General features: G+C 61.3%; 64 protein-coding genes and 1 pseudogene. 48 read left to right on the plus strand and 17 right to left on the minus strand.

Annotated elements, in window-relative coordinates:
* Window positions 1–644: 644 nt before the first annotated feature.
* Window positions 645–1,367 (minus strand): AAA family ATPase, encoded by a 723-nt coding sequence (locus AC6I6H_RS12200; RefSeq protein WP_497954090.1) that lies wholly within the window; start codon window positions 1,365–1,367, stop codon window positions 645–647.
* A gap of 252 nt (window positions 1,368–1,619) precedes the next feature.
* Here AC6I6H_RS12200 and AC6I6H_RS12205 point away from each other — a divergent pair, with 252 nt between their 5' ends.
* A complete protein-coding gene (locus tag AC6I6H_RS12205; protein ID WP_497954092.1) occupies window positions 1,620–1,916 on the plus strand; it encodes a VOC family protein in 297 nt (98 codons plus the stop codon).
* 407 nt (window positions 1,917–2,323) lie between these two features.
* Window positions 2,324–4,240: a threonine--tRNA ligase gene (thrS, locus tag AC6I6H_RS12210; RefSeq protein WP_497954094.1), complete on the plus strand. Its 1,917-nt coding sequence runs from the start codon at window positions 2,324–2,326 to the stop codon at window positions 4,238–4,240.
* A 163-nt stretch (window positions 4,241–4,403) separates the two neighbouring features.
* On the opposite strand, the gene AC6I6H_RS12215 is transcribed toward thrS, so the two are convergent.
* The 4 genes from AC6I6H_RS12215 to AC6I6H_RS12230 all read right to left on the minus strand — a co-directional run bounded on the left by AC6I6H_RS12215 (window position 4,404) and on the right by AC6I6H_RS12230 (window position 9,063).
* Window positions 4,404–5,186 carry a PHP-associated domain-containing protein gene (locus AC6I6H_RS12215; protein ID WP_497954095.1) on the minus strand — a complete coding sequence of 261 codons (783 nt, stop codon included), beginning with the start codon at window positions 5,184–5,186 and terminating at the stop codon, window positions 4,404–4,406.
* 116 nt (window positions 5,187–5,302) lie between these two features.
* Window positions 5,303–6,133 (minus strand): energy-coupling factor transporter transmembrane component T family protein, encoded by an 831-nt coding sequence (locus AC6I6H_RS12220; RefSeq protein ID WP_497954097.1) that lies wholly within the window; start codon window positions 6,131–6,133, stop codon window positions 5,303–5,305.
* On the minus strand, window positions 6,105–8,183 hold the full coding sequence (locus AC6I6H_RS12225; RefSeq protein ID WP_497954098.1) for an ABC transporter ATP-binding protein: 2,079 nt from the start codon (window positions 8,181–8,183) through the stop codon (window positions 6,105–6,107). Before AC6I6H_RS12225 ends, AC6I6H_RS12220 begins: the two co-directional genes overlap by 29 nt.
* Window positions 8,176–9,063 carry a DUF8171 family membrane protein gene (locus tag AC6I6H_RS12230; RefSeq protein WP_497954099.1) on the minus strand — a complete coding sequence of 296 codons (888 nt, stop codon included), beginning with the start codon at window positions 9,061–9,063 and terminating at the stop codon, window positions 8,176–8,178. Before AC6I6H_RS12230 ends, AC6I6H_RS12225 begins: the two co-directional genes overlap by 8 nt.
* A 200-nt stretch (window positions 9,064–9,263) precedes the next feature.
* Here AC6I6H_RS12230 and AC6I6H_RS12235 point away from each other — a divergent pair, with 200 nt between their 5' ends.
* Window positions 9,264–10,106, plus strand: a complete 843-nt coding sequence (locus AC6I6H_RS12235) for a MurR/RpiR family transcriptional regulator (RefSeq protein WP_497954100.1) — start codon at window positions 9,264–9,266, stop codon at window positions 10,104–10,106.
* A 62-nt stretch (window positions 10,107–10,168) separates the two neighbouring features.
* The gene (locus AC6I6H_RS12240) at window positions 10,169–10,870 is read left to right on the plus strand and encodes a YetF domain-containing protein (protein ID WP_497954102.1); all 702 of its coding nucleotides are present in this window, start codon (window positions 10,169–10,171) and stop codon (window positions 10,868–10,870) included.
* 76 nt (window positions 10,871–10,946) lie between these two features.
* Here AC6I6H_RS12240 and AC6I6H_RS12245 read toward each other — a convergent pair whose 3' ends face one another.
* Window positions 10,947–12,506 carry a DHA2 family efflux MFS transporter permease subunit gene (locus tag AC6I6H_RS12245; protein WP_497954103.1) on the minus strand — a complete coding sequence of 520 codons (1,560 nt, stop codon included), beginning with the start codon at window positions 12,504–12,506 and terminating at the stop codon, window positions 10,947–10,949.
* Window positions 12,507–12,688: 182 nt separating this feature from the next.
* Between AC6I6H_RS12245 and AC6I6H_RS12250 the strand changes: the two genes are divergently transcribed.
* Window positions 12,689–13,369: a TetR/AcrR family transcriptional regulator gene (locus AC6I6H_RS12250; protein WP_497954104.1), complete on the plus strand. Its 681-nt coding sequence runs from the start codon at window positions 12,689–12,691 to the stop codon at window positions 13,367–13,369.
* Window positions 13,370–13,543: 174 nt separating this feature from the next.
* On the opposite strand, the gene AC6I6H_RS12255 is transcribed toward AC6I6H_RS12250, so the two are convergent.
* Genes AC6I6H_RS12255 through AC6I6H_RS12265 form a run of 3 tightly spaced genes read right to left on the minus strand, consistent with a single transcriptional unit; the run spans window position 13,544 to window position 16,130 of the window.
* The gene (locus AC6I6H_RS12255) at window positions 13,544–14,332 is read right to left on the minus strand and encodes an ABC transporter permease (RefSeq protein ID WP_497954105.1); all 789 of its coding nucleotides are present in this window, start codon (window positions 14,330–14,332) and stop codon (window positions 13,544–13,546) included.
* A gap of 8 nt (window positions 14,333–14,340) precedes the next feature.
* Window positions 14,341–15,144 carry an ABC transporter permease gene (locus tag AC6I6H_RS12260; protein WP_497954106.1) on the minus strand — a complete coding sequence of 268 codons (804 nt, stop codon included), beginning with the start codon at window positions 15,142–15,144 and terminating at the stop codon, window positions 14,341–14,343.
* Window positions 15,141–16,130 (minus strand): ABC transporter ATP-binding protein, encoded by a 990-nt coding sequence (locus AC6I6H_RS12265; RefSeq protein ID WP_497954107.1) that lies wholly within the window; start codon window positions 16,128–16,130, stop codon window positions 15,141–15,143. Before AC6I6H_RS12265 ends, AC6I6H_RS12260 begins: the two co-directional genes overlap by 4 nt.
* 1,759 nt (window positions 16,131–17,889) lie before the next feature.
* On the opposite strand from AC6I6H_RS12265, the gene AC6I6H_RS12270 reads away from it, so the two are divergent.
* The 4 genes and pseudogenes from AC6I6H_RS12270 to AC6I6H_RS12285 all read left to right on the plus strand — a co-directional run bounded on the left by AC6I6H_RS12270 (window position 17,890) and on the right by AC6I6H_RS12285 (window position 21,056).
* Entirely contained in the window at window positions 17,890–18,324 is a 435-nt protein-coding gene (locus AC6I6H_RS12270; protein WP_497954110.1) for a MarR family winged helix-turn-helix transcriptional regulator, read from the plus strand.
* A gap of 21 nt (window positions 18,325–18,345) precedes the next feature.
* Window positions 18,346–19,980, plus strand: coding sequence for a DHA2 family efflux MFS transporter permease subunit (locus tag AC6I6H_RS12275; protein ID WP_497954111.1), 1,635 nt, complete (start codon window positions 18,346–18,348; stop codon window positions 19,978–19,980).
* 239 nt (window positions 19,981–20,219) lie between these two features.
* A pseudogene (locus AC6I6H_RS12280) lies at window positions 20,220–20,477 on the plus strand (helix-turn-helix domain-containing protein); the annotation flags it as partial.
* A 45-nt stretch (window positions 20,478–20,522) separates the two neighbouring features.
* Entirely contained in the window at window positions 20,523–21,056 is a 534-nt protein-coding gene (locus AC6I6H_RS12285; protein WP_497954176.1) for a hypothetical protein, read from the plus strand.
* Window positions 21,057–21,156: 100 nt separating this feature from the next.
* Here AC6I6H_RS12285 and AC6I6H_RS12290 read toward each other — a convergent pair whose 3' ends face one another.
* Window positions 21,157–22,113: a radical SAM protein gene (locus tag AC6I6H_RS12290; protein WP_497954113.1), complete on the minus strand. Its 957-nt coding sequence runs from the start codon at window positions 22,111–22,113 to the stop codon at window positions 21,157–21,159.
* Between the two features lie 206 nt (window positions 22,114–22,319).
* Between AC6I6H_RS12290 and loaP the strand changes: the two genes are divergently transcribed.
* The 36 genes from loaP to AC6I6H_RS12470 all read left to right on the plus strand — a co-directional run bounded on the left by loaP (window position 22,320) and on the right by AC6I6H_RS12470 (window position 78,247).
* Window positions 22,320–22,811: an antiterminator LoaP gene (gene loaP, locus AC6I6H_RS12295; protein ID WP_497954114.1), complete on the plus strand. Its 492-nt coding sequence runs from the start codon at window positions 22,320–22,322 to the stop codon at window positions 22,809–22,811.
* Window positions 22,812–23,060: 249 nt separating this feature from the next.
* Window positions 23,061–23,762, plus strand: a complete 702-nt coding sequence (locus AC6I6H_RS12300) for a thioesterase II family protein (protein WP_497954115.1) — start codon at window positions 23,061–23,063, stop codon at window positions 23,760–23,762.
* Between the two features lie 71 nt (window positions 23,763–23,833).
* On the plus strand, window positions 23,834–24,613 hold the full coding sequence (locus tag AC6I6H_RS12305; protein WP_497954116.1) for a 2-oxoacid:acceptor oxidoreductase family protein: 780 nt from the start codon (window positions 23,834–23,836) through the stop codon (window positions 24,611–24,613).
* The gene (locus tag AC6I6H_RS12310) at window positions 24,591–24,863 is read left to right on the plus strand and encodes a 4Fe-4S binding protein (protein WP_497954117.1); all 273 of its coding nucleotides are present in this window, start codon (window positions 24,591–24,593) and stop codon (window positions 24,861–24,863) included. Before AC6I6H_RS12305 ends, AC6I6H_RS12310 begins: the two co-directional genes overlap by 23 nt.
* The gene (locus AC6I6H_RS12315) at window positions 24,860–26,095 is read left to right on the plus strand and encodes a phenylglyoxylate dehydrogenase (RefSeq protein WP_497954118.1); all 1,236 of its coding nucleotides are present in this window, start codon (window positions 24,860–24,862) and stop codon (window positions 26,093–26,095) included. Before AC6I6H_RS12310 ends, AC6I6H_RS12315 begins: the two co-directional genes overlap by 4 nt.
* 13 nt (window positions 26,096–26,108) lie before the next feature.
* Entirely contained in the window at window positions 26,109–27,695 is a 1,587-nt protein-coding gene (locus AC6I6H_RS12320; protein ID WP_497954120.1) for a B12-binding domain-containing radical SAM protein, read from the plus strand.
* Between the two features lie 20 nt (window positions 27,696–27,715).
* Window positions 27,716–28,495, plus strand: a complete 780-nt coding sequence (locus AC6I6H_RS12325; protein ID WP_497954121.1) for a thiamine pyrophosphate-dependent enzyme — start codon at window positions 27,716–27,718, stop codon at window positions 28,493–28,495.
* Window positions 28,496–28,517: 22 nt separating this feature from the next.
* Window positions 28,518–29,321, plus strand: coding sequence for a peptidase U32 family protein (locus tag AC6I6H_RS12330; protein ID WP_497954123.1), 804 nt, complete (start codon window positions 28,518–28,520; stop codon window positions 29,319–29,321).
* Complete coding sequence (locus tag AC6I6H_RS12335; RefSeq protein ID WP_497954124.1) at window positions 29,318–30,109, plus strand: hypothetical protein; 792 nt, start codon at window positions 29,318–29,320, stop codon at window positions 30,107–30,109. Before AC6I6H_RS12330 ends, AC6I6H_RS12335 begins: the two co-directional genes overlap by 4 nt.
* Before the next feature lie 20 nt (window positions 30,110–30,129).
* Window positions 30,130–31,476, plus strand: a complete 1,347-nt coding sequence (locus AC6I6H_RS12340; RefSeq protein WP_497954125.1) for a phenylacetate--CoA ligase family protein — start codon at window positions 30,130–30,132, stop codon at window positions 31,474–31,476.
* Window positions 31,449–31,622: a hypothetical protein gene (locus AC6I6H_RS12345; RefSeq protein WP_497954126.1), complete on the plus strand. Its 174-nt coding sequence runs from the start codon at window positions 31,449–31,451 to the stop codon at window positions 31,620–31,622. Before AC6I6H_RS12340 ends, AC6I6H_RS12345 begins: the two co-directional genes overlap by 28 nt.
* 25 nt (window positions 31,623–31,647) lie before the next feature.
* Window positions 31,648–32,895: an aminotransferase-like domain-containing protein gene (locus AC6I6H_RS12350; RefSeq protein ID WP_497954127.1), complete on the plus strand. Its 1,248-nt coding sequence runs from the start codon at window positions 31,648–31,650 to the stop codon at window positions 32,893–32,895.
* Entirely contained in the window at window positions 32,892–34,256 is a 1,365-nt protein-coding gene (locus tag AC6I6H_RS12355; protein WP_497954128.1) for a condensation domain-containing protein, read from the plus strand. Before AC6I6H_RS12350 ends, AC6I6H_RS12355 begins: the two co-directional genes overlap by 4 nt.
* Window positions 34,257–34,293: 37 nt before the next feature.
* Window positions 34,294–40,671, plus strand: a complete 6,378-nt coding sequence (locus tag AC6I6H_RS12360) for an amino acid adenylation domain-containing protein (protein WP_497954175.1) — start codon at window positions 34,294–34,296, stop codon at window positions 40,669–40,671.
* Window positions 40,672–40,713: 42 nt separating this feature from the next.
* Window positions 40,714–46,179, plus strand: coding sequence for an aminotransferase class III-fold pyridoxal phosphate-dependent enzyme (locus AC6I6H_RS12365; RefSeq protein WP_497954129.1), 5,466 nt, complete (start codon window positions 40,714–40,716; stop codon window positions 46,177–46,179).
* Complete coding sequence (locus AC6I6H_RS12370; protein WP_497954130.1) at window positions 46,148–49,159, plus strand: condensation domain-containing protein; 3,012 nt, start codon at window positions 46,148–46,150, stop codon at window positions 49,157–49,159. The genes AC6I6H_RS12365 and AC6I6H_RS12370 overlap by 32 nt, the downstream gene beginning before the upstream one ends.
* On the plus strand, window positions 49,156–49,422 hold the full coding sequence (locus tag AC6I6H_RS12375) for an acyl carrier protein (protein WP_497954131.1): 267 nt from the start codon (window positions 49,156–49,158) through the stop codon (window positions 49,420–49,422). The genes AC6I6H_RS12370 and AC6I6H_RS12375 overlap by 4 nt, the downstream gene beginning before the upstream one ends.
* Window positions 49,423–49,439: 17 nt before the next feature.
* Window positions 49,440–49,718, plus strand: a complete 279-nt coding sequence (locus AC6I6H_RS12380; protein WP_497954132.1) for a hypothetical protein — start codon at window positions 49,440–49,442, stop codon at window positions 49,716–49,718.
* Complete coding sequence (locus AC6I6H_RS12385; protein ID WP_497954133.1) at window positions 49,715–50,500, plus strand: SPASM domain-containing protein; 786 nt, start codon at window positions 49,715–49,717, stop codon at window positions 50,498–50,500. Before AC6I6H_RS12380 ends, AC6I6H_RS12385 begins: the two co-directional genes overlap by 4 nt.
* Window positions 50,501–50,524: 24 nt before the next feature.
* Window positions 50,525–52,315 carry an ABC transporter ATP-binding protein gene (locus AC6I6H_RS12390; protein ID WP_497954135.1) on the plus strand — a complete coding sequence of 597 codons (1,791 nt, stop codon included), beginning with the start codon at window positions 50,525–50,527 and terminating at the stop codon, window positions 52,313–52,315.
* Window positions 52,305–54,077 (plus strand): ABC transporter ATP-binding protein, encoded by a 1,773-nt coding sequence (locus tag AC6I6H_RS12395; protein ID WP_497954137.1) that lies wholly within the window; start codon window positions 52,305–52,307, stop codon window positions 54,075–54,077. The genes AC6I6H_RS12390 and AC6I6H_RS12395 overlap by 11 nt, the downstream gene beginning before the upstream one ends.
* Before the next feature lie 18 nt (window positions 54,078–54,095).
* Complete coding sequence (locus AC6I6H_RS12400) at window positions 54,096–55,463, plus strand: hypothetical protein (protein ID WP_497954139.1); 1,368 nt, start codon at window positions 54,096–54,098, stop codon at window positions 55,461–55,463.
* Window positions 55,464–55,497: 34 nt separating this feature from the next.
* Complete coding sequence (locus tag AC6I6H_RS12405) at window positions 55,498–56,526, plus strand: U32 family peptidase (protein ID WP_497954140.1); 1,029 nt, start codon at window positions 55,498–55,500, stop codon at window positions 56,524–56,526.
* Window positions 56,527–56,585: 59 nt separating this feature from the next.
* Window positions 56,586–58,016 carry a B12-binding domain-containing radical SAM protein gene (locus AC6I6H_RS12410; protein ID WP_497954141.1) on the plus strand — a complete coding sequence of 477 codons (1,431 nt, stop codon included), beginning with the start codon at window positions 56,586–56,588 and terminating at the stop codon, window positions 58,014–58,016.
* 30 nt (window positions 58,017–58,046) lie between these two features.
* Complete coding sequence (locus AC6I6H_RS12415) at window positions 58,047–59,105, plus strand: BtrH N-terminal domain-containing protein (RefSeq protein WP_497954143.1); 1,059 nt, start codon at window positions 58,047–58,049, stop codon at window positions 59,103–59,105.
* A complete protein-coding gene (locus AC6I6H_RS12420; RefSeq protein WP_497954144.1) occupies window positions 59,068–60,402 on the plus strand; it encodes an asparagine synthase-related protein in 1,335 nt (444 codons plus the stop codon). The genes AC6I6H_RS12415 and AC6I6H_RS12420 overlap by 38 nt, the downstream gene beginning before the upstream one ends.
* Before the next feature lie 131 nt (window positions 60,403–60,533).
* Window positions 60,534–65,180 (plus strand): amino acid adenylation domain-containing protein, encoded by a 4,647-nt coding sequence (locus tag AC6I6H_RS12425; protein WP_497954145.1) that lies wholly within the window; start codon window positions 60,534–60,536, stop codon window positions 65,178–65,180.
* A 14-nt stretch (window positions 65,181–65,194) separates the two neighbouring features.
* Window positions 65,195–68,440 (plus strand): serine hydrolase, encoded by a 3,246-nt coding sequence (locus AC6I6H_RS12430; protein WP_497954146.1) that lies wholly within the window; start codon window positions 65,195–65,197, stop codon window positions 68,438–68,440.
* Entirely contained in the window at window positions 68,421–70,172 is a 1,752-nt protein-coding gene (locus AC6I6H_RS12435) for a glycosyltransferase family 4 protein (protein ID WP_497954147.1), read from the plus strand. Before AC6I6H_RS12430 ends, AC6I6H_RS12435 begins: the two co-directional genes overlap by 20 nt.
* Complete coding sequence (fabD, locus tag AC6I6H_RS12440) at window positions 70,169–71,443, plus strand: ACP S-malonyltransferase (protein ID WP_497954149.1); 1,275 nt, start codon at window positions 70,169–70,171, stop codon at window positions 71,441–71,443. The genes AC6I6H_RS12435 and fabD overlap by 4 nt, the downstream gene beginning before the upstream one ends.
* Entirely contained in the window at window positions 71,440–72,837 is a 1,398-nt protein-coding gene (locus tag AC6I6H_RS12445) for an aminotransferase class I/II-fold pyridoxal phosphate-dependent enzyme (protein WP_497954150.1), read from the plus strand. The genes fabD and AC6I6H_RS12445 overlap by 4 nt, the downstream gene beginning before the upstream one ends.
* Window positions 72,834–73,850: a hypothetical protein gene (locus tag AC6I6H_RS12450; RefSeq protein WP_497954151.1), complete on the plus strand. Its 1,017-nt coding sequence runs from the start codon at window positions 72,834–72,836 to the stop codon at window positions 73,848–73,850. Before AC6I6H_RS12445 ends, AC6I6H_RS12450 begins: the two co-directional genes overlap by 4 nt.
* A 38-nt stretch (window positions 73,851–73,888) precedes the next feature.
* Window positions 73,889–74,650: a radical SAM protein gene (locus AC6I6H_RS12455; RefSeq protein WP_497954152.1), complete on the plus strand. Its 762-nt coding sequence runs from the start codon at window positions 73,889–73,891 to the stop codon at window positions 74,648–74,650.
* Between the two features lie 4 nt (window positions 74,651–74,654).
* Window positions 74,655–75,446 carry a PHP domain-containing protein gene (locus tag AC6I6H_RS12460; protein ID WP_497954154.1) on the plus strand — a complete coding sequence of 264 codons (792 nt, stop codon included), beginning with the start codon at window positions 74,655–74,657 and terminating at the stop codon, window positions 75,444–75,446.
* 99 nt (window positions 75,447–75,545) lie between these two features.
* Complete coding sequence (locus AC6I6H_RS12465) at window positions 75,546–76,610, plus strand: cysteine peptidase family C39 domain-containing protein (RefSeq protein ID WP_497954156.1); 1,065 nt, start codon at window positions 75,546–75,548, stop codon at window positions 76,608–76,610.
* Window positions 76,611–76,696: 86 nt separating this feature from the next.
* Entirely contained in the window at window positions 76,697–78,247 is a 1,551-nt protein-coding gene (locus AC6I6H_RS12470; protein ID WP_497954157.1) for an amino acid permease, read from the plus strand.
* 145 nt (window positions 78,248–78,392) lie between these two features.
* Here the strand turns inward: AC6I6H_RS12470 and tlp are convergent, their stop codons facing one another.
* The 3 genes from tlp to AC6I6H_RS12485 form a co-directional block, all read right to left on the minus strand.
* Window positions 78,393–78,617 (minus strand): small acid-soluble spore protein Tlp, encoded by a 225-nt coding sequence (gene tlp / locus AC6I6H_RS12475; protein ID WP_497954161.1) that lies wholly within the window; start codon window positions 78,615–78,617, stop codon window positions 78,393–78,395.
* Window positions 78,618–78,788: 171 nt separating this feature from the next.
* Window positions 78,789–79,541 (minus strand): SDR family NAD(P)-dependent oxidoreductase, encoded by a 753-nt coding sequence (locus AC6I6H_RS12480; RefSeq protein ID WP_497954162.1) that lies wholly within the window; start codon window positions 79,539–79,541, stop codon window positions 78,789–78,791.
* Window positions 79,542–79,680: 139 nt separating this feature from the next.
* Complete coding sequence (locus AC6I6H_RS12485; RefSeq protein ID WP_497954163.1) at window positions 79,681–80,481, minus strand: helix-turn-helix transcriptional regulator; 801 nt, start codon at window positions 80,479–80,481, stop codon at window positions 79,681–79,683.
* Between the two features lie 108 nt (window positions 80,482–80,589).
* Between AC6I6H_RS12485 and AC6I6H_RS12490 the strand changes: the two genes are divergently transcribed.
* Both AC6I6H_RS12490 and pgmB read left to right on the plus strand, forming a co-directional pair.
* Entirely contained in the window at window positions 80,590–82,875 is a 2,286-nt protein-coding gene (locus AC6I6H_RS12490) for a glycoside hydrolase family 65 protein (protein ID WP_497954164.1), read from the plus strand.
* Window positions 82,876–82,930: 55 nt separating this feature from the next.
* Entirely contained in the window at window positions 82,931–83,608 is a 678-nt protein-coding gene (gene pgmB / locus AC6I6H_RS12495) for a beta-phosphoglucomutase (RefSeq protein WP_497954166.1), read from the plus strand.
* Window positions 83,609–84,720: 1,112 nt separating this feature from the next.
* Here the strand turns inward: pgmB and AC6I6H_RS12500 are convergent.
* The 4 genes from AC6I6H_RS12500 to AC6I6H_RS12515 all read right to left on the minus strand — a co-directional run bounded on the left by AC6I6H_RS12500 (window position 84,721) and on the right by AC6I6H_RS12515 (window position 89,074).
* Window positions 84,721–85,557 carry a carbohydrate ABC transporter permease gene (locus AC6I6H_RS12500; protein WP_497954167.1) on the minus strand — a complete coding sequence of 279 codons (837 nt, stop codon included), beginning with the start codon at window positions 85,555–85,557 and terminating at the stop codon, window positions 84,721–84,723.
* Window positions 85,557–86,432: a carbohydrate ABC transporter permease gene (locus AC6I6H_RS12505; RefSeq protein WP_497954168.1), complete on the minus strand. Its 876-nt coding sequence runs from the start codon at window positions 86,430–86,432 to the stop codon at window positions 85,557–85,559. Before AC6I6H_RS12505 ends, AC6I6H_RS12500 begins: the two co-directional genes overlap by 1 nt.
* Before the next feature lie 163 nt (window positions 86,433–86,595).
* Window positions 86,596–87,846 (minus strand): sugar ABC transporter substrate-binding protein, encoded by a 1,251-nt coding sequence (locus tag AC6I6H_RS12510; RefSeq protein WP_497954171.1) that lies wholly within the window; start codon window positions 87,844–87,846, stop codon window positions 86,596–86,598.
* A gap of 259 nt (window positions 87,847–88,105) precedes the next feature.
* On the minus strand, window positions 88,106–89,074 hold the full coding sequence (locus AC6I6H_RS12515; protein ID WP_497954172.1) for a LacI family DNA-binding transcriptional regulator: 969 nt from the start codon (window positions 89,072–89,074) through the stop codon (window positions 88,106–88,108).
* A gap of 367 nt (window positions 89,075–89,441) precedes the next feature.
* Between AC6I6H_RS12515 and AC6I6H_RS12520 the strand changes: the two genes are divergently transcribed.
* Entirely contained in the window at window positions 89,442–90,164 is a 723-nt protein-coding gene (locus tag AC6I6H_RS12520; protein ID WP_497954173.1) for a YebC/PmpR family DNA-binding transcriptional regulator, read from the plus strand.
* Window positions 90,165–90,702: the final 538 nt, after the last annotated feature.

A 90,702-nucleotide genomic window follows, 5' to 3' on the forward strand; every position in this document is an offset into this window, starting at 1 on the left:
ATCCTCTTACAGGCACCATGTAAGTTTTTTTGCAAGTCTACTGCTTATATTTACGTTTTTATCCGGTTTTGGCCGGTTTTGGAGAAAATAAGTGCTGTTTCGCAGCTGTTAGGCAGGGAGGGAGCTAGGGGGGGAAAATAAGGCTCATTTCGCACTTATTCGTGTCATCGTTCCCATCAGGGGCCAAAAAGGCGAACCCGTGCGGGGAAATTCCCACGGAACCCGCCCGCGATCGTTTCACTGGAGGCTACGCGATCGTTTTACCGGAGGCTACGCGCTCGTTTCACTGGAGGCTACGCGCTCGTTTCACTGGAGGCTACGCGCTCGTTTCACTGGAGGCTACGCGCTCGTTTCACTGGAGGATACGTGATCGTTTCACTGGAGGGTTAATTGGCGATTCGAACCGGCTCGGTCTCTCTAAAAAAATTCAGTTGCCGGGTCAATCGGTGATTTAGAAGCAGCGCCAAAAAAGGCGTGCTTGCGTACCGCCAAAAGGGGGAACACGTTTTTCCTGCCCGACGGCAAAATGACCACGAGCAAAAGCCGCCAAGGGAGAGTCAGGCTTCCCGGCAGCTTTTTTCATGGCGGCTTGCGCCTGTTTTCGAATCCCGAAGAAAGGTCATGTTCGTACCGGGCGCATCGACTTACTCCGCCAACAGCTCCTTCAGAATCCCCGCCGGGTTCTGCAGGAATGCTTTGGTCAACTGGTAATGCTCCGTGTCCTCGTAAGGCGTCAGCCGGATTCCGTCCTCGTCCAGGACGTAAATGTCCGCGCCCGGGTAGGCGAGCAGAATCGGCGAATGGGTGGCGATGATGAACTGGGAGCGCTTTTCGACCAGCTGGTGCATTCGCGCAATCAGGGCGAGCTGGCGGGACGGCGACAGCGCGGCCTCGGGCTCGTCCAGGATGTACATGCCGTTGCCGCGGAACCGGTGCAGCAGAAGGGACATGAAGCTTTCGCCGTGCGACTGGGCGTGGAGCGATTTGCCGCCGTAGCTGCCTTCGAGGAGCAGAGCGTCGACCTCCGACGCCACGTTGTAGAAGCTTTCCGCCCGCAGAAAAAAACCGTCTCCCGGCTTGCGGACGCCTTTCCAAAGGGTAATGGCTTCGCTGAGCTCGGAATGGGAGTGGTAGGTGGAGAAGTTGAAATTTTTTGAGCCGCCTTCCGGGTTGAAGCCGTATTGAATCGCGACCGCTTCCAGGAGGGTGGATTTCCCCGTCCCGTTTTCCCCGACCAGAAACGTGACGCGGCTGCGGAAATCCAGCTTGTCCAGGTGGCGCACGACCGGCAGGCGGTAGGGATACGCCCCCGGGTCTTCGATCGTATCGCGGTTCAATACCACGCTGCGTATGAAAAGCTCGTTCATCCGGTTCTCTCCCCCGTTTCAGCTTTAGGAGGATTATACCATACCCCGCACGGCTTTCCCTTTTGTGATGCCTTTCCTTGACTGATCTTAAAAAGATTTCTATGGTAAAAGAAATCTGAAGGACCGTTTCGATCCGTTAGCGTCTCTCAGCCAAGTAGGAGGAAACCGATGAAAATCAGCCCGCAAGTCTATGTAAAGGGAAGCCTGGAAGCCGCCGACGCGTAATGCAAAGCCTTCGGCCTGGAAAAAGGGATGGAGGTAAAGCATGACACGAAAGCGGAATACATGCATTGCGAATTAATGCGGACCGGCGAATTGTTTATGGCGTTAAGCGAAGCGCCCGAGGGCTGCGAAACCGACAATAACGCGGCTTGGAAAACGATGGCCTTCAATGTCTATGGGATGGGCAGCGAAGAGGCGGTTGCTCAGGCTTATGCCGTTCTTAAAAACGGCGGAAAGGTCATTGACCCGCCGGGCCCATGCAACTGGAATCCTTATTGCTCCAATGTGATTGACAAATTCGGCGTGTTTTGGTGGCTTGCGGTATGACCAACAGTGTGGGCCGCCCCCCATTGACAATAGTCCGCAAACAGGACTATAATCCATGCCATACCTTTTGAACAGGCGATGACCAAAGACAAGATTCCCTTCACGGGCTGCCAGAGAGAGAAGTGTGTGGTGAAAGCTTCTTCAGCCGACGGATCGGAGTTACCCCTTTGCAGCCGTGACGTTGAACCCGCCCGCCAAGCGCAGCTTCGCTTGCTCCGGGGGCAGTAAGCGTCTCCGATTCATCCCCGTTACCGGATGCCGAATGAGGGTCCGACCTGTTTCGCACCGGCGCACGCCGTGGGGAAAGGCGGATCGAATGAGGGTGGAACCGCGAGCCGAACGCACTCGTCCCTTTGTGGAGAGTGCGTTTTTTGCGTTCAAAAACTCATGCTCACGGAGGGATTCTCATGATGGTTCGCATTGCGCTGCCGGATGGCAGCCGGAAGGAAATGCCGCAAGGAACGACGCTCGGGCAGCTCGCCGCCTCGATCAGCCCCAGCCTGGGCAAAAACGCCGTGGCCGGGAAGCTCGACGGACAGCTCGCCGATCTGAACCGGCCGCTGGAACGGGACGCCGAGGTTGAAATGGTGACGCTCGACTCCAAGGACGGGCTGGCCGTTTACCGGCACAGCGCCGCCCACCTGCTGGCGCAGGCGGTCAAGCGGCTGTACGGCGGCGGGGCGGTCAAGCTGGGCATCGGCCCGGTGATCGACGACGGCTTTTATTACGATATGGACTTGAACGATCCGCTGTCGGAGGGCGACCTGGCGCGGATCGAACGCGAAATGGAACGGATCGCGGCGGAAGACCTCCCGATTGTCCGCCGGGAAGTCAGCCGGGAGGAGGCTTTGCGCTTTTTCGCCGAACGGGAGGAGCCGTACAAGCAGGAGCTGATCCGCGACCTGCCGGACAATGCGGCGATTACGATCTACGAGCAGGGCGAATTCGCCGACCTGTGCAGGGGGCCGCATCTGCCTTCCACGGGGCGGATCAAAGCCTTCCGGCTGATGAGCGTGGCCGGGGCCTATTGGCGGGGCGACTCCGCAAACAAGATGCTCCAGCGGATTTACGGCACGGCCTTCCCGAAAAAAACGCAGCTTGACGAGCACCTGCGGCTCCTGGAGGAAGCGAAGAAGCGGGACCACCGCAAGCTGGGCAAGGAGCTGGAGCTCTTCATGTTCTCCGAGGAAGCGCCCGGGATGCCGTTTTACCTGCCGAAAGGAATGGCCCTCCGCAACGAGCTGGAGAGCTTCTCCCGCGACCTGCAGCGGCGGCGGGGCTACGAGGAAGTGCGCTCGCCCCTCATGATGAACAACCGCATGTGGGAGCAATCGGGCCACTGGGATCACTACAAGGACAACATGTACTTCACGAAGGTGGACGAAACGACGTTTGCCCTCAAGCCGATGAACTGCCCGGGCCACATGCTGGTGTTCAAAAACAGCCTTCGCTCCTACCGGGAGCTGCCGATCCGCCTGTTCGAATTCGGCCAGGTGCACCGCCACGAGCTTTCCGGCGCGCTGAACGGCATGATGCGGGTCCGCACGTTTTGCCAGGACGATGCCCATCTGTTTGTCCGGCCCGACCAGATTGCGGAGGAGATTGGCGGAGTCATCGACCTGATCGGGGAGATGTACCGGGTATTCGGCTTCGATTACAAAATTGAGCTGTCCACGCGTCCGGAGGATTCCATGGGATCGGCGGAGCTGTGGGAGCAGGCGGAGGGCGCGCTGAAAAGCGTGCTGGAAAGCCGGGGCATCGACTACCGGCTGAACGAGGGCGACGGGGCGTTTTACGGGCCGAAAATCGATTTCCATGTGCTCGATGCGCTCAAACGGAGCTGGCAGTGCGGCACGATCCAGCTGGATTTTCAAATGCCCGAAAAGTTCGCCCTGACGTATATCGGGGAAGACGGCGGCAAGCACCGGCCGGTGGTGATCCATCGCGCCGTGTACGGTTCGATCGACCGCTTCATCGGCATTTTGACGGAGCATTACGCCGGGGCCTTCCCGCTTTGGCTCGCGCCGGTGCAGGTCAAAGTTGTGCCGGTAACGGACGCCATGCTGGACGACGCGCTTCAGCTCAAGCGTTCCCTGGAAGCATGCGGCTTGCGGGTGGAGGTGGACGGACGGGCGGAGAAGCTCGGGTACAAAATCCGCGAAGCGGAGCTGGAAAAGGTCCCGTATGTGTTCGTGCTGGGCGAGAACGAAAGAGCCTCCGGCACGGTATCGGTCCGCAAACGGGGCGAAGGCGACCTCGGCGCGGCAAAGCCGGAGGAACTGGCGGAGCAGCTTCTGGACGAAATCCGGCGGGAGCGCGGATAACCGTTCACAAAAAAAGCCGGATGAAGTCGAAAAGGGACCGGAAACCAATCCCATAACAGCTGCTTGCCCGGTTAAAACCATCACTCCCCTTTATCGCGGCATTTTGCGGAAACCGTTCTTCTATCGGAGAAGCGGCCCCCGTGCCGGATGGAGGGGAGTGTTTTTATTGCGGCAGCCCGGCCAAATCGGCTTCCAGAGCGGCGACCCGCTTCAGCAGCTTTTTGAGCATGACGGAGGCTTTGACCTTAAGCGGCAATTGATCGGATACGTCGATGCGGAAAGCGCCCGACCGGACGGCTTCCTTCAGCTCGGCTGCGCTTTCGACGCGCCGCTCGAATACGTTGACGACGCTGCCGAATTGCAGGCATTGGTGCGTATCGCTGCCCGCCGTCATCGGCTTGCCCAGCTCCTCCGCAAAACGGGCGACCCTCGCCTGATTGGCGGTAGAGCCGTATTCGTACATGTCCTTGCCGTTCAAGTCAAACGCGTCCAGCCGGGAAAGCAGGCTGCGGTCCAGGTGGTGAAGCGGCGTCGATTCCCGGAACGGATGCGCGCCGATTTTGAGCAGGGGATAGCGTTCGGCCAGCGCCAGCAGCTCCGCAAAGGGAATGAAGGCGGGCTTGACCGTGTAAGGCTCCAGTTGGCTGCGGACCGCGAGGATGTGGGCCTTTTGCCCGATCAGCAGAATGTGGCCGGTTTCCCGGATGTCCACCTCCATGCCCGGAAAGAGCTTCAGGCCGTCCGCCTCGTAGTATTCGCCGTTGTAAGGATAGAGGCGGTCCAGCGTTTCGTAAACCTCGTGAAAGTTTCGCGTGTTAAAATGTTCGGTTAACGCGAGGGCGTCCAGGCCGTTGGCCTTTGCCTCACGGATCATTTCTTCGTAATACGCCGCCGAAAAATCGGATGCTTTGGACAGCTTGGCGTGGGTATGCAGGTCGATGCGCATGGGCGGGCACTCCTTTTTGGGATCAGCTTTGGCAACGCAAGAAGGACACCGGGGCCGGACTGGCTTGCCGGCCCGTTCGGGCCGTGCCTTGCCCCGGGTTAAAGACGGCGGAGAACTTATGCGGCGAGCGGGAAGGCATGGCCAAGCCAGAACAGAAGCCCGGTGTACGCAGCCGTGCCGGTTAAAAAGACGATGTCGCGGGCGGTGATCCGCAGATGAGCGAGCTTGAGCCTTTTGGCGGCCGGGTTTTTCATGCCGTAGGAAAAGCCGCGCGTTTCCAGCGCCTCCACGGTGGTGCGCGAGCGTTTGGCTGTCGCCAGCATCAGCGGGAAAAAGGAAAACACGAGCAGCTTCAAATAATAGGCGCCGGTCCGCCAGTACAGGAAGCCGGGCCGTTCCGGCCCGCGTCCGCGCAGCCGGTAAGAAAGCAGGACGTTGCGAAATTCCTCAAACAGCACCGGCAGGATGCGGTAACCGTACGACAAGCTGAAGGAGAAGGCGGCGGGCATGCCGAGCGCCAGCAGTCCGTCGCTGATTTTCTCCGGGTCCATGCCCGAAAACACGGTGATGCTCGCCAGCGAGACGACCGACAGCTTCAGCGTCAGCTTGAGCAGCGGCAGGGCGGAGGAGATGTCGCCTCCGAAAAAAAGCGAGATCACAAACAGCCAGCCCACCTGGCCGATCAGCCCGAGGCAGAGCACGAGAATAACGAGCGGCGTTACACGCGACAAAGCGGTGGTGACGGCCAGCAGGACGAACAGGCCGCCGAGCACAAGCAGGTTGGACAGGAACCAGGGCACGACGGCGAAAAACAGATACCAGATCAGCATGCAGCGCGGATCGAGCCGCGACAGCGAGACGTGCCCGCTGCCGTAGGCTGTATTCATCAGTTCAAGCTGGATGCGCTCCAGCGAAAATTTAGTCAGCCAGTTGCGGACAAGCTGCATCGGTCGTGTCCTCCTTTGATGGCATGCGGCGGCTCAGGCGGGCGGCAAACTGCTCCGGCGTGGCGCTTGGCGGCAAAAGGCCGAGCTTGCCGGACAGGTCCATGATTTGCGTAGGGGCGAGTCCGGCTCGGCGGATGAGGGCCGAATCGGAAAAGATGTCTTCCGGCGCGCCGTCGCCAATTACCGAACCTTCATGCAGGACGATCACCCGCGTGGCCCACTGGCTGACCAGCTGCATGTCATGCGTAGCAATAACAACGGTGCGGACATGCGCTTCCAGTTCGTTCAACGTCCCGATCAGCTCTTGCCGCGTGGCAAGGTCGAGGTTGGCGGTCGGCTCGTCGAGCAGCATGACCGCCGGGCGGATGGCGGCTCCGATCGCCAGGGAAACCCGGCGCTGCTGGCCGCCGCTCAGGAGCCGCGCGTCCCGCTCCCGCAGGTCCGCGAGCCGGAATGCGGCAAGCACGTTTTCGAGAACGGCCTCCGCATCCGGGTAGCGGCGTTTTTTCAGGCAGTACGCAATTTCCTTCTCCACCGAGTCGTCAATGAACATGTCCTCGGGGTTCTGGAACACGTAGACGACGGAGCCCGACAGCTGCTCCAGCGGCGTCTCCCGCGTATCGCGGCCGAGCACCTGAACCGTCCCGGCGGCGGGCTTGGCGATGCCGGCGGCCAGCCGGAGCAGGGACGATTTTCCGGCTCCGTTGTTGCCGACCAGCGCGATGCGTTCGCCCTCGTGCAGCGTCAGGCTGACGCCGTTCAGCACCGCGCGCTCCGTCTTGCGGATCGTGCGGTAGCGGAGCGAGGCGTCCCGCAGCTGGACGGCGGGGACGCGTTCGGCCGCCGGGACGGGCGCGGGCTCCGCTGCCGTGATCGCGGCCGCCGTCCAGGGGCTGCCGCCTGCACAGGCCTCCGCCAAGCCTCGCTCGTTCCGGCCGGCCTGGCGCAGCCGCTCGCGGAAGTACGGCACGGCCGCTTCGGCCGTCACCGGGTAGGCGCTCGCGCCGTCCGCTGCGCTGTCCAAGTCCGCCGCGTTCCCGACGGGTCCAGCCGCTTTTCCCGCCAAGCCGTCCGCATTCCCGGCCGAACGCTGCGGCGCCTCTTCCGTCAGGCGGTCGAGCAGCGCCGCCGCCTTCGTGACCTCGGGCGGCTGAATGCCCAGCCGCTCCAGATCGGCCAGCCGGTTCAGCGCCTCGGCGGCCGGGCGCTTCCAGAGTATGCGGCCTTTTTCCATCAGCACGGCGTCGGTGCAATAATCGGCGATAAATTCCGTGTGATGCTCGATCACCACGACGGTGATGCCATGGCGTTCGTTCAGCTGCTTCAGTACCTCGTAAACCTGGCGGGCATGCTGCGGATCAAGCTGCGAAACCGGCTCGTCGACGACGAGAATGGCCGGCGCCAGCGACAGTGCGCCGGCGAGGGCGAGCAAATGCTTTTGTCCTCCGCTCAGTTCCCAGATGTACCGGTCCCGGAGCGCGGTCAGGCCGCAAAGGTCGAGCGCGCGGCGCGCTTTTTCCCGGTAGTCCGCCAGCCCGTAATTTAGCGGCGCAAAGCAGGCTTCGTCCCACACCGTAGGCCGGACCAGCTGATTGTCGAAATCCTGATAGACGTACCCGACCAGCCGGGACAGCCCGGAGACGGTCCGGTCCTTGGCGGATACGCCGCAAACCGCAACCTCGCCGGTAAAGTCGCCGGAATAATAATGGGGGATCAGACCGTTTAACAGCTTGCACAAAGTTGACTTGCCGCAGCCGTTACCGCCGATGACGGCGGTAAACGTTCCCCGCTCCAGCGACAGCGTCGCGCCGTTCAAGACCGGCTGCTCCGAGCCGGGGTACGTAAAGGAGACGTTCCGGATGTCCACCGCCGGCTTTTTCGTACGGACCGCGTCCGACGCTCCGGCACCTTCGAGACTTTTCCGCGCAACTGCTTCGTCCGCGCCGCCTCCCCTGAAGCTATTGCGGCCCGCCGCAGCAACCTCTTCCGCGGCCGTAAGGGAGGCTGGATTCCCGCCTGGCCGGGTCTTCACGAAAAGGCTTTTAAGCATACGGCAGATTCTCCGCTTGATTGTCCGTTTTGCCGGCGCGATTGCGCTTGGCCCGCATGATCAGGATGACGGCGATGGCGACGGCTGCGGCGGCAGCGATGCTCAGCCAGATGGCGCCCGTACCGAAGCGGTCCGCAAAGCCCGACTCCCATTCGAAGTTCCAGTCCGTTTCGGACAGCGATTCCGCGCCGAACGCCAGAAGCGCCAGAAGAATGCCGCCGATGACCAAGCGGGGCGTGACGATGCCGGCGGATTCGTATTTGGTCGCTTTTTGCCGGGGGCGGATGCCGAGAAGCGGTTCTATTTTTCCATACAGGCGCGGAACCAGATATAATGTAGGCAGGAGGGCGAACAGGATGCCGGAGAACAGCACATCGTTCAGGAATCCCACCCCTTCCACCACGACGACGCTTTCCGCAAGACCGGGCACGGCTTCAAATTCCTCCACGCCGATCCACACCTTGCCGATATCGACGAGAGAGCTGCAAAGCTGGTGAAGGGCAACTCCGGTGAAAGCGGCGATGCCGACCTGGGTCCGGTTTTTGGGATCGCTCACCAGGCGTCCGGCCACGTACATGGCGAAGGAGAAGGTAAGGAACTTCTCAAGCTCGCCCAGCCCGCCGAACTGCCCCAGCATCAGTTCGCCGAAGATCACCTCGCCGAGCGCTGCGCCGATGGCGGCGTAAACCGGGTGAAAGAGCATGCACAGGGTCAGCGGAATAAAAGCGAAGTATTCCACGGACAGCTCGACGGGTCCGAGCTGCAACTTGGGAATGAGTTCGGTGAACATGTTGGACAGCCCGTAAAGGGACATCGACAAGACGAAGATCATCATTTTTTGCGAGGATGTCAGCGTGTAGAGCGAAGCTTTGCTTTTCATCGGCGGGAGCCTCCCCGGATTGGATTTGCTTCCAGTGTAAGGCGAAAGTATTAACGCAGGCCGAGGGTTGTGTCAACGCAGTGTAATTTTTATTACATAATCGATACATAGGAAATAAAATTTTCATATCTGTCTATCTTTTCATTTACAAGTTCCGCTGCGGTACGATTTCTTCTATAGAAAAGGAGCGCGCGCAAGGCATGACATTGTTCCCCGACAAAACGCCGTTTTCACCCGGCCAGCGCAAAATAGCGGATTTTCTGGAGCGGCGGCCCGACGAGGTGCTGCTGATGACGGATCAGGAGATTGCCGACCGCGTCGGCGTCAGCATCGCCACGGTTTCCCGGTTTTGGCGCGTGGTCGGCTACGCGAACGCCAAAGCGTTCAAGGCCAAGCTGTGGGACGCTTCCTCGGACGCCACGCCCGCCCTGAAGCTGGAAAAGACCATGTCCCGTCTTGATTCCACCAGCCTCCCCGCCCAAATGCTGGAGCAGTCGCTGCACCATCTCCGCGAAACGGCGGAGCAAACGTCCCCGGAGGAGCTGCAAAAGGCCGCCGAACGGATCGCAGGCGCCCGGCGTCTCTACATTCACGCTCCCGGTCCGGCGCTGTCCTTGGGCGAGCTGCTGTCTTACCGGCTGTCCCGCTTCGGGCTGTCGGTGCGGATTATGGCGGGGAGCGGGCACGAGCTTCTGGAATCGCTGGCCCATTTGCAAAAAGAAGACGCCGTGCTGCTGTTCAGCTTTACCCGGATGCTGCCGGAAACGGACGTGATTCTGGATTGCGTCGGCCGGACGGGCAGCGCGGCTGTCCTGGTTACGGACCGGGAAACGCTCCGCTACGGGCATCCGGTGCAGGCTTCGTTTTATGTGAGCCGGGGGGAGATGGGCGAATTCCATTCCATGGTCACGCCGCTTCTCCTGATTGAGCAGCTGATTCTGGCGGTCGGCTTGATCAACAAGGAGACCGCGCTGCGGAAGCTGGAGCATCTGAGCGAGCTGAGGGCGCGATACGCGGACAAGCTCCCACGGGGGCGGGCTTGAGAAAGTTGGCCGGATAGGAAAGGAAGAAGCGGGGCACGCTAACGGAAATCGCGGGAGGAGCTGTGGTTTCGTTGGCCTACGGGGAGCTTTTGCTGCGGACGGCAATGGCTTACGTGCTTTTGCTGCTTTTTTGCCGCCTGATCGGAAAAAAACAGGTCAGCCAGCTGACCTTTTTTAATTATGTCGGGGGAATCGCGTTCGGCTCTCTCGCCGCAGCGCTGGCTCTCGACCGGTCCCTGACGATCGGGGCCGGGGTCGCCGCTTTGGGCTTATGGGCCGCGCTGACCTTTTTGACGGGAGTGGCCACCCTTAAATCGCGCAAAGCCCGAAGGGCGTTGGAAGGACAGCCTACGATCCTGATCCGCAAGGGAGAGGTTATGGAAAAAGCCATGCAGGGCTCCCGGATAAACATGGATGACGTGTTGATGCTGTTAAGGAAGAAGAACATTTTTTCCGTGAAGGAAGTGGAATACGCCATTCTGGAGACGGACGGCCAAGTGACGGTTTTGGCCCAGACGGGCGCGCAGGCCGCAACGAAAAAGGACGTTCGGCCGGTGGCGGAGCAGCATGCAAACCTTCCGACGCAGGTCATTACGGACGGGAAGCTGATTGACGGCAATCTGAAGAAGCTTAACCTTACGCCTGCGTGGATCAGGGAAAGACTTCGGGAGCAAGGCATCGCCGACGAAAGCCGGGTGTTCTTTGCCGAAGTGGAGGCGGACGGTACGCTTCATGCGGACCGGTATCGGGATACGGTCCATTGAACCGGCAGCCGGCTCAAGACCCGAAACGCCCTTCATGCCCCGGTATTCGGGCGGCATGAAGGGCGTTTTGTTTTGTTTACGTGGGCTGCGGGCCGTTTTCCGGCGGGGAGGACGGCGCTTCTTCCGGTCCGGTTTCGGCCTTGGCGGGCGAGCGGCGAAGAAGCAGTCCCAGCGCGGCGCCGCCGATGGCGACAAACATCATGACGTGGAACGTGTCGGCAAAGCCGTTGGCGAAAGCCGTGGCCTTCAACAGCTGCACCGCGTCGGCGGTGGAGGCTCCGCCGGCCGCTGTGCCGGCCCCGTTCCCTGCACCGGCCGCTCCGCCTGCCGCCTGCTGAAGCTCCGCCGCATGCGCCGCTGTCCGCGAGGTCAGAATGGTGACCAAGGTGGATACGGCCAGCGAGCTGATTACCTGCTGCATGGAGTTGGTCAGCGAAGTGACGCGGTTGACCAGCCGCCGGGGCGCCTTGTTCAGCAGGTGCGTGTTCATCGGCATTGTCATCATGCCCATGCCCGCGCCGCACATGAGCAGCGGGAGAAGGATATCCCGGCTTTCCGTTGTCAGGTCAACCTGCGAATATTGGAAAAGCGCGCCGCCGACAAGCCCGAGTCCAGCCACGACAAGCCAGCGGACGCCGATCCGGTCAAACAAAATGCCGGCGATCGGCATGATGAAGGCCGACGCGATGGCCTGGGGCAGCATGGTAACGCCGGTGTGGAACGGCTCGAAGCCGCGCGCCTGCTGCAGAAACTGCGGCATCAGGAAGAGTGCGCCGTACAAAGCAAACTGGGCGACCCACTGCACGAGAATCCCGGCCGTGAAGTCGACGGAGCGGAAAATCCGCAACTCCAGAAGCGGCTGCTCGGCTTTCAGTTCGGCGATCACAAAGGCGATCAGCGCAAGGACTCCGACCGCGAGACCGATCACCGTCTTGTCGCTGCCCCAGCCGTCCGCGCCTTGGCTGACGCCGTACGAAAGGGCCGCGAATGCAAGCGGGCCGAGGATGATGCCCCAGCGGTCGATGCCGGGGACGCTTGTCCGGCTTGTATTGGGAAGCTTGAACGCACCGATCAGGACGCAGAGAATGCCGATGGGAATGTTCAGAAGAAAAATCCAGCGCCAGGAGTGATACTCCACCAGCCAGCCGGACACGACCGGGCCGATGGCCGGAGCGAACAGCACCGGAATGCCCATGATGCCCATGACGACGCCGACTTTGCTGGCCGGGGCCAGCCGGTATACGTACGCCATGCCGACGGGAAGCACGCAGCCGCCGCCGATGCCCTGGAGCACGCGAAAAGCAATCAGCCAGCCCGCCGAGCTGGGGGTGGCGCAAAGAATGGAACCGGCGGTAAAGACCACAATAGCGGTCAAAAAGACGCGCTGCGCCCCGAACCGGTCCGACAGCCAGCCGGTCAGCGGGATGACGGAGGCCTGTGCGAGCATGTAGCCCGTCACGGTCCACTGCAGGGTTTTCAAATCGGTTCCGAAATCAACAACCAGACGGGACAAGGCGACATTCATCGCCGTGCTGTCGAGCACCACCATAAACACGCCGGCGATAATCGCAAGCAGCGGAACGAGAATGCCGCGCAGCCGAAAGCCGGCGTCCGGCTTCAAAGCGGTTTCGTTCATGTTTCTCTCCTCCTCCCGGATGGCCGTGCAGCCGTCCGTTGACCATGCGCGCTCGTTTTCTCTATAATGGAATAGCGGACAATTGTCCGCGCAAGAGCATACTTATTCTACGGACAATTGTCCGCTCTGTCAATCGGGTGATTCGAATAAGGGAAGGGATGTTTGGAAAAAGGGGGGGCAGGATGGCCGGCAACCAAAGAAAAGGGCGGAGCGCCGAGAGCGCAGAGACGCAGCCGTCGAGGAAGGAAGCCGCCGCTAAAGGGCGCAGCGAAAAGGCGGGTTCGGAGGATGCTTACCGGGAAAAAATATTGTTCGCGGCCCGGACGCTTTTTCAGACGCATGGCGTCGATGAAGTCAGCATGTACCAGATTGCCCGGCAGGCGGGAATCGGGCAGGGCTCCCTGTATCGGCGCTACGCGAACATAGGAGAGATCTGCTCGGACCTTTTGCGCACCAACATTGAGCAGTTTCTCGAGGGCCTGGAGCGGGGGGCACGGGAAGCGGCAGCGGACACGGCGGCGGAACAGTTGAGAGCCAGTGTTGCAAAGGTTGTTGATTTTGTGGACGAGCACGCTTATCTGCTGACCCGGATCAATTCCGGATTCACCGGCAAAAGCCAGCTCACGCAGCTGGAGCATCCGTTTTACAAGCGGCTGTATGCCGTTATGACGCAGCTTCTGGTTTTGCTCCAGGAGAGGCCGGAGGAGGAAGCCGACCCGCGCTTTACCGCGAGCGCGCTAATCACCGTGCTGAGCCCGGATCTCTATTTGTATCAGCGCAAGCATCACGGGACAAGCAAAGAGCAGGTGGTCCGGCAGATCAACCGGCTGTTTTTCGGCGGTTTGCCGGAGGAGCGGAGCTGACTGCGCGGAGGGAGAGCCCGGCATGGGGGAAGGCTGCCGGGCCGCGGCGAGCCGGTCAGACCGCCCTGTGGTTATGCGACCGCGTGGAAACCGCACGGAAATGAACTCTTCTGCATGGGTGTAAAAACACCGCCGGCCGAATCGGTGTCGGCGGTGTTTTCGCATGCGGCTGGTTCAGGAGCCCGTGGACCGGTAATGCCGGACGCCAAAGCGCCAGACACGCAGGCAGGCGAGCAGAAAAAGGACGCTCGCCAAGGGCAGAAGCGCGTACAGCGGGGCGTATTCCGGATGGGGCGTGCGGTCGAGCAGATACAGGAGCGGCAGGTAGCTCACGCAGCCGAACGGAATGAGGAACGTGAACAACAGCCGGACCGGCTTGGCATAGATGGAAAGCGGGTACTGGGCCATTTCCCGCCCGCCGTCGGTGAGCAGGTTGGCCAGCTCCAGGCCCTGCACCGTCCAGAAGCAAAAGGTCGCGTTCAGCATGTAGATGCCGATGAATATCAGCACGCCGCCCGCGACCATCAAGATCAGCGTGACGATCTTGAGCGGCGTCCAGGAAACCGGCAGGTTCCACAGCGCCCAGGCGAGCACGGCCGCGCCCTGCAGCATGCGGCCGATGCGGGTGAACTCGAACTGCGAGCCGAGCACCTGGACGACGGTTCCGCGCGGCCGGACCAGCAGCCGGTCGAAGCCCCCGTTTGCCACCAGCGAGGAAAACGAGTCGAACCCGCGCGCAAAGCATTCGCTAAGCGCAAACGCCAGGTGAACGACGCCGAAGCAGAGGGCGACTTCGAAAAAGCTCCAGCCGCGCAGCTCCCCGAACCGGGAGAACAGAAAATAGAGACCGGCGAAAACAAAGAGCGGGATGAAAAACTGGCCCAGGCACAGCAGCCAGAAGGACGCCCGGTACTGCAGCTGGGAGCGGAACAGAATGGAAAGGTAGCGAAAATAGAGGCGCATGGGTGCTTTCATCCTCCTTGTACGATTACGCGCCGGAGCGCCCGGCGCATGAGCCACAAGCCGGCGCCTGCGGTCAGCGCGAGCCAGAGCAGCTGCATGCCGATGCCGGCCAGCGCTTCCTGCACCGGGATGTGGCCCGAGTAAACGCGGAACGGAAAATCCATCGTCCAGCGGAACGGCAGGAAGAACGAAAGGTTCTGCAGCCACGCGGGCATCAGCGGAACCGGCACGATCATCCCGGCGAAAAACTCGCCGGCCGTCGCAAACATGAGCGTGGAACCGACCGGCGACAGGGTCCAAAAGACGGAGACATAGATGAGCATCGACAAAGCGGCTACGACCAGAAGCCCGAACAGAAGCGCCAGCGCAAACAGCGGGAAGGCCGCACCCGGAGCTGGCAGCCCCATGCCGTAAGGCTCGGGCAGAAGGAAAGCGAACAGCAGAACAGGCAGAAACCGCAGCATGGCCCCGGAGAGCCGCGTCGCTGCGATCTTGGCGTACCAAAAGCCATAGAGGTCGCAAGGACGGCAGAGCTCGTAGGCGATGTTGCCGGTCGTGATCAGCTGGAAGATGTCCGGGTCGCGGTACCAGAGGGCGACGAGGCTGAGAAACATCTGCTGGAGCCACACGTACGTGACGATGTCCGGCAGGGAGATGGGCGCCGCCGCACCGTCCCGGCTGTAAAAGGCGATGTAGACCATCACCAGCACAAGGCCGAAAAACAGCTGGGTGGCGATGCCGGCATACGCCGCCGTGCGGTATTGCAGGCTGGTGACAAAACGCAGCTTGGCGACGGAGAGGTAAGCCTTCATACCCGGTGCTCCTTGTACAGCTGCAGGATCAGCTCGTCCACCGATTTTGCGTCCACCTGAGCGTCCAATATTTCAATGCGCTCGGAGAGGCGGGCGATAATTTGCGCCAGCCCGACCTGCTGGCTGTCGAAGCTGTAAACCGCCTGCTGCGCCGACCAGGAATGGCGGAACGCCCCGGGAATGTCGACGGGAACCGGGCAATCCCGGTAATCGACTGTCAGCGTACGCTGGCTGCCGAAGCGCTTGCGCAGTTCGGAAAGGGAGCCGTCGTAGAGCAGGGTGCCTTTGCCGATCATCAGAATGCGTTCCGCCAGCGCTTCAATGTCGCTCATGTCGTGGGTGGTTAGGATGACGGTGACGCCTTGTTCTTTGTGAATGGCTTTGATGAATTCGCGGACGGCGATTTTGCTTTCGGCATCAAGGCCTATGGTCGGCTCGTCGAGAAACAGAATGCGCGGGTCGTGCAGAAGCGAAGCGGCGATTTCGCAGCGCATCCGCTGGCCGAGGCTGAGCTGGCGGACGGGAGTATGCAGGAGGCTGCCAAGGCCGAGCCGATCGGTGAGGCGGTCCATGTTTTTGCGGTAAACGGCCGCCGGAATCCGGTAGATGTCCCGCAGCAGCTCAAAGGAATCGGCGACTGGCACATCCCACCAGAGCTGGGAGCGCTGGCCGAACACCACGCCGATGTGGCCCACATAAGCGGTCCGCTCCTTCCATGGGGTATACCCCATAATCCGGCAGGAGCCGGAGTCCGGCACCAGGATGCCGCACATGACCTTGATCGTTGTCGACTTTCCGGCGCCGTTCGGGCCGATGTACCCGGCGATTTCGCCTTCCCGGATCTCGAAGGAAATGTCCTGCAGCGCGTCCACCCGGGTGTAGGTTCGGGAAAAGAGCGCTTTGGCCGCCTGCCCGAAGCCGGCGGACCGTTCGGCCACTTGGAATGATTTGTTGATGCCTTGGAGCGAGATGACGGGTTCGCCCATTTTGGATCCCTCCTGAAACGTACAGATGATGAGCATTCAAAAATATAGCGAAAATCCCGAAAAAAGACTAGACTTATCTTTTTCTGAAGGTTATACTACTATTATCAGGAACGAGGACACGTACCTTTAGTTAAAATTTATCAAAAATAGCCAAACGACCCGTTGGGGTCGTTTTTTTATTGCCTGGCCCGTGCCACGAGCCTGATCTGCCGGTTCACAAAAAGAACGTTCCCCGGACTCCTCCCCCGCCTAAGTTCCAGGTGTTTGATTGCTTCCACCGTATGCTATAACGCGTTTGGCTCAGCATCTTCGTTTGGTTCGAGCAAACCGTTCGCCCAGTTCACATGGTTCGATTAGGTGAATCGATGTTGGTTGGTTCAACATCTTCGTTTGGTTCGAGCAAACCGTTCGCCCAGTTCACATGGTTCGATTAGGTGAATCGATGTTGGTTGGTTCAACATATTCGTTTGGTTCGAGCAGACGGTTCGCCCAGTTCACCGGGTTCGATTATTTAAATCGAAGCCGGTTAGTTCGAATATTCGTTTGGTTCGAGCACAAGGTCCGCCTAGTACACCAGGTTCGATTGTTTGAATCGAGGCTGGTTGGTTCGATATATTCGTTTGCTTGGAGCATACGGCTCGCAATGTACATCAGGTGGTCGACGTAATGGGTGGTTAACGAATCGGGAGTGCTGCTTCGGGAAAGGACGAGGAGGAACGCCTTTAAAGGAAAATGTTCCGTCTTCCCTCACTTAGCGCTTTATCCTCATAAAGAAGCGTGCCACAATGTTTCATTATCTGTGCAGCCTGGCAGGGCTTGAATGGCTAACGGTTGCCACAGAGCTTATTTGGGCCAAAACCGCCTTGAAATTTTTCTAACGGTTGCCACGGAGCTTATTTCGGCAAAAACAGACGAAAATGAGCAAAAAAACGAAAATAAGCGCTGTGGCAACCGTTAGAATTTGAAACCCCTCATTTTGGGACAAATAGCCTCTGTGGCAACCGTTAGAGCAACCGTGGGCACTTCAAGGCCGTGAGGAACTTGATCGGGCCCCATCGTTGTGCGGCGAGCCCCGCCGTGCCGCCTCGGGGCCCCATCGCCGTTCGGCGAGGCCTGCCCGCGCCGCCTCGGGCCCCATCGGCGTGCGGCGAGCCCGCCCGTGCCGCCCCGGGCCCCATCGTCGTGCGGCGAATCCCGCCCGTGCCGCCTCGGGCCCCATGGGCGTGCGGCGAGCCCGCCCGTGCCGCCTCGGGGCCCCATCGCCGTTCGGCGAGGCCTGCCCGCGCCGCCTCGGGCCCCATCGGCGTGCGGCGAGCCCGCCCGCGCTGCCTGGGGCCCCATCGTCGTGCGGCGAATCCCGCCCGTGCCGCCTCGGGCCCCATCGTCGTGCGGCGAGCCCCGCCGTGCCGCCCCGGACCCCATCGTCGTGCGGCGAGCCCCGCCCAGCCTCCTCGGGCCCCATGGGCGTGCGGCGAGCCCGCCCGTGCCGCCCGGGGCCCCATCGGCGCACACTCCCGGCTGCAGCGGGCAGAGCGGAAGCCGGCGATTAAGCCGCCCCATCGAAGAGAACATTGGCTGGTCGTCTTGCACAACCTCGGGCTGGGCGGTTATTTTTTTCGCGCATTTTTGAAAATAATTATGAAAAAATGCGGCAAACCGCTTGACGCCCAGTTGTTTTAGTTGTAAATTATTAATTGCTTTATTTTAATGCTAAAACATTAAACGTTTAAGCAAATGGATACTTTTTGGAGGTAGGGGGATGAACGAAGAAGAGGTACTGTTCGAGGTAACCTCAATGTTTCGCAGCCTGCTCAAACTAATCAATCAAGACTGGAATCAGAAAGGGTTTTGCCTAAGCCTGCCGCATTTCAAGGCACTTTTCGTGCTCGACAAATACGGCCCGCAAAACGTGTCGCAGCTCGCCCACCACCTCAGCCTGACGCCGGCCGCCATAACCGGCATGGCCGACAAGCTGTTTGCGGACGGGTATGTGACGAGGGAACGCGGCGAAAGCGACCGCCGGGTAGTCTATATCTCAATCTCCGACAAAGGGAGAGAGATGGTCGGCGAAGCCCGCGCGACCCGCGATCAGGTGATGCAAACGTATTTCAATACGCTGCCCGAGGAAGATATCCAGCACTTGCGGCGGATTTTTTCCGTCCTGTTGTCCCATAGAGAGAAAAATCCAGCATAAAAAAACGGAGAGAGGGTAACCATGGAACATTTAACATCCAAACGAAAGGTCACGATCATGATCGCCGTTATGGCGGCCATGTTCTTCGCGGCGATTAACCAGACGATTGTCAGCACCGCCATGCCGCGTATCATTTCCATTCTGGACGGGATGGACTACTACACCTGGACGATCAACATTTACCTGCTGACATCGACGATCGCTACGGTGCTTGTCGGCAAGCTGTCGGATATGTTCGGCCGCAAGCCGTTTCTCCTGATCGGGATTTTGCTGTTTATGACCGGCGCCTTCCTGACCGGCACCTCCCAGGATGTCTTTCATTTTATCGGCTACCGGGGGATTCAAGGGATCGGCGCAGGGATTATCCAATCGACCGCGTTTATGTCCGTCGGCGACTTGTTCCCGCCGCGCGAACGCGGCAAATGGATGGGCTTTATGACCGCCGTCTTCGGCTTCTCCAGCGTGCTTGGCCCGACGCTCGGCGGCTACCTCGTCGATCACATGGATTGGCACTGGCTGTTCTGGATCTTCCTGCCGCTCGGCATCGTGGCGTTCTTCATGATCTTGACGCTTTTCCCGAAGGTGGAGCGCAAGCCGAAGGAAAGCATCGACTACCTCGGCTCGCTTTTCCTGACCACCACGCTGGTTCCGCTGCTGCTGGCCTTCTCTTGGGCCGGAACGGAATACCCGTGGGGCTCCGAGCAAATCATCGGCCTTCTGATCGGAAGCGCCGTCTCCGCTCTCATCTTTATTTTGGTCGAATGGAAGGCGAAAAATCCGATTTTGCCGCTTCATCTGTTTAAGAACGGCATCGTCACCATCTCCAACCTGACCGGGTTTATCATGAACTTCGGCATGATGGGCGCGCTCATCTACCTGTCGTTCTTCGTGCAGGGCGTACTCGGGATTTCGCCGACCTACGCCGGTTACGTCACGATGCCGATGTCCATCGTCATGGTGGTCGCGAGCGCCATTACCGGCCAGCGCATGGCCAAGAAGGGCAAGTACAAACGCTACGCTCTGATCGGGATTCCGGTCATGATCGCCGGCATGGCCATCATGGTCGTGATGAACAACGTCCCGATGGCGATTCTCAGCATGATTATTTTCGGCCTTGGCCTCGGCCTCGGCATGCCGGTGTTTTCGCTCGCTTCGCAGAATGCGATGCCGCATAAAGAACTCGGCGTTGTCACCGCTTCGCTGCAGCTGTTCCGCAATCTGGGCGGCACGATCGGGATCGCCGTCATGGGGACGGTTATGTCCAATAACCTGACCAAAAACCTGGGCAAAGCCATGCAAGGTTCGGCCGCGCCGGACATGAGCGCGATGGATCCGAAGCTGGTCGAGCAAATGACGGCTTTCGCAAACCCGACGACGCTGATGAACAAGCCGCTTCTGGAGCAGACGCAGGCTTCGCTGCCCGCCGACGTTCAGCCGCTTTTCACGCAGATGATTCAAGGCATCCGCGACGCCCTCGGCGACACGCTTTCCACGGTGTTCCTGGTCGGGACGCTGGTGCTGGTGGTTGCCTTCGTGCTGGTCTTCTTCCTCAAGGAGCTGCCGCTTCGCACGTCCAACCAGACGGTGACGGTAAACGCCAAGCCGAAGCAGGGCGAAGAAGCGGCGATGGGCGGTTCGACCCCGGTCGTCAACTAAGCCGCGACGGAATAAAACAAGACGTATGCTCAAGCCGCGTCAAGCACTTATGTGAGGCAGCGGCAGATTAAGAAGCGGCGATCGCTTCCCGGTATTAAACGGGGAGCGGTCGCCGTTTTTTTGGCTGGAAAAAGGCAAGAAACGTCAAATGTTGAAGTGGAGTTTATTCTATACTCATTGCAGGAGGTGAGCTTATCGTCCACAGCAGAGAAATCCGGAAGGCATTGGATTATATAGAAATGAACCTGTGCGAGGAATTGACGCTGGATGAAATTTCGAAGGTGGCCGGGTATTCGAAATATTATTTTCATCGGACCTTTCAAAGGGAAACCGGGATTCCTTTATATGATTATATTCGCAAACGAAGACTGGCCGGCGCCGCGGCCGCACTGTTAAAAACTGAGGCTTCCATACTGGAGATCGCCGTCATGTATCTCTTCGCGACTCAGGAGTCTTTTACGCGAGCGTTCAAAGCGGTTTATCAATTGCCTCCCGGAAGATACCGGTCGGCGATGAGGGATTTGGTTGGAGGAGGAAAAACAATGGAGAAGCAAAACAAAATCAAAGACTGGATCGTCACGGGCTCCGCTCCCGAAAAATACTCGATGAGCCTGGACTCCGGTACCTGCCACACCGGCTCGAGATCGGCCACGATCCGTTCCCTCGAGGATGAGTTTTCCCAAGAGGAATTCGGGAGTATCATGCAGCAAATTAGCGCCAAACATTTCGTCGGGAAGCGGGTACGGTTCTCCGGTTTTGTAAAAACCGAAGCCGTGGAAGGCTGGTGCGGTCTATGGTTCCGAATCGATAACAACCTGGGGGATTCATTAAAGCTGGATAATATGCAAAGCAGGCCCATTACCGGAACGACGGACTGGAATCATTATTCTTGCGTGCTGGATGTCCCTGCAAACGGGGCTATTCTCAACATCGGGATCCTGCTGTGCGGGAAAGGGCAGGCATGGCTTGATAATGTCAGCCTTCAAGAAGTGGATCACAACACGCCAACAACGGATTTTTCCCCGGAGGAGGTTTTTTCCGACCGGCTCTTGAACCCCCAATTCGAAGAAGTGTGAGAGGGGGACAGCACCAAACCCGACACGCGATGAGAAATGCCGGCAGCTTATGACAAACGCCTTCGGAGGAATCCGAAGGCGTTTGCTGTTTGCGGGCGCTTTATCCTTCCGGGAAAAGCGCGTCATAAGCCGGGCAGGGCCGCTTTTCCAGATACTCCGCCAGCGCGGCGGGCCGGTTGCGGTAAATGTCCTTCAGGTCGGTGCCTTTGTATATATTTCCGATTACGACGGGACGGCACAGCTCGCAGATCAGGACATCTCCGTTTCCGTGCAGATGAAGCTGCCGGGTTCCGTCAACGCAGCGCGAGAAATAGACCCCGGGCTCGTCCCGGAAGCCCAGTTTGTCCATAAGCCGGTCCATGCAGGTGAAATAGAGCGTCGTGTCTTCTTTTTTCATGGCGATCAGCTCGCGAACCGAGCGGACGAGCTCCTCCTTGGCCGAGACCCGGTTCCAGCCTGTGTGATCCATCACAATGCTGTTTTGAATTTCGTGAATGCGCACGCCCAGATCGTAAACCATCTCACTGATCGCCCGCATGTTTTTCTGGGTTTCGGGAAAAAGCAGCGTCTCCAGCACCGTTTCCAGTCCCACCTTTGCACAGTAGCGGATGTTCGCAAGAATTTTCTCGTATACGGACGGATGGATCTTGTAATAGGCCGAAAACGTCTCGGCATCGGTGAAGTTAAAGGAAACGTGCAGATTGGACAGGCCGGCTTGCTTAAGCCTTTCGATGCGCTCTTCGTTCAGCAGGCTGGCGTTGCTGTTAAGCTGCGTGGCGATGCCCCTGGATGTGCAGTGAGCGATCACTTCCGCGCAGTCGTCGAATTTCAGCGTGACTTCCCCTCCGGATAACCGGACGCGCTTCAGGGTGGGAATATCGTCGATAATGCGGAGGATTTCGCTTGCCTGGAGCGATTGGCCGTCGTTGCGCCGGTAAGCGCAGCAGTAGTCGCATTTGAAGTTGCAGTTGGACGTGACGCCGACCTCCAGCCCCTCCAGCTCGTAATAATCCGGTTCGCTCAATTCCAGCGATTTATAGATCGGTTCCGTTCTCATAACATTGGTGTCCTCCCAGGTCATTCCGTCGGTTGCGCTTTCCATTGGTTACTTTTGCGATTATACCGAATGGCGCTTAATCGAGGTGTGATCAAAGTAACTGCCTTTCGAAGGGAACAGCCGCCGGACAAGTGATTAATATTGCAGAAGAGTCCGGAATGGTTGGTTTAAAATGGAATATAAAAGATAAATTAGGGTGGAACGCTATGAACTGGTATGTACTCTATGTGAAAACAGGCTTCGAGGATGCCGTCGAACGGTATATCCGTTACAAGTTTCAGGACGAGTATCAGATTCTGGTCCCCAAGCGCAAAGTGCCCGAGAAAACGGACGGAGAATTCCGCGCTGTCTTGAAAAAGCTGTTTCCCGGCTATGTCTTTGTCAGGGCGGCGATGGACAACGAGACGTACCAGCAAATTAACGAGACGCCCAAATTGATGAAAATCTTATGCAAAGGCCAGCAATTCATCTACGTCCGCCCGGAGGAAATGACGCTTCTGCTCAGTCTGGTCAACGAGAAGGGCGTAATCGATTATTCCCGCGTACAGATGGAAGGGGGCCAGACACGCGTTGTGGCCGGTCCGCTCCGGGGCCGCGAGCAGTACGTGTACAAAATGAATGCCCACACCCGCCGTGCGAAGGTGCGATTCGATATGTTGGGCCAAGCCCATCAGGCCGACCTGGGCATTGAATTTTGAGGAATGGAGCCTTAAGAAGAAGAGGAAAAGAATGTGGGTTTTATATAAATATTTTAAGTTTGCCTTTTCAAATAGGTGAAGCTGTCGTATCATGTAAGTATATGTTAGTAACTGGAAATAACGCAAGGCCGTTGCGAGGTTGTCGAAGCTTAGGCACTTCAACGCGAGGGACGGCTTCATAGTAAGGCTCCATGTATCCGTCATGTTACGAATGCGCATGGCGAAGCTATGCGCTGGGGAGGGTTATGGATGCAGTTGAAAATGTTTTGCGCAGCCCATGCCGGCGGAAGCGCCGCGTCTTACACCCGGTTGAGAAAAAGCCTCGACCCCCGTATCGGACTGATCGCCCTGGAACGGGCGGGCAAAGGAGCGAGGTGGCAGGAAGCCGCCGCAGCCTCACTGGGCGAGGCCGTGGAGGATTTGGCCCGGAGGATCCGCTCGGCGCTTGAGCCGGGAGACCGGTACGCGCTGTTCGGGCACAGCATGGGCAGCCTGATGATCCATGAAGCGTGCCATTTGCTTTGGCTTTCGGACGCTCCTTTGCCGGAGCGTCTTTTCTGTTCAGGGCGGCATGCGCCTCATCTTAGCAGGGGTAGTGATTCCATTCACACTTTGGACGACGCCGCTTTTGCCGCCAGACTCCGCGAAATGGGCGGAATCGAGGAGCTGACCGGTCACCCGGAGCTGCTGGCCGAGGCGCTGCCCCGTATCCGCGAAGATTTTCGGCTGGTGGAGGAATTCCGTTACGAGAGCAAGCCGCCGCTTCCCGTTCCGATTACGGTTTTCAGCGGAACGGAGGATGCATTTACGTTTGACGAGTTATACCGGTGGAGCGACCTGACATCCCGCGGATGTGAGGTTTGTTTTTTTCCGGGCGGTCATTTTTATTTGCAGCGGCAGTTCCCGGCGATCGCGGAACGGATCAATGAGCGGCTGGTCCAAACCATTTGAATGAAAAAGTGTAAACGGATACATTTGGCGAGGGCCGGTCTTTATGCGGGTTCTTTAACGAGGTGGATCTTTTGGATGCTAAACCATACCGGAGAAAGGCGGATTATTCGTACACGCTCGGGGTATTTCCCACGATTGAGCTGCTTTCGTTCCGGCCCGATCTTGTGCGGGCGGTCCTCTTCTCCAGCAAGTACCGGCCGCAGCCCGAATCTCCGGATCTCCATGCACTCTGCGCGCAGCGGAGCATCCGGACACTGGTGAACGACCGGCTGATCGAGAAGCTTAACGTGAAGGAGAGGAGGAAGTTCATGATTCAGCTTAAAATTTTGGGCGTGGGCGGGCAGGGCGTCGTTACGGCGGCGAAGCTGCTGTGCACCTTGTTGTGCGTTCACGAAGGAAAGCACGCGCGGATGTTTCCGGCCTACGGCCACGAACGGCGGGGCGCGCCGGTTTTTGCCGACGTGCTGGCCGACGACCGGCCGATTACGTTGAACGCGTTCGTGCGCCGGCCGGATCTTGTTCTGCTGCTCGACCCCGACCTGGAAGCCAAGGGAGGAGCCGTGCGGGACGGGATAAAGCCCGACACCCGGCTCGTTGTGAATGCCGCAAAACCGGACCGGTTTGCGGCCTGCGGCTTCCGGGAAATTTATCAGGCCGACGCGACCGGCCTTGCGCTTACGCTGTGCGGGAGCGACATCCCCAATCTGGCTATGCTCGGCGTGCTCGCCCGCACCGGCCTGTATTCCATCGACAGTGTTTATCCGTGCCTGGAGGAGTATTTTGCGTCCCCCCCTCAACCCGCCGTAAAGGAGCTGGTCCGGCAAGCTTATGAACAAACCGTTATTTTCTGAAACGCTGTTGGGACCCGTTGCCACCCGCTGCGAGGACTCGCCCGTCGGCACCTGGAAGCGGACAAGGCCTTTGTTCCACGCCGAGGCTTGTCTGCGCTGCGGCGAATGCGCCGCCTATTGCCCGACGGGCGTGATCGAGTTTCGCCGGGATGCCGCCCCGGCCGTCTCCTTCCGGGACGCTTGCTGCAAAGGCTGCGGCATCTGCGCCCGCATTTGCCGTTTTGGCGGAATCGGGATGGTGAACGTATGAAGGCCAACCCGCAAAAAGGACTCGTCATGCTCGACGGGAACGGGGCGGCGGCGGAAGCGGTCCGCCTGGCCCGCGTCTCCGTTGTCGCGTCCTACCCGATTACGCCCCAGAGCCCGCTTGTGGAGCGGCTGGCCCGGATGGCGGATTCCGGCGAACTGGACGGCCGCTATGTGTGCATGGAATCGGAGCATTCGGCCATGTCCTATGTGATCGGAGCTCAGCTGACGGGCATCCGCGCGGCGACGGCAACCTCTTCCGTCGGGCTCGCCCTGATGCACGAGGTGCTGGGCGTCGCCGCCGGCTGCCGGATTCCGCTGGTCATGCCGGTGGTCAACCGTTCCCTGGTTTCCCCGTGGAACCTGTGGTGCGACCACCAGGACACGATGGCCGAGCGCGACACCGGGTGGATTCAGCTGTACGCGGAGAATGCCCAAGAGGTGCTCGACCTGATGCTGATCGCTTACCGGGCGGCCGAGCATGAAGATGTGTTATTACCGGCCATGGTCTGCATGGACGGCTTTTTCGTGTCTCATTCGCTCCAGCCCGTTTCACTCCCGGAGCCGGAGCAGGCGGACGCTTTTTTACCCGCTTACCGGCCGAAAAACCTGCACCTTTCTCTGGAACGGCCCATGTTCATCAACAACCTGACGCCGAGCGAAGAGTTTATGGAAATGCGGTATCAGCAGGAGCAGGGCTTCCGGCAGGCGCTTCGGGTCCTTCCGGAAACGCAGCGGGCGTTTCGGGAACGGTTCGGACGCGATTACGGCCTGCTGGAGGCCTACCGCCTTGAGGACGCGGAGGCTGTCGTCATCAGCATGGGATCGGCCGCCGGTACCGTCAAATACGCCGTCGACCGCTTGCGGGAACGGGGCGTTCGGGCCGGTGCGGTCAAAGTGACCTGCTTTCGGCCCTTTCCGCACGAGGCGCTGCGCCGGCTGCTGGCCGGCCGGGCGCCTGCAGGCATCGCGGTGCTGGACCGAAGCGCGGGGCTGGGCGCGGAGGCAGGGCCGCTCGGCCTTGAAGTGCGGCATGCGCTTGAGCGCGAGCACCCTCGGATTGTCGGCTTTATCGCCGGCCTGGGGGGACGGGACATTCCGCCCGAAGCGGTGGAGGAGGTTGTGGCCAGTCTGCGGGAAGGCCGTTACGCGGAAGGCAAGCAATGGCTCGGTTTGCGGGAGGACGCCATGTCGCTCCGCGCGCTGAAGCAATATTCCGCCGAAGGGGCTGAGTGAGCTGAAGGTTTTGTTGGCATTCATCTACAATGATTTCATGTCCGGAACGATCGAGGAGATCGGGATTTCGCTCATTGCCTCCGTTCTGCGCCGGAACGGACACGAGGTGGAGCTTCTCATGGATCATGAGCGGGAGGTAAACCTCGGCCGGATCGAGTCGTTTCGTCCCGACATCATTGGCTTTACCGTTTACGAGGCGGCCAAGGATTCGGTTTACCGCGTCATCGAACGGGTCAAAGCCGTCCTGCCCGATGCGTCGATTTGTGTGGGCGGCATTCATCCGACCTCGCATGGGGAAACCGTTCTGCGAGAGAACGAGCACATCTCGTTCGCCATGGCCGGGGAAGGCGAAGATACCATGCTGGAGGCCGTCGGCCGGCTGTCGGCGGGCCAGACGCTGGCCGATGTAAGGGGCGTGATCTACCGGGAAGGAGGCGGGGTGGTGCGAAACGGGCCGCGGCCGCTGATTGCCGATCTGGACAGTCTGCCGTTCGCCGCCCGGGACATTCTGGTCGAAAAGCGAATGAAAATCGCGACCATCTCCGGCTCGCGCGGCTGTCTGGCCCGCTGCACCTACTGCGCAACGCATCTGTTCTGGACCAAATGGCGGGGAAGATCGGTCGGAAACGTGGCGGACGAGATCGAAATGCTGGTCCGCGATTACAACGTCCGCGCGTTCAACTTTATCGACAGCAGCTTTGAAGACCCCAATGACAATTTGCAGCGGCTGACCTCGCTTGCCCAGGAAATCGTAGACCGGCGGCTTTCCATCGCCTATTATGCGGATTTTCGGGCTGAATTCCAGCGCAAGGCGACGCCGGAGACGATGAGGCTGCTCAAGGCTTCCGGCCTTACAGGCGCCTGCATCGGAATCGAGTCGGGCAACGCCCGCGACCTGGCGTATTACAACAAAATCGCCAAGATCGAAGACAACCACGGCATCATGGAGCTTTTTCGGTCGTACGGCATTTGGATTTCCCCGGGCTTTATCAACTTTAATCCCGAAAGCACGCTGGAGGGGCTTCGGGAGAACAGCCGGTTTTTGCACCGGTACGGCTACGATTTGAAATTTATTCAGGAGCTGGCCATTTTCAAAGGAACGCCATTGTACAAGCGGATGGCGGAACGGGGCCTCCTTCTGCCGGCCGCAACGGCTTACCGGACATACCGGTATGCCGAGCCGCGGGTGGAACGGCTGAATGACTTTTTGACCGATTATCAGAAGCAGCTGGAGCAAGCGCATGACCGGCTGATCGCCCTTCTGGACTTTTACTTCGACTATTTTAATTTGACGCTCGGGTATTACGCCCGGTTGTTTGAAATCCGCCAAGACCCGAAGGCGCTCCGCTTCTTCGAAGTGCTGGTCGGTCAGTACCACGAGATCAAGGAAGCTTTTAATATGGCTTTTTTCCGGTGGATTACGACGATGATCGACCTGGCGGAGGAAGAGGCGCCGTCCGAACGAATGGAAGCCTGGACGCGGGAAGCCCTCCCGCCCGTTGCCTTTCTGAGGGCGGCCGAGCGGTTTGAGCGGCTCAAGCGAAAGCTTTACCAGTTCTTGATGCGCAGCGGCTACGACTCAAACGTGGTGATCCTGTAGATGAAAGGGAGGGACGAAGGATGCCGATGAACGGCTTGGTGGCAAATGGCGTAAGCACCTGCACGGGCTGCGGAATGGAAATCGCGCTCCGCCATGTGCTGGACGTCCTCGGCCCGGATACCTTTATTGTCATTCCGCCGGGCTGCGCGGCGCTTTTTTCCGGATACGGGGATCAGACGGCGCTGCGCATTCCCGGCTTTCAAGGGAATCTGGAGAACACCGCCGCCTACGCCGGCGGAATCCGGGCAGGGCTTGACCGCCAGGGAAAACGGGATGTGCACGTGCTGGCCTTTGCCGGAGACGGCGCCACCGTGGACATCGGCCTGCAGGCGTTGTCCGGCATGCTGGAGCGGCGGGAACGGGTCCTGTACGTCTGCTATGACAACGAAGCCTACATGAACACAGGCAAGCAGCGGAGCGGCGCCAGTCCGCAAGGGGCGTGGACCAGCACGACGCCGGGCGGCAAGGGCGAGACCAAAAAAGACATGCTGGCCATTGTGGAGGCGCACGGAATCCCTTATTTGGCGTCGGCGTCCATCGGGTATGTTCCCGATTTGAGGCGCAAGGTCTCGAAGGCGATGAAAGCGGACGGACCGAGCTACTTGCACGTCCATACGCCCTGCCCGACCGGCTGGGGGTTTGCGCCCGATCTGACGGTTGAGCTGGCGCGAAAGGCCGTTCAAACCGGACTGTGGCCGCTTTATGAAATCGACCGGGGCGCTCGTGCGGATCAGCCGGTTTCCCGGGGGGACGCGAAGCCTGAGGATTACTTTGGACCGCAGAAAAGGTTTCGAACATAACCAGACCAGTGGGGGAGATGACGTGCAGTCGATTGAAATTGTAACCTGCTTCTCCCGCCTTGAGCAGATCGGCCCGCTGCTCGACGCGGGCGCGGACGCCCTTTACTGCGGGCTTGTCCGCAGCTCCTGGCACCATACCGGCGTCGAACTGGACTGGCCGGATATCCGCGAGAGCGGGACCCGGATCCGGGAACGAGGGAAACGGCTTTACGTTGCGATAAACCGCGACTTGTCCGGTACGGAAGTCGAGTCGGTCCTGGAAGAACTCCGCAAGCTGGAAAACGGCGAGGCGGCGGGAGTGATCGCTTCGGATTGGGGGCTGATTCTGGCGCTCCGCCGGTACCTTCCCGGCCTCCCGGTTCATTTGAGCGCAAACGCGTCCTGTCTTCATGAGTGGGATTTCCGGCTGGCCCGCGAGCTCGGGGTGGCGCGGATCGTTTTTCCGCCTTCTGCGTTGTCCGCGGAAATCAGCGGCATGGTGTCCCGTTACGAGGGCTTTGAGTGGGAGGCGATTGCGTACGGCATGAAGTGCTATAACGAAGTGGGGCACTGCGCCTGCGTTTACGGCAGCGGGAAGGGCCGGGAGGCCCAGCTGTGCGGCCTCCCCTTCCGGCTGGACGGTGACGCGCGCGGCGAAGCGGCGGCTTTCCGGCCGTTTGGCAACCGGTTGTCCCGGGGCGAGGAAGCCGGGCGGCTGTATGAGCTCGGCATCCGGCACTGGAAGATCGAAGGGCGCGGCAGGGGGCTTGCCCATATGGCGCGCGGCACCCGGACGCTCCGCCGGCTGGCGGACGCTCTTTGCGGCGGAGAGGAGGCGGGGGCATGACCCGGGAAGGACCGAAAAGGGGGATTCACTTTCCGCTGCTTCCCGACCGTCCGCCGGCACCGTTCGAGCGGGCGGAAGCTTATATCCTTGGAAGCGTCCTGTGCGAGCCGGCCCGTGCGGACCGGAACGAAGAGCGGCTGGTCCGCTTTTGCGAAGCTGTCCGAAACGCGGGCGGACCGGGAAAAATTTATATTCAGCAGCCCTATTACCTGGTCGGCCAGGAACGGGCTTTTTTGGCGTTTCTCCGCCGGTTGAAACGGGACGGCTTGATTGACGGAGCACTGATTAACGGGCCGGGCTTGCCCGGCTCATGCGACGAGGAGATGGATTATGTGCTGAGCCGGTTCAGCATCCGCAAGCGCAAACGCGTCAATCCGTATTGGTTCGAGCTTTTGTCCGGCTTTCCGGTTGCGGCCGTCGAGTGCTACGCCGGGGACGGCGATTTGCTGAAGGACCTGAAGCATGCCACCGCTCTGCCGGTTTGGATTCGGGAGGGCGCGGACAAGCTGTTTTCCTTTTCCCGGACGTGCCTGGTCCGGGAGCGGCACCCGGAGCATGTGTGCGAGCCGGAGCGCTGCGCTTCAGGCGCTTATGCGCTTTCCGGCAGGGGGGACGAGCGGGGGATGAAGACGAGCGGGCATTTTCTCTACCGTCCTTCCGCCAAGCCGGGTCCGGAGTCCCCGGCCGGGCCTTCCGGCGGGCTGTCGGCCGACGCGCCGGAGGGGCCGCGCACCGAGCCGCTGCGGGGCGGGCTCGTCATCTGCAATGCGGGCGGGCTTGAGCTATGACGCGGACGGAGCGGCCATCCATGCCTTATTGGAACCCCGCCGGCGAAACCCTGGCCCGGGACGAGCTCCGTGCGCTTCAGCTCCGGCGGCTTCGGGAAGCGGTTCGGTACGCGTGGGCGCATTCGGAGGCCTATCGGCGCTTGTATGACGCGGCGGGCCTCGAACCGGACGACATCCGCGACTGGAACGACATCGGGCGGCTTCCCATTGTCGACAAAGCGTTTTTTCAGCAGGCGTCCGGCGGAAGCGTGTACGGCGCGGCGCTGGCGGTACCCGAGCGGGACGTGGCATTTTATCACCAAACGAGCGGCACCACGCATGCGCCCATGCGGCAGCCCGATACGCTCGGCGACTGGTACTGGTGGGCGGAATGCTGGGCGGCCGTTCTCTGGGCCCAAAAGGTCCGCGAGCACGACAGGGTGATGATCGCGTTCAACTACAACCTGTTCATCGGCTTTTGGGGTGCGCATTACGGCTGCGAGAAGATCGGGGCGGAGGTTGTATCCGCCGGCGGGTTGACCTCCGCGCAGAGGCTGGAAAAAATCTATGAGCTCGGGATCACGACCGTTATTACGACGCCGACATACATCTTCCGCCTGATGGAAGCCGCCCGGGAAGCGGGATTGGACCTCGCCGGGGGACCGGTGCGGCGGATCATCTGCGCCGGGGAGCCGGGGGCGCTGATCCCGGCCACCAAAAGGGCGATCGAATCGGCCTGGGGCTGCGAGGTGTACGACCATATCGGCGCAACCGAGGTCGGCGCCTGGGGCTTTGAATGCGCCTCGCGCAGCGGCGGCCTCCATGTCAACGAAAGCATGTTTTTGGTGGAGGTGCTGGACCTTGACACCCGGACGGCCATTGAGCGGCCGGGCGAGTACGGCACGCTGGTGATCACGGCGTTTCACCGGCGCGGGCAGCCCTGCATCCGCTTTAACACGCAGGACCTGGCCTGCTGGATGGAGGAGCCCTGCGGCTGCGGCCGCTCCTACCGGATGCTGAAAGGCGGGGTTACGGGGCGCGTGGACCATCTGATCAAGGTCAAAGGAACACTGGTCACGCCTGCCGTAATCGAAGACGTGGTGTCCGGCATCCCTGGACTCGGCAGCGAGTACGCGGTCGTCATCGGCCGCGACAATGAACCGCCGGAACTCGTCGCCGAGTGCGCTCCGCATGTGCGGCCGGGGGATTACGCGGCGCTGGAACGGCGGGTGCGCGAGCAGTTGAGAAGCAGGACCTGCCTGAGCTTCACGGTCACGCTGAAGCCATACGGTTCTCTGCCGAAAGGCGAGCTGAAATCCAAGCGGGTCATCGATCTTCGGACCGGCAAGGGGGGAGAAGAGTGGAGGACGAAATCCGGCAGGAGCTAGCGCTTCTCCGAAGCAAGCTGTCCGAGGCGGAAGCCTGCCTTGAAGACATTCGGCGATACGGCCGGAACATGCCCTGCGTGGGCAAAAACGCGGCGCAAATCCAGGCGCTTCTGACCCTGATCCGAATCGAATGCCTGGAAGGCTGATTTTTTCCGAGAAGGGGGAAAACGGATGAACACCCGGCTAACCGACGCCTACCTGGAGTCCATGAACCTGCTGAACGAGCTGAGCCTGACCTACCCCGACGCGGTATCCTTCGGATCGGGCCGGCCGATGGAAAGCTTTTTCGAGGTGGAACGGACGGTGATGGGCATCAAGGATTACGTGGCCGCTCACAAGCCGGCCGCGCAGAGCTACACCGACTTTTTCAACCGCCTCGGACAGTACAACCTGACAAAGGGCATCATCAATGAGCAGATCGCGAGGCTGCTCCTTCGGGACGAGGGCATCCAGGCCGAGCCGGAGCAGATTCTTCTGGTGGATGGAGCCCAAGAGGGAATGGCGATTGCCATCCATACGCTTTTTTCTTCCCCCGACGACGTGCTTCTGGTCAGCAACCTGTCTTATGTCGGCTTCGCGGGCTTTGCCAAAATCAGCGGCGTTTCCATCCATCCCGTCGGACGGGACGCCGACAGTCTTGACCTGGAGGAGCTGGAGGCGGCGCTTGTCGAGCTGACCCGGAAGGGCAAGCGGCCCCGGGCCGTTTACGAGGTGCCCGACTTTCACAATCCGACCGGGGCCTATATGCCGCTCTCCAAACGGCGCAAGCTGCTGGAGCTGGCGGAAACGTACGACTTTCACATTGTCGAGGACAACCCGTACGGCTACTACCTCTACGACGGGGAAAAGATTCCTACGCTGAAAGCCTTGGACAGGAGCGGCCGGGTCCTTTACATCGGCAGCTTTGCCAAGTCGATTTTCCCTTCGCTTCGGCTCGGTTATCTGGTTGTCGGAGGGCCTCCTGGAAGCGGCAATCGGACGGCGCTCGCCGAGGAATGCAAGAAGGTCAAAAGCTTTCTCACGGTCAACACGTCCACCCTGCTGCAGGCCATCGCCGGCGCGCTCCTGGAACGGGAGGACGGCTCGCTCCGCGCGTTTGTGCGTCCGAAGGTGGAGAACGCGCGCAGGAACCGCGATCTGCTCGCGGATGCTTTGAAGGCGCAGCTCGGGACGGAGGCGGAGGCGGTCAAGCCGCCGGGCGGTTTTTTTATGACGCTGACGACGGAGCTGGCGTGGACCGACGCGCTGCTCGAGGAATGCGCGCGCGACTACGGCGTCATTGTGTGCCCGATGCATCTGTTTCAGCTGCGCAAGGATAAAAGCTCCCGGCAGCTTCGGCTGGCGTTCAGCAATTTGACCCCGGAGGCCATCGAAACGGGCGTGTCCCGGCTTGCGGGATATCTCGGGAGCCGCCGATGAAACTGGACACGCGCGAGGTAACCGATGTATTGGCGCTCACTCCGATGCAGCAGGCCATCCTGGCCGAGCATCTGCTGCGGGGGACCGAGGATTCGTATTACGAGCAGGTGGAGCTGATCTTCGAAGGCGTTTATTCCCCGGAGGCGATGGAAAAAGCCTGGCGGCATGTGGTCCGCAGCCATGACGCGCTCCGGACCGTGTTCCGCTGGGAAGGGCTGCGCGAGCCGGTGCAGGTCATTTTGTCCGATCCGCCGCCCAAGCTGGAATGCTTTGACCTGCGGGGACTGTCCGGGGAAGAAAGCCGCTCCCGGCTGGAACAGATGAAGGAGGAAAGCCGGCGGAACGGCTTTGACCTGCGCCGGGTCCCTTTCTCGGTCCTGGCGGGCCCGACCGGGGAAGACGTCTTTCACGTCATTGTGAACCATCACCACATTCTGTACGACGGCTGGAGCAACGCGGTAATCCTTCGTTCGTTTATCCGGGCTTACGGCGAGCTGATTGGCGGCGGGAAGCTTGTCCCGGCCGCTCCGACCGGCCCGAAGCCGTGGATCCGCTGGCAGCGGCGGCAGCCGCTAAAGGAGCAGACCGCCTTCTGGGCGGAGTATCTGGCCGGCGCGGAGCCGGCTCTTGCCGGTGACCGGATGGCGCTCCCGGCGGACGCAGGGGCGGTGCGGCGCCTCAAAACCGGCTGGACGGCGGAGCGGCTCGAGCCGGTTCTGCGCTTCTGCCGGACGCTAGAAATCTCTCCGGCGCTGCTGCTTCAGACGGTATGGGGACTGGCGCTGCAAAGGGAAACGCACACGGACGACGTCCTCTTCGGGACGGCGGTTTCCGGGAGGCAGGCTCCGCTGCCGGGCATTGCGGACTGGGCGGGGCTGTTCATGAATACCGTTCCGGTCCGGGTCCGGTCGGCGCCCGGCGAGAGTCTGGCGGGCCTTCTCCGCCGGGTCCGGGAAGAGGCGCTGCGCCGCGGGCCGGCGGAAGCCTGTCCCCCGCACGTCATCCGCGCGGCCGCCGGGAACGGCAGCCACCCGCTGTACGATACGTTTTTTGTGGTTGAAAATTATCCGGCATCCCTGGAAAATGCCCTTCCCGCACACGGCCTCCGCTTGAGGGAGTTCCGCGAGTCGGCCGGCGGGAGCCGGTTTGCGCTTGCAGCGGAGGCGCGGATGCTGAACGGGTTCGAGCTGGATCTGGTCTATGATCCTTCCCGCTGCGCCCGGGAAAAAGCGGAGCGGATGGAGGCCCATTTTACCCGGATGCTGGCAGCTCTGCCGGAATACGCGGACAAGCCGGTGGAAGGGCTGCTGTATGAAAGGCCGGCGCAGGCGGAATGGCAGGCGGCGGAGTTTCAATTTTAGAGCGGTTGAATGGAAAGGAGTGAGGAGCTTGACCTGGGTGCCGGAAAAAGACGGCTTTGAAGAAGCGCAGGATTACTGGACCCGCCTGCTGCAGGAGGAAACGCCCGCGCTTGCGCTGCTTCCCGATTTTGCCCCCGGCCGGACGAAAGCGGCGGGCCGATGCTCGGCAATGCTGGCGGAAAAAGAACGCCGGGCGCTGGCGGCCCTGTGCCGCGGACAGGACACGGCCGCCTTCGTGACGATAGCCGCCGCGATCGCTGCGGCGCTTGCCCGTTCGGCGGAGCCGGGAGATGCGGTGCTCTGCATTCCTCCCCTGATAGGGCACGGCAACGGCGACGACGGCGAGCTGCCGGTGCGCTGCGCGGTAGACGGGGAGGAGACGTTTCGCACGCTGCTGCTCCGCATGAATGCGGCCGTGCAGGAGAGCTACCGCCACGGCGTCTATCCGGTTCGCAAAGCAATGAACCGGCTGAGGATGGCGGACCAGACCTGGCCGTTCCGCTACCGGGTCCGGTGGGACCGGCTGCATCCGGCGGAGGCTCCCGGCGCTGAAGGCCGCGCCGAGCCCGAGCTCAGCTTTTCGCTCCTTTCGGACAAGGACGGCGTGGAGGGTCTGGAGCTGCGCTACGACGCTTCTCTGTACCGGCCCGAATCGGCCGGGGCGTTTCTGGGCCGGGTGCTGCTTGTGCTGGAGCAGGCGCTGGAGGACCCCGCCATCGCCATTGACCGCTGCCGGGTGCTGCCCCGGGAGGAGGAAGAGCGCTTGGCGGCCGGATGGCACCGCGCGGACCGGGCCTTCCCGGAGCGCGTCAGCCTGCCGGATGTTCTCCGCCGGACGGCGGAGGCCGCACCGGATGAAACGGCCGTCGTATGCGGCGAACGCTCGTACAGCTACCGCGAGCTCGAAGCCGAGTCCGACCGGATAGCCGCACAGCTGCACGCAAGCGGCGCCGGCAAAGGGAGCCTGGTCGGTCTCCTGGCCCGGCCTTCGCTGGAGCTGATCGCCGGCATGCTGGGGATTTTGAAGGCCGGGGCCGCTTATGTGCCGCTGGACCCGAAATATCCCCGCAACCGGACGGCCTCCATGCTGGAGCGCGCGCAGGCGGCGGCTCTGCTCGTTTCCGGCTGCGAGCAAGAAAGGGAAGCGCTGGCCTTTCCGGGGCCGGTTGTGGACATGGGACGGCTTTCCGCTCCCTTGTCCGGTTCCCTGGCCGCTAAAGCCCCGGAGGGCTCGGACCTTGCTTACGTGCTGTTTACTTCGGGGACGACCGGGACGCCCAAAGGGGTGATGATCGAGCACCGCCACGTGCTCGCGCGGATGCTGTCCATGAACTTTATCGGGCTGGAGCCGGGGCGGGACCGGCTCTTGATGACGGGCTCGGCGGTGTTCGACATTACCACCTTCGAGATATGGGCTTCTCTGCTGAACAGGACGCAGCTGCATGTGATCGACGAAACGATCCTCCTTGATCCGTTCCGCCTGGGCGCTTACATCCGGGACAACGGGATTACGGTTTTGCACCTGGTGCCGGCGGTCTTCAACCGGATTGCGGCCGCCGACGAAACGGTTTTTGCCGGTCTCCGCTATTTTCTGATCGGGGGAGACACGGTGCGTCCGCACCTGCTGAACCGGATCCGGAAGCGGTATCCCGAATTGCGGATCGTTCACATGTACGGCCCGACGGAAAACACGACGTTTTCCTCCTGGATGCCGGTGGAACGGGAGTACGCGGGACGCATTCCGATCGGACGCCCTGTCACCAACGCCTCCCTTTATGTGCTTGACCGGAAAGGGAAGCTCTGCCCGGCCGGGGTGCAGGGCGAGCTGTATGTCGGCGGGGCGGGTGTCAGCCGGGGGTACCTGGGGCAGCCCGAGCTGACGGCGGAACGGTTTCTGCCGAACCCGTTTCGGCCGGGGGAACGGCTGTACCGCACCGGGGACAACGCCCGCTGGCTGCCTGACGGCACCTTGGAGTTTCTGGGGCGGAAGGACCGGCAGGTAAAAATCCGCGGCTCCCGGGTGGAAACCGGCGAGGTGGAAAGCTGCCTGGTTCGCTATCCGGGGATTGCGGAAGCGGTCGTGCTCGTGAGGGAAGCGGGCGAAGCGGAGGAAGAGCGGGAGCTTGGCCTGTGCGCTTATCTGGTGGCGGAATCTCCAGTGGACGCCGAAGCGGTCCGGACCTGGCTGGTCGGCGAGCTTCCTCCCTATATGATCCCGGCGGAAGTGGTGACCGTGCCGCAGATTCCGCTGACGCCGAACGGAAAGGTCGACGCCGCCGCTCTGGAACTCCGCCGAAAAGAAGCCGCGCGGAAAACGGCACCTTCGCAAGACGAAACGGAACGGAGGCCGGACGCCGGGCAGAGCGAAACGGAACGGGCGGTTGCCGGCATCTGGGCGCAGCTGCTTCCGGGACGCGGGGAGAATGCGGGGCCGCAAGATTCCTTTTTCGAGCTGGGCGGTCATTCCCTGAAAGCCATGTCGCTGGTGACGGCGCTTCATGAACGGTTTGGGGTCCACATTGCGTTTGCGGAGCTGTTCCGGCATCCGACGCTGCGCGGCTTGGCGGAGCTTGTGGAACGGCGCCGGGGCGAAGGGGACGCTTCTCTTCCGCAGGCGGCGCCGCAACCGGACGGCTACCCGCTGTCCCCGGCCCAAAGACGCCTCTATCTGCTGCAAATGCTGGAGCCCGAGAGCACCTTTTACCACATGGCCGGCGTTTACCGGCTGGAAGGGAGCTGGAGCCATCCGGCGCTTGAGGAAGCGTTCCGCCGGCTGGTCCGGCGGCATCCGATGCTCCGGACGGCTTTTGTCCGGCAGGCGGACGGCTCGCTTGTCCAGCGGACGGCCGAGTCGGCGGAGCTTGCCGTCACGGTCCGAGGGGGCGAAGGGAAAGACGGTGGGAATACCCCGGCGTCCGAGAGCGAACCGGGGGAGGACGCTGCTGCTGCGGACAAAGTTTGTGCCCCAAAGGAAAGGGAAGACACCGGGACCGCTCCGGTCGCGGTCTTCCCGGAAGGAGCGTTCAACCTGGAGGAGGCTCCCCTCATGCGCATCCGGCTGGCGGAAGAAGCAGGCTCGGGCCATGCCCTTTTGGGCGTGGAGATGCATCATTTGATCGCCGACGGGTTCTCCTGCCGCATTTTGATGGAGGAGCTGGCTGCGCTTTTGACCGGGCGGGAGCTGCCCCCTTTAAAAAGGACCTACGCGGATTACACCGTTTGGCAGCAGGAGCGGAGCAAGTCGGCGGAGCTAGCCGGACAGCGGGATTATTGGCTGAAGGAATTTGCCGGTCCGCTTCCCCTGCTGGAGCTTCCGGCCGATTTTCTCCGGCCGACTGTCTGGAAAAGCGAAGGGGGCTCGGTGCGGTTCGCCCTGCCCGCCAGCGCGGCGAAAGGGCTCGCCGAGGCGGCGGAAGCCCAGGGAGCAACGCTGTACACAGCGTTGTTTGCGGTATGGTTCCTGTTCCTGCACAAGCTCACGGGCCAGGAGGAGCTGATTGTCGGAACCGTATCGGCGGGCCGCAGCCATCCCGACGCGGCCCGGATTGTGGGGATGTTTGCGAATACGCTGCCGATTCGCATGACGCTTGCGCGGCAGGAGCCGTTTTCTTCCCTGCTCCGACGGGTGATGGAGAAGATCGCCGGAGCCGTCCGGCACGAGGAATATCAATTTGACGACCTGGTCGGCGAGCTGCGGATGCCGCGCCGCCCGGAGCGGCACCCGGTGTTCGATGTCATGTTTGCAATGACGACCGAGGAAGAGGCGCCGGTCGAGGCGGACGGGCTGCGGCTGCGGAAGCTGCCCTGCGAACGGACCACGGCCAAATTCGACTTGACCTTGTTCGCGGAAGAGGACGCCCGCTCCGGCGAGCTGAGGTTCGAGCTGGAATACGCCGCCGGTTTGTTCAAGCGGAGCACCGCCGAAAGGTTTGCCTCCTGCTTCCGGCATTTGGCCGCGTGCGTGGCGGCCCGTCCGGAAGAGACGCTTGCCTTCTTTCCGCTTATCGGGCGGGAGGAGACGGAGCGGCTGGCGGCCGCCTGCGCCGGCCCATCGGAGCCGCTCCAGGGAGACAGCATACCGGAGCTGTTCGACCGCTGTGCGGACCGTTACCCCGACCGGATCGCCATTTGCGACGGAGACCGGGAAATGACCTACCGCGAGCTCAAACGGCGGTCGGACAATCTGGCGGATGAGTTGATCCGGCGCGGAGTGGAGAAGGGCGCGTTTGTGGCCGTGCTGCTGCACAATTCCGAACGGCTGGTCACCGGCATTCTCGGCATTCTCAAGGCGGGAGCGGCTTATGTTCCGATTGACCCCGCCTTTCCGGAAGAACGCATCAATGAGCTGCTGGAGGATAGCGGGAGCGCGCTTTTGCTCACCGAGCGAAATCTGGCGGACCGCGCCTGGCGCGTCGCGGAGACGGCGGTTGTCGAGGAGCTGCCGCTTGACGCGGAACGGACTGCTCCGCTTGGCCGGAAGTCCGGTCCGGACGACCTGATTTATATGATTTACACCTCCGGCACAACCGGACGGCCGAAGGGCTGTCTGATCCGCCAAAAAGGCGTGGTCAACTACATCCAGTGGGCAAACAAGGCGTATTTTGACTGTCCCGGCACCGCCGTGCCTTTGTACGCGTCGCCCGCCTGCGACCTGACCGTAACTTCCTTGTTCGGGCCGCTCCTCGGAGGCCATACGCTCCTTGTCTATCCCAGAGAGCTGGACGCGCTTGCGCGTATCGTGCAGGACGGGAGAGCCACCGTAATCAAGGTGACGCCTTCCCAGCTTCGGACTTTGCTGGAGATGGAGGTGTCCATGTCGCGGCTTCATACCTTTATCGTGGGCGGAGAAGCGCTCAAGACGGAAACGGCCGCCCGGATCACGGCTCATTTTCCCGGCGGTGTGCGGATTTTCAACGAATACGGCCCGACGGAGACCGTAGTCGGCTGCATGATCCATCTCTATGACCCGGCGGCCGATACGGAGGCCGACGTGCCGATCGGGCATCCCATTCCGAATATGCAGACTTACGTGCTGGACGGAGACGGCCGCATCTGCGCTCCGGGCATTCCGGGCGAGCTTCACGTGGCCGGCATCGGCGTTTCGCCGGGCTACTGGAACCGGGAGGCGCTGTCTGCGGAGCGGTTCGTGCCCAATCCGTTTGGCCCGGGAACGGCACTTTACAAAACCGGCGACATAGCCGTTTTGCGCGAGGACGGCCGGCTGATTTACCGGGGCCGCCGGGACACGCAGGTGAAAATCAGAGGCTACCGGGTGGAAACCGAAGAGATCGAGCACCGCCTGCTGCGGCTGCCCGGAGTTGAAGAGGCGTTTGTTACCGCCTTTCCGGGACCGGCCGGGGACGCGTTTCTGACCGCGTATGTAAAAGCGAAAGACGGGGCGGACGGTCCCGCCGAATGGAGAAAGGAGCTGCAGCGCTCGCTTCCGGCTTATATGGTGCCGGATTATTTTGTGAGCCTGGACGTTTTCCCGCTCATGGAAAACGGCAAAATCAACCGGGCTCTGCTGCCTCCCCCGAGGCTGGGCCGCAGCCGGGAAGAAACCGGCCCGGTGCCGGACTCGGCGGAGGTTATCGTGCGCGCCGCTTGGGCGGCGCATCTGGCTGCGGACGATTTCGGCGCGGAGGACAATTTCTTCGAGATCGGGGGCAATTCGCTGCAAGTCCTGAATGTGCACGGCGACCTCGTCAAACGGTATCCCGCGCTGCAAGTGACGGACTTCTTTAAATACCCGACGATCCGCGCCCTGGCGGGGCACCTTGCCGGAATCGCCACCGTAGGGCCCGCCCTTTCCCGCCGGGAGCTGCCGTGGCCGTCCGCCTTCGGGTCGGAGAGCACGGAAGAACCGGCCGCGGCTTTGGGCTTTGCCCTTTCCGCTGAGCTGGCCGAAGGACTGAAGGATCTGTGCATGGCTCACGAGGCGGATGCGCAGGATGTCTTGCTGGCCCTCCTCGCGCTTGTCTTGGCGGATGCCGCGCAGACGGACGCCGTTCCGGTCTCGGTCGGCTCGGCAGAGGACCGGGAAGAAGCCGCGCTGCTCGTAATCGGGCTGCCCAAGGATGCATCGGTGCCTGCTCTGATCCGGCAGGTGCGGAGCAAGCGGCTGGCCGTTTCGGCGGATGACGTTCATCCGCTGGCCGGAAAGCCGGGGGAAGTCCGCCGCCCCGGTACGCTGCTGACGCTGTTGACCCGCAAACGGGGGACTTTCGCCCCGGAGCGTCTCTTGACTTCATTTGATTTGATTGTGGAATGGACGGCGGAAGCGGACGGCGGCATCCGCTTTGCTTGCCTGGCGAATCCGAGGCTGTTGAATACCGGGCACGCGGAGCGGCTGATGACGCTCTACGCCGGCATGCTGGAAAGCGTGGCGGCCATCCGTCCGGCCGGACAATTCTGATGAAAGGGCGCGATTCCGATCCAGAACGATGCGTTCCAGCTTTTGCAAACGTTGAAAACGGGCGGCCGGACAAGCGCGGTAACCGTGGAAAAGCGGCAGGCGGACGACGGAGGAGCCGTTGCGATCATCGGTCTTTCGCTCCGGCTGGCCCATGCCGAAACCCTGGATGATTTGATCCGGGTGCTTCATGAGGGAAGGGACTGTATTTCGGCGCTACCCGAAGGAAGGCGTCGGGATACGGAGGATTATATGGCGGCGATGGATGTCGGCCCGGAGGAATACGAGATCAACCAGGCCGCGTTCCTGGACGACATCGCTTCGTTCGATCATTCGTTTTTCAAGATCACGGCAAAAGAAGCCGCTTTGATGGACCCTGTCCAGCGGCTGGTCTTTGAGAAAGCCTGGCATCTGTTTGAGGATGCCGGCTATACAAAAGCACAGCTAAAGGGAAGCGCCACCGGCGTATTCTTCGGCGCTCCCCATCCGTCCGGCTACTACGAGCGGGTACGGCGGCTGGAGCCGGACATGACGGCGCTGGCCGGGCCGGGAAACATCGCGTCGGTGATCGCGAGCCGCATTTCGTATCACTTTGACCTGACCGGCCCGTGCCTGACCATCGACACCGCCTGCTCCTCCTCCCTTGTGGCGCTTCACGAGGCCTGCCGCTCCATCCGGAGCGGAGAGTGCGCCATGGCCGTGGCGGGCGGAGCCAATCTGCTGACGGCGCCTGTCCGGATGAAGGCCGAAGCCGTGCCCGATATCGCCGCTGCGGATTACCGGGCCAAAACCTTCAGCGACCGGGCGGACGGGACCGGACAAGGCGAAGGCTGCGTGCTGGTGCTCTTAAAGCCGCTTGCCGACGCGAAGCGGGACGGGGACCGCATCTACGCGGTGATCAAGGGCAGCGCCTGCAACAACGACGGCGCTTCGATCGGCATTACGGCTCCGAGCGTCAAGGCGCAGGAAGAGGTCATTGCCGAAGCGCTGCGCCGGGCGGGCGTGTCCGCCGAAACGATCGGCTGTCTTGAGGCGCACGGCACCGGCACAAAGCTGGGCGATCCGATTGAAATTCAGGCCATTGCGGGCGCGTTCGGGCGGTTTACCGGCCGGAAGCAGTTTTGCGGCATCGGCTCGGTCAAAACGAATTACGGGCACCTCGATTCCGCGGCGGGGCTGCTGGGCCTTGCCAAAGGCGTAGCGAGCCTGGTTACCCGCCGGCTTTACCCGAATCTGCATTTCAACCTGCCGAACGAAGCCATCGATTTTCTGAACAGCCCGGTGTATGTGGTGGCGGAGGAAAAGGAATGGCCGGAGCCGGACGGCCACCCCAGGCGCTGTGGAGTCAGCGCTTTCGGGCTCAGCGGAACCAATTGTCATGTCATTTTGGAGGAGTGGAGGCCGGAGGCGGGCGGGACACGCGCGGAGGAGCGGCGGGCCATGCCGTTCGTGCTGCCGGTTTCCGCCAGGACGGAAGCGGCGCTGGAGGAGCTGCAAGCGCGTTACGCCGCGCGGCTTGCCGGGGTCTCGGACGAAGCGCTGGCTGATGTTTGCCTGACCGCGCAGCGGTACCGGGAGCATCATTCGCACCGGATCGCGGTGTGGGGCTGGGATGCGGAGCAGCTGGCCGCGCGGCTGCGGCTCGCGGTGCGGGAATCCGGCCCGGCGGCCCGCGGTCCGGCGGAGGATGGCCGTGCAGCGGCGGAAGCGGCGGCGCAGCGGCTTTGCGAGGCGTACATTGCGGGAGAAAAACCGGAATGGCCGGCTGGCGGCCCGGCGGTGAAAGCCGGTCTGCCGCTTTATCCGTTCGCAAAAAAACGCTGTTGGCTGAATCCGCCTGCGGCAGCCCGAAAACGGACGGAAGCGGAGAAAGGAGCCGTTATGGAAGCAACGGAAAATAAGCTTGCGGACGAGACGGGGGCGGGGAATCCGGCCGGAGCGTCTACGGCTCGCGAGTGGCCGGGAGCGCCTGCGGCGCCGCCTGTCTTGCAGGAGCTGAAGGCGTTTGTCGGCTCCCTGTTCGATCAGAATCCCGCCGAGGTAGAGGAGCGGGCGACGCTGTTCGAGCTTGGCATCGACTCCATTTCGGTGGTGCAGCTGAAGCAGGAGGTCAAGCGGCGGTACGGGCTGGATGTCCCGCCGGACCGGCTGTTCGGGGAGCTGGATACGCTGGAAAAGCTGGCCGGTTATGTACGGGAGCACGCACAGCCCGAAAAGCTGGCGGGTTATGTGCGGGAGCACGCGCAGCACGAAAAGCTTCCGGCGGCTCCGCTTGCCGAGGGTTCCCCTTCGCCTGTTCCGGGCGGGCCGCCGGAGTCCGCCGCCGGGCAAGCGGGGGACCAGCCCCCAATGCCGGCTTACACGGCTAACGGTTCAACCGGCGGGGGGCCGGAGCCGGTCGTTTCGGCAGGCACCGCCGTCCCTTCGGGCCCGGCCGTACAGCCAGCCTCTGCCGTGGCGCCGGCTTTTGCCGCCCATACGGCTCCCGCCGGGGATACGCTCGAAGCCGTCATTCAAGGCCAGCTCGCGCTTATGTCACGGCAGTTGGACCTGCTGCGCGAAAGCCGTGCCGCCGGGCCGGCGGCCAGCGTGCAGCCCGAAGCGGCGGACAGTCCGCAGCCAGCCCAAGCGCAGCTGACGGACAAGCTTGAAACGGCGGACGGTCCGCAGCCGATCGAAACATCCCGCCCGAATAAGCCCCAGGCGGCCGCTTCGGCGCAGGAGCCGGACCGGCTGCTGCAAAAGTTCGTCGCCCGCGCCAACACGGAGCTGACTCCGGCGCAGGCGGATGAACTGAAGCGGCTTGCGGAGCGGTACGGGCAGCGGACGCAAGGGTCGAAGCGGCTTGCGGGGCAGTACCGGGGCGTCTGGGCCAACGGCAGAATGGTGCAAGGGTTCAGCAAGGCATGGAAAGAGCTGATTTACCCCATCTTCGCTTCGTCGGCGCGGGGAACCGCCATGACCGACGCGGACGGCAACCGGTACGTCGACTTCGCCATGGGCTTCGGGGCCAATCTGTTCGGCTACAACGACCCGCGTCTTGCCGAAGCCGCCCGGTCCTGTCTGGAGGACGGCGTGATCCTGGGCTCCCTCGTGACGGCGCCGGGGGAAGTGGCCGAGCGGATCGCGGAAATGACCGGCGTGGAGCGTGTCGCCTTTTGCAATTCCGGAACCGAAGCGGTAATGAATGCCGTCCGGCTGGCGCGGGCGACAACCGGGAAAAACAAAATCGCCCTGTTCGCCCAATCGTTTCACGGCACCTTTGACGGCATTTACGTAGCGCGGTCCGCTTCCGGCGAGACGCTGCCGCTCAGCCTGGGCACGCCCGAGGCGATGGTGCAGGATGTCCTCATCCTGGACTTTGCCGACGAACGGGCGCTTGCGGAAATCCGGGCCCAAGCGGACGAGCTGGCTGCCGTGCTGGTCGAGCCGGTGCAAAGCCGGCGGCCCGATTTGCAGCCGGAGGCTTTCCTGCGGCAGCTGCGGCAAATCACCGAAGAGCTCGGGATCGCGCTGATCTTCGACGAGATCATCACGGGCTTCCGCATCGCGCCGGGCGGCGCCCAGGCTTATTTCGGCGTCGAAGCCGATCTGGTGACCTACGGCAAAATCATCGGCGGCGGGCTTCCGATCGGCGTTTTTGCCGGAAAGGCGCGTTACATGGACCGGGTGGACGGAGGATCGTGGCGGTTCGGGGATGCCTCGGCGCCCTCGAATTTCCTGGCCCATACCGGCGGCACCTTTTGCCACCATCCCTTGTCCATGGCGGCCGCCAAGGCCGTTCTGACGATTTTAAAGGAAGAAGCGGACCACATTTATCCCGTTTTAAACCGGCGGACCGAGCAGCTGGCCCGCTACCTCAACGCTTTTTTTGCGGCCGGCCGGATTCCGCTCACGCTTTCGCATTTCGGCTCCCTGTTCATTTTCCGCGCCGAGCAGGAGCCCGTGCTGCTGCGTTTTCTCTATTACATGCTGATTGAAAAAGGGTTTTACTTGTGGGAGGGCGGCACCTGCTTCCTGTCCACGGCGCATACGGAGGACGAAATCGCCGGCTTTGCGCATGCCGTTGCCGAAAGCTTGCGGGAGCTCCAGGAAAGCGGCTGCTTTGCCTTCACGCTGCCCGCTTCTTCTCCGTCCGTCGGAGAGGTGAAGGCGGCGCTGTTCGGCGAAGGGGAAGCCTGCATTCCTTATACCGAAGAACAGCAGCGGCTGTGGCTTGCGGCGCGCCAGGACGGGAAACGGGCCGCGGCCTTTTTGGAAAAGTCCGTCCTTACGCTGCAGGAGGAGGTAAACGCGGCGGCCATGGAAGCGGCGGTGCGCCGTACGGTCAACCGCCACGAGCTGCTGCGGGCGGTAAGAGCGGAGGAGGATGGAATGGTGGTCCGGCCGAGGCTGGACATCCTGCTGGAACGCGAGACGGCGGCATCATACGCGGACGCCAAAGAGCGGGTCGGGCGTATGCTGGCCCGGCCGTTCGACCTCGGCCGGGGACCGTTTCTCCGCGTTCTGCTGGTAAAGGGGGCGGGCGTCTGCCTGCTGGCGGTCGCGGCGCATCCTCTTGTGATGGACGGCTGGTCCCTGGGGCGCTTCATGCGGGAGCTCGCCGCCGCATACGGTCATTTGGCCCATGGGGCCGAGCCGCCGCAGCTTCCCTCGCCGTTGTCTTTTCGCGAATTCGTCCGCCGGCAGACGGCTTTCTTTGAAAGCGGAGAGGGCCGGGCGGCCACGGAATACTGGGCCGGGCGCTACCAAACGGAGACGGCCGAGCTGGAGCTGGCGGTCCATCCGCTTGCGGACAGACGGGACGGCGGCCGAAGCGGCACGGCCGAATTCGTGATGGACGGGAAGACGGCCGACCGGCTGCGCGGGTTTGCGCGGCGGAACCGGACGACGCTGTTTACGGCGCTGCTCGCGGCCTACGCCGTGCTGATCCGCTTGCTGTCCGACCGCGACCGGTTTGTAATCGGCATCCCGTTCTCCGGCCAATTGAAGCTGGAGATGGAGGAGCTGATCGGGCCTTGCTCGGCGACGCTTCCGGTTTATTTGGAGGTGGAGGAATCGCGGACCCTGGACAGCGTTTTGTCCGACGTGCGGGAAACCATGCAGGCGGTGTCCCGCCATGCCTTGTTCTCCAACCGGAGGGTGCTGGACGAATTGAACCGGCGGGGAGCCGCCTGCACCGTTCCCGCAATCCGGGCGGCGTTCAATTTGGAACGGGCGGACACGAAGGACGCTCCGCCGCCCGACGAGCCGGAAACGGTTTTTTCAGAGACGGAAGGGCCCGCCAAATACGATTTGTTTCTGGATGTCCGGGAACGGAACCAGGCCGTCGACCTGACGCTGCATTACAACGCTTCCTTGATTCCTGCAGATATTGCAGAAAAATGGCTCGCGTACTACACGGAAATTGCGGACTGCTTGACGGAATCGCCCGGGCGGGCGGTGGCGGAGCTGATTCTGGATGAGGAGGGAAGACGCGTTGGCGCCATGGAATCCGGTTTTCGCGCTTAATAAGGAATACGCGGCGGAAGTGACGCCGCGCACGTTTGCTTTGACGGTAGACGCTTTGGAGGACGGGCTTGTCCGGGAGGAGCTGCCTTCCGGCTCGCGGATCGGCGTTTGCGCGTCCTCCGACTGGCTGGCCGCCTGCTGCATGGAAGCGATTCTCCGCAGCGGCCACCAGTACGTCCTGCTCCCCGGCGGAGCGGCGCCGGAAACCGTTGCGGCTGTTTCCGCCCAATTCGAACTGGCAAGGCTGTGGACGGACCGGAACGATCTTTCCGCGCTTCCCTTGCCGCTGCCGGAGCCGGGCGGGCCAGATGGGCCTGACGGGCCGGACGCCGGCATGGCTAAACCGGTCCGTTATCCGCATGGCGGAGCGGGTTCGGAATACGGGGGAATCCGGCTCGACCCGAGTGGCGGGCCGGTCTCCCTGAATGCTTCCGAGCTGGACGGCTATTACGCCCGGCTGGCCGCGGCGCTCCGGCTGGAGGAAGCGGCTTTGCTGGTTATCGCGCAGGCGGGGCTTGCGCAAGCCGTGCGCTGCGATCTTGCGGTTGCCGCCATGCGTGCGGGCGGGCTGTCCCGGTTGCGGCTCGTTCCGGCTTGGCCGGACCTGCCCGAAGGTCCGGATTTGCCGCAGGACGGGCCGCTTGTACTGACCGGGGCCGCCGAAGAAATCGGCCGGCTCCCGGCGGAAGGCGGGCGCGCGCCTCTGCAAACGGCGAGCGGTCGGCTGCTGCTCATTGCCGGCCATTCGCTCCTGAGCGGCCAGCTCAACCGGCTGCGGGCCCGGTTTCCCCGGCTGCGGACCGGCAGCGCTCTTGCGGTGCCGGAGCTTCCGCTGCTTCTTGCCGCGCAGCCGGAGCTTGGGCCGGCGGAGGAGGAGGCCGGCGGCTTCCGGTTTTGCCCGGCCGGGCTTCCGCTGCTGCCGGGCGTCGGGCTCCGGACCCGCAGCGGGCGTCCCTGTCTCGCCGGCGCGGCGGGCAAGCTCGGCGTCGCCCTGGCCTCCGGCTTCTACGCCACGGAAGCCGGGGGCCGCTGCGGGGCCGACCGTACGCTGTACGCGCACGGCACTCCGCCGCCCGCCGGCGGGCGCAGCGTGGACGCGGCGGTCGTTGCGGCGGCGCTCGCGGCCCTTCCGCCGGTCCGGCTGGCGGCGGCGCGGCGGTCGGACGGCCGCCTCATCGCCCGCATCACGCCGGCTTCGCCCGAGCTCCGGGACCCGGCACGGCTGCGGGCCGCCCTGCTGGCGGCTTTGCCGCAGCCGCTGGTCCCGGACGCGATCGAACTGGCAGAGGACGCCGGTGATCCTCTTTCGCCGGTGCTGGCCATCCTTGCGCTCGATGAAGACACGCAAACGGAGGATGCCCTGCAGGACACAATCGGCAAAGCCGTGAAAGAAACGCTCGGCCTCGCGGGCCTGGACCACGGAGCCGATTTCTTCGACCTGGGCATGGACTCGATCAAGGCGCTTCAGCTGGCGGCCCGGCTGCGCAGGGAAGGCCTGGCGGCGGACATGCCGATGATTTTCGCTTCTTCCACGGCGCGGTCTCTGGCGGCAGCGCTCCGAGCGCAAACGCCTCCGGGGGAAGGAACCCCGGAGCAAGAGAGGCCGGGCGAAGAACGGGGCCCGGAGCTGATCGGCGACGAGAAAGACCGCGCGAAAGCGGAGGAATGGCTGGCGGCCGACGGAAGCCTGGAGGCCGTCTATCCCTTGACGCCGATGCAAGAGGTGGTGCTCGCCCAAAACCTCAATGGCCGCCGCACGGGCCAGGACATCACCGGCCTGGCTTACGACATAGATGGGCTGCTGGAGCCCGGGCGGTTTGAACAGGCGCTTGCGGCCGTGATCCGCCGGCATGCCGTTTTGCGGACCGGCTTCGTCTGGCGCCGCCTGCGGTCTCCGCTGCAGCTCGTGTACCGGGAGCCCGCCTTCGCTCTTACCGTGCTGGATTTGGAGGCGTGCACGCCCGAAGAGCAGGCGGACCGCTGGGGGGAACTCCAGCGGGAGGAAAAGGACCGGGGGTTCGACATCGCCAAGCCCCCGCTGCTTCGCGCTTCGCTTCTGAAGCTCGGCGCCGGAGCATGGCGCTTTTTCCTCGTCTGCCAAAGCTCGCTCTTTGACGGGTGGAGCTCCGCGATTATTTTCCGGGAGCTTCTGGAGATTTACGGGCGGCTGACACGCGGCGACCATACCGCGCTCCCCGAAGCGGAGCCGTTCTCCGCTTATATCCGCTGGGTGCGCCGCCGTTCCGTCCTTGCGTCCCAGCGCTATTGGGGCAACGAGCTCGCAGGCTACCGCTCCCCCGCTCCATCCGGGGAGCTGCCCTCTCATGCCCGCCACGACCCGGGGGAAGCGGAGGATTTTCTCGACCCGGCACTTTTGGAACGGGTCAAAGCCTGCGGCGAGCGGCACCGGATCACCCTGCATACGCTCCTTCTGGCGGCCTGGTCCGTTCTTCAGGAGGAACGCAGAGGGACCGAGGATGTGCTTTTGTCGACCATCGCTTCCGGCCGGCCGGAAGCGCTCCCCGGTGTGGACACGATGGTGGGGCTGTTCTCCAACACCGTGCTGCTCCGCATCGGCACCGCCGGACGAAAAAAAGACCTTGGCGCCTGGCTGCGGGCGCTTCAGGCGAAAACGGTGGAGAAAAAGCCGTATGAAGCGGACACCGTGCAGCAAATCGCCGAATGGACCGGTCTGCCGATAGCGGAAATCCAGGAAGCGGTGTATACCGGAGCCTTTGTGTATCTGAATTTTCCCGCGGAGCCCGAGGAGGAGGCGTCCGGGGGCATCCGCATCCGGCAGCTCACGGACGCGGGATACCTCGGCGTTCCGCTGCGGCTGTACATCCAGCCTTACCGGCAGCATCGGGTGCTGCTGCGCTTTGACCGCTCGTACTGCCCGGAGGACGAAGCCCGCCGTTTGCTGGCGCGCTACCGGGCCATTATCGAAGAACTAATCCAAGCTCGGGAGGAAAAATCATGAACGACAGAGAAGCCCGCGTCATCCGCATTTTGAAGGAAAACACCGGCAACCCGCACCTCGACGACAGCGCCATGCTGGACAAAAATTTTCGCGACCTCGGCATCAATTCGCTGAATTTTATCAAGATAGTCGTGGCGCTGGAAGAGGAGTTCGACGTCGTGTTCGAGGACGACCAGATCAATTATGAATTGTTCGGCAACGTGGGCGATATCGTGGCCCTGATTGAAAAGGAACAAAGCCAGGCCAGCGGAAGCGGCCAATAAAGGGAAGAACGGGAGCGGTGAACCGAATGACGTATGAAGCCATTGAAGCCAAAATGGAGGAGCTTTTGCAGGCGCTTGTCGCCGACGGAAGCTTGAAGGGCGGCGAAGGAGGCATCGGGCTGGATGTCCCGATTACCGCCATGTTCAATTCGATAACGTTTATCAAGTATTTGGTGTCGGTGGAGCGGGCGTTCGATCTCGAATTCGATGATGAGGACCTCGGGCTGCAGGCGGACGAAACCTTGAAGGACGTCGCCGATCGCGTCTATCACATGCTGTCCGGGCAACCCGCATGATGGAATTCCGCAACGCCTTGTTCCGGGAGCAGGAGGCGGCGATTCAGCGGGTGCTGGGCGGGCCCGCCGAGCCGGAGCGCTTCCGCGAGGGGCCGCTTTACCGGCGGATCAACCGGATTTCCTTCGAGCTGTCCAATCAGTGCGTATACGCTCATCTGCATAAGCGCTGCCCGACCGCATGGGAAAAGGAAAAGGTGATTCTGTCCTCCCGCGTCGTCTACAAAACGATCGACGAGCTGGCGTCCTTCGGCTACGAAGGGGTGATTGCCTTTCACATCGACAACGAACCGTTGATCGACCCCCGGCTCTTTCTGTTCATCCGCTACGCCATGGAGGTTTGCCCGGGGGCCAAGGTCTATCTTTTGACCAACGGCTTTTATTTGAACCAAACCTTGCTGGATGAACTGGCGGAGCTTAAAGTCTGGCTTCTCATGGCCTCCGCTTACAGCACGGAGGAATATGAACGGCTGTCGTCGCTTGCGGCCGCCATCCCGTACCGGGTCTTCTTTTCGGTCCTGGACTCGCGCAAACGCATGTACGACAAGGAGCCGAATCCGGTTTCCAAAAGCTGCTACGCCATGATCAATGACGTTTCCGTGGCGTGCGACGGCCGGCTTACCTCCTGCTGTCTGGATTGGAAGCATCAGCAGGCCTTCGGCAACCTTTATGAAGAGAGCCTCAAAGACATATACAGCAAAAAAGAAACGGTGGAAGCCAACGCCCAGCTGATGGCCGGCCGCCGGGAGATGCATTTGTGCCAGCGTTGCGACTGGGGACGCTGATTTTATCGTAAGGAGGAAGCCGCCGTGCGCGATTCCAAGAGCTCCATCCGGAATTTGTTCCGGCAGGTCCGCCAGAACCCGCTGCTCCTGTCGGCCGCGTTTCTGTTCGCCGTTCTCGTTGCGGGCGTGCAGCAGCTGGTTACGTTCCTGCTTGGGGACACCATCAACATGGCGCTGAAAGGGGAAATGGCGGAAACGGCAGGGAAGCTCGGGGTCCTGCTTGCGGGCATCGTGCTGGCTGCGGCCATGGGCCTTGCCGCCAATTACTGGTTCGGCGAATACGCCAACCGCAGTATGTTCCGGCTGCGGGAAAAGACCATCCGCAGCCTCCAGCGCATCCCGCTGACGGCGTACGCCCGGTATTCCACCGGCGACCTGATCAGCCGGATGAACAACGACCTCGCCTTGCTGGAAAACTTCTACCGCCACGTGCTGGAGGATACGCTCTTGAAGCTGTTCATCGGGCTTTTTGCCGCGGCGTACGGCTTCCTGATCAACTGGCAGGTAACCGCCGTCATTTTCGGTGTATCGCTTCTGATGAGCGTGATCAATTACCGGTATTCCAAAACGCTGCGGAGCAAGCAAAACGATTACCAGAAAATCGCGGGCAAGGTCGGCGGAGTTTTGCAGGATGCGCTGGAAGGACAGCTGGAGGTAAAGACCTTCGGCCTCCAGGGAGCCATGAAGCGCAAGCTGGGCGGCTACATACGCGAAGGGATCGCCAAGCAGTTCGCGATGTCACGGACGGAAAGCACACTCGGGGCGCTGTCCATCACGGCATCCATCGGAATTCAGATCGCAACGGTTTTCCTCTGCCTTATTTTCGTGCTGCGAAAGCAGATGACCCTGGGCGAGCTTTTTATTTTTCAGCAGCTTCAGGAAATGATCCAAAACCTGTTCGAGATCCGTTTTATCGAATTTAACAAGTCGGGAGCGGCGCTTTCCCGGATGACGGAGCTGTGGGAGGAGGAAGCGGAGCTTACGGGAGGTGCGGATGGACGGGGCAGGGAAGAGGAAGGCGCGCCGTTCCTCGCATTCGCAGGGGTTTCCTTTTCTTACCGGCAGCCGGACGAAGCAACCGGAAGCAAACCGCGGCAGGTGCTGCGGGACGTCAGCTTCACGGTGAACAAAGGGGAAACCGTCGCGCTGGTGGGTGCAAGCGGCAGCGGAAAATCGACCGTTACCAAGCTGATCTGCGGCTTCTGCGAGCCGGATGGCGGGGAGATCCGCTACCGGGGGCTTCCGCTCGGCGACTGGGACAAACGGGCTTTGCGGCAAAGCATGGCGCTTGTGGAGCAAACCACCCATTTGTTCCCGGTCAGCCTTTACGACAACATTGCCTGCGGCAAATACGGGGAGGAAAGGCACGGGGAGCCGGCGCCGCAGGCGGTGCGTCAGGCCGCCTCCGACGCCGCGCTGCTGCCGTTCGTGGAGGAGCTGCCGGAAGGCCTGGACACGCCCGTCGGAGAAGGCGGGGCCAAGCTGTCCGGCGGCCAGAAGCAGAGGGTGGCGATCGCCCGGGCGTTTTTGAAGGGGGCGGACTTCCTCATTCTGGACGAGCCGACAAGTGCGCTGGATGCTCATACGGAAGAGGAAATCCAGCGCGCCGTCGACCGGCTGGCCGAAGGCCGGACTACGCTGGTCGTCGCCCACCGCCTGAGCACCGTCAAGCGGGCCGACAAAATCCTGGTGCTTCACGAAGGGAGAATTGCGGAAACGGGCGATCACGAAAGCCTGCTGGCCGCAAAGGGCCTGTACTGGCGGCTTTACCGGCAGCAATTAATGGACGAGCAGGTGAGCGCATATGGGACTTAAGGAATCGTTTCGGCTGCTTCGCCTCAATTACCGGCTGATAGGCCGTCTGTTCCGCTATTCGAAGCCGTTTCGCAAAAGCTACATCGCCGCGCTGGCGATCAATGCCTTTACGATGGTGCGATTCAGCTTTGTCATCGGGTTTTCCGTGCAATGGGTGACCGACAGCGCCATCGCCGGAGACGGGGAAAGCCTCCGCCGCGCGTTGTGGTTTGCGGGCATCGCGTTTGTGCTCAACTCGGTTTTGTATTTCTTCGAGTGCTACTTGATGCAAACGCGGGTGGAGCTCATTATGGGCCGCGTGAAGGAAGACCTGATGGACAAGGTGGTGAAGCTGCCGGCCAAATACGGCGAGGATCACCATTCGGCCGAGCTGCAGAGCAGGCTGACGAGCGACCTGCAGGCCGTAAACGAGTCGATTTCGTTCGCTTTGGTCGATCCGGTCAATTTTATCGTGCTGGGTGCGGTCAATCTTCTGCTGATCGCTCTGCTCAGCTGGCAGATGGCTCTTCTTTGCCTCGGGCTGGTCGTTCTGGTGCTGTTGTTCAACGCTTTGTTCCTGAAGCCGATTTACGAGTCGAGCGAGAAAATCCAGGCGGCGATCGCGTCGGCCACCGAGCGGTTTTCGGATATCGTCCGTACGGTGCCCGTCATCAAAATGTTTAATCTGGAAAACTGGACCTTTCGGAGGTACGACACGGAAAGCCGCGGGATTTTGCTTTGGCAAACCAGGCTGAACAAAACCTCCTCCGTCCAGAAAGCTTTAAACACCTTTGTCAATTATATGTGCACCGTCGGCATCATGGGCATCGGAGCGATCTTCTTGTCCGGCGGCCTGATTACGGCGGGCGGCCTGCTTGCCATCTTCCGCTATGCCAGCAAGCTGGTGTCGGCTTTTACGGGCTTTGGCTGGGTGATGGCAAACCTGACCCGGTCGCTGGTGGGCGCCAAGCGGCTTTTCGAGCTGCTGGATACCCCCGGCGAGGAACTGGGCGAGGAGGGAAGCGCCGTCCAGCCCGACCCATCGGCCGGGACGGCGCTGGCCATTGAGGGGCTAACCTTCCTCCATCGGGAAAACAAGGCGGCGGTCGCGGAGCTGAGCTTGCAGGTACGGCGCGGCGAGACCGTTGCGCTGGTCGGTCCGAGCGGGGCGGGCAAAACCACGCTGCTCAACGTCATCATGGGCTTTTACGAGGTCCCGGACGGCCAGGGAACCATCCGGCTTTTCGGCCGGGATACGCGGACGCTGCCGCTTGCGGACCGGCGCCGCCTGATCGCGTACGTGCCGCAGGCAAGCCATCTGTTTGACGGGACGATCCGGGAAAACATCGCCTGCGGCAAAGAAAACGCCACGGAGGAAGAAATTGCGGCCGCCGCGCGAGCGGCGTACGCCCACGACTTCATTCTTGCGCTGCCGGAAGGCTACGATACCGAAATCGGCGAGCGGGGCGGCCGTCTTTCGGGCGGCGAACGCCAGCGGATCGCGATTGCCCGCGCGCTCGTCAAGGATGCGCCCATTCTCCTGCTGGACGAACCGACCTCCTCGCTGGATTCCGGTTCGGAGCGGGAGGTGCAGCAGGCGCTCGAGCGGCTCAAGGAGGGAAGGACCGTCATCGTGGCGGCCCACCGCCTCTCCACGGTGATGAATGCCGACCGCATCCTGGTGATGCAGGAGGGCCGCGTCGTCGAATCGGGCACGCACCGGGAGCTGATGGCGCAGGAAGGGCGGTATGCCCGGGATTTCCGCCTGCTCTATCAAGCATAGCGAAAGGAGACGGGATGAATGAACGGATTGTTGGCCACCTCGGCCGTTTTTGGCTCCATCCGGGGACAGGAGGTTCGCTTTCTGGCTCTGGACGAGCGCTTTTTGTCGTTCGAATGCGCGGACGCGTTGAACGGTCCGGCTCCTTTACGGATGGAGCTGCTCGATCTTTCTACTCGGCATTATGTGCCTTATACGTTTGACGACGTGACGATTCTGGAGGAGACGGTCCAGCCGTTTTCTTACCGCTACCGCGTGGAAGTGGGAGAGGCCGGGGCAGAGGATGCATCCGCGCCTGCGTACCGTGAACTCATCGGGCGGCTGAACACGCTTCTTCAGTTAAAACAGGAGCACGGAGGCATCCCGAATTTCCGCCACACCGGATTTTTTGACGGGGTGCAGCCGTTTTATCCCAAGGAACGGGACGAGGAATTCTGGCCGTCCTACGAAGAGCAGGAAGCGGAATGGCGGCGGGAAATCCGCGATACGCTGTCCCGCCAGGAAGACGGGGCGCTCCGCCGGGTTCTCGCTTCGGCGGAGCTGGCCTTCGAGCTGCACGATCCGGACCTGGTGGAGCAATGCCTGGCGGAATCCATCGACGCCGTGATCGGCGCGAAGCTGGATGTCTTCGAGCCGGGAGCCGCGGGGCTTGCCCCCTCCGATTTCAAGCGGCTTTACCTCGGCAATGAATTTTGCCCCCACCGCATCCCCTCGCCGGAGCGGGTGCTGGCCCTGGCGGAGCGGGCGCTTCGGGAAGGACGCCGCGTGACGGTCGCCACCTCGTACCTGTACGACGACCAGATCGGCCGTCACCGGGAGCTGCTGGCGGCCCTGGACGACTGGTCCGGGCGGGAGCGCATCCGAACCGAGGTGATTGTTAACGATTGGGGAATGCTGGAGCTGCTGCAGGAGTATCCCCGGCTGGAGCCGGTTTTTGGCCGGCTGCTGAACCGGCGCAAAAAGGACCCGCGCATGAAATGGTGGTGGGGGTACCCGGAATACGAGCCGGCGCTCCGGGAGAACGGGCTGAATCAGGACGGGTTCCGCTCCTTTTTGGCGGGCCTGGGCGTAACCCGCTGCGAATTTGAATGCAGCCGTCCCGATCCCCTCATTCCCGAGGGCAAGCACAGCCTGCACGTTCCGTTTTACCAGATCAATACGGCGACCTTCTGCCACCTTCACGCCTACTGCGGCCTGAACAAGCTCGATTATGTTTCCGGCTGCGCGCGCTACTGCAATGAGCTGCATTTTCAATACCCGAAGCATTTGGGGATGATCGGCATCGGCAACACGCTGTTCGGCGTTTATCCCGAAGCCGTCTCGGACGCGGCCTATTTGAAGGAGCGGCTGGGCAGCGGCATCGACCGGCTGGTGTATTCGGCGCTATGAGGCATTTTCAAACCGGAAAGGGCGGTGCACCCGGATGCATATCGTAACTCCTTTATCAAACGTCGAAGCTTACGAACCGCTGGCGGAAGCGGGGGCGGACGAGTTTTTTTGCGGCTATGTCCCGCAGGAGTGGCTGCGAAAATACTCCACGCAGCTGCCGTTCAACCGCAGGGAAAACCTGCTCGGGCACCACAACATCACCGACGAAAGCTCGATGCGGATTCTGAAACGCAAAAGCGAGCGGTTCAACTTACCCGTTAAAATTACGGTCAATTCCCATTACTATATGCGAAGCCAGTACGAGGACCTGCTGGAGCATCTCAAACGGATCATGGACCTCGGCTTCGATACTTTTATCTTCGCCGATCTCGGCTTCGTGCTGTACCTGCGCGAGCGGGGGCTTGACTGCGACATCCACATCAGCGGCGAGCTGGAAACCTACAACCGGTACGCGGTCCGGCTGCTGGACCAGCTGAAGGTGTCCCGGTTCGTCTTCCCGCGCAAAATCAACCTGGCCAACATGCAGCGCGTGATCACGGCGGCCGGCAAGCCGGCGATGGAATACGAGGCGTTTTTTATGAACGCCTACTGCCTCTATTCGGGCGCGTTCTGCAACGGCATCCACTGCGACGAGATGGCGCCGATTTGCGAGACGCCGATGCGGGCGGCACGCTTTCACTCCGATTCCGACCGGTTCCGGCGGGCGGGCAACCACGCGGCCAAAATGCTCGCGTTCCAAAACCGTCTGAACGACCAAAAGACGGCGACGGAGGAGGACCCCGCGCTCTATCAGCCCGGCGCTTCCGGCTGCGGCCTCTGCCGCATCGGCGAGCTGAAGGCCATCGGCGTCACTCATCTGAAGGTAGTCGGAAGGGGCGTCCGGGTGGATAACCTGCTCAAGGACATCCGGCTGGCCAAGCAAGCCATCCGGGAGGAGGAAGCCCGCGCGTCTTCCGCCGCGCTGGACGCCGGTGAACCGCAAAAGGCGTATCCGTGCAGCTTTTTGTGCTATTACCCGAGCGCGCTGCCTGCCGCCGAGCCGGCAAAAGGAGGAACGTTGTGAGCCGGAGCGCAGTTTGCCGATGCTGCGAGCCGACTCCCTTTGAGAAGGAGTGAAGACAGATGAAGGTGCTCTTTATCGTAAGCGAAACTCTGCAAAACAGGCTGGGGGGAACCGACCGGCGCAAGCCGCTCAAAAACCAGGAGGAAATCCACTACGGTGTCTCCTACATATCGGCCATGCTCAAGAAGCACGGCCATCAAACGGATGTTTTCGTTGTGACCCGGCACACCCGGCCAAAGGAGCTGGACCGGATCATTGAAGCTTTTCGTCCCGGATTGATCGGCTTCTCGGCCGTGTTCCGGGAATTTCCGAGCATTATGGAAACCGCCCGGCAAGTCAGGGAGCGGCACCCCGATATTTATCTGCTGCTCGGCGGAGCGCAGGCGACGCTGGAGACGGCGGAAGCAAGCCTTGGCGCTTTCGACGCGGTCTGCGTGGGGGAAGGGGAATATCCGGTGCTGGAGCTGGTGCAGCAGCTGGAGAGGGGAGAAGCGCCGGGAAAAATCCCGAATATGTGGATCAAGCGGGACGGCGTTCTGGAGAAAAACCCGACGCGGCGCTTTAACGAGCGGCTGGACGAGCTTCCGTTTCCGGACCGGCAGATGTGGCAGAAGTGGATCAAGAACCCGAAGAGCATCCACAACATCATCATCGGGCGCGGCTGCCCGTTCAACTGTACGTACTGCTGCAATCATGCGCTCCGCAAGGTGGCGTCCGGGCAGTACGTGCGCTTCCGGTCTCCCGAGAACATCATCGCGGAAATCCGCCAGATTCTGACGGAGTTTCCCGAGACGGAAACGATCTTCCTTGAAGCGGAGGCGCTGAACCTGTACCAGGATTTTCTGTATGCGTTCTGCGATCAGCTGGCCGCCTTCAACAAAACCCTGCCCAAGCCGGTCAGCTACGGAGCCAACATTCGCCTCAGCCCGAACAGCGACATCGAAAAAACGATGCGGGCGTTCGCCAAAGCGGACATTATGCTCGTCAACATCGGGCTGGAATCCGGCAGCGAACGCATCCGGCGGGACATTCTCAAGCGCGGCGAATATACCAACGACGACGTGAGGAGGGCCGTCAAGGCAGCCAAGCGGTACCACCGGCACACGATGCTGTTCGTGCTGCTGGGCGTACCGACGGAAACCTACGACGACTTTTTGGAAACGCTCGCCTTGACCAAGGAATGCCGGCCTCATTTTATCCATCTGGGCATTTTCACTCCGTATCCCGGAACCGAGCTGTACGACCGGGCGGTGGAGGAAGGCAATATCGAGAAAGACACGTACCGGGAAAAAGGACGCAGCGTCGCCTCGCTGGATCTGGCCGATTTTCCGAGAAAACGGGTGCAGCGGGAATACCTGAATTTTTTCTCGAACGTGTACGCCCGGACCTTTCGGCAGCGGATGGTCATGCGCCTGTATTCGTATTTGATTCTCCGCTGGAATTCCGCTTTCTTTTTGAAGCGTGCCTTAAAAATCATGCGTTCCGCATAAGCCGGTACGCGGACGGAAGGAGGAAGCGGCATGTCGGCTGCAGCCGGTCCCGAATCCCGGCGGATTCCCCCGATTGAACCGTTTAACGACGTTTACTTTTTCAATTGCTTTTACAGTGCGCTGTTTCCGGTGGTCCGCGCCTTTGGCGGCAGCCCGCTGCCTTTTTTTGCCAACGGGCTTTTCGTGTACCGCTGGAACGGGGAAGCCGGCGGACCCTGTCTGGCCGCTCACTGCCACCGAACCGCGGAGCTGGCGGCTCTGCTGGAGCGCTCCGGACTCGAAGCGGCGGTGGAGGAGACGGACCGGCTTCCCCTTTTGCTCAAGGAAGCCCTTGCGGCCGGACGTCCGGTTATTGTGCGGGTGGACTGCTTCTATGAAACCGTGCGTCGCGACATGTTCGGAATCCGTCATTGGCAGCACGCTCTGCTGGTGTACGGCTACGATGAGGAGAGCGACCGGGTGCGGGTGCTGGAGCAGAGCGACCTGGAAACGCTGGATTACAGGCCGGTCTGGCTGCCGATGGAGGTGCTGGCGGAAGCGTATCACGGCTTTCTGGAGCATCTGCGCCTTCCGGAGGAGCCTTCTTTGTATGTGATCTCCCGGACTTCATCGGGCGCTCCCGCCCAAGCCGCCGCCTTGCCGGAATTAAGGGCCGAATACGAACACAACTTGAGTGCGGGGCGTTCGGACATTCGGCAAGGGCTGGAGGAGCTGGAGCAATTCGCCGGCCTGTTTCGCGCACGCATGGGAGATGCGGACTGGCTGCGGGAAGCGTGCGGCGGGATCGTGCTCGGCCTGAACGACATTATTGAAGCGAAGCGGGCGCAGCAGTATTTCCACGCCGCCTTGTATGGAGAAACCCCGCCGTTTATGGACCTGCAGACGACTATTACCGATCGGTGGAAGAACGTTCGGGCGGTGATCGCCAAGCTCCTTTACTCCGGCCGGTTAAGACCGGCGTCGATGGCGGCCGCCTTGGCCGACCTGGAGGAAATCCTGCGGCTCGAGCACGAATTTTACAAGCGCTTTTGGGAAAGGGGGGGATTTGCGGATGTGCAGCTTTCTCGTGAGCACCAGGCCGATCGTTGAGCTCGCCAAAGCAAACCGGTATATGCAAAAAAGAGGGCCGGATCATACGTCGGAGGTCCGTTTCGGGCGGTTTTTCATGCTTCATAATCTGCTCAGCATAACGGGCGCGTTTACCCCGCAGCCGTTCATCCGCGGGGGAACGGCCGCGGTTTTTAACGGCGAAATCTACAATTTCCGGACGTTCGGAACGTATGCCAGCGACGGGGAATGCCTGCTGGACTTGTACCGCCGCTGCGGAACGGAGCTGGCCCGGCCGCTTGACGGTGAATTCGCCCTTTGCCTTGCGGACGAAGACCAGGGCCTGCTGATCTTTTCCACCGACGACTTTAAAACCAAACCGCTGTGGTACAGCCTGGAGCCGGACGGAGCCGGAGTCGGCACGTACAGGAGCGGCTTGGCCGCGCTTGGCCACCGGAACATCCGGGCGGCCAGGCCCAATACCACGTATGTTTACGACCTGGAGACGGGAAGCCTGACGGAACGCCCGGTTTACGGATACGATCTCCGGCAGCACAAAGAAGATTACGGCGACTGGATCGCGGCTTTCGAGGATTCCATTCGCAAGCGGACGGCCGACGCGCAGGCGGGCGTCTTTCTGGGCTTAAGCAGCGGTTACGACAGCGGAGCGATCTACTGCGAGCTGTTGAAGCAAAACGCCCCGTTTGCCGCCTATTCCATTGCGGGCGAGGAACGCCTGGATTTGCTGGCGGACCGGCTTGCGCTGCATGAACCTTCCCGTCTGCTGGACACCGGGCGCGACCGGCTGAACGGCGTTTTCCGTCATCTGTTCAAGCACTGCGAACCGTATGAGCATCCCTATTTCGACCTGGCAAAAGACCCCTCGACCTGGGGGATGTCCGTAATTTGCGAAGAAGCGGTGAAAGAAGGGCGGCGCATTTTCCTGTCGGGAACGGGGGCGGACGAGATTTTGTCCGATTACGGCCACAACGGGACGAAATACAACCCGAACAGCGAGTTCGGCGGATTGTTTCCCGAGGCGCTGGAAGGGTTTTTCCCTTGGCGGAATTTTTACGAGGGCAGTCAGGAGTGCTACCTGGCGCGGGATGAATACGTCTGCGGCTCCTACGGGCTGGAAGCCCGGTATCCGTTTCTGGACCGCCGGGTGGTGCAGGAGTTTCTCTGGCTGACGGCCGAAAGCAAAAACCGGACTTACAAAGCGCCGCTTGCCGCTTATTTGAGCCGAAACGGTTTTCCGTACCGCGAGGAGAAAATCGGCTTTTTTTATGACAAGCGTCAGGAGCCGGAGGAGCAGGGGGCCGGGGCGGAGAGCCGATGAGCCGATGAGCGTGCAAAGCCGGGAAGCCCGGTATCCAAAAAAACGGGCGGGCCGCATTGCGGCCGGGGATACCCGGCAGGGCCGTTGGTTGGCTCGAGACGGTCTGACGGACGGAAGGAAGGGGGAAAGTCATGAATGGAAAAGAGCGCATTTGCGTCCCGCTGACGCATGCCCAAAAGAGAATCTGGTATATGGAGCAGCTGCATCCGGGAACCTCGGCCTTCGCCATCGGAGGGACGATTCTGGTCCGCGGGCCGGTCCGCCTGGATTTGCTGGAGGATGCGATTCAACGGTTTGTCGAGGAGACGGAGGGCGTTCGTCTGCGCCTGACGGAACGGGACGGGGAACCGTGCCAGTATGCGGAGCCGTACCGCCGGGAAGCGCTTCGGCGGATCAGCTTCGCCGGCGGTCCCGAGCCGGAGGAGGCGCTCCGCCGCTGGAGCGACGCGCAGGCGAGAGAGCCCTTCCGTCTGACCGGCGAAAGGCTTTACGACTTTGCGCTGGTTACGCTTGGCCCGGAAGCCGGAGGCTATTTCGTCAAGCTGCATCACATCATCGCCGACGGATGGTCCACGCAGCTCATGACCGACCGGATCGCCGGCGTCTATGAGAGCCTGCTTCGGGATGAACCGGCGGTGATGGAGACGCCGCCTTCCTTCCTGGAAACGCTCGAAGGGGAGGAACGCTACCTGGCCTCTCCCCGGTTCGGGAAAAACCGCGCTTTCTGGTTGGACAAGTTCGCGGACCTGCCGGAGGATTATTTGTCCGGCCTCCAGGGAGAGGAGTCCGTGGAGGGCGAGCGGAGGAGCTTCTGGCTGGACGGCGCGCTCACGGCGGCCATCGGGGCCTTTGTGAAGGAGCGGGGCGTTTCGGTCAACGCCTTTTTCGTGGCCGTTTATTTGCTCTGGCTGCACAAGACCCGGCACCGGGACGATCTTCTGATCGGCACGCCGGTCTTCAACCGGTCGGGCCGCTCCGAGCGGAGCACCTTCGGCATGTTCACCAGCCCCATGCCCTTCCGCATTCGGCTGGAGGACAATCAAACACTGGAGGAATGGCTGAAGACCGTAGCCCGGGAGCTGCACAGCTGCTACCACAACCAGCGGTACCCGTACAACCTGCTTGCCCGCGACCTGGATCTGAAAAGAAAAGGATACGCCGACCTGTTTGACAGCTGCGTGAATTACTACAACACGAAGCTTCCCGCCCGGGTAAACGGAACGCCCGTGGAAAACCGGGAGTTTTACAACGGGAGCCAGTTCTATTCGCTGCAGATCGTGATCAAGGACTGGGAAGAGGAAGGGCGTCTGGAGCTTGATTTTGACTACAAGCGGAGCGCTTACTCCGCCGGGCGGATCGGGCGGCTGTACGGCCAGCTTGTTCTGCTCGCCAAGCAGCTGCTGGCTGAGCCGGAAATGCCTATCTGCCGGGCAACGCTGATGGAGCCGGAGGAGCGCCGGCGGCTGGTGGAGGCTTTCAATGAAACCGGCTCCGTCTATCCGGCCGGAAAGACGATTGTCGCCCTGTTTGAAGAACAGGCGGCATGTACGCCGGAGCGAGAAGCGCTCGCGGACCGGGACTGCGTCCTTACCTATCGGGCGTTAAACCGCAAAGCGAACGGGCTTGCCCGAAAGCTTCGGGCGCACGGCGCCGGACGGGGCGAGCGTGTGGCGATTCTTACCCGTCATTCTGCGGAGAGCCTGATTGCCATTCTCGCCGTGCTGAAGACGGGTGCCGCTTACGTCCCCCTGGAGCCGGACCACCCCGCCGACCGGCTGGACTATCAGCTGGCCGATTCCGCCCCGGCCGTGCTTCTGGCCAATGAGGGACTGGAGCGCGGACTGAATTGGCCGGGAACGGTACTTGCGCTGGAGCAGCCGGAGTCCGTGGCGGAAACGGACCTCAACCTGTCCTCTGGCTCGGAGCCGGACGACCCGGTGTATCTCATTTACACGTCCGGCTCTACAGGAAAGCCGAAAGGAACGGTTGTCACGCAGAGGGGACTGGTCAATTACTGCTGGTGGGGGAAAGGGATGTACACGGGAAAGGAGCCGGAAACGTTCGCCTTGTATTCGTCTCTGGCCTTTGACCTGACGGTCACCTCGCTTTTTATCCCGCTGATCAGCGGAGGGCGCATCGCTGTCTACCGGCCCGCTTCCGACGGGCATCCCCTCTTCCGGATCGTGGAAGACGGGAAAACAACCGTGCTGAAGCTGACCCCGGCCCATCTGGAGCTGCTGCGGGACCGGGACTGCCGGGGATCGGCCGTCCGGCGGCTGATTGTGGGAGGCGATCAGCTGAACCGGGGGCTGGCGGAACGGATTCTCGGCTCCTTCGGAGGGGTGGAGATTTACAACGAGTACGGGCCGACGGAAACAGTGGTCGGCTGCATGATCCACCGCTTCGACCCGGCGCGGGATACCGGCGGCGCCGTGCCGATCGGCGTCCCCATCGCCAACACCAAAATCTATCTGCTGGACGGCCGGATGCAGCCCGTTCCGGCGGAGGTGCCCGGGGAGCTGTACGTGGCGGGGGACGGAGTGGCCAGCGGGTACTGGAACCGGCCGGACTTGACGGAGGCCAGCTTCCTGGCGAATCCGTTTGTTCCCGGCCAGCGCATGTACCGGACCGGCGACCTGGCTGTTTTTGCAGCGGACGGCCGGGTGGAGTACATCGGCCGGAAGGACCGGCAAGTAAAGCTGAGGGGCCACCGGATCGAGTTGACGGAAGTGGAGCTGACGCTTGCGGAGCATCCCGCCGTCCAAACGGCCGCAGTGGAAACGGTCACGGACCGGCTCGGCGTCCGGCATTTGTGCGCGTATGCGGTTCTTTCGCCGCCCTCCGCCCTGGAGGACGTCAAGGCGTTTGCCCGCCGCCGGTTTCCGGCTCCCGCGGTGCCGTCCTTTTTCATCGCGCTGGATGAGATGCCGCTCACTTTGAACGGGAAGCTGGACCGGGCCAAGCTTCCAAAGCCGCAGGACCCGGGCGCACCGACCCCTGCCGGGGCTGTTCCCGGGGGGGTCCGGGATTCGGCGGTGCACCGGGTTGTCAGCGGAATTCTCCAGGCGGACCCGGACGAGCTGAGGCCGGACAGCAACTTTTTTTACTGGGGCGGGGATTCGATCAAAGCGATCCAAATCGCCAACAAGCTTCAGGAGCACGGACTTTCTCTGGCCGTCCGCGACATCATGGCCAACCCCGAGCTGGGGCGCATGTATGCCTTGGTCCGCCCTCTGGGCGAACCGCGGGACCATTCCGGGGAAGCGGGGAGCTCGGGAGCGCTGCCGCCGCTTCCTGTAATCGCCCGGTTTTTGCGCGAGGGCGGCCGGGATGCCGCGCATTACAACCAGTCCGTCTTGCTGGAGCTGCAAACCGGGGCTTCCGCCGAACGGCTTGAAGCGATGCTCGGCGAGCTGGTCCGGCGGCACGACGCGCTGCGTCTGAACCTGGACCCGGCCACCGGGACGCTCGCTTTCAACCCGGTTCACAAAGAGACGCCTTTCCGTCTCCGCACCTTTGACCTCCGCGCCGCTCCCGAAGAAGAGAGGGCGGAGGCTCGCCGGTCGCTTGGAGAAGCCTTGAAGGCCGGATTCGATCTGGAGCACAGCCTGTTGTTTCGCGCCGGGTTGTTCGACTTCGGAGAAGGCGGCCGGGAGCTGCTCCTGACCGCCCACCATCTTGTGGTGGATGCGGTGTCCTGGCGCATCCTGCTGGAAGATCTGGACGCTCTTCTCGGGCAAGAGGAGCGGGTCGAGCCGCCCGGTATCCTTCCCGTCGCCTGTTCTTTGCTGCAATGGGCGAAGGAGCTTCAGCCCCGCGAAAACCGGACCGAAGAGCAGGAAGCGGAATCGGCTTTCTGGCGGGAGGAAGCGTGCGCTGCTTCCGAACGGAGCGCGTTACAGAGCGGCCGGGCTCACAGTCTCTACGGAAATGCTCAAGATCAGGGCTTGCTCGGAGAAACCCAAACGCAACTCCCCTCACCGGAAAGGCAGCTCCCCGTGCCGGACGAGCCGCACGGGCGCCGGAACGGTCCGGCGGCAGCCCCGCCCGACATCCGCGTGTGGCGGGGCGAGCTGCCCGAAGCGGTTACGCAGGCGCTCCTGACCGGAGCCAACCGGGCGTACCGCACCGAAACGCAGGAGCTTGTCGTCGCGGGCCTGCTCCTCGCACTATGCGAGTGCCCGGAGCAGGACGGCCCCCGGGTTGAGCTGGAGGCCCACGGGAGGGAGGCGGATGGGGACAATCCGCTCGATGTCTCCCGGACGGTCGGCTGGTTTACGAGTCTCTATCCGCTGTCCTTTCCGGTCCGCCGCGGCGATCCGCCGGAAGAGATGATCGTGGCGGCAAAGGAAAGGCTGCGTGCGGTCCCCCGGCGGGGGCTCGGCTACGGCGTTGAGACGGAGCTTGCGAAACGGCTTCCCCCGCACGGCGAACGGCTGCTCCGCTTTAATTATCTGGGCGGACTGGACACCGCCGCCAGCCGGCGGTTTACGGTTTCCTCCAGGGATACGGGGCGGGACCGGGCGAGCGGCTGCGCGCTGCTCGGCTGCCGGGCCGAATGCAACGTGCTGGTTTCGGACCGCCGGCTGCGCGCGGAAATCCTGTACGACAGCTGCGAGTGGGACCCGGCCGCCGCCGCTTACTTCGGCGAGCGCTTTTTGGCCGGCTTGACGCAGGTGGCGGAGCACTGCCTGGGACGGGAGCGGCCCGTCTTTACCCCGTCCGATTTCGATACCGTGAAACTCAGCCGGCAGGAGCTTGATCTGCTTTTTGCCTAAAAGGAGCTGGCAATATGAACAAACGTATGAGGCTGCTGGTTTGCCTTCTGCTTCTTCCGCTGCTGCTGGTCGGCTTTGCGGGGACCGGGAGGGCGGAGCCGGAGGGCGTCCGGCTCCAGCCCGGGCAGGAACAGCAGCTGGAAAAGCTGATAAGGCATTACATGCGCAAAGGGGACATCCCCGGGTTGTCCTTTGTGCTGATCGAAAAAGGAGAAGTCGTTTACCAAAAGGGCTTCGGGTACGCGCGCAAAGACCCGAAAACCCCGGTGACGGAAAAGACCGTCTTCGAGCTGGGGTCCACAAGCAAGGCGTTTACCGGTCTGGCCGTCCTGAAGCTGGAGGCGGCGGGCAAGCTCCAGCTGACCGATCCGGTCTCGCGGTATCTGCCCTGGTTTGAGATGACGTACAAGGGCGCTCCCGTTGAAATCACGCTGGGCCAGCTCTTGTATCAGACCTCCGGCATCCCGGCCCGGACGATCGGAAAAATTCCGGCCAGCGCCGGGGACGGCGCGCTGGAAGAAACGGTGCGCCTGCTCTCGGGAGGCAAGCTGGAGTACAAGCCGGGCGAGCGCTTTTTGTATGCAACGATCAATTACGACATACTCGGCCTCGTGATCGAACGGGTCAGCGGACAGTCGTATGAAGCCTTTGTGGAGCAGCATGTCTTCTCGCCGCTTGGCTTTCAGCATGCGTACGCCTCCCGCGCGCAGGCGTACGCCCTGGATACGATGGCGGCCGGCTACAAGCCGGGCTTTCTGGCGCAGCGGGCCTACGCTGCCCCCACATACCGGGGAAATACGCCCGCCGGCTACATCCTGCTGGATACGAATGATCTGGTCCGGTGGCTGAAGGCGCAAACCGGAACCGCCGCGATTGCTCCGGAGCTGCGGAGCCTCATCGAAAAATCGCACGAGCCGGACCGGAGCGTCGCGCCGGAACCGGACGGTTCTTCTTATGCGGCGGGCTGGCAAGTGTTTCAGAAGGGGACGGGCGAGCTGGCGCACGCCGGGGCCAATCCGAATTTCTCGTCCTACATTCTCTTTCGTCCGGGCTCCCGATTCGCCGCCGCCGTGATGGCCAACAGCAGCTCGGACTACACGGGCACGATCGTGCAGGAGGCGGTCGCCTTCCTGGACGGAGTCAAGCTGGAGAAGCCCCAAACCAAGGACCAGATGTTGAACCTGGACCGGTTATGCACGGCTTTGACCGGCGTTTCGGCGCTCATTTTCCTGGGCAGCCTGTTCGCCGTCTGCCGGCTTCTCGCGGATGTCCGGCGGAAGAAGCGCCGGGCGCTCCCGCCGAGCCGGGCAAGGCTTGCCAGGCTGGCCGGTTCGGCCCTTTTTCTGGCCGGCTTCGGCTACTGCCTGTATCTCATCCCGGAGCTTCTGTTCGAAAAGGTTCCCTGGAGCTTCGCGGCGGTTTGGGCGCCCTTCAGTCTGATTCCCGCGCTCACCGTACTCTTTGCGGCGTCGGCGTTGTTTCTGGCCTATCTGCAGCTTTTGCAGTGGTTTCCGCTGGAGTCGGAAAAGCCGTTGTTCGCCCTTGTGCTGCTCAGCTTCGTAAGCGGCTTCGGCAACGCTTTCGTGATCTTCACGATCAATTCCGCCCTTGACCGGAAGGAGGCGCTCTACAGCGCGCTGTCGCTCTATTTTGTGCTGGGCCTCGTTCTCTACGTCGGCGGGCAGAAGCTGATCCGCACCGAGCTGATCAAGCTGGCCACGGGCATGATTTACAACAAACGCATGCAATTGATCGACCGCGTGCTGAATACGTCCTATGAAAAAATGGAGCGGGTGGAGGAAGGCGCCATTCAGGCGGGACTGAACAACGACGCCGAAGCGGTCAGCCGTTTGCCGGGCGTTGTGATCGGAGCGCTTACCGGCGCGGCGACTCTGATTTGCTGTCTGGCGTATCTCGGCACCATCAATTTTTACGGCCTGCTTATTTCCATTGGCATTATCGCGCTGGCCGCCGGGCTGTACACGGTGGTGGGCCGCTCCGCAAATGTCATCTGGGAGCGCACCCGGGACATGCAGAACGCCTTCTTTTCCTTTATCGATCATCTGCTGCAGGGCTTCAAGGAATTGAAGATGAAGCAGGCGCGCCGCCATGCGTTTCGCCGCGCCATGGACGAATGCTGCGACGGCTACAAGGAACAAAGCGCCCTGGCTTCCATGAAGTTCGCCAACGCGTTTATCATCGGCGAGCTGTTGTTCACCTTCGTTATCGGAACGGTCGCTTTTTTGTTTCCGCTTCTGTTCGACACGATCCAGACGTCCGAGCTGCGGGCGTATATTTTCATCTTTCTGTACATGACCAATCCGGTGCATTCCGTGCTGGACAACATCCCCGAGCTGTTCCGCATCCGGGTGAGCTGGCGGCGGCTGCAACTCGTCATCGACCGCATGCCCGCAGAGGATGCGCTTTCCGCAGCAAAGCCGGAAAACGAAGAGCTGACGGAAGGGGAACCGGCGGCGGAACGGGAAGGCGAGGCGGGCGGGGCTGCGAACGGCGGGGAATGGACTTCCGGGGAGCACACGGCGGCCGGCCGAAGCGAACCGGCGGGCCGGCCGGCTTTCGGCGGCTTCGGGCTGGAGCTGGACGATGTGGCGTATACCTACGGGCAGGAAACCGAAGGCTTCCGGGTCGGACCGCTCACCATGCGTTTTCCGGCGGGCGCCGTCACCTTTATCACGGGCGGCAACGGAAGCGGCAAGACAACGCTGGCCAAGCTTCTCACGGGCCTGTACAAACCGTCGTCCGGCCGGATTTTGCTGAACGGCCGAACGATTCCCTCCGAACAGCTGGGCGAGCATTATTCGGCGGTCTTCAGCGATTTTCACTTGTTCCACGAGCTTTACGGCATTCCTTATGAAGAGAAGCGCGGGCAGCTGGACCGCCTGCTTGGCGTTCTTCAGCTGAACCGCAAGCTGACGGTTACGGAGGGCCGTTTCGACCACCTGCAATTGTCGACCGGCCAGCGCAAGCGCGTGGCGCTTTTGATCAGTTACCTGGAGGACCGGCCGATCTTTCTATTTGACGAATGGGCGGCGGACCAGGACCCGGAGTTCAAGCATTTTTTCTATCGGACGCTTCTTCCCGAGCTCCGGGACAAAGGCAAAATCGTCATCGCGATCACGCACGACGATCACTATTTCGATGCGGCCGATCAGGTCTACAAACTTACCGCAGGAATGCTCGACGCTGGTCCATCTTTTCCCAAACAGGAGGTTGTCGCGCATGGAATCGGAGCGCAATAGGCTGGGCATCATGGGCAACGCTTTTCGGGTGACGTCTTCGCTCGACGCCGTATTCGGGTATGACATCGCCGTCAACGACACGTTTCAGGCGCTCTTGCGGCACAGCCGCTATGAAGAAATGGTTTGCTTCGGAGACCCGACGCAGTATCAGCACAGCGCCATGGAGCGCAAGTACAAGCAGACCCTCCGGAGGCATGGCAGCGGAATGTCCCTTCGGATGGTGTCGGAGCTGGAATTGATCAAAGGAAACACCCCGGTGGACCTTGATGTCCTCCACAACGTCAGCATGGAGTTCGCGCCGCTGGTGTACCTGCGCGAGTTTTTTGCCGAATCGTTTTTTCCGGTTACCTACACCATTCACGGCGCGAGCTATCCCAACTACCTGGACAGCCTGTACCTGCTCAAGCTGCTGATGCCGTTTCGCGCCTACGACTCCCTGATTTGCACCTCCGCCGCCGTAAAGCGAGCAGTCGAGGCCATGCTGGAGCATGTCCGCGACTCGCTGGCCCGAAGCGGTCAAGCCCGGCTTCATTATGGGGGCCGGTTGGACGTCATCCCGCTCGGGGTCGACACGGAGCTGTTCCGGCCCCGGGAGAAAACGCCGCTTCGCCGGGAGCTGGGGCTTCCGGAGGACGCTTTTGTCGTGATGTGGCTAGGCCGGATTTCGGCCTACGACAAAGCGGACTTGCTGCCGCTTCTGGTGGTGTTCAAGCGGCTCGTGGAGAAAAACCCGGAGAAACGGCTCTGTTTCGTCATCGCCGGGCATGACCGGCAGAACATGCCGATGCTGCCCGCGCTTGAGGCGTATCTTGCAGGGCTCGGCATCGGGGAGCACGTCCGGCTGATGCCGGAGCACGAGGTCGGCAAGCGGCATCTGCTGCTGGCGGCCGCCGACGTGTTTGTGTCCCCGGTCGATAACATTCAGGAAACCTTCGGCATTACGCCGATTGAAGCGATGGCCTGCGGCGTCCCGCAGGTCGTTTCGGATTGGGACGGCTACCGCGATACGGTGGCGCACGGCGAGACGGGCTTCCGCATTCCGACCTACTGGATGGAATGCGACGAAGACATCCGGCGGGCCGCGCTCCTTCCCTCCGAGCCGCTGCAGCGGACAGGCGTTCATCACTTCCTGATGAGCCAGTCCGTTGCGGTCGATTTGGGGCAGTACGAGGCGGCCCTTCAGACCCTGCTCGACCAGCCGGAGCTGCGGGAGCGCATGGCGGCGGAATCGGTCCGGCGGGCGCAGGCGCGCTTCGGCTGGACGGCCGTGATTCCGCAGTACGAGGCTTTGTGGGACGAGCTGCGGGCGATCCGCAGCCGCACGCCCCACAGCGACCAGCGGGACCGGCTTTCCTTCCTGCAGCCGGTGTACTGCAAAGGGTTTGCCGGTTACCCCACCGCGTTTCTGGACGAGTCGCTGGTTTTGCGGATCACGGAGGAAGGGGATGCGCTGCTGGACGGCGGGCATCCGTTTCCGTTCCATTATGACATTGAGCGGCATTTCGACGAGTTCCGGCTTTCGCTGGAGCTGCTGGGGACGCTGCGGACGCAGGACCAGAGCGGAGAAGGCGTTCCGCTTCCGAGGCTGCTGGCCTCGCTCGGCGGCGGCTGCAGTGCGAGCGTGGCGAAACGGAGCGCCATGTGGCTGATCAAGCACGGGCTGGCGGCGGCTGTTCCGGCGCCGCCGGAGCCCGAGCCCGCCGCCCGCGGAGCGGAGGCGACGGCGTCATGACCCGCACCGCGTATCTTTTTCCGGGACAGGGCGCGCAGCACCCCGGAATGGGCAAGCGGCTGTACGGCCGTTTCCCGGAAGCCCGGCAGACGTTTGAGGAAGCGAGCGACTGCCTGGGCTATTCCATGGAACGGCTGTGCTTCGAAGGAACAGCAGCCGAGCTGGCGCGGACGGAGGTGACCCAGCCTGCCGTTCTGACGGCTTCGGTCGCCGCCTTCCGGGTGCTTCTGGCCGTGGGGCCGCCCCCCGTGTACCTCGCCGGTCACAGCCTGGGCGAAATCACGGCGTTGACCTGCGCCGGTGTGTTCGCCTTTGCGGACGCGCTCCGGCTCACCCGCATCCGGGGCCGCCTGATGCAGGAAGCCGATCCGGCCGGAGAAGGCGGCATGCTGGCGGTGCGGGATGTGGAGCAATCCGCGCTGGAAGCCTTGTGCGCCCGGGTTTCCCGTCCGGGAGGGGAGGCGGCCGTCTCCAACCTCAATTCCTCCCGGCAGCTGGTGGTTTCGGGCCGGCGGGAGGCGCTGACGGCCCTTCAGCCGCTCGTGGCGGCCGCCGGAGGGGCCTCGGTTCCGCTTGCGGTGAGCGCCGCTTTTCACAGCCCGGCCATGGGCCCGGCCGCCGAAGCGTTTCGGGACGAGCTGCTGCGCCTGCCGCATCGGCCGTTTCGCTGGCCGGTCGTCTCCAACGTGACGGCCCGGCCTTATGCCGGAGAAGAAGAGGTCGTGCCGCTGCTGACCCGGCAGCTCACCGCCCCGGTCCGCTGGCTGGAAACGGTCCGCTTCCTGGAGCGCGAGCGGGTGGAGCGGGGAATCGACCTTGGGCCCGGCGCGGTCCTGGCCAAGATGAACCGGGACAACACAGGGACAATGGCGGTGCTGGCCATGGACCAGACGGAAGACCCTGCGGAATCGTTTGGCGCGCTGGCCCGGAACGGCCGGCTTGCGGCGGCACGGCGGTTTGCGGCGGGGTGCATCCGCGCCGCGGTCAGCGAGCCGAACGGCGGGGGGACGCCGTCCCCCGATTACGCCCGGCGCGTTTCCGAGCCATATCAGGGGCTAACCCGCCTGCGGAAGGAACTCGAAGCCGCCGAAGACGCGCCTGTCGGACAGGCGGTCCAGGCGGCGGCTCTCTTCCGTGCGCTGCTGGAAACCAAAGGGATTTCGCCGGACCGGCAGAGCGTTCTTCTGGCGTCGCTTTGGGAAGCATCGGAAGCCGGCGCGGCTTATGGCGCGACGCTCCCGGGGGTCCGGACGGGAGTGATGCTGCCTTGAGGCTCGTTGATTACGTGGATCAAGCTCTGGAGAGGCGAAAGCGGGAGGACCGGGGGAACGCCCTCATGGTGACGGTCAACCCGGAGACGAACCTTTCTTCGGGCCTGAACTTTTTTCCCCCGCCGCGCCTTTACCGGGACGAATACGAGCGGGAATGCCGTGCGGGCGTCTTCACGGCCACCTACAGCACCAATGCAGGACACGCAGCCGTGCAGGCCGCCCTGCTTTTTTATGAACGTTATGCCGCCGGAGAGGAGGAGGACCGCCCCGTTTCTTTTCCCGAAGCGGCTTGCGCCACCCTTGGCGCGACATACGGCATCACGGTATTTATGGAGTATTATGCCGACCGGCATCCGGCATCCTCCGTTTTGCTGCTCGGCTTGAACTACTATCTGTTCTACGAATGCTGCATGCGCTACGGGCTGCGGGAGGTTACCTTGACCTCCGGGGAGCCGGACCGGATTGCTCCGACGCTTGCGGAAATTGCCGCCGCCATCCTGGCGCACCGTCCGGGGCTGGTGATCCTGGCGCTGCCGCTCAATCCGTCGGGCGAGCTTTACAGCGAAGAGGAGCTGGCGGCGTTAATCCGGCTTCTGAAGCCGTCAGGGGCCATGCTGCTGATCGACAAATGCCAGCTCGACGAGTTTGCGGAGCCGTTCCAATTCGTCAACGTGAACCGCGTCGTCGAGGAACAGGGCTACGGTGAAAAGACCGTGGTCATCGGCAGCCTGTCCAAAACCCGCAGCCTTCCCGGGGCCCGCATCGGGTACGTCTTGTCTGACCGGGCGTTTTACCGGTACCTTACCTATTGCTGCGAAATGCATTATTTCAGCGTGCCTTCGGTCTACATCCTGCCTTTTATCTTCGATGTTCTGTTTCGGGCGCTGCATCTTCAGAAAAGGCGGGCGGACGGAGAGAGAAACCCGGCCGTTCTGCTCCGGCGCTTTCGGGAGTCGGCGCTCATCGGCGCCGGGAAAGCATTTTATACGGAGTTTTTAAAGCCGATGGTCAAAAATCCGCAGCTTGCCGAGGAGGCGGCAGCCTTTGCCGGGGAAATCGCCCGGACGAACGCCGCCATCCTGCAAAATTACGCCTGCTTCCGCGGCAAGCTGGCCGGAACGGCGGGGGGACGGACAACCCGATTGGGGGGCGGGTTTAACTTTTGCGCCTGCCTGGACGGAATGAAGGGGACCGAGGGGGTGGATTTTTGCCTGCGGCTTATGAAAGAGACCCGGATTCTGCTGCTTCCCGAAACGTCCTTCTGCAACAATATCGTACGGAACCCGGACGGCCCGTTCTGGTTTCGCGTTTCCGCCGCGATGCCGACGGACCGCTTTGCCGGGCTGACCGACCGTTTATTTGACTATTTGGACCAACAAGGAGGACTTGCATGAACGTCACCCGTCCGGCCGGCTGCGCCTCAAACGAAGCGCCCGGCGGAGCGCCGCTTCTTCGCCTTCCGATGGAGGAGCCGCTCCTCACCACGTTCAATCTGTACGGCAACCTGCTCTCGATTATCGGCTGCGGGAATACCGTGCAGCCCTGGCTGTTCAATAATTTTATCCAGCTCCGGTATGTGGAGGATTGGCAGACGCTGTTTTTCGACGGGCACCATCAGCTGCTCGACAACTGTCCCTGGCTCACGCATTATTCCCTTCCCCGAAAAGTGATCGGGCAGCGGTACGGCTCGCTGGAAGCGTGCATCCGCGAGAGCCTCGACAACGGCTGCTATGTCTATTTCATGATGAACCAGCGGTATCTGGCCCAGTCCGGCTCATACCGAAAAAACGATCGTTGGCACGAGGTGCTCGTATACGGATACGACGCCCGCACCGGGCAGGCTTGCATCGCGGACAACCTGGTCTACGGAAAATACACGCACGTAACCTGCGGGTTTGATGAACTGGAGGACGGGTATTGGAGCATCGGCGCCGACGACCCGTTTTTTCACACCGTTCATTTGCTGGAGCCCTTGGAAGAGAACGGGTACCTTTTCGATGTGCGGCAGGTGAGGGCCGGTTTGGCCGCTTACGCCCGTTCGCAGCCTTCAAACGACCTTTCTTTTATCGCAACCTGCCGCTTCGGGCTGGAAGCCGTCCGCCACGTCGTGCCGGGGCCGGAGTCGGACCTCGATATCCGCGCGCTGCACCTGCTATGGGAACACAAGAAGCTGATGGTGCTCCGGCTGGCTTATATGAACGAGCGGGGCCTTCTGCCGGGGGCGCCGGAGCTGATGGAAGCCTACGGGAAAAGCCGGGACCGTCATTATGCCATCCGCAATCTCGCCGTCAAGCACCGCATCACCGGGGACCCGGCGCTGCCGGGCCGCATCGGCCTGCTGCTGGAGGAACAACTGGAGCAGGAAGCGGAGCGGCTGTCCGTTCTGCTCGCCCGGCTGCCCGAATAAGCCCGCCTAGCCGCGAAACTTTTACCAGAGGTGACCCAATGAAACCCTATTTGCCGTGCCTGACCAAGCTGGAAATAGACATTACGTACGCCTGCTCGCTTAAATGCTGCAACTGCAACCGGGGCATCTCGGCCTTCCCGACCGGTCCGCATGAAACAATGACCGTAGAGCAGATCCGCTCTTTCATTGACGATTCGGTGCGGCTGCGCTACCCGTGGGAACGCATCAAGGTGATGGGCGGCGAGCCGACCCTGCATCCGCGTTTTCTGGAGATCGTAGACTTGCTCGACGACTACAAAAGGACCCACAACCCGGCGCTTGACCTGCGGGTGAGCTCAAACGGAACGACGGCCAAAACCCGCGAACTGCTGCAGCTGGTAGAGAGGCGGCACCCGTCCATCATCGTCGAAAACTCCGGGAAGACCGGCAATTTCATCAAAGGGTACTCGCTGGTTCATGTGGCGCCCCGGGACCTGTACGTCTACAAAAACCACCGGTACGAGGGCTGCTGGATTCCGGAGGAATGCGGAATCGGAATGAACTTCGCGGGGTTCTTCTGCTGCTCCATCGGCGCCTCCATCGCCCGTTTGTTCGGTCTGGACCTGGGAGCAAAGCAGTTGGACAAGCTGACGCTGGAAGGGTTGACGGCGGCCTATGACGACCTGTGTTCGCTTTGCGGCATGTATCACAACCTGAAGGCGGAGGAAGACCCGATCGAAACCATCTTGTCGCCCTCCTGGGAACAACGAAAAGCGGAAGCCGAACGGCAGAGGCCGGCTTCCGCGGCGGCGGAGAGGTGAACCGATGGCGAGCGTCGACTATCTGGTGGTCAGGGATGTGCCGGAGATTCCGGCTTTGTGCGAACGGGCGGCGGAAGAGGGCGTAAAGGGCCTGACTTTCTCCGTCTTGTATGAGGAGACGGGTTCAAAGGAGGCGATGCGGGCGGAGAACGTCGAAGAACGGCTCCGCCTGCTACGGGAAGCGAAACGGAGGCATCACGGACGGACGAACGTGTACCATGGGCTGGAGTGCCGGACCGATTTCCGCGACCGGGAGCCGCTGCTGCGGCATCTGCACGAAGCCGCATATGATTACTGCGCGGTGTCCCTTTCGCCCCCTGCCGGGGTTGCCGGAGAGGAAGAGCGCGAGCAAGGAGCGGAAACGGAGTGCCAGCGGCGGAGAATCGAAGGGCTGCTGCGGAATCTGGGGCATTTTGATGCGGTAAGCGGAATCGAAGCGCTGGCGGCCTGGAGCGAAGCGGCCTTGCCGGAGCCGGAGCGCCGGGAACGAACGGCGCTTGTGGACCGGGTCCTGCAAGCGTTGGCGGACCGGTACAAGGCGCTGGAGCTGCAAACCGCGGCCATCCTTTCCCCGGCGGGGCTGTCTTGGGGCGACCAAGGAGAACGGCCGGGCCTGGAGGCTGTGCTTGTCCGGTACAAGCGGCTCGGAGGCCATCTGATCACGCTTGGGTCCAGCCCGGCGGAGCTGGAGAAGGAGGCGCGGGACGGCATGGCGGCCCGTCTGCGCCGTCTCGGCTTTTCCTACGCGACGCATTACACCTGCCGCCAACCGATTTACGATAATTTACTGGAATAGCAACAGGCCGCATTCGCCTGTCCATCGGCAGCAAGGCAAGCGGCTCTTAGGGGGCGCGCGGACCGGCTTTTCTTACCGAAAAGAAAAGGGGTCTTGTCCATGAAAACGGTTCTGCCTCTGGGAGAGTCACCGGTGGTATGCTTTCAGCATCACGCTTACACGCTGTCCATCAGCGCGCTCCATCCTTCCTTTTGGGACTGGTTTTACAGCAATTATGTCCAGCTTTCGTACTACCGTCCGGACCGCCATCTCAATTTTTATTTGTGCTGGGCCGTCAAATCGTTGTCCCCGCTGGTCACGGATATGTATTTGACCAAAACGGCTGTCTCCCGGTACGTCGATGTGCTGCAAATGTTCCGGAAGGTCTTGGACGAAGGCCATTACGTTGTTTCGTTTCTCGATGAATTTTATTTGGCGGACCGCTGGGTGTATCAGCGGGAGCATTTTATTCACGATATTTTGATTTACGGGTATGACGATGAGAAGAAGATTTTGCATGTCGCGGGCTTCAAGGAGAACGGAACGTACGGGTATTCAGAGCTTCCCTTTTCCGGCTTTACGGAGGCGTTTCTCCAAATGCATGATTCGGCGACCGGTATGGTGCAGTGGGCGGACGGCATTCACCTCTATAAGCCCGATGACAGGGCGGAGTACCGGTTTGATTTAACCTCGCTGATCAGCCTTCTGGAGGATTATCTTTATTCGGAGAGCACAGCCAGCCGTTTCCGCAGCCTGCAGAATCCGAAAGACGACGAAATCTTTGGCCTGAGGACCTATGAGCCTGTGCTGGATTACCTGAACGAAGGGGCCCCCCCCGAGGGACTGGACCTGCGGATGTTTCATTTGATCTATGAGCATAAAAAAATCATGACCGCCAGGCTTTTGTACCTGTCCCGGCAAAAAGGGCTGGCGGTGGACCCCGATCTGATCGCGGGCTTTGCCCGGCTGGAGCGCATGGCGCTTGCCGTGCGCAACCTGTGCCTGAAGCTGAAGCTGACGGCCCGGTCCGACGGCCCCGCCAAAATGGGCGAGCTTTTGCGCACCATGCGTGCACAAGAAACAGGGCTCTTTCAGAAGCTGATTCCGCACTTGAGAAAATTAAACCGCGATGCGGTTTCCGGCCGACGGGCAAAGGACAGGGAGAGGCATGCTTCGGTTCTCTAGCGGGCCCCGCTTGTTTCCAGCCATCCCTCCGGTTAAGACCTTCTTCCCTTGCAGATACTGACCGAAAAAGGACAGGAGGCGGGGGAGTGAAGCAGACGGGAAAAGGGCTGAACGTATGGCACCTGGTTATGCTGGCTCTGGGCACCGTGGTGGGCGGCTCGTTTTTCCTCGGATCGGCAGTGGCGATCCGCGCGGCGGGGCCGTCCGTACTGATTGCCTACGTGCTCGGAGGCGTTCTGGTCTATTTTATTTTATCCGCTTTGTCGGAAATGACGGTCGCCCGGCCCGCCGTCGGGTCGTTTCGCACTTACGCCGAGCAGGCGTACGGACGCGGCGCCGGCTTTACGGTGGGCTGGGTGTATTGGACCGGGCTGGTGCTCGGGATGTCAAGCGAAGCGACGGCCGCCGCAATCCTGCTGCGCGGCTGGTTTCCCGGCCTTTCGATTCCCTTGGTCGGGGTGGGGGTTATCGCGGCGGTGACGCTGCTGAATCTGCTGGGCGCCGACCGGCTGAGCAAGCTGGAGAGCGGGCTTGCCGCCGTCAAGCTGCTGGCGATCGCCGCCTTCGTCCTGATCGCGGCCGGACTGGCCTTTTTCGCGGCGACCGGACGCTTTGGCATCGGCCGGGGGGCGGGCAGCGCCACAGCGGGATTGGACGCGCTGCGGGGGGAGACGTGGTTCCCGGGCGGCATTCGCGGCATTGCGGGCAGCATGCTGATCGTTATGCTGACTTACGCCGGGTTTGAGGTGCTGGGGCTGGCCGCCTCCGAAACGGCCGACCCGGCCCGAACAGTGCCCAAGGCCGTCCGCGCGACGACCGTCGCGCTGGTCGGCTTCTATTTGGCGGCAATGGCCGCGCTGTTCCTGCTGCTTCCGTTTCGCTTGGCGACCGGTGAAACAAGTCCGTTTGTATCGGCTCTTAGTTTGCAGGGACTTGGCTGGGCGGGCGATGTCATGAACATTGTTCTGGTGTCGGCCATTCTGTCCACGATGCTTGCGTCCCTGTTCGGCTTGGGCCGGATGCTCCGGTCTCTGGCGGAGGAGGGGCATACCCCCAGTTGGATGAAGGACCGGGGAGAAATCCCGTATCGCGGCATTCTGATTTCGGGGGCGGCGATGCTTGCCGGTCTGGGCCTCGGGCTGCTGCTGCCGCAAGGGGTGTATCTGTTTCTTATCAGCTCAAGCGGCTTCTCGCTTCTGTTCGCTTACCTCGCCATTGTGGCGAGCCATTACCGGCTGCGCCGGCGAAACGGCGGTAAGGCGCTGGCCGCCGGTACGGGCTTTCCGGGCTATCCCTTCACGTCCTGGTTTTCCATGATCAGCCTGGCGGCCATTCTGGTCAGCATGCCGCTCATCCCCGGCCAAAGCGGCGGCCTGATTGCAGGCCTTACGCTGGTGGTTTTGTTTGGCGGCGCGTATGCCGTCATCCGGCGCTTGGAAGCGCGCAGGCAAGTCCCGGCCGGGCGGGTGCCTGCGGTGGAGCGCCCAGTGCAGGCCCGCCTGCCGCAAACGGCGGAACCTTTGCCGCGCCCGATGCGCGGCCATCCGGCTCCGATGCCGGCCCGGTTTGGGCCTCTGCCCGCCGAAATGGCGGAGGAGTTGACCGCGCTCAAGAAGAAGCCGAAGCGCGGCGGTTGACTGCTCGCCGCCCAGGCGTACCCCTTTCGGCAATGACCGCCCGCTCCGAAAACGAAACAAGCGCCCCGCTCCTCCCGATGCGGGAAGAAGCGGAGCGCCGTTTTCAACAGCGGCCTGTCGGCGCTGCCTTCAGGCGGACATCGCCTTACTGCCCGGCATGGTCCGCTTCGTCTTTGACTTCCTCGCGAAAGCCTTGGATGCTTCTTTTGCGGCGTTCGTTCTTGGCTTCGATCCGTTTGCGTTCCTCGCTGCCGATCTCTGAACCGAATTCCTCCAAATAGTCTTCGCCTTCGTGCAGGTTTTCCAGTGTGTTCTGGATGTTATCCTGCAGATGCTCGACGTTATCCGCCCGGTTGTCCGGTTTTGCCATGGAATCGCTACCTCCTGACCAGAATGCGCCGTACCGGCGTTCGGCAAGCCGGCTTTGCGCCTTGCCTAGGGGGTAGGGTTGGCGGATGCGGACGGTTTTATGCATCGGCAGTCAAAGGGAAGCCGCAAGGGAGACGCGTCGTCCAGCACAAGCAAAAGCACAAGCAAAGCGTTAAATCGCGTAAGGCGTCGCTTCCATCGTCTCGGCTTTGGCAACGGCTTCTTCAAGCGTCATGCCGGTGAACAGCTGGCCGTGGAAAAAGCGTCCGCTCCGGCGGTCGTTCACAAACGCGCCGACGGCCACGCCGGGCAGCGCGCTTTCCGGCTCGCTCGGCGCTTGCGGCCCGCCGAGGTCGGTGCGGCACCAGCCCGGATCGGTCAGGTTCAGCAGCACGTCCGTGCCGTCCAGCCGCGAGGCCAGGTCCTTGGTGAATTTATCGAGGGCGGCTTTACTGGCGGCGTAGCCGGCCTGTTCCGGCTCGTTGCGGATGCCGCTCGTCGTGTTGATGACCCGGCCGAAGCCCCGCTCCAGCATGGGCGGGATCAGACGGTTGCAGATCATCGCCACGGAGATGAAGTTGATCTGGAAGCTCTGCTGAAAGTCCTCAATCGGCGTCTTCCAGTAATCGTTCCGGTAAGCGATTTGTACGGCGGCGTTGTTGAAAACAAGATCAACGGGCACGCCCATCGCTTCAATTTCGTCCAGCATCGCGGTTACGGCCGCCGGATCGGCGAGCTCCGCCTGAAGGCTGCGGGCTTCCACGCCCATCGCCTTGATTTCCTTTTCCAGCCCGGCCGTATGCTCCAGGCTCCGGCTGTGCAGGAGCAGGTTGCAGCCCTGCCGGGCCATAAACAAGGCGGTATGATAGCCGATTCCTCTGCTTGCGCCGGTGATCAGCGCCCATTTTCCGCGTACGTCAATCATGGGGACAACTCCTCTGTGAAATGGAATGGACGGACAAGCAAGGCGGACGCCAGTCCGCTAATGCAAGTTTAAACCGTTTTCACGGCAAAAGCGAGCGGCCGGAGGCTGACCTGCGCAGGACGCCCCGAAGTGGCCGATTTCAGGACAGCAGCCGCTCCGCCGGCGCTTCGCCGCCGGGCCTCCCCGGGCTTATGCCCGTCCGGGCGCTCTCCCGGAACTGTTTGGGGGTCAGTCCGGTGAGCGCCTTGAACTTGCCGGCGTAGTAGCTTTGGCTGCAAAAGCGCAGCTCCTGCGCGATCTCCGCGATCGAGAGTCCGGTATGAAGCAGAAGCTGCTTGGACTCCTCTACTTTCAGCCGCGCAATGCAGGCGGTGACGGTCTCTCCGGTTTCTTTTTTGAATAAGTAGCTTAAGTAACTGGGGTGGACCGTCGCGCTGGCGGCGATGTCTTTCAGGGACAACTCCTGAAACACGCCCTCCGAAATGCGGCGCATGGCCAGCTTCACGGCCCGGCTGTAGGCCGGGGCGGGTTTTTCCCGGTTTACCAGGGTGACGAACCCACGAAGCATTTCATATTCAAAACGCAGCAGCCGCTCCATTTCGCCGATGGACTCGATCTCGCGGATAAAGGCGTCGCTGGCTTGAAAAGCCGTTTCCGCCCCGACGCCGCCCTTGATGACCGCTCTCGTATAAAGGGCGCACCCGGCAATGAGGGCGTTTTTTTTCGAGCGAAGGGGGTGGGGGGCGAGGGCGGCGCCTTCCAGGGCATTGATTTTGGCGATGGCCCGGTACGCCCCGTCGAGGTCGCCCCGGGCGATGGCTTCGGTAAGCTCGTGCTCATAATCGATCGGGGGATGGCTGTAGCCCCGCTGCAAAAGCTCCAGCCGGGTTTGCCTTAACCGGTGTTCCCATTGAAATTCGCGGGCATGCGGCATTTTCATCACCTCACCTTAAAATTTTGACCGCTTTCTGGATATCCCGGTATTCGCGGGGCCGCTTTCCCGGTACACTTTTGTCATAAACCCATCGGAAAGGAAGGGGGCTTTAGCATGGCATGGACGATACGAAACAAAGACCAAACGGGCCCGGGCCTGCTGCGCGCGGAAAGCCTTTTTGCGCTTGGCAACGGGTATTTGGGTGTCCGCGGAAACTTTGAGGAAGGCTACGACTTCGGGATGGACTCCATCCGGGGCACTTACCTGAACGCGTTTCACGATGTGGTGCCGATCGCGTACGGAGAAAAACTGGTCGGCTTCCCGGATACGCAGCAAAAGCTGCTGAATGTGATCGACGCTCAAACCATCCGCATCTGCTTCGGCGCGGACGAGGAAGCGTTTTGCCTGTACAAGGGCGAGGTGCTTTCGTTCGAGCGCCTGCTGCACCTGGACAAAGGCTATTCGGAGCGGATTGTGCATTGGCGTTCTCCTTCCGGCCGCGAGCTGAAGCTGACGTTTCAGCGGGTGGCGTCTTTTGCGCATACGGAGCTTTTTGCCCAGCGGGTTCTGATCCAATCGCTGAATTTCGAAGGCCCCGTTTCCATCGTGTCGACCATTAACGGCGACGTAAAAAACTACTCCAACCCGAAGGACCCCCGGGTGGCCAGCGGCCATTCCAAGCGGCTGACGGTTTCCTCATGCGGCATTCAGGAGGATTACCTATACCTTTCCTGCAAAACGGAGGTTTCCAACCTGGAGGCCACCTGCGTGTCCCGGCACACCTTTTCCGGAAGCCCGCAGGTTGAAACGGAATGCGGCGAAAACCGCGGCGAAAGCCGGTTCCGCTTCCACCTCAGCCCGTCGGAGCCGATTATGCTGACCAAGTGGAACGTCTACACGAATACGCTGCGGCACGGCAACGAGCAGATCGCGACGGCCGTTTACCTGCACCGGCTGCTCAGCACCTACGATTTCGACCGGCTGCTGGCGTCGCAGAAAAAATACCTGGACGGCTTCTGGGACGCAGCGGACATTGAAATCGAAAACGACGAGCTGCTGCAGGAAGGCATCCGCTTCAACCTCTTTCATCTGCTGCAGGCGGCCGGGCGGGATTCGTACGCCAACATCGCGGCCAAGGGGCTGTCCGGCGAAGGGTACGAAGGCCATTATTTTTGGGACACCGAAATTTACATGCTGCCCGTGTTCATGATGGCGGAGCCGTTCCTGGCCCGGCAGCTGCTGGTGTACCGCTATTCGATTCTGGAAAAAGCCCGCGAGCGGGCGAGGGAAATGGGGCATCCCAAAGGGGCTCTGTTCCCTTGGCGGACGATTTCCGGGACGGAGTGCTCCTCCTTTTTCCCGGCCGGCACCGCCCAGTACCACATCAGCGCGGACGTGGCTTACAGCTTCATCCAGCACTACATCGTCGAGCAGGACAACGACTTTCTTCTGCGCTACGGAGCGGAGGTGCTGATCGAAACGGCCCGGCTGTGGATGGCGGTCGGCCATGTTTACAAAAACCGGTTTCACATCGACGACGTCACGGGCCCCGACGAATATACCTGTCTCGTGAACAACAACTATTACACCAACGCGATGGCCAAGCACAACCTGGCCTGGGCCGCCAAAAGCTGCGAGGTGCTGCGCCGGGAAAAGCCGGACGGCTTCCGCGAGCTGTGCGAACGGCTTGGCGTAACGGAGGAAGAAGAAGCCGAGTGGGCGGACACCGCCCGCATCGTGTATTTGCCCTATGACGAGGAACTGGGCATCAACCCGCAGGACGATACGTTCCTGCGCAAGGCCGTTTGGGATTTCGCCGGAACGCCGAAGGAGCATTACCCGTTACTTCTGCACTATCATCCGCTGACCCTTTACCGCTATCAGGTGTGCAAACAGGCCGATACCGTGCTGGCGCATTTTCTGCTGGAAGACGAGCAGGACGGGGAGACGATCGCCCGCAGCTTCGATTATTACGAGAAGGTCACGACGCATGATTCCTCGCTGTCCTCCTGTATTTTCAGCATTATGGCGGCCAAGGTCGGCTACCGGGAAAAAGCCTACGATTACTTCATCGAATCGGCCCGGCTCGACCTGGACGACACGCACGGCAACACGAAGGACGGCCTGCATATGGCGAACATGGGCGGAACGTGGCTCGCCATCGTCTTTGGCTTCGGCGGCGTCCGGATGAAGGAATCCGGGCTGTCGCTGGCGCCGTTCCTGCCGGAAGCCTGGCAGTCGTATTCGTTCCGCATCCGGTTCCGCGGCCGAAAGGTCGGCATTCGCGTCACCTCCGGCGAGGTCCGGGTGACCCTGCTCGACGGAGAACCGCTGCCGCTTCGGCTGTACGGCGAAGAAGCCGTTTTGGGCGCCGAGCCGCTTGTCCGCAAGCCTGTCTAAGCTGCGGGGCGCTCCGGCGTCCCCTCCCAATGACGACGAAGGAGCGATGAAGATCATGGATACCCGTTTGCCGGAAGCGTTTATCTTCGATTTGGACGGCGTGGTGACCGATACGGCCGAATACCACTACCTCGCCTGGAAGGAACTGGCCGACGAGATGGAGATCCCGTTTACCCGGGCGTTCAATGAAAACCTCAAGGGCGTCTCCCGGATGGACTCGCTGCGCCTGCTGCTGAGCCAAAGCCCGAAGCCGCTTGCGCTGTCGGAGCGGGAGCAGGAGGAGATCGCCGCCCGCAAAAACGGCATCTACCAGGACATGATCCGCAAAATCACACCCGCCGACATTTTGCCGGGCATTCCCGAGCTGCTGGCGGCCATCCGCCAGGCGGGTCTGAAAACGGCGCTTGCCTCGGCGAGCAAAAACGCGCCGTTTATTCTGGACAGACTGGAGCTGGCGGACCGGTTCGACGCGGTGGCGGACGCAGCGAAGCTGACGCATAACAAGCCGCACCCGGAGATTTTTCTGACCGCTGCGAAGCTGGTCGGCGCGGAGCCGTCCCGCTGCGTCGGCATCGAGGACGCGTTCTCCGGCGTCGAGGCGCTGAAGGCGGCCGGCATGTACGCCGTCGCGGTCGGCCGGCCGGAGACGTTCCCGGACGCCGACCTGGTGGTCGGCTCCACGGCCGAGCTTTCCTTCGCGCGCATCGCGGAGGCGTTCGCCGCCGCGCGGTGACGCCGCGCGCGGGGGCGGCCGGTGCGGAGTGTACGCTGCGGCAGATGCGCGCGGCCGGTGCGTGCTGCGCAGCGCACAAGGCCGGCGTGCGTGCGGCCCGGTGCGGGGCTTCGGTCGCTGTTGGTTTTGGGAGGCCAAATAAAGCGCGGCGGCGGAAGCCTCCCAAAACCAAAGGCACGCTAACGCTCCTGCGCCTCCGCCCCGGCCGCTCCGCCCCCCTGCCGCCGGCGGGTTGCGCGGCAGAGGTTGCCGCCGCAAACTGTAGGCGCGTTGCGGCCGGCGCGGCCAAGCGGCCATCACCACTCCGCAAAGAAAGAGCAGAGCTGTTATGGTCCTGCTCTTTTCTTGTTGTGAGGCACACCATGCTTTTGCTGCTTTATGGCAGCCGGTTTGATGGAGGGACCGTCATTCTTGCCAGAAGAGCCACTAATTTAGAGTTTTCTCTCTTCTTACCGGACAGGTCTTCCGAAAAGAACCGTAACGAATCGCAAAGCTGCAAATATGCATCATTATTTGGGCTTGGCAGGAAAAAAAGACGGATAATACTGCGATAATGCAGCATTATGAGGCTTTTGTCGGAATCATGACCGCAAAGTCAGGAAATATCCTGCATAATCGCATCAATTCCAGGCAAATGGTTCTTTTGCTCACGATATTGCTGCACTTTTGCAGGAAAATCCGGCCCGAATTGAGGGGGCTAGCCTGAACGCATTGAGAAGGTGCCACGACCTTGCAGAGAGTTGGCCTGTACGCGTAAAAGGCTGGCCTCTGAGCACGTAAAGGAGTTCCCCGACCTAAAAAGGGTGCCTGATCGTTAAGGAGGTACTGACCTCAATTAACAGTTAGGCCGGAACTTGCTGCTCGTCCTCGCCATTCTTGCCCGACTGTGAGTAGGGAAGATACGACTCAGCTCATTCTCTCGCCCCACGCACCGTCACCCGTTCGCTTTGCACCTTACGCCCTGCACAAATTTTCCGTATTCTTTTGTCTCACGCCCCGGCTCCGTTCGCCCTCACGCCCCGGGCCCTTCGCCTACGCTCCTCGCGCTCCGCCGGCTCTTCACGCCTCAAACCCTGGCGCTTGTGCGCCAGGGTTTGGGGCCGTGCAGGCGGTTATTTGACCGCGCCGGCTGCGATGCCTTTGATGATGTACTTCTGCGCCATGGCGTAGAAGATGACGACCGGGATGATGGTGAGCACCAGACCGGCCATCGCCAGGTTCCACACGATGGTGAACTCGCCGAAGAAGTAGAACGTCGACAACGGAATCGTGCGCAGCCCGACGTCCGAGAGCGTCAGCGAAGGCAGCAGGTAGTCGTTCCACAAGGAGATGACGTCCAGAATCGCAACCGTCACGGTGATCGGCTTCAGAAGCGGGAAAACGATCCGCCAGAACACGCCGAATTTGGAGCAGCCGTCGATGGTCGCCGCTTCCTCCAGCGCCACGGGGATCGATTTGACGAAGCCGTGGTACAGGAACACCGCCATGCTCGCATGGAAGCCTACGTTCATGTAGATCAGGCCGCCGTGCGTGTTCAGCATCGGGATGTGCAGGTTGGTGCGAATCCAGTCCATGACCTGCATAAGCGGCATCATCAGCGTCTGGAACGGAATCAGCATGGTGGCGACAAACGTGAAGAAAATAATCCGGCTCAGCCGGTTATTGGTCCGCACCAGCATCCAGGCCGTCATCGACGCCAGCAGGACAACAAAGAAAACCGAAGCCAGCGTTACGAAAAGCGAGTTGCCGAGCGCGGTGAAAAAATTCATTTTGTCGATCGCCTGGCGGTAATAGTCAAAGCTGAAGGAGGAGGGCAGCGCAAGCGTATTCTCGTACAGCTCCGCCCGGTTTTTGAACGAGTTGACGAGCATGATGTAAATCGGAGACAGGAAGCCGAGCGCCAGAAGGAACAGCAGCAGCTCCGCGCCGAGTTTGCCGGCTTTCTTCATTACAGCTGCACCTCCCTTTTCTTGGTGATGATCACCTGGGTCAAGGTGAGGGCGGCGACGATCACGAAGAAGACAATGGCTTTTGCCTGGCCAAGCCCGTAATTGCCGTAACCGAAAATTTCATTGTAAATGTTCATGGCGAACATTTCGGTGGAGTTGTTGGGTCCGCCTCCGGTCAGAGAGAGGTTGACGTCAAAGATTTTGAACGCCCCAGAAAGCGTCAGGAACAAACAAATCGTGAACGACGGCATAAGCAGCGGAAACACGATTTTGGTCAGCCGGTGCCAGAGGTTCGCTCCGTCCACTTTGGCGGCTTCCAGCAGGTCGTCCGGAATGCCCTGAATGCCCGCGATGTAAATAATCATCGTATAGCCGGCCATCTGCCAGGTGAAAACGGCGACGATTGCGTACAGCGCGTAGTCCGGGTTCAGCAGCCAGTTGAAGAACAGGCCCTCCCATCCGGTCAGCTCGCCCGCGTTTTTGAAAACGTCCGTAAAGATAAACTTCCAAATGTAGCCGAGGATCAGGCCGCCGATCAGGTTAGGCATAAAAAGCATCGTCCGCGCCGCGTTGCGCACCTTCAGCTTGGTCGTAACCAGCAGCGAAAAAAGAAGGCCCAGCAGGTTGACGGCGATCAGCGCGATAAAAGTGAATTTGGTCGTCTCCCATGCGGAAGCGAGGAACCGGTCGTCCTGGAACAGCTGCGTGTAATTGTCCACGCCGACAAATACTTTGGGGTTGGCGGGAATGCCGTCCCACTGGACGAAGGAATACACAATCCCCATGATAAACGGAATGATGACGACCGTGATAAAAATAAACAAAAGCGGAAACGTAAAAACGGCGAACCACAGCCGGTCTTTTCTTTTCTGCAAGGCGATCCCTCCTTTCCCGGTAAGCATCAAGGATGTAGAGAAAAGCCTAACGCTCCCGTTATTGAACGCCGAGGTTAGGCTTTTTGGGGGCTATGGGTTGAGCGGGGGCGGCGGGCATTACCGCTTGCCAGCGGCCCGCTGCGCCGACCCGTTCAATGTAAGCTTATTTGGCGGCTCTTGCCCAGGCGGCGTCCAGATTTTGCAGATACTGCTCGCCGGTGATGCCCGGGTCCAGGAAGAACTCCTGGGTAACCGGAGCCAGATCGTTGATGATGATCCCTTGGGGGAAGTAAAGGGTGTTGGCCCATACGAGGGTTTCCCCGCTTTGCGTAGCGTCGAACACGGCTTTGGACAGCGGGTCCAGCTCGTTCGCTTCGATGTTGGTCATGGCCGGAATGAAGCCGAAATCGTTGACGATGGCGTTTTTGCCGGTATCGCTGTTCAGCAGCCAATCGAGGAAGGCGTTGGCGGCTTCGATTTCTCCTGCGCTCGCTTTATTGTTAATTACCCAGTAACTCGGCACGCCAACCGCGAGCTTGTCGTTTCCGGCCAGCGGGAGAGGCATCATGCCGATTTCAAAATCAAGCTCGCCGAAATCCTTCAGCATGCCGTAGCTCCAGTTGCCTTGATGGACCATCGCCGCTTTGCCGGTAGCGAAGTCGCCCATCTGCTTGTCGTACGTCGTTTCCATCGGATTTTCCGCGTTCGCGCGAATCGCTTCCATGATCTTGGCGAATTCCTGGAACTCCGGCGTGTCCGCCAGCTTCACTTCGCCTGCGTTCAATTGATCGATGAAGGCTTTGGGGTCGTCCTGCACCGCAAACGGCGTATTGATAATATGGCCGATCAGGAAGTAGGCGTCCTGAGCGAGGCTCAGCCCATTGATGTCCTGGCCTTTAAAATCTTCCAGCGCTTTGGTCAAAGAGTCGGCGTCGGTAATGGTCGCCGGATCGACGAGATTCTTGTTGTACACCAGGCCGAAGCCTTCGACGCCGTACGGAACGCCGACGATTTTGCCGTCCGTTTCGAGCGCCATGTTCTCGGCGATGTTTTTCACATAGCCTTGGTCGCCCATGTCCTGGAAGTAGGATTTAAACTTTTCCGCCTCCGGGCCCGGGCCGATGCTGAAGAGCGTCGGTCCTTGATTGGAGGTCAGCCTGGCTTGCAGCTGCGTGAGGTACCCGTCGCCGGTGGCGCCCCATACCTCCACCTCGTTGCCGGTTTCCTCCGTATATTGCTTGGCGAGCTCTTCAAGAGACCCCGCGATTTCGACTTTCGACTGAAAAATAGAAATCTTGGCAAGCTTGTCACCGTCTGCCGCCGGGGAATCGCCGCCATTCGAGCCGCAGGCCGCCAGCAAGGCGATCACAAGCACCATGTTTAGTAAAACGAATAAACTTTTTACCTTTTTCAATGTGTCTCCCCCATTTCGTAGAGTGGTAAAAACGCTTACAGGAACCATAATAGAGTGATAAATTTGAAAAGTCAAATTTCGATAGTGGAATTCAAGTAAAATTTCTGTAAAATGCGAGGGTGGTTTTACGATGTTTTTTACATATACTGGACACTTCACAGATCTTGGCGGCCGCCGCACAAAAAGCGCCTTTTCCTCCCCGGTTCGGAGAAGAAAAGACGCTCTTTGCGGCGTTTTTTATGGACGGCAATGGGGTAGGTCAGGAAACGGTTTTGCGCCACTTGATGGATGCGCCGAGCTTGAAGGGCGCGGTGTCCGCCGTTCCCTGAATCATTTCGAGCAGCTCCTTGGCCGCCAGATAACCGCTTTCATAACGCGGAATAGCAATGGTTGTCAGACCCGCCATAGCCGCAGCAACGGAATCGTCGAAGCCGGTGACGGATATGTCCCCGGGCACCCGCAGCTTGTTTTCTTCGAACGCTTTGATGGCGCCGATGGCCATATTATCGTTGGCGCAGACGAGCACCTCCGGCAACGCGTTGCTGAGAATCATCAGCTTCGCGGCCTGATAGCCGCTGGTCTCGCGGTAGTTGCCGTGGAAGTAATACCGGTTGTCGAACGGCACGTTGTTTTTGGCCAGCGTGTCGGTAAAACCGGCGAACCGTTCCTTGTTGTCCAGCGTAAAGCTGAGGCCGCCCAGAAAGCCGAAGCGGCGGAAGCCCTTGTCGAGCAGCGCCTGCACCAGCTCGCACATGACGGGGTAATTGTCGACCACGACGCTTTTGATCCGTGCGGTCTTTTCTTCCATGATCCGGTCCATCACGATGACGGGAAAATCGGGCCCCGCAACGGACTGAAGAAACTCGTCGGACAGATTCCCGTCCAGACTGATGGTTCCCCGGGCGAACCCGCCGCGCATGAAATTGACGCTTGATTCGTTGGTGCAGATGATCAGATCATATCCGTTTTCCTTCAGGCAATCGCTGACGCCTTCCAGAATATGCAGGTAAAAGTCGCGGTCGAAATCGCTGAAGATGAACATGATTTTGTTGGTTTCTTCGGTTTTTCCTTTTTTGGCGGAAGGGGGCGGCCCATATCCGTATTCCATGCAGAAGCGCAGCACCCGTTCCTTTGTCTCCTGGCCCACATTCTTGCGCCCGTTCAGGACGTTCGACACCGTGGAAACGGAAACGCCTGCCAGCCTGGCAATGTCCTTCATTCCTACCATAACGACGGTCCTCCCCGATAACAGCTATGCAACCCTTAGTATAAAGCCGATTTTCCGGACAGGAAAGAGATCGAGAAAAAGATCGAAAGGATGGCCGATCGTGCAGGATTCGGCTTTCCCCGCTCGGCTTGAGAGGGGGCGGACCCGATTGCACCATCGGAAGCAAAGGCAAGAATATGGTAAACCATCCGTTTGAAAGATGTCAAATTTGCAAGCTTTTTTTACTAGTTTTGACCGGCTTTTTACTTGCGGCAAAAGGGGTTCTTTCCGGGGGATTTGGAGACGGTCGATTTGAACAAAAACGCGTTACAGGCTATAATATAACTGAATTTGTGCTCATTAAAGGCGGAAAGAGAGCGTAAACCGTATGGGACGTAAGTGGAACAACATTAAGGAAAAGAAAGCTTCCAAAGATTTAAATACGAGCCGGATCTACGCCCGGTTCGGGCGCGAGATTTACGTGGTCGCCAAGCAGGGCGTGCCGGACCCCGAGTCCAACCAGGCGCTTCGCTTCGTGCTGGAGCGCGCCAAGACGTATAATGTGCCAAGGGCGATCATCGACCGCGCCATCGAAAAGGCGAAGGGCGGCGGCGACGAGAACTACGACGAGCTGCGTTACGAGGGCTTCGGGCCGAACGGCTCGATGGTCATCGTCGATGCTTTGACCAATAACGTCAACCGCACCGCGGCCGAGGTCCGCTCCGCGTTCAACAAGAACGGCGGCAGCCTGGGCGTAAGCGGATCGGTGAACTACATGTTCGACGCGACGGCGGTCATCGGCCTGGAAAGCAAGTCGGCCGATGAGGTGCTGGAGATTTTGATGGAAGCCGACGTGGAAGTCCGCGATATCGTGGAGGAAGACGAAGCTGTTATCGTATACGCCGAACCGGACCAATTCCATGCTGTGCAGGATGCGCTCAAGAATGCCGGCGTATCGGAATTCACCGTGGCCGAGCAGACCATGCTCGCTCAGAACTTCGTCACGCTTCCGGCGGACGTGCAGGCGCAGTTCGAGAAGCTGATCGACGTCCTGGACGATCTGGAAGACGTACAGCAGGTCTACCACAACGTGGAACTGGATGCCGAATAATCGTTTGCTATAAGAACAGTCCGTTCCTATGCGGGACGGGCTGCCAGCGAGAAACCCGGGTCATTTTAATGATCCTGGGTTTCTTTTGCGTTTGTCATCGTGATAAAGGGGGGAGGGAACATGGGGGTTGTTTCGTTTTCCTCGGCGTTCCTGGCGGGCCGCTATCTTCTTTATGTTCTGTAAGCCTGCCGTCATCAGCACCCCCGGCTGCCTTGCTCACCGTTCCTTTTTGCCGCCGCTTTCTTGGGTGAACCGGAAAACGGCGGGGTTCCTTTTTGCCGCCGCTTTTTTGGGTGAAACCGGAAAACGGCGGCAAAAAGCCGGCAAGGACCAGGAGGAAAAGGAGAATAGGTGCATGGCGACACTTATTTCAGGTGGTTTCTCGGATCGAACGTGAAATAATTCCACATACGCACTTATTTTCAGCGAAACAAACCATATTCGGAGAAAACGGGAGAAATAGGTGCCTTTTTGCATTTATTTGCCCGATAATAGCAGTAGACTTGCAAAAAAACTTACATGGTGCCTGTAAGAGGAT

This window comes from Gorillibacterium sp. sgz306347, from assembly GCF_059735245.1.

What these genes read in the sequence shown, in the direction of transcription:
- AC6I6H_RS12200 (WP_497954090.1), bottom strand. Translation starts at nt 1,367, where the DNA reads ATGAACGAGCTTTTCATACGCAGCGTGGTATTGAACCGCGATACGATC.
- AC6I6H_RS12205 (WP_497954092.1), top strand. Translation starts at nt 1,620, where the DNA reads ATGGAGGTAAAGCATGACACGAAAGCGGAATACATGCATTGCGAATTA.
- thrS (WP_497954094.1), top strand. Translation starts at nt 2,324, where the DNA reads ATGATGGTTCGCATTGCGCTGCCGGATGGCAGCCGGAAGGAAATGCCG.
- AC6I6H_RS12215 (WP_497954095.1), bottom strand. Translation starts at nt 5,186, where the DNA reads ATGCGCATCGACCTGCATACCCACGCCAAGCTGTCCAAAGCATCCGAT.
- AC6I6H_RS12220 (WP_497954097.1), bottom strand. Translation starts at nt 6,133, where the DNA reads ATGCAGCTTGTCCGCAACTGGCTGACTAAATTTTCGCTGGAGCGCATC.
- AC6I6H_RS12225 (WP_497954098.1), bottom strand. Translation starts at nt 8,183, where the DNA reads ATGCTTAAAAGCCTTTTCGTGAAGACCCGGCCAGGCGGGAATCCAGCC.
- AC6I6H_RS12230 (WP_497954099.1), bottom strand. Translation starts at nt 9,063, where the DNA reads ATGAAAAGCAAAGCTTCGCTCTACACGCTGACATCCTCGCAAAAAATG.
- AC6I6H_RS12235 (WP_497954100.1), top strand. Translation starts at nt 9,264, where the DNA reads ATGACATTGTTCCCCGACAAAACGCCGTTTTCACCCGGCCAGCGCAAA.
- AC6I6H_RS12245 (WP_497954103.1), bottom strand. Translation starts at nt 12,506, where the DNA reads ATGAACGAAACCGCTTTGAAGCCGGACGCCGGCTTTCGGCTGCGCGGC.
- AC6I6H_RS12250 (WP_497954104.1), top strand. Translation starts at nt 12,689, where the DNA reads ATGGCCGGCAACCAAAGAAAAGGGCGGAGCGCCGAGAGCGCAGAGACG.
- AC6I6H_RS12255 (WP_497954105.1), bottom strand. Translation starts at nt 14,332, where the DNA reads ATGCGCCTCTATTTTCGCTACCTTTCCATTCTGTTCCGCTCCCAGCTG.
- AC6I6H_RS12260 (WP_497954106.1), bottom strand. Translation starts at nt 15,144, where the DNA reads ATGAAGGCTTACCTCTCCGTCGCCAAGCTGCGTTTTGTCACCAGCCTG.
- AC6I6H_RS12265 (WP_497954107.1), bottom strand. Translation starts at nt 16,130, where the DNA reads ATGGGCGAACCCGTCATCTCGCTCCAAGGCATCAACAAATCATTCCAA.
- AC6I6H_RS12270 (WP_497954110.1), top strand. Translation starts at nt 17,890, where the DNA reads ATGAACGAAGAAGAGGTACTGTTCGAGGTAACCTCAATGTTTCGCAGC.
- AC6I6H_RS12275 (WP_497954111.1), top strand. Translation starts at nt 18,346, where the DNA reads ATGGAACATTTAACATCCAAACGAAAGGTCACGATCATGATCGCCGTT.
- AC6I6H_RS12285 (WP_497954176.1), top strand. Translation starts at nt 20,523, where the DNA reads ATGGAGAAGCAAAACAAAATCAAAGACTGGATCGTCACGGGCTCCGCT.
- AC6I6H_RS12290 (WP_497954113.1), bottom strand. Translation starts at nt 22,113, where the DNA reads ATGAGAACGGAACCGATCTATAAATCGCTGGAATTGAGCGAACCGGAT.
- loaP (WP_497954114.1), top strand. Translation starts at nt 22,320, where the DNA reads ATGAACTGGTATGTACTCTATGTGAAAACAGGCTTCGAGGATGCCGTC.
- AC6I6H_RS12300 (WP_497954115.1), top strand. Translation starts at nt 23,061, where the DNA reads ATGCAGTTGAAAATGTTTTGCGCAGCCCATGCCGGCGGAAGCGCCGCG.
- AC6I6H_RS12310 (WP_497954117.1), top strand. Translation starts at nt 24,591, where the DNA reads ATGAACAAACCGTTATTTTCTGAAACGCTGTTGGGACCCGTTGCCACC.
- AC6I6H_RS12315 (WP_497954118.1), top strand. Translation starts at nt 24,860, where the DNA reads ATGAAGGCCAACCCGCAAAAAGGACTCGTCATGCTCGACGGGAACGGG.
- AC6I6H_RS12325 (WP_497954121.1), top strand. Translation starts at nt 27,716, where the DNA reads ATGCCGATGAACGGCTTGGTGGCAAATGGCGTAAGCACCTGCACGGGC.
- AC6I6H_RS12335 (WP_497954124.1), top strand. Translation starts at nt 29,318, where the DNA reads ATGACCCGGGAAGGACCGAAAAGGGGGATTCACTTTCCGCTGCTTCCC.
- AC6I6H_RS12340 (WP_497954125.1), top strand. Translation starts at nt 30,130, where the DNA reads ATGCCTTATTGGAACCCCGCCGGCGAAACCCTGGCCCGGGACGAGCTC.
- AC6I6H_RS12350 (WP_497954127.1), top strand. Translation starts at nt 31,648, where the DNA reads ATGAACACCCGGCTAACCGACGCCTACCTGGAGTCCATGAACCTGCTG.
- AC6I6H_RS12355 (WP_497954128.1), top strand. Translation starts at nt 32,892, where the DNA reads ATGAAACTGGACACGCGCGAGGTAACCGATGTATTGGCGCTCACTCCG.
- AC6I6H_RS12375 (WP_497954131.1), top strand. Translation starts at nt 49,156, where the DNA reads ATGAACGACAGAGAAGCCCGCGTCATCCGCATTTTGAAGGAAAACACC.
- AC6I6H_RS12385 (WP_497954133.1), top strand. Translation starts at nt 49,715, where the DNA reads ATGATGGAATTCCGCAACGCCTTGTTCCGGGAGCAGGAGGCGGCGATT.
- AC6I6H_RS12395 (WP_497954137.1), top strand. Translation starts at nt 52,305, where the DNA reads ATGGGACTTAAGGAATCGTTTCGGCTGCTTCGCCTCAATTACCGGCTG.
- AC6I6H_RS12400 (WP_497954139.1), top strand. Translation starts at nt 54,096, where the DNA reads ATGAACGGATTGTTGGCCACCTCGGCCGTTTTTGGCTCCATCCGGGGA.
- AC6I6H_RS12405 (WP_497954140.1), top strand. Translation starts at nt 55,498, where the DNA reads ATGCATATCGTAACTCCTTTATCAAACGTCGAAGCTTACGAACCGCTG.
- AC6I6H_RS12410 (WP_497954141.1), top strand. Translation starts at nt 56,586, where the DNA reads ATGAAGGTGCTCTTTATCGTAAGCGAAACTCTGCAAAACAGGCTGGGG.
- AC6I6H_RS12415 (WP_497954143.1), top strand. Translation starts at nt 58,047, where the DNA reads ATGTCGGCTGCAGCCGGTCCCGAATCCCGGCGGATTCCCCCGATTGAA.
- AC6I6H_RS12420 (WP_497954144.1), top strand. Translation starts at nt 59,068, where the DNA reads ATGTGCAGCTTTCTCGTGAGCACCAGGCCGATCGTTGAGCTCGCCAAA.
- AC6I6H_RS12425 (WP_497954145.1), top strand. Translation starts at nt 60,534, where the DNA reads ATGAATGGAAAAGAGCGCATTTGCGTCCCGCTGACGCATGCCCAAAAG.
- AC6I6H_RS12430 (WP_497954146.1), top strand. Translation starts at nt 65,195, where the DNA reads ATGAACAAACGTATGAGGCTGCTGGTTTGCCTTCTGCTTCTTCCGCTG.
- AC6I6H_RS12435 (WP_497954147.1), top strand. Translation starts at nt 68,421, where the DNA reads ATGGAATCGGAGCGCAATAGGCTGGGCATCATGGGCAACGCTTTTCGG.
- fabD (WP_497954149.1), top strand. Translation starts at nt 70,169, where the DNA reads ATGACCCGCACCGCGTATCTTTTTCCGGGACAGGGCGCGCAGCACCCC.
- AC6I6H_RS12450 (WP_497954151.1), top strand. Translation starts at nt 72,834, where the DNA reads ATGAACGTCACCCGTCCGGCCGGCTGCGCCTCAAACGAAGCGCCCGGC.
- AC6I6H_RS12455 (WP_497954152.1), top strand. Translation starts at nt 73,889, where the DNA reads ATGAAACCCTATTTGCCGTGCCTGACCAAGCTGGAAATAGACATTACG.
- AC6I6H_RS12460 (WP_497954154.1), top strand. Translation starts at nt 74,655, where the DNA reads ATGGCGAGCGTCGACTATCTGGTGGTCAGGGATGTGCCGGAGATTCCG.
- AC6I6H_RS12465 (WP_497954156.1), top strand. Translation starts at nt 75,546, where the DNA reads ATGAAAACGGTTCTGCCTCTGGGAGAGTCACCGGTGGTATGCTTTCAG.
- tlp (WP_497954161.1), bottom strand. Translation starts at nt 78,617, where the DNA reads ATGGCAAAACCGGACAACCGGGCGGATAACGTCGAGCATCTGCAGGAT.
- AC6I6H_RS12480 (WP_497954162.1), bottom strand. Translation starts at nt 79,541, where the DNA reads ATGATTGACGTACGCGGAAAATGGGCGCTGATCACCGGCGCAAGCAGA.
- AC6I6H_RS12485 (WP_497954163.1), bottom strand. Translation starts at nt 80,481, where the DNA reads ATGAAAATGCCGCATGCCCGCGAATTTCAATGGGAACACCGGTTAAGG.
- AC6I6H_RS12490 (WP_497954164.1), top strand. Translation starts at nt 80,590, where the DNA reads ATGGCATGGACGATACGAAACAAAGACCAAACGGGCCCGGGCCTGCTG.
- pgmB (WP_497954166.1), top strand. Translation starts at nt 82,931, where the DNA reads ATGGATACCCGTTTGCCGGAAGCGTTTATCTTCGATTTGGACGGCGTG.
- AC6I6H_RS12500 (WP_497954167.1), bottom strand. Translation starts at nt 85,557, where the DNA reads ATGAAGAAAGCCGGCAAACTCGGCGCGGAGCTGCTGCTGTTCCTTCTG.
- AC6I6H_RS12515 (WP_497954172.1), bottom strand. Translation starts at nt 89,074, where the DNA reads ATGGTAGGAATGAAGGACATTGCCAGGCTGGCAGGCGTTTCCGTTTCC.
- AC6I6H_RS12520 (WP_497954173.1), top strand. Translation starts at nt 89,442, where the DNA reads ATGGGACGTAAGTGGAACAACATTAAGGAAAAGAAAGCTTCCAAAGAT.